This is a genomic window from Akkermansia sp. JRP_AM1 (assembly GCF_049262625.1).
GTDB lineage: Bacteria > Verrucomicrobiota > Verrucomicrobiia > Verrucomicrobiales > Akkermansiaceae > Akkermansia > Akkermansia massiliensis.
The window spans coordinates 1,429,195-1,544,537 of the sequence record NZ_CP118234.1 but is presented as its reverse complement, the minus strand read 5'-3'; the positions used below and the strand labels follow the sequence as shown (position 1 = coordinate 1,544,537).

General features: G+C 53.2%; 104 protein-coding genes, 1 tRNA gene and 1 pseudogene (2 of these 106 only partly in view). 79 read left to right on the top strand and 27 right to left on the bottom strand.

All coding sequences use genetic code 11. The features are described 5' to 3' along the window. The 3 genes from PVA48_RS07295 to PVA48_RS07285 form a co-directional block, all read right to left on the bottom strand. A protein-coding gene (locus PVA48_RS07295) for a sialidase family protein (RefSeq protein ID WP_180975263.1) crosses the window boundary here: on the bottom strand, positions 1-1,013 show its 5' portion. The gene continues 187 nt to the left of window position 1, outside the view; 1,013 of the gene's 1,200 nt are visible here — the first part of the coding sequence; the start codon lies at positions 1,011-1,013; its stop codon lies beyond the left edge, outside the window. 166 nt (positions 1,014-1,179) lie between these two features. Continuing rightward, positions 1,180-2,454 (bottom strand): sialate O-acetylesterase, encoded by a 1,275-nt coding sequence (locus PVA48_RS07290; RefSeq protein WP_180976198.1) that lies wholly within the window; start codon positions 2,452-2,454, stop codon positions 1,180-1,182. 403 nt (positions 2,455-2,857) lie between these two features. After that, the gene (locus tag PVA48_RS07285) at positions 2,858-4,075 is read right to left on the bottom strand and encodes a DUF2254 domain-containing protein (protein ID WP_180975261.1); all 1,218 of its coding nucleotides are present in this window, start codon (positions 4,073-4,075) and stop codon (positions 2,858-2,860) included. Between the two features lie 873 nt (positions 4,076-4,948). Between PVA48_RS07285 and PVA48_RS07280 the strand changes: the two genes are divergently transcribed. Continuing rightward, positions 4,949-6,469 carry a M60 family metallopeptidase gene (locus PVA48_RS07280; RefSeq protein WP_102728994.1) on the top strand — a complete coding sequence of 507 codons (1,521 nt, stop codon included), beginning with the start codon at positions 4,949-4,951 and terminating at the stop codon, positions 6,467-6,469. Positions 6,470-7,213: 744 nt separating this feature from the next. Here the strand turns inward: PVA48_RS07280 and PVA48_RS07275 are convergent. The 4 genes from PVA48_RS07275 to PVA48_RS07260 form a co-directional block, all read right to left on the bottom strand. Further along, entirely contained in the window at positions 7,214-8,050 is an 837-nt protein-coding gene (locus PVA48_RS07275; protein ID WP_146021191.1) for a hypothetical protein, read from the bottom strand. Between the two features lie 143 nt (positions 8,051-8,193). Beyond that, positions 8,194-10,047, bottom strand: a complete 1,854-nt coding sequence (locus PVA48_RS07270; protein WP_146021190.1) for an AAA family ATPase — start codon at positions 10,045-10,047, stop codon at positions 8,194-8,196. A gap of 10 nt (positions 10,048-10,057) precedes the next feature. Continuing rightward, positions 10,058-10,552, bottom strand: a complete 495-nt coding sequence (locus tag PVA48_RS07265; RefSeq protein WP_423232456.1) for an ABC-three component system middle component 2 — start codon at positions 10,550-10,552, stop codon at positions 10,058-10,060. Then, positions 10,537-11,607, bottom strand: a complete 1,071-nt coding sequence (locus PVA48_RS07260) for an ABC-three component system protein (protein ID WP_146021189.1) — start codon at positions 11,605-11,607, stop codon at positions 10,537-10,539. Before PVA48_RS07260 ends, PVA48_RS07265 begins: the two co-directional genes overlap by 16 nt. Before the next feature lie 499 nt (positions 11,608-12,106). On the opposite strand from PVA48_RS07260, the gene PVA48_RS07255 reads away from it, so the two are divergent. Further along, positions 12,107-12,814 (top strand): hypothetical protein, encoded by a 708-nt coding sequence (locus PVA48_RS07255; RefSeq protein WP_423232455.1) that lies wholly within the window; start codon positions 12,107-12,109, stop codon positions 12,812-12,814. Between the two features lie 221 nt (positions 12,815-13,035). On the opposite strand, the gene PVA48_RS07250 is transcribed toward PVA48_RS07255, so the two are convergent. Together PVA48_RS07250 and PVA48_RS07245 are read right to left on the bottom strand one after the other, a co-directional pair. After that, positions 13,036-13,824, bottom strand: a complete 789-nt coding sequence (locus PVA48_RS07250) for a nucleotidyl transferase AbiEii/AbiGii toxin family protein (protein WP_102728992.1) — start codon at positions 13,822-13,824, stop codon at positions 13,036-13,038. Beyond that, complete coding sequence (locus PVA48_RS07245) at positions 13,821-14,645, bottom strand: type IV toxin-antitoxin system AbiEi family antitoxin (protein WP_102728991.1); 825 nt, start codon at positions 14,643-14,645, stop codon at positions 13,821-13,823. The genes PVA48_RS07250 and PVA48_RS07245 overlap by 4 nt, the downstream gene beginning before the upstream one ends. A 313-nt stretch (positions 14,646-14,958) precedes the next feature. Here PVA48_RS07245 and PVA48_RS07240 point away from each other — a divergent pair, with 313 nt between their 5' ends. The 9 genes from PVA48_RS07240 (at position 14,959) to PVA48_RS07200 (ending at position 22,221) form a co-directional block, all read left to right on the top strand. Next, complete coding sequence (locus PVA48_RS07240; protein ID WP_215451177.1) at positions 14,959-15,840, top strand: DUF932 domain-containing protein; 882 nt, start codon at positions 14,959-14,961, stop codon at positions 15,838-15,840. A 38-nt stretch (positions 15,841-15,878) separates the two neighbouring features. Beyond that, on the top strand, positions 15,879-16,238 hold the full coding sequence (locus PVA48_RS07235) for a hypothetical protein (protein WP_146021188.1): 360 nt from the start codon (positions 15,879-15,881) through the stop codon (positions 16,236-16,238). Further along, positions 16,232-16,366, top strand: coding sequence for a hypothetical protein (locus tag PVA48_RS07230; protein ID WP_257228592.1), 135 nt, complete (start codon positions 16,232-16,234; stop codon positions 16,364-16,366). The genes PVA48_RS07235 and PVA48_RS07230 overlap by 7 nt, the downstream gene beginning before the upstream one ends. Before the next feature lie 27 nt (positions 16,367-16,393). Then, positions 16,394-16,561, top strand: a complete 168-nt coding sequence (locus PVA48_RS07225; protein WP_180975260.1) for a hypothetical protein — start codon at positions 16,394-16,396, stop codon at positions 16,559-16,561. Beyond that, on the top strand, positions 16,552-16,719 hold the full coding sequence (locus PVA48_RS07220) for a hypothetical protein (RefSeq protein ID WP_180975259.1): 168 nt from the start codon (positions 16,552-16,554) through the stop codon (positions 16,717-16,719). The genes PVA48_RS07225 and PVA48_RS07220 overlap by 10 nt, the downstream gene beginning before the upstream one ends. Before the next feature lie 378 nt (positions 16,720-17,097). Further along, on the top strand, positions 17,098-19,461 hold the full coding sequence (locus tag PVA48_RS07215; protein WP_423232454.1) for an ATP-binding protein: 2,364 nt from the start codon (positions 17,098-17,100) through the stop codon (positions 19,459-19,461). A gap of 84 nt (positions 19,462-19,545) precedes the next feature. Beyond that, positions 19,546-20,130 (top strand): hypothetical protein, encoded by a 585-nt coding sequence (locus tag PVA48_RS07210; protein WP_423232453.1) that lies wholly within the window; start codon positions 19,546-19,548, stop codon positions 20,128-20,130. 2 nt (positions 20,131-20,132) lie between these two features. Beyond that, entirely contained in the window at positions 20,133-20,708 is a 576-nt protein-coding gene (locus PVA48_RS07205; protein WP_146021186.1) for a hypothetical protein, read from the top strand. 1 nt (position 20,709) lies between these two features. Beyond that, a complete protein-coding gene (locus PVA48_RS07200) occupies positions 20,710-22,221 on the top strand; it encodes an Eco57I restriction-modification methylase domain-containing protein (RefSeq protein WP_423232452.1) in 1,512 nt (503 codons plus the stop codon). 90 nt (positions 22,222-22,311) lie between these two features. Here PVA48_RS07200 and PVA48_RS07195 read toward each other — a convergent pair whose 3' ends face one another. Continuing rightward, entirely contained in the window at positions 22,312-22,578 is a 267-nt protein-coding gene (locus tag PVA48_RS07195; protein WP_423232451.1) for a hypothetical protein, read from the bottom strand. Positions 22,579-22,867: 289 nt separating this feature from the next. Further along, on the bottom strand, positions 22,868-23,335 hold the full coding sequence (locus PVA48_RS07190) for a hypothetical protein (protein ID WP_102728986.1): 468 nt from the start codon (positions 23,333-23,335) through the stop codon (positions 22,868-22,870). 347 nt (positions 23,336-23,682) lie between these two features. On the opposite strand from PVA48_RS07190, the gene PVA48_RS07185 reads away from it, so the two are divergent. The 9 genes from PVA48_RS07185 to PVA48_RS07145 all read left to right on the top strand — a co-directional run bounded on the left by PVA48_RS07185 (position 23,683) and on the right by PVA48_RS07145 (position 33,290). After that, positions 23,683-24,249, top strand: coding sequence for a hypothetical protein (locus PVA48_RS07185; protein ID WP_102728985.1), 567 nt, complete (start codon positions 23,683-23,685; stop codon positions 24,247-24,249). Positions 24,250-24,264: 15 nt separating this feature from the next. Continuing rightward, complete coding sequence (locus PVA48_RS07180) at positions 24,265-25,344, top strand: hypothetical protein (RefSeq protein ID WP_215458520.1); 1,080 nt, start codon at positions 24,265-24,267, stop codon at positions 25,342-25,344. A gap of 23 nt (positions 25,345-25,367) precedes the next feature. Then, the gene (locus PVA48_RS07175; RefSeq protein WP_102728983.1) at positions 25,368-25,979 is read left to right on the top strand and encodes a GYF domain-containing protein; all 612 of its coding nucleotides are present in this window, start codon (positions 25,368-25,370) and stop codon (positions 25,977-25,979) included. Between the two features lie 19 nt (positions 25,980-25,998). Next, the gene (locus tag PVA48_RS07170) at positions 25,999-26,979 is read left to right on the top strand and encodes a DUF4339 domain-containing protein (RefSeq protein WP_102728982.1); all 981 of its coding nucleotides are present in this window, start codon (positions 25,999-26,001) and stop codon (positions 26,977-26,979) included. Between the two features lie 519 nt (positions 26,980-27,498). After that, positions 27,499-28,707: a hypothetical protein gene (locus tag PVA48_RS07165; protein ID WP_423232450.1), complete on the top strand. Its 1,209-nt coding sequence runs from the start codon at positions 27,499-27,501 to the stop codon at positions 28,705-28,707. After that, on the top strand, positions 28,697-29,749 hold the full coding sequence (locus PVA48_RS07160) for a hypothetical protein (RefSeq protein WP_423232449.1): 1,053 nt from the start codon (positions 28,697-28,699) through the stop codon (positions 29,747-29,749). Before PVA48_RS07165 ends, PVA48_RS07160 begins: the two co-directional genes overlap by 11 nt. A 300-nt stretch (positions 29,750-30,049) precedes the next feature. Then, positions 30,050-30,355: a helix-turn-helix domain-containing protein gene (locus PVA48_RS07155; protein ID WP_102728975.1), complete on the top strand. Its 306-nt coding sequence runs from the start codon at positions 30,050-30,052 to the stop codon at positions 30,353-30,355. Positions 30,356-30,358: 3 nt separating this feature from the next. After that, entirely contained in the window at positions 30,359-31,573 is a 1,215-nt protein-coding gene (locus PVA48_RS07150) for a toprim domain-containing protein (protein ID WP_102728974.1), read from the top strand. After that, entirely contained in the window at positions 31,566-33,290 is a 1,725-nt protein-coding gene (locus tag PVA48_RS07145; RefSeq protein WP_423232448.1) for a hypothetical protein, read from the top strand. Before PVA48_RS07150 ends, PVA48_RS07145 begins: the two co-directional genes overlap by 8 nt. Before the next feature lie 130 nt (positions 33,291-33,420). Here PVA48_RS07145 and PVA48_RS07140 read toward each other — a convergent pair whose 3' ends face one another. The 3 genes from PVA48_RS07140 to PVA48_RS07130 all read right to left on the bottom strand — a co-directional run bounded on the left by PVA48_RS07140 (position 33,421) and on the right by PVA48_RS07130 (position 36,721). Next, a complete protein-coding gene (locus PVA48_RS07140) occupies positions 33,421-34,494 on the bottom strand; it encodes a tyrosine-type recombinase/integrase (protein ID WP_423232447.1) in 1,074 nt (357 codons plus the stop codon). Between the two features lie 298 nt (positions 34,495-34,792). Next, positions 34,793-34,882: transfer RNA gene (locus PVA48_RS07135), tRNA-Ser, on the bottom strand. Between the two features lie 357 nt (positions 34,883-35,239). Then, entirely contained in the window at positions 35,240-36,721 is a 1,482-nt protein-coding gene (locus tag PVA48_RS07130) for a beta-N-acetylhexosaminidase (RefSeq protein ID WP_180975256.1), read from the bottom strand. Positions 36,722-36,860: 139 nt separating this feature from the next. Here PVA48_RS07130 and ruvB point away from each other — a divergent pair, with 139 nt between their 5' ends. The 4 genes from ruvB (at position 36,861) to PVA48_RS07110 (ending at position 40,186) form a co-directional block, all read left to right on the top strand. Then, the gene (ruvB, locus tag PVA48_RS07125; protein WP_102722126.1) at positions 36,861-37,880 is read left to right on the top strand and encodes a Holliday junction branch migration DNA helicase RuvB; all 1,020 of its coding nucleotides are present in this window, start codon (positions 36,861-36,863) and stop codon (positions 37,878-37,880) included. Positions 37,881-38,001: 121 nt separating this feature from the next. Next, positions 38,002-39,021, top strand: a complete 1,020-nt coding sequence (locus PVA48_RS07120; protein WP_022397682.1) for a beta-ketoacyl-ACP synthase III — start codon at positions 38,002-38,004, stop codon at positions 39,019-39,021. A 35-nt stretch (positions 39,022-39,056) separates the two neighbouring features. Further along, a complete protein-coding gene (locus PVA48_RS07115) occupies positions 39,057-39,329 on the top strand; it encodes a hypothetical protein (RefSeq protein ID WP_423232446.1) in 273 nt (90 codons plus the stop codon). Next, positions 39,314-40,186: a hypothetical protein gene (locus PVA48_RS07110; RefSeq protein ID WP_423232502.1), complete on the top strand. Its 873-nt coding sequence runs from the start codon at positions 39,314-39,316 to the stop codon at positions 40,184-40,186. The genes PVA48_RS07115 and PVA48_RS07110 overlap by 16 nt, the downstream gene beginning before the upstream one ends. A gap of 177 nt (positions 40,187-40,363) precedes the next feature. Here the strand turns inward: PVA48_RS07110 and PVA48_RS07105 are convergent, their stop codons facing one another. Next, positions 40,364-41,428, bottom strand: a complete 1,065-nt coding sequence (locus PVA48_RS07105; RefSeq protein ID WP_102727601.1) for a glycosyltransferase family 2 protein — start codon at positions 41,426-41,428, stop codon at positions 40,364-40,366. A gap of 437 nt (positions 41,429-41,865) precedes the next feature. Between PVA48_RS07105 and PVA48_RS07100 the strand changes: the two genes are divergently transcribed. After that, positions 41,866-42,042, top strand: coding sequence for a hypothetical protein (locus PVA48_RS07100; protein WP_180973000.1), 177 nt, complete (start codon positions 41,866-41,868; stop codon positions 42,040-42,042). A gap of 77 nt (positions 42,043-42,119) precedes the next feature. Here the strand turns inward: PVA48_RS07100 and PVA48_RS07095 are convergent, their stop codons facing one another. Continuing rightward, a complete protein-coding gene (locus PVA48_RS07095) occupies positions 42,120-43,172 on the bottom strand; it encodes a glycosyltransferase family 2 protein (RefSeq protein WP_146021184.1) in 1,053 nt (350 codons plus the stop codon). A gap of 422 nt (positions 43,173-43,594) precedes the next feature. On the opposite strand from PVA48_RS07095, the gene PVA48_RS07090 reads away from it, so the two are divergent. From PVA48_RS07090 to PVA48_RS07080, 3 genes are all read left to right on the top strand, one after another. Further along, positions 43,595-44,587 carry a glycosyltransferase family 2 protein gene (locus PVA48_RS07090; protein ID WP_102728968.1) on the top strand — a complete coding sequence of 331 codons (993 nt, stop codon included), beginning with the start codon at positions 43,595-43,597 and terminating at the stop codon, positions 44,585-44,587. Between the two features lie 60 nt (positions 44,588-44,647). Beyond that, a complete protein-coding gene (locus PVA48_RS07085) occupies positions 44,648-45,595 on the top strand; it encodes a glycosyltransferase family 8 protein (protein WP_102727604.1) in 948 nt (315 codons plus the stop codon). Positions 45,596-46,449: 854 nt separating this feature from the next. Next, a complete protein-coding gene (locus tag PVA48_RS07080) occupies positions 46,450-47,754 on the top strand; it encodes a BACON domain-containing protein (protein WP_146021183.1) in 1,305 nt (434 codons plus the stop codon). A gap of 79 nt (positions 47,755-47,833) precedes the next feature. On the opposite strand, the gene PVA48_RS07075 is transcribed toward PVA48_RS07080, so the two are convergent. Further along, complete coding sequence (locus tag PVA48_RS07075; protein ID WP_022397692.1) at positions 47,834-49,393, bottom strand: lipopolysaccharide biosynthesis protein; 1,560 nt, start codon at positions 49,391-49,393, stop codon at positions 47,834-47,836. Positions 49,394-49,725: 332 nt separating this feature from the next. Here PVA48_RS07075 and PVA48_RS07070 point away from each other — a divergent pair, with 332 nt between their 5' ends. The 10 genes from PVA48_RS07070 (at position 49,726) to PVA48_RS07025 (ending at position 59,168) form a co-directional block, all read left to right on the top strand. After that, a complete protein-coding gene (locus PVA48_RS07070) occupies positions 49,726-50,850 on the top strand; it encodes a glycosyltransferase family 4 protein (RefSeq protein WP_102722118.1) in 1,125 nt (374 codons plus the stop codon). Positions 50,851-51,194: 344 nt separating this feature from the next. Further along, positions 51,195-52,364: a glycosyltransferase family 4 protein gene (locus tag PVA48_RS07065; RefSeq protein ID WP_423232445.1), complete on the top strand. Its 1,170-nt coding sequence runs from the start codon at positions 51,195-51,197 to the stop codon at positions 52,362-52,364. A gap of 62 nt (positions 52,365-52,426) precedes the next feature. After that, positions 52,427-53,029, top strand: coding sequence for an acyltransferase (locus PVA48_RS07060; RefSeq protein WP_102728964.1), 603 nt, complete (start codon positions 52,427-52,429; stop codon positions 53,027-53,029). Between the two features lie 7 nt (positions 53,030-53,036). Then, the gene (gene miaA / locus PVA48_RS07055; protein ID WP_423232444.1) at positions 53,037-53,969 is read left to right on the top strand and encodes a tRNA (adenosine(37)-N6)-dimethylallyltransferase MiaA; all 933 of its coding nucleotides are present in this window, start codon (positions 53,037-53,039) and stop codon (positions 53,967-53,969) included. A 123-nt stretch (positions 53,970-54,092) separates the two neighbouring features. After that, positions 54,093-55,082: a hypothetical protein gene (locus PVA48_RS07050; RefSeq protein WP_102728962.1), complete on the top strand. Its 990-nt coding sequence runs from the start codon at positions 54,093-54,095 to the stop codon at positions 55,080-55,082. 18 nt (positions 55,083-55,100) lie between these two features. After that, positions 55,101-55,928 carry a hypothetical protein gene (locus PVA48_RS07045; protein ID WP_102728961.1) on the top strand — a complete coding sequence of 276 codons (828 nt, stop codon included), beginning with the start codon at positions 55,101-55,103 and terminating at the stop codon, positions 55,926-55,928. A 221-nt stretch (positions 55,929-56,149) separates the two neighbouring features. After that, positions 56,150-57,223, top strand: a complete 1,074-nt coding sequence (mnmA, locus tag PVA48_RS07040; protein WP_102729052.1) for a tRNA 2-thiouridine(34) synthase MnmA — start codon at positions 56,150-56,152, stop codon at positions 57,221-57,223. Then, positions 57,220-57,582, top strand: a complete 363-nt coding sequence (locus PVA48_RS07035) for a hypothetical protein (RefSeq protein ID WP_423232443.1) — start codon at positions 57,220-57,222, stop codon at positions 57,580-57,582. The genes mnmA and PVA48_RS07035 overlap by 4 nt, the downstream gene beginning before the upstream one ends. Before the next feature lie 8 nt (positions 57,583-57,590). Beyond that, entirely contained in the window at positions 57,591-58,568 is a 978-nt protein-coding gene (locus PVA48_RS07030; RefSeq protein ID WP_423232442.1) for a tRNA modification GTPase, read from the top strand. Between the two features lie 54 nt (positions 58,569-58,622). Further along, on the top strand, positions 58,623-59,168 hold the full coding sequence (locus PVA48_RS07025) for an HNH endonuclease (protein ID WP_423232441.1): 546 nt from the start codon (positions 58,623-58,625) through the stop codon (positions 59,166-59,168). A 6-nt stretch (positions 59,169-59,174) separates the two neighbouring features. Here PVA48_RS07025 and PVA48_RS07020 read toward each other — a convergent pair whose 3' ends face one another. Continuing rightward, positions 59,175-59,837 carry a trimeric intracellular cation channel family protein gene (locus PVA48_RS07020; protein ID WP_180971570.1) on the bottom strand — a complete coding sequence of 221 codons (663 nt, stop codon included), beginning with the start codon at positions 59,835-59,837 and terminating at the stop codon, positions 59,175-59,177. Between the two features lie 52 nt (positions 59,838-59,889). Next, the gene (locus PVA48_RS07015) at positions 59,890-60,669 is read right to left on the bottom strand and encodes an MBL fold metallo-hydrolase (protein WP_022397703.1); all 780 of its coding nucleotides are present in this window, start codon (positions 60,667-60,669) and stop codon (positions 59,890-59,892) included. Between the two features lie 157 nt (positions 60,670-60,826). On the opposite strand from PVA48_RS07015, the gene PVA48_RS07010 reads away from it, so the two are divergent. From PVA48_RS07010 to PVA48_RS06880, 27 genes and pseudogenes are all read left to right on the top strand, one after another. After that, on the top strand, positions 60,827-61,282 hold the full coding sequence (locus tag PVA48_RS07010) for a division/cell wall cluster transcriptional repressor MraZ (protein ID WP_022397704.1): 456 nt from the start codon (positions 60,827-60,829) through the stop codon (positions 61,280-61,282). A 9-nt stretch (positions 61,283-61,291) separates the two neighbouring features. Then, entirely contained in the window at positions 61,292-62,857 is a 1,566-nt protein-coding gene (gene rsmH / locus PVA48_RS07005; RefSeq protein ID WP_249853110.1) for a 16S rRNA (cytosine(1402)-N(4))-methyltransferase RsmH, read from the top strand. A 23-nt stretch (positions 62,858-62,880) separates the two neighbouring features. Continuing rightward, positions 62,881-63,225, top strand: a complete 345-nt coding sequence (locus tag PVA48_RS07000; protein ID WP_022397706.1) for a hypothetical protein — start codon at positions 62,881-62,883, stop codon at positions 63,223-63,225. 16 nt (positions 63,226-63,241) lie between these two features. Continuing rightward, positions 63,242-64,939, top strand: coding sequence for a peptidoglycan D,D-transpeptidase FtsI family protein (locus PVA48_RS06995; protein WP_423232440.1), 1,698 nt, complete (start codon positions 63,242-63,244; stop codon positions 64,937-64,939). Further along, positions 64,929-65,339, top strand: a complete 411-nt coding sequence (locus PVA48_RS06990) for a penicillin-binding transpeptidase domain-containing protein (RefSeq protein WP_423232439.1) — start codon at positions 64,929-64,931, stop codon at positions 65,337-65,339. The genes PVA48_RS06995 and PVA48_RS06990 overlap by 11 nt, the downstream gene beginning before the upstream one ends. A 60-nt stretch (positions 65,340-65,399) precedes the next feature. Continuing rightward, positions 65,400-66,851: pseudogene (locus PVA48_RS06985) on the top strand (UDP-N-acetylmuramoyl-L-alanyl-D-glutamate--2,6-diaminopimelate ligase); the annotation flags it as partial. 18 nt (positions 66,852-66,869) lie between these two features. Beyond that, positions 66,870-68,243 (top strand): UDP-N-acetylmuramoyl-tripeptide--D-alanyl-D-alanine ligase, encoded by a 1,374-nt coding sequence (locus tag PVA48_RS06980; protein ID WP_102727615.1) that lies wholly within the window; start codon positions 66,870-66,872, stop codon positions 68,241-68,243. Between the two features lie 5 nt (positions 68,244-68,248). Then, positions 68,249-69,352: a phospho-N-acetylmuramoyl-pentapeptide-transferase gene (gene mraY, locus PVA48_RS06975; RefSeq protein WP_022397710.1), complete on the top strand. Its 1,104-nt coding sequence runs from the start codon at positions 68,249-68,251 to the stop codon at positions 69,350-69,352. Between the two features lie 11 nt (positions 69,353-69,363). Continuing rightward, positions 69,364-70,296 (top strand): UDP-N-acetylmuramoyl-L-alanine--D-glutamate ligase, encoded by a 933-nt coding sequence (gene murD / locus PVA48_RS06970; protein ID WP_423232438.1) that lies wholly within the window; start codon positions 69,364-69,366, stop codon positions 70,294-70,296. After that, positions 70,284-70,649: a hypothetical protein gene (locus PVA48_RS06965; RefSeq protein WP_423232437.1), complete on the top strand. Its 366-nt coding sequence runs from the start codon at positions 70,284-70,286 to the stop codon at positions 70,647-70,649. Before murD ends, PVA48_RS06965 begins: the two co-directional genes overlap by 13 nt. A 45-nt stretch (positions 70,650-70,694) precedes the next feature. Beyond that, positions 70,695-71,495 carry a LysM peptidoglycan-binding domain-containing protein gene (locus PVA48_RS06960; RefSeq protein ID WP_102728957.1) on the top strand — a complete coding sequence of 267 codons (801 nt, stop codon included), beginning with the start codon at positions 70,695-70,697 and terminating at the stop codon, positions 71,493-71,495. 27 nt (positions 71,496-71,522) lie between these two features. Continuing rightward, positions 71,523-72,665, top strand: coding sequence for an FtsW/RodA/SpoVE family cell cycle protein (locus PVA48_RS06955; protein WP_022397713.1), 1,143 nt, complete (start codon positions 71,523-71,525; stop codon positions 72,663-72,665). A gap of 43 nt (positions 72,666-72,708) precedes the next feature. Continuing rightward, the gene (locus PVA48_RS06950) at positions 72,709-73,086 is read left to right on the top strand and encodes a glycosyltransferase (RefSeq protein WP_423232501.1); all 378 of its coding nucleotides are present in this window, start codon (positions 72,709-72,711) and stop codon (positions 73,084-73,086) included. Continuing rightward, positions 73,044-73,784 carry a UDP-N-acetylglucosamine--N-acetylmuramyl-(pentapeptide) pyrophosphoryl-undecaprenol N-acetylglucosamine transferase gene (locus PVA48_RS06945; RefSeq protein ID WP_423232436.1) on the top strand — a complete coding sequence of 247 codons (741 nt, stop codon included), beginning with the start codon at positions 73,044-73,046 and terminating at the stop codon, positions 73,782-73,784. Before PVA48_RS06950 ends, PVA48_RS06945 begins: the two co-directional genes overlap by 43 nt. Beyond that, the gene (gene murC, locus PVA48_RS06940) at positions 73,777-76,074 is read left to right on the top strand and encodes a UDP-N-acetylmuramate--L-alanine ligase (RefSeq protein ID WP_102728955.1); all 2,298 of its coding nucleotides are present in this window, start codon (positions 73,777-73,779) and stop codon (positions 76,072-76,074) included. Before PVA48_RS06945 ends, murC begins: the two co-directional genes overlap by 8 nt. Before the next feature lie 23 nt (positions 76,075-76,097). Then, positions 76,098-77,033, top strand: coding sequence for a D-alanine--D-alanine ligase (locus tag PVA48_RS06935; protein WP_102728954.1), 936 nt, complete (start codon positions 76,098-76,100; stop codon positions 77,031-77,033). Positions 77,034-77,080: 47 nt separating this feature from the next. Further along, a complete protein-coding gene (locus PVA48_RS06930; protein WP_102728953.1) occupies positions 77,081-78,031 on the top strand; it encodes a cell division protein FtsQ/DivIB in 951 nt (316 codons plus the stop codon). A gap of 223 nt (positions 78,032-78,254) precedes the next feature. Next, the gene (recA, locus tag PVA48_RS06925; protein ID WP_022397718.1) at positions 78,255-79,295 is read left to right on the top strand and encodes a recombinase RecA; all 1,041 of its coding nucleotides are present in this window, start codon (positions 78,255-78,257) and stop codon (positions 79,293-79,295) included. 187 nt (positions 79,296-79,482) lie between these two features. Beyond that, a complete protein-coding gene (locus PVA48_RS06920; RefSeq protein ID WP_180971818.1) occupies positions 79,483-80,469 on the top strand; it encodes an N-acetylmuramoyl-L-alanine amidase family protein in 987 nt (328 codons plus the stop codon). Positions 80,470-80,503: 34 nt separating this feature from the next. After that, positions 80,504-81,190 carry a lipoyl(octanoyl) transferase LipB gene (gene lipB / locus PVA48_RS06915; RefSeq protein ID WP_102729050.1) on the top strand — a complete coding sequence of 229 codons (687 nt, stop codon included), beginning with the start codon at positions 80,504-80,506 and terminating at the stop codon, positions 81,188-81,190. A 156-nt stretch (positions 81,191-81,346) separates the two neighbouring features. After that, on the top strand, positions 81,347-82,759 hold the full coding sequence (leuC, locus tag PVA48_RS06910) for a 3-isopropylmalate dehydratase large subunit (protein ID WP_102728951.1): 1,413 nt from the start codon (positions 81,347-81,349) through the stop codon (positions 82,757-82,759). A 19-nt stretch (positions 82,760-82,778) separates the two neighbouring features. Beyond that, on the top strand, positions 82,779-83,387 hold the full coding sequence (gene leuD, locus PVA48_RS06905; RefSeq protein WP_022397722.1) for a 3-isopropylmalate dehydratase small subunit: 609 nt from the start codon (positions 82,779-82,781) through the stop codon (positions 83,385-83,387). Positions 83,388-83,434: 47 nt separating this feature from the next. Further along, positions 83,435-83,674, top strand: a complete 240-nt coding sequence (locus tag PVA48_RS06900) for a hypothetical protein (protein ID WP_423232435.1) — start codon at positions 83,435-83,437, stop codon at positions 83,672-83,674. Next, on the top strand, positions 83,614-84,555 hold the full coding sequence (locus tag PVA48_RS06895; protein WP_423232434.1) for a hypothetical protein: 942 nt from the start codon (positions 83,614-83,616) through the stop codon (positions 84,553-84,555). Before PVA48_RS06900 ends, PVA48_RS06895 begins: the two co-directional genes overlap by 61 nt. Positions 84,556-84,597: 42 nt before the next feature. After that, positions 84,598-86,169: a S1C family serine protease gene (locus PVA48_RS06890; RefSeq protein ID WP_022397724.1), complete on the top strand. Its 1,572-nt coding sequence runs from the start codon at positions 84,598-84,600 to the stop codon at positions 86,167-86,169. A 5-nt stretch (positions 86,170-86,174) separates the two neighbouring features. Beyond that, on the top strand, positions 86,175-87,755 hold the full coding sequence (locus PVA48_RS06885; RefSeq protein ID WP_102728950.1) for a S1C family serine protease: 1,581 nt from the start codon (positions 86,175-86,177) through the stop codon (positions 87,753-87,755). A gap of 36 nt (positions 87,756-87,791) precedes the next feature. Beyond that, on the top strand, positions 87,792-88,955 hold the full coding sequence (locus tag PVA48_RS06880) for a 3-dehydroquinate synthase (RefSeq protein WP_102728949.1): 1,164 nt from the start codon (positions 87,792-87,794) through the stop codon (positions 88,953-88,955). A gap of 28 nt (positions 88,956-88,983) precedes the next feature. On the opposite strand, the gene PVA48_RS06875 is transcribed toward PVA48_RS06880, so the two are convergent. Together PVA48_RS06875 and PVA48_RS06870 are read right to left on the bottom strand one after the other, a co-directional pair. Next, entirely contained in the window at positions 88,984-90,144 is a 1,161-nt protein-coding gene (locus tag PVA48_RS06875; RefSeq protein ID WP_102729049.1) for a M20 metallopeptidase family protein, read from the bottom strand. A gap of 617 nt (positions 90,145-90,761) precedes the next feature. After that, a complete protein-coding gene (locus tag PVA48_RS06870) occupies positions 90,762-91,154 on the bottom strand; it encodes a DnaB-like helicase C-terminal domain-containing protein (RefSeq protein ID WP_102729048.1) in 393 nt (130 codons plus the stop codon). Here PVA48_RS06870 and PVA48_RS06865 point away from each other — a divergent pair. Then, positions 91,153-94,548, top strand: a complete 3,396-nt coding sequence (locus PVA48_RS06865) for an RHS repeat domain-containing protein (RefSeq protein ID WP_423232433.1) — start codon at positions 91,153-91,155, stop codon at positions 94,546-94,548. The two genes, PVA48_RS06870 and PVA48_RS06865, sit on opposite strands and share 2 nt — an antisense overlap. Before the next feature lie 970 nt (positions 94,549-95,518). Here the strand turns inward: PVA48_RS06865 and PVA48_RS06860 are convergent. The 4 genes from PVA48_RS06860 to rpsB all read right to left on the bottom strand — a co-directional run bounded on the left by PVA48_RS06860 (position 95,519) and on the right by rpsB (position 98,634). Continuing rightward, complete coding sequence (locus PVA48_RS06860; protein ID WP_423232432.1) at positions 95,519-96,283, bottom strand: ATP-binding cassette domain-containing protein; 765 nt, start codon at positions 96,281-96,283, stop codon at positions 95,519-95,521. Between the two features lie 229 nt (positions 96,284-96,512). Next, positions 96,513-96,938: a hypothetical protein gene (locus PVA48_RS06855; protein ID WP_102749379.1), complete on the bottom strand. Its 426-nt coding sequence runs from the start codon at positions 96,936-96,938 to the stop codon at positions 96,513-96,515. A 97-nt stretch (positions 96,939-97,035) separates the two neighbouring features. Further along, positions 97,036-97,908 (bottom strand): translation elongation factor Ts, encoded by an 873-nt coding sequence (tsf, locus tag PVA48_RS06850; protein WP_102727625.1) that lies wholly within the window; start codon positions 97,906-97,908, stop codon positions 97,036-97,038. A 30-nt stretch (positions 97,909-97,938) separates the two neighbouring features. Then, the gene (gene rpsB, locus PVA48_RS06845; RefSeq protein WP_102721700.1) at positions 97,939-98,634 is read right to left on the bottom strand and encodes a 30S ribosomal protein S2; all 696 of its coding nucleotides are present in this window, start codon (positions 98,632-98,634) and stop codon (positions 97,939-97,941) included. A gap of 276 nt (positions 98,635-98,910) precedes the next feature. Between rpsB and PVA48_RS06840 the strand changes: the two genes are divergently transcribed. After that, complete coding sequence (locus PVA48_RS06840) at positions 98,911-100,344, top strand: MATE family efflux transporter (RefSeq protein WP_215451182.1); 1,434 nt, start codon at positions 98,911-98,913, stop codon at positions 100,342-100,344. An 80-nt stretch (positions 100,345-100,424) separates the two neighbouring features. Here the strand turns inward: PVA48_RS06840 and PVA48_RS06835 are convergent, their stop codons facing one another. Then, positions 100,425-101,150 carry a sirohydrochlorin chelatase gene (locus PVA48_RS06835; protein WP_102727963.1) on the bottom strand — a complete coding sequence of 242 codons (726 nt, stop codon included), beginning with the start codon at positions 101,148-101,150 and terminating at the stop codon, positions 100,425-100,427. A 323-nt stretch (positions 101,151-101,473) separates the two neighbouring features. Between PVA48_RS06835 and kdsA the strand changes: the two genes are divergently transcribed. From kdsA to PVA48_RS06785, 10 genes are all read left to right on the top strand, one after another. Further along, positions 101,474-102,289, top strand: a complete 816-nt coding sequence (gene kdsA / locus PVA48_RS06830) for a 3-deoxy-8-phosphooctulonate synthase (RefSeq protein WP_022396315.1) — start codon at positions 101,474-101,476, stop codon at positions 102,287-102,289. Next, positions 102,286-102,765, top strand: coding sequence for an LPS export ABC transporter periplasmic protein LptC (locus PVA48_RS06825; RefSeq protein ID WP_022396316.1), 480 nt, complete (start codon positions 102,286-102,288; stop codon positions 102,763-102,765). Before kdsA ends, PVA48_RS06825 begins: the two co-directional genes overlap by 4 nt. Positions 102,766-102,776: 11 nt before the next feature. Beyond that, positions 102,777-103,745, top strand: coding sequence for an LptA/OstA family protein (locus PVA48_RS06820; protein WP_022396317.1), 969 nt, complete (start codon positions 102,777-102,779; stop codon positions 103,743-103,745). A 19-nt stretch (positions 103,746-103,764) separates the two neighbouring features. Next, the gene (lptB, locus tag PVA48_RS06815; protein WP_218957701.1) at positions 103,765-104,487 is read left to right on the top strand and encodes an LPS export ABC transporter ATP-binding protein; all 723 of its coding nucleotides are present in this window, start codon (positions 103,765-103,767) and stop codon (positions 104,485-104,487) included. Between the two features lie 20 nt (positions 104,488-104,507). After that, complete coding sequence (locus tag PVA48_RS06810) at positions 104,508-105,392, top strand: haloacid dehalogenase-like hydrolase (RefSeq protein WP_102721540.1); 885 nt, start codon at positions 104,508-104,510, stop codon at positions 105,390-105,392. A gap of 27 nt (positions 105,393-105,419) precedes the next feature. After that, the gene (gene mpl / locus PVA48_RS06805; RefSeq protein ID WP_022396320.1) at positions 105,420-106,802 is read left to right on the top strand and encodes a UDP-N-acetylmuramate:L-alanyl-gamma-D-glutamyl-meso-diaminopimelate ligase; all 1,383 of its coding nucleotides are present in this window, start codon (positions 105,420-105,422) and stop codon (positions 106,800-106,802) included. 24 nt (positions 106,803-106,826) lie between these two features. Beyond that, the gene (locus PVA48_RS06800; protein ID WP_423232431.1) at positions 106,827-107,126 is read left to right on the top strand and encodes a hypothetical protein; all 300 of its coding nucleotides are present in this window, start codon (positions 106,827-106,829) and stop codon (positions 107,124-107,126) included. 59 nt (positions 107,127-107,185) lie between these two features. Continuing rightward, the gene (locus PVA48_RS06795) at positions 107,186-108,145 is read left to right on the top strand and encodes an OmpA family protein (protein ID WP_423232430.1); all 960 of its coding nucleotides are present in this window, start codon (positions 107,186-107,188) and stop codon (positions 108,143-108,145) included. 83 nt (positions 108,146-108,228) lie between these two features. After that, positions 108,229-109,347 (top strand): ATP-dependent helicase, encoded by a 1,119-nt coding sequence (locus tag PVA48_RS06790; RefSeq protein WP_423232429.1) that lies wholly within the window; start codon positions 108,229-108,231, stop codon positions 109,345-109,347. After that, entirely contained in the window at positions 109,278-110,237 is a 960-nt protein-coding gene (locus PVA48_RS06785; RefSeq protein WP_423232428.1) for an ATP-dependent helicase, read from the top strand. Before PVA48_RS06790 ends, PVA48_RS06785 begins: the two co-directional genes overlap by 70 nt. Before the next feature lie 46 nt (positions 110,238-110,283). On the opposite strand, the gene PVA48_RS06780 is transcribed toward PVA48_RS06785, so the two are convergent. Further along, positions 110,284-111,249, bottom strand: coding sequence for a hypothetical protein (locus PVA48_RS06780; protein ID WP_022396323.1), 966 nt, complete (start codon positions 111,247-111,249; stop codon positions 110,284-110,286). A 529-nt stretch (positions 111,250-111,778) separates the two neighbouring features. Between PVA48_RS06780 and PVA48_RS06775 the strand changes: the two genes are divergently transcribed. Further along, complete coding sequence (locus PVA48_RS06775) at positions 111,779-114,916, top strand: autotransporter outer membrane beta-barrel domain-containing protein (protein ID WP_423232427.1); 3,138 nt, start codon at positions 111,779-111,781, stop codon at positions 114,914-114,916. Between the two features lie 365 nt (positions 114,917-115,281). Continuing rightward, positions 115,282-115,343, top strand: the 5' end (the start) of a protein-coding gene (locus PVA48_RS06770; protein WP_022396325.1) for a PEP-CTERM sorting domain-containing protein. 682 nt of this gene lie beyond the right edge of the window; the window shows 62 of its 744 coding nt (coding positions 1-62); the start codon lies at positions 115,282-115,284; its stop codon lies beyond the right edge, outside the window.

The following is a 115,343-nucleotide window of genomic DNA, read 5'->3' as shown; positions in this document are numbered from 1 at the left end:
AGTTTTTTCACCGGCCAGGTTTTGCCGTTGTCATAGCTCATCGCCACCTGCCCCTTGATGCGCCGTCCGGCACTGGGGCCGGAAAACAGGAGGCGGCTCTTGCCGCCAAAGGCAGGCTGGGCCGTCAGAGAATAAGTCATCAGGGAATTCTGCGTGCTGTCGCAAAACAATTCCGGAGCATCTTCCACTTCACCCCATGTCGCGCCGCCGTCCTGTGACCACACGATGCGGCGGCAATTGCCTCCGCCCCAGTGGCGCGCGACCATGACCACGCCTCCGTTATCCGTCTCCGCGATGGACGTTTCATTCACCAGGCCCTTCATATTGGCGGTCGGCTGGCCCTGCTTCCAGCTTTTGCCGCCGTCATCACTGTAAATGCAGGAAATCACCCATTTGCCGAACGGCCCTTCATTCATCGGAATCACCAGGCGCCCCTTGTGGGGGCCGCTCTTCAACTGGGTTCCCGCATTCGGGCCGGAAGCCATGATGTCCACGCCGGTGGGGCGCTTGGTCGTCTTCGTGATATCCTCCGGCTTCGTCCAGGAGGAACCGCCATTCCTGCTCTGGATCATGAAATTGCGGATGCACTTCTCGTCATCCCAACCCTGAGGAATATTGGGCTGCCGTTCCTTGACTCCTGCGGGATAACGCTGGAATACGACGGTCACGGTCTTGGTCTTGGCATCATAAACCGGGCACGGATTGTTAAACGTGGCCCCATGCGACTTGGCAATCGCCCGGGGGCGTGACCAGGTTTTTCCGCCATTCTTGCTGACGCTCATGATAATGTCGTTCTCCCCCTGGTCAGTATTCTTATACCGGCCTTCGGCAAACGCCAAAAGCTGCCCCTTCCCGATATTGAGCAAGGCGGGAATGCGGATGGACGCATAAGGGTTCCCTTCCCCAGCGCTGAATACGGTCACCGCCTTGTCCGTGGGAAAATCCGTCTTCTCTCCCTGCCCGAAGGCGGGCAGAACTGCGGCGCACACCGCACCCATCAAAAACTTGAACATGGAATTCATCATTACTGGACTTTATCTTGTTCCGAAGGGCTCTACAACCGCAATCCATGCCGTACCATCCTAAGACCAGAGCAGAAACTCTGACTCTCTCCAAAGGAATGGATAAACCATGCTGAAGGAGTGAGAAACCAAAAAAATCTGGCAGTCACATGAAAATCTACCTGGACTCCGTCTTGTTCATCCCATTCCGGGAATCCAAGGGATAGTCGAAAAACGGACACCAATTGTCCATGCGGTAAACGACGTCCTGAATCCGGGTCTTTACCTTCTCCCCCTGGGAATCCCGCAGGCATCCGCGCGCTCCGGTGCGCGGGCCGGAAGGAAGTTTCTCCTTCAAGGTCATTCCGTACCGGAGATGACAGCCGGAAGGGTCGGACGACATTATGATGCGGACGGCGTCTCTGCCGTTCAGCGTGACGGACTTGATCTCCAGGGGTTCGCCCTGCGCGTTCACCAGGGAAAAGCCGTAATTGCCCGGATCAAGGATCGTCTTGGTATCCAGCGCCAGCGGAGGCACAGGCACGAAAAACTTCACGTCTACCGTCCAGTCCTTCCCCTTCCTGCCAACTGCATGGGCGACAGGATGGATGGGCTTCCAATGCACGCCCTCCACCAGCACCTTGTACATGACGTATCCGGCATACTCCCCGTAAAGCCGGGACATGGGAGCGGTCAAATGCACCCCGTCGCTATAGGAAAAATGGTACATGGGCGTAGTCATGATGTACCGGCTGTCCTTTTCCAGAGCCAAATCCAGCTGGGCCACGGCAATCGCGGGATAATCCGTCGGATTCTGGGCAAAATAATTGAGATGGGAGGCAACCTGGTATCCAAAGCAGAGCACATCGTTCTTCTGTCCGGTAACGGCCTTGGCGTCCGCGTCAATATCCTGAATCAGCGCGCGCATCTTCTCCTTGTACCATTCCCCGGTTTTCCTGTCCTGCTGGTCGGTTTCCCCCTGCGTCCACAGGAAACAAGGCATGGAAAATGACTTGCCGGCCTTGGAGGCGAGCTCGCGCCCCGCTGTCAAATCATCCAGAATACGCTGATAGGGGGCGTTGCCTTTGGAAAGAACACCGATGCTGACACCTCCCACGCCGTCGGCAGAGCACAGGAACCGGACGTTGGACGCCTTCCCGGAGTCACGCTTCTTCAGCAGGCGCATGAAATTCCCGGCAGCGCCGGAAACGGGCGTCTCTCCCCTGGCGCCGTCCGGAGAAATGCCTTCTACCAGGGGAATCACGGCGCTCCGGTCATTGCCGCCCTCAAAAGGACGAACGCCGCCTTTGAACATCAAATTGCCGTTCTTCTGCTCCGTCGTCACCACCGGCTTGGCCGTCCATCCTACGGAAAGCGACTGCCCGTAGGACGGCAAATAATTCCAGTCTGTTAAAACGGGCTTCTCCGCAAAACCATAAGGACTGCCAGCCATCAACAGGCAAAAAAGAACTCCGGTACGAAAACATGTGCTTACCTTCATGACAATACGCTGAATCATGGTCATGTACGGTCCGGTACCTATCGAAAATTCAACATGCTGAAGAAAATAACCGGGGAATGAATGAAACTTCCTCCTGCCCAAAAACACTACACATGAAAATGTTGAATATCATTCAACAGACATGACGCCCGTAGCTGCCCCATTGATGAACATGGAAATTCCGGGCAGCCATCCGTTTTACCATGATGATTTCTCTCCCATGGATTCTCCCGGAAAATAACGCCTTTTTGCAACCTGGTCCATCCGGGAAACTGTGGACCGTTAATAAGATTCAGCCCATTCAACCATACCTGGACCTCTAAAACCCCTCTTCTTCACCGTGAAGACAAGCAAGCTAATCAATGACCAGTTTTTTCAGGACTTCCTTATCTTCATCCAGCACTACCGTTCTGGATGCATGTTCATAGCATTGGCGGGAATACTTGCGGGCTTCCTCCTTGAACTGCCCGTTATCCAGGCCATGCAATGCGGCAAAAGCCTTCAACAACTTGATGTCAATCGCCATAATCCCTCCTTCGTCGCGCAGAATAGGGCTGAAAATATCCGAAAACAAATTGGAGACGGTCAACGGAAGCACCCATATCCTCTCGTGCTTCACGCCGGGACGGCGTTCTTCCCGGGCATACTTCGTCAGCAGCCGCACGCCCCGGTTAATAATATCAATACCCGTTCCGTAATCATTGACGGCTGCAGACAGGGCCCTGGCAGCAATCTCGGCAAGCACGCACAATCCAAACCTGGGGTCCTGTTCAAAATTGCGCTCATGCCCGATGATAAACGCTCCAAGCAAATCACGCCGGGTTTCATTTGACACAGGCTTGTCAGCATAAACCAGAACCGAGGTAACGGACACGAAATCCCCCGGGAGCGAGACGACGTAAAGATCAAGATCTCTATCCCTGGAAAGATGGTCCAGCTTTTCAATATCAATATATTGAATATTGCCTGTCTGATCACTCCTGACGGGAACGGCATTTTCCGGAATATCAAGCTCCCTATCAACGAGGGGATTGGCGCCCAGATAGGGTTCCCGGGCGCGTTCCAGCAATGCCCTTTCCGTTACTCCCTCCACCAGCTCGGAAGTCTCTCCCACCCGGCCAAGCCTGGACAAATGCTCAATCCACCGGATGAGCGTGACCAGAATAATGGCAATCACCCCCAGGGTGACAACAAACAGAACCACCCTTCCCCGCTGGTCATACATGCCGGAATTCAGGAAAATAATCGCAATCAGGCTGAAAATGAAGGAACCGATGAATGTGGAAAGAGCATTCTGGGCCGTGGAATCCTCCATCAGCAGCTTCGTAGCCCTGGGCGTTACGCTCGACGTCGCCGCTGCATAAGCGGAAACAACCGTGGTTAAGGAAAAAGTCGTAACCGCCAGCATGCTTGAAGCCAGGATATTCAAAATTGTATCGACCGTATCGGCCCCGATCTTTTGAAAAATATCAAACGGAACAAACTCGCCCAGGTAAATGGAGGCAATAGCCGTAACAATAGCCAGCAGCGCAAAATAGGTAGCCTTGACCCAAAGAAGCTTGTTAGCCCTCAAAAACAATAACCTGATTTGAAAAATGAAGGACCCTTTCATCAGAAGCTGGAATTGGAAAAACGGTTGGAGGCTACTCTCCTGTTAAAACAGTATCGAAGCCTCTCCGTTCAAGAATAAGACTCTTAAAGGAGGGTGAGAAGCCGATCATTTCTATAACTTTAATGTCTCTCGAAGTGGAACCCCGCATCCGGGAAACCGCAGGAAATGGTTTCTGAAACTGGAAAAGGAGTTCACTCAAGTCAAGCAACTCAAAACAGCGCCCATCCTTCCGAAAAGAGCGACTTTGCTTCAAGGAATGGCTGTGGAAAGCAAGGTTCCCGGCTGTGCCGGACTCTCTCTGTACGGGCAAACCCAAAAACACAGGCAGAATCTACCTGTAAATGCTCATAGAAACCTATGGATCCGTTGCCTCCGCTTTCTCTACATGGAGAAACGCCTCAATCAGGCAGCCCTCATCCTGAACAACAACGTGCTGTTCTTCTATCAGCAACACGGATGGCACATAAAAGCCATTCTGACGGATGACAGGAAGAGAATATTGCGGGGAGGCGCGTGGTAGAAATTCTATGCCGATGTCGAAGAATTTCAGAAGGACTCAATCAAATGGCTCAAGGGTTACAGTCGCAAACGCCCTCATAGGACTACCGCAGTATGGGAAGGCAATTGAGTAAAACATGGAAGCCTTAAAAAACACGCCATACGAAAAGAAAACCAGCTATACAACGTGAGAGCGTTCCCATTCATCAACCCGCCCCGTCTTCCGTTGAAGCAGGTTGATTTTTTCGTTTGCCGGTAAAAAGAGAAATGGTGAAAGAAGAGGAAAACGGAGAATGTAACTTGTAACATCATAGAATCACCCACTCCCACGTTATCATGAACCGAATCATTTCATTCCTCTCCCTGCCCCTGTCGCCGCTCGCATCCGTACTTGCGGCCAACACTCCGGAAAGCATCGGCAACGACCTCCAACTATTCAAGGATGCCTCCTGCACGGCTTTGAAGCAGCATGTTAAAGACATTTCCGCCTTCCAGCCTGACGCGATGAAGGAACTCGCGGGCAAAATCCTGGCAGGCAACTACAAGCCGGACTACCTGTATGCCGAATACCAGGCCCTCCCCTCACCGCGCCAGACGGGCAAAAACCTTAGAATCGGAGAGGGATTCAGTAAATACGACAACATGACGGGCGTCTATCTGGAAAAAGGGCAGCACGTCGTGCTGGTCGGCAAGACGGATGGGCGTGAAATCAGTCTTCTGCTCCCGAACCTGATGCGCAAGCCGGCCGAAGGAGTGCAGCCGACGAAGGATCCCAACGGCTGGGGACTGCACAAAAAGCAAATACCCCTTAAGGAAGGAATCAACATCATTGATGTAGAAACGCCCGCCAACGCCTACATCAGCTACTTCAGCAACGATGCCGACACGGCACCGAAAATCCCCGTCCATTTCGTGACGGGCAAAGTCAACGGCTATTTCGACACCACCCGGGGCGATACCAACGAAGACTGGGTACGCCTGCTTGACCAGGCCGTCTCCCCGATCATGGACGCCCGGGGAAAATACATCCAGGTTGCCTACCCCGTCGAATTCCTGAAAAAATTCACCAGGGACCGCGGCACTGAACTCATCAACGCCTACGACAAGCTGATAGGCATCCAATACCAGCTGATGGGCCTTGAGAAATACGGCAAAATCCCGAAAAACCGCGTCTTTGCCCGCGTGAACTTCAACTACTACATGTTCCGCGACGGTGATGGAGTAGCCTACCTGGGAGACAATGGTACGATGCGAATGGTGACCGATCCTGAAAACGTCCTCAAAGGCGACGCCTGTTGGGGCTTCTCCCACGAAGTCGGCCACGTGATGCAAATGCGCCCGATGACCTGGGGCGGCATGACGGAAGTCAGCAACAACATCTTCTCTCTTCAAGCCGCCGCCAAAACGGGCAACGAAAGCCGCTTGAAACGCCAGGGCAGCTACGACAAGGCGCGCAAGGAAATCATCGATGGGAAAATTGCCTACCTGCAATCAAAGGACGTTTTCAACAAGCTGGTCCCCCTGTGGCAGCTCCATCTCTACTTTACCGAAAACGGACATCCCGACTTCTACCCTGACGTCATGGAATACCTGCGCAACAACGCAGGAAACTACGGAGGGAATGATACCATTAAATACCAGTTCGAATTCATCAGGGCATGCTGTGACGTCACAAAAACCGACCTGACCGACTTCTTCGAGAAATGGGGCTTCTTCGAAACCGGACAATTCCACATCGGCGACTATGCCAATTACGATTTCACCGTCACCCCCGAAATGGTGGCTGAAACGAAAAAATGGATTGCCGATAAAGGTTTCCCGAAACCCGAAACTGACATCACTGCAATAAGCGAATAAAGTTATTAGGGAAACCTACTTATTCCTCATAAAAGTCATGATATGTCTGTCCCTCAGTAAAAAATGGAAACCTTTTCTCCATTAGGAACTGTATCAATTGGAAAAAGCGGAAAGTCCATTTAGTCATTTGTAAGGCAAAATTATTTTTTACGGTAATTTTCCAGATTTGAGTATGCTTATCCTCATCATTCCTCTGGAATCCTTACAAATGATTCTGGAAATATTGAGAATAAAATAACCGGATTATCGACATTAGCCATTTGCATTTACTGGAATACTAAGACCTCCAATGGCTTTGATACATCGGATGGGAAGAGGCTTTAAAATTGCTGAAAATCAGAAAACAAAATTCAAAAATATATTAAAATGAGCAAGTTATGAATATTTTGGTCTTGCTCAATGTATATTAAAATAAATGGAGATGTTTTAATGTATACCTCAGTATCCTTGGAATTCATTGCCCAAAAATAGTATTAAAAATTATAAATATATGTAAATGAATACGTTACAACAAAAGCGGTCTTACTCAATGGAAGAAATGGGATATGGAGGGACTTCAGCTCAATATACCTTGCAGCTGATCCCCTGAAAGCATTCCCAAGGTCAATCGGTTTTGTACGGAAGCATTTTCAAAAAATGATTTGGAGGAATCCTAATCTAGAAGAAGCACATAAATGGGGTGAATACATGGAAGATAGGTATGTGTTTACTCCATGGGAAGGATTTAGAAAAGAAAGTGGATCATCATATGGAATGATCCTTTATATATCGCTCGACGCTTAATCTAATTTTTTCAGTTTGCACTGGAGAAAGATTCTTTTGCGCTTCTATAATATCCTTAATTGCGTATTCGATATAATTAATAACTAATGGCGAAGTTTGAACCATTGTGTTCCATTTAAATATTCCACCTGTAGATTTTGTTACAAGACTTTTCCATTGGCTAGGATTTGAATCAATGAGAGTAGCAATAACAAAGCATTCTCCCAATTTTGTTATGAGATATGCTTCAGAGTCATCTTTAGCAAAAATCGTATTCGCATCAGTTGCAGTTAAGAGATAAAAATTAAAAAGTCCATTATTGTATTTTAAAAAAAGAGATTCTGTTTCAGTTTGAATTGGTAGAATTAAAAAATATTGCCTATACAATCCAATATTTTTTCGTTTGTTCAGTAAAAAATCCTTCCAAATACCCTTAGCTTCTCGCATGTTTTTGACACATAATTTAGAATGATCATCTACCCCTTCATTTTCCAATTTGTTAACTAATGATCTATATGATATTGAAACCAAAAATTTCAAAAACCATTCATCATAATTAAAAGAAAATGTATTTTTTTGAGATGCATAATAAGGATGAAAAACATTCTCAGCAAATTTCTTTTCCCATACGGAAAATAGATCTTCGCAATTTGGGCAAAGTAATGGGTATTTTTCTCCATCTTGAACTCTTCTATTAGGATTTAATGTCGTTCTTGAAAATCCAGAAGGAGAAAGTTGTCGTAATTTTTTATATACGAAAGCGGGAATAATATGGCTTATTTCTTGCCTTTCGTATTCTCTACAAAGAGCACATAACATGTCAGTACAAAAATCGATTAATAAATGAACTCACTCAATGTATAATTAAGGAAGATTAAAGCAATAGGAAATATGGGATCGGTAGTCAAGCATTGGCCATATATCAATGTAAAAATATCATAGATTTCCAATATAAGGGTAGGCTATTTTGTACGAGTAGGAAATAGTCCATATCGACCTTGCTGAATGTTTTTACTAAACATTGTGCTTGTTTCCATTTCTTTAACGTAATCAGGAGGATTCACATTTTCTATAATAATTATTTGCCTATCGTCCCAATTGGATAAGTATTTATAGAAATTCTCTTGAACATCAGTTTCCGACAAATCATCATTTTCATCTTCGGGTTCACGATAAGCGAGTAGTGGCGAATCTAATATCAAAAATCCGGGATGAGACAATTCGTTTTCTTTACAAAATTCCAAAAGACCAATACTAAATGCTGCATGAGTGATAGATCTCATGCCCTTTCCGCGAGCACCTCGATGTTTACCAGAAATAACTAAATCTCGCGTCTTCTCATCAAAGAAGACTCTATCGGAATCTGGAAAATTCCAAGTTTTTAATATTGCTTCTATTTTTTTGGCAAAATCATCTAAAGTAGAAGAAGATAATTTAATTGGTTCTTTTTCAACAGGTATTTCAATAGGTTGTTCTTTACCCAAAATTTCTTTTCTTAATGTTAATTCATGTATGCGTTCTAGTACTTTCAATGAACTTAGTATATTTGCACGAGAATTTAACAAATCAGAATAACAGACACCATGTTCGGAAATACTAGATGCTACCTCTTGTATTTTTCTATCAAAAATAAAAATCTCTTTTTCGATTTTTGGCAATAACTCATCAAAATTTTTATTTTCTGCTTTAAGTTGACTTAAAGTATGATTAAGTTCATTTTTGAGTTTGGATATTTTTTCACTTTCTACGGAAACAGCAGTTACGACAGATGATAAATTCCCGTCACATTTTTCATTTAAATGCTGATTCTCAGGCAATGAACCACATAGAGGGCATGAAGAGTTTTCAAGAGAACCCACAAGAAATCCTACTTCTCTGATACCTTCTAAACGTTCAAGGTCAGAAGTATAGTGTTGGTCTAATAATGTAAACCTAGCTATTAGTTCACCAATTTCAAGATGTCTGTCACTTCCATTTTGAAATTTATTTCGCAAATCATTGCGCTTTATTATTAATTTATTGTATTCTTCTTCGGTAGAATTTAGAGAATTTTGATGCTTAGATATTGTTTTTTCTAATCGTTGAAGTTGATCTTTAAGTTCGGTTTCTTCTTGTATTTTTTCACCAAATTGTTTTTGCAATTCATTGATTAATTCATCAAATAATTCTATTTTTACAATATTTCCTTGAATATTTTTTTCTGAAGGAAGAGAAATGAATGCTCTATCATCAATTCCTGTAAGTAACAATTTAAAAATTGAATACTCTGTTGTTCTAAGTGTAACTTGACCTCCTTCTATAGGAGACCTTTGTTTCTGTATATTTTGTTCGTCAACTAAACATAGATGACATAAATTTCTAAAACTCAGAGATTTAGTTGTCCCTTGGTTATTGGATTTTATATAATTATTGTTAAAATTTATCTTCTCCAGCAGAAATGTTGAAATATTGTTCGTATTTTTTTCATTATGCTTCGAGGTCAAAGTAAGGCTACTTTCTTCATCTTCTGGATCAACTTCATGTAACCCATCAAATACTAAAAATTGTCCTCCATCTGTACTCCTGATAAGAGTGAATTTTTTTCTTGATGGTATTATTTCTATACCTAGTAAAATTTTATTATAGCCAACTCTTTCAGGAATATCGCGGAGCTCTTTTGCTCCAAGCATATAATTGATGGCTTCAAGGGCAAACGATTTTCCTGTTTCGGATGCGCCATAAAGAACATTTAATCCTTTTTCAAAATGAAGTTTTGCAGATTCTCGATTAGGACCTGTAAATATCAAATGTCGAATTATTAATGCCTGTTTTTCCATTATTTTACTTCTAAACTTTGTTGAACATCTTGAAATTCTTCGACCCAATGATTAAAAATTCTCGAATGATTTTTTTTAAATGATTGTAGTTCATATATCCAAAGTGATTTATAACCCAAATAGAACGTTTTTTTAGTTCCAACAAATATGGAGAAGTCAGACACAACATAAAAGTCTCAGCCATTTCTCCTGCTTGATATAAAATACCTTCTGAGCAAGCTTGTCGAACAACAAGCTTCCTGCTCATCATAAGAAGAAGTCCATTTTCTACTAATTTTCGGCGTACCAACAATTCTGTTGATTGTAAAGGGATTTGAGGGTGCAAACTCTCTGGTCCATTAATATCTCCCGTATGTACGACTAAGTAATCAAAAACAACAAGTTGTTGTATATCAAAACATTTTGGATAAGACGCGACTAGTAAGCCTACAGATCTAATTCCTGCTTCTAATGGACTATTAAATGTTAAACATTCATGGGCTTCATTTTTCATTTCTGCCTCCATTCTAATCTATTATCATTAGCAAGTTGGTGACAAATTCCTTTTCTGTCCTGCACTTTTATTACGCTTATAAGTGCATTTGACGTAAGTTGTAATGAGGATGCCGCTTGTAAAACTGCTCCGAGACGAGAAAAACTATTGTTGTGCGTGAAATCATGAATATCAATAACTCCTGCATAAACTTCAGTTTGTAAATCTTCGTATGTCCCTGGAGGTACATTATCTCTGGCGAAATTCCGCAACGATTCAGCGTGATAAAAAAACTCTCGTTGTCGACTAAAATGTTTTAATAAGTCAGGATATGTCTCTAAGTGGCATTTTTCGCTAATTCTAGCCTTAGTTTTTTCTTCATAAACTTCATATAATTGCTGAATGTAATGACTTTCATTACTTTGGAGAGACTCAGGAGGTTCTATGGCTGGTGGTCGAGGTTGCAATCCTCCTCCAAATCGTGCAGCGTGATATTGTGTAAACTTATGATCATCAATTATTTCGAGCAGTGTTTTATGTGAAAAAATAGAGAAATCAAAATTTTCTACATATTTTTTAAACTCGCCCTCTAAATTAATTTTACGGATGTTTGTTATTTTTTCTGCGCAACATTTATCCCATTCATTTATTGTTTTTGTTGCTAGAGCAACTCTGTCGCCTAATAATCTTACTAAACTCATTCCGCAGCCTTTTGGAGCAATAAAATAATGATATCTTGGTGCTCTAAAATCACCTGAATACGAATACCATAGTATTTTGCCTATTTCTATTATTGCCGTTGCAGGGGTCAAGGCGTCTTTATAGTGTTTGCATTGGAAATTATCCCAAACTCCATGTAATCCTTCTTTGTCTGTATATCCAGCTACGTCAATTCCCTTATCATTTGGGCCTGACATACGTAAGACCTGAAGATACTTCGACCTTTGACTATTAACCCATTCATGCACGAAATCCTCCCAATCAGAAAAATTATAGAGCAAAATCTGTTGTTGAGCAGGGATCACTTTCCCAAACTGGACGTGCACAGGACTCACGCTTTGCAGATTTGGAGCAGGAATCTCTTTCATATTTTTGGGTGCTGCCGATTTCTATAAATGTATGATGCATTTATGCATACTCTAATTGCTAGGATAATAAAAGATCCAAACAAGCGGATAAGCAAGATAATTCATATTATTTCCCCCATTTCTTCCCCATGCTCCTACAAACAAAAACCGCAACATATTGGCATGCAATATATTGCGGTAGAAAATTAATGGCGAACAGGGAGGGATTATTTTAATTGATAGTCAATTGCATATCATAAATATGTACCCTAAAGTGTACCCCTTGAGGCGTTTTTTATCGAATCAAATGGCGATTGAAATGACCCGCAACACAGTGGAATAATAGATTCCCCAAAGAGGTTTGTCCAATGAAACTCGCCCCAAATTGAAGACAATGAGTACTCCATTTGGATGCAAAGTATTTTTCATTCAATAATCTTTTAGACAATAGGGATTATCTTTGCAAATGCATTATTGGTAATATGTTATGTGTCTATTCTAATGTCTTTCTCCTGTCGTATTGTCTTCTTTTCTGGATAAAGAGCAATTGGGTGTATTAACCCGTTATATGAAGATGGCGGAACCATTATCCGCTGATTCCCGGCCTCTGTATGCAATGCGCGCAGAGGTCTTTTCGTCATCAACCATCAACATATTAAATCATCATGGCTATCAAACTCATCGCCAACTACAGCAAACGCCTCGGCCTACCGGGTATTCTTCCCATCAGTTCGAAGTCTCCATTGAAACGGAGATCGGAAACACCTCTGAACTCGATTTCGCCGCAGAACGCCTCTACAGCTCGCTCCAGTCTGCTGTGGATGCCCAGATCAAGCAGGTTGGATTTGTTCCTGATGCTTCCTATGGCTCGAGATGCGTATCCGGTACGTCGCTTCCTGCCATGCGTCAGGCTCCACGGCTTCCTGTTCAATCGTCTTCGAATTCCAAGGCATCTCACCCCGAAGAACCGGCATGGCATTGTTCAGATAAACAGAAGCAGGTCATACTTTCTCTGGCCCGCAAAAACGGGATCAATGATTCAGCTCTCCATGATCTGGCTGTACTTTGTTTCAGCAAGGGCGTTTCCCAGCTGAATAAGCTGGAAGCCTCCACTCTTATCAACGAGCTGATCGCAAAATCTGGAAAGGCATCCGGCAAGGATTCCTACACAGAGAACTATGCTCATCGTCAACTCGCTCCAGTCTCAAGAAAACAGTCACCATTCTGATACCATGAGAACTCTCATTCTGCTCTTTCCGTATACTTGTGGGGAGAATGTTGTCTGGCCTGAGTATATTGCTCCATCTGTATCCAAGTCCTATTTTGGAAGGGGCAACAGGATTTGGAAACCTGTGGGTATCGCTCCATAGCTCTGCTCATTGAATCATGTTGCGCTATCCCTCAGCCGGGGTAGCGCAACGATGTTTTCTTTAGCTGTCAGATTTTATTCTACAGCTTGGAGATCAGTCTCTCCATAACATGTTCAAACGCATGGGCTGGATCATAGTCCGTATCGGGACGTAAAATGGCTTCCGTATCTCCAAGAAACACAGGGTCGGACATCTTCTGCTCAAGGTTCATTACAAATTCCTTTTGCGAAGGAGATCTGTCGACTACGAATTCCATATAGGTGCGAAAACACGAAAGAATGCGATCTGCATGAGTTGTTCCTTCGGAAAGAGCCCGGTGCAGATCGAATAGGTCACGTCCTTTTCGCCTTTGATAAAGTGCTCTCATTTTGGTGCCGAGCAGTTCATCCAGTTCATAAGTGGTAATGCGGCACTCGCCGGAAAACCAATCATTGTTCATGCGGAACGGAAGATGTACCCAATCCAGCTGATGAAAGTGCTCACGGCAATTGATTTCCACCTTCAGCCGAATAGGCATGATAGGGAGAATCTCTGATTCCAGCCTGTAGACAAGGGTATTGTTATGGCTGGCTCTTTTTGTTTTAGGTTCACCCAGAAAGGCCAGAGCTTCACGGAGGTGGTCCAAAATCGGCTTGATGGGGCCGGCATGGATCTGAACCAAATCAATGTCTTCGGAATACCGGGGCTGGGGCGACAGATACAATTTATGAAGAGCCGTTCCACCTCTAAAAGCCAGATGCTCTGCAAGAAATGGATCTGAGAAAATGGCAATCAAGGCACGGCATATGATCATGTCCTGTTCGACAAGTTCATTCCGGGGCCATGGTGCTTGTGATGCCCATGATCGGACAAAGTATTCGGGAATCATGAGAGGTCGCTTTCCTGAGTTTCGTTGATGATAAGTTTCCAGCGTTTATCTGCTGTTCCTGTTTTGACAGGGCTTTCCAAAGACAAAAGGGATTTTTGCAAAGGCTGGCGATGAGTTTCCAAAAATGCGTACAGGCTACGGCTTTGTTCTTTATCCCCCAGAAGGACTTCTATCATATAGCCGAGTCGTTGAAAACAAGGCAGAGGTACGCACGATAGGATACTGCCCGGCATATGATCGAAATGGCAGGCTTCCAAAAGTTCTTCCAGTACCGTCAACACACGGGAGAGTCCTCCAATGCGCCCGGCATATTGAACCAACGTCAAGGCCGTGAATTCCGGAGAAGAAACTTGAATGTATCCGGAAGGAGTTTTGAACTCCTTGAGCAGTTCAGGAGGGATACCTTGACTGAACTCCCGCTTTCCCACGAACTCCAATCGTGTGCCATGTTGGGTTCTGGACCGGGGAACGGGTATGGTCGTCATGACAGCAAAAGTTTGGGGACTCTGATGAGCGGCTCCGTAGAATGCTGCAGCATTGAGCAGCGCAACACAATAGGAACGTTCCAAATACTTCATCAATGCGTCCAAATACATGGTGACAGGCAATGTCCCCTGTTTGACGTAAGCAGGGGGAAGAATGAGATAAAATCCCTGCCAGGCGATAGAAATGAGGCGAGTTTCCCGGGCACGCAACAGCCCAACTGCCACTGTCTGTTTAGACGTATCGGGTAGTGCTTTCAGTATCTCTTCACGAGTAAAAAACAGGCGACCTTGAGTTGCCTGTTCCTGTATCCAGGATCTGACGGTAAATCCTTCCATTTCGTTATTTGATTGCGTAAATATACACAAACAGTATATTTATGCAATCATTTTATGATATTGATCTTCTCTTGAGACAAACATTCCATCGTGATCCGGAAGTGTGATCTGATGCCAATAGGAGCAAAAGTACACACAAGCAGTCACAGAGTGTGTGCTTTTGATACAAAGCCCTGATAACGGCAATTATTGACCGCTACCCGTTATATAAACCTGAAGACAGGCCTTTAACTTCTGACTTCATTACTCAACACCCGTTTCCCATTCGCAGGGGAGCGGGTGTTTTCGTTTCAACCCATATTTCATCATTAATATGAATCCTATCATCGCATTGCCGCACCATCCGGTAGCAGCCCGGAATATCCTGCCTTTGGAAGATACCAGACAGGCAGCCCACCTCCAGCGGAGAAACATCATGCCGGAACCGGCAGCGGCTCCGGTTATTCCCCCGACCGTATTCCGCAAAGGGCTTCTCCTCCACTGCGGGGCCGAGGTCGTCGACAGGAGAACCCTGTCCCGTGTGGAGACCCCGTCCTGCACGGAATCATGGTTCCCGCTTCCCCATGATTTTCTGCTGAAGGAAGTGGAATCCCAGCTTACCGCCCACGGCTTCGGCATCGGGGAAACCACCCACGCCCTCAGTCATGAAGGAAAACGGTATTTCGGCGTCCTCCAAATCCTGCAGCCTGACGACGGCCCTGGCGACTACTCGTGGATTGTCGGCATCCGCAACTCCCACGACAAAACCTTCCCGGCCTCTCTGGTCATGGGAACGCGCGTGTTCGTCTGCGACAACCTCGCGTTCAACGGAGAAGTGAAACTCTCCCGAAAACATACGAGGTTCGCCGTACGGGATCTGCGCTTCATGACCTCCCGGGCTGTCGGACGGCTTGGGGAACAATTCCATCGTGAAGACGAACGGATTGCCGCCTACAAAAAACAGAGACTGACCGACAAGGCCGCGCATGATCTTCTGATCCGCGCGGTCGACTGCCGGGCCATTACGCCGACCGTCCTGCCGGAAGTCATCCGGTACTGGCGGGAGCCGCTTCATGAAGAATTCCGATCCCGTACCGTCTGGAGCCTGTTCAACGCCTTTACGGAGCAGTTCAAGGCCGTCAACCCGCATGTGGTCGCCAAACGGAGCCAGGCCCTGCACGGTCTGTGCGATTCCGTCTGCGGTTTGATCTCCTGAGCACGGTTCAAAAATGACAACAGAAAAGGAAACATCTCATGAATCCATCCTACTCATTGACGGGAGCGCAAGCCGCAGTCCTGATTCTCACGCAATCCGTATCCGGACAAACGAGCGATGAACTGATTGGCTCCTTCCACTCGGAAGAGCGGGGAAGAGTCAGGCAAATCATTCGCCTGCTGGAACGCCGTGGACTACTCATCTGCCAAACGGGGGAAGACGATCCCTTCGTCTTCCCCCGCACCTGGCATCCCACCTGGGACGGGCGAATAGCCCTGCTGGAATGGGCCGCCTATCTGGGCAACATCCGGCTGGCCGGCAGGAATGCTGCGGCATCAACCGGTTCCCGGACAGTCATGGAACAGAAAGATCATCATCACCCCTCATCCGTATGCTGACCTTTCTCCTCGTGACTGTCGCAGGCTGGTTCCTGTTTCCGTGGCTGTTCACTCTCCTCAAATGGGGAATCGTGCTGGCCTTCGGCTTGATGACGGCAGGACTGCTTCTGTGGTTCTGCCTCTTTTGAAGAGACATCCATCCAGACACCGGAACCATGTACCACATCGTCAAATACAAGGACACGCGCTACTGGGCGGTACTCCATCACAATGGGAAACTGCTCGCCGTCGTCGTGTACAAAAAAGGCGCCGAGGCCATTGTCCAGGCTTTGGAACAAATCATCATCGACGCCGTCACCAAACCACAACCACCATGCCCATGATAAAAATCATCCTGTTCGAGCTCACCCGCATCCTGCTGGGCTACGCCTCCGACAAGGTAGGCGAGTTCATTCGGAACAAGCAGAGGAACGGCCCTCGTCCTCCTTCCCTTTACGAGGAAGAGGCGGAAGATCCCTGGTCTCAACCTCCACCCCGCTGATTCCATGATCCTCGCGCAATTACTCCAAGCCATTTACAATCTCATCGCCCGGCGGTGAGACATGCCTTCCAAGACGACATGTTGTCTAAGGAAGGCGTTCAAGAGGTTGTCCAATCGACTCCTCTTTTTTATCTAAAATAAATCACAACTGAATTATAATGAAATAATTATGAAATACAAAAGCAATACTCTTGAAAAGGCAAAATCAATGTAGTAATGTAACCCGAAAATGGAAAGACTTCCTTTTACTGTTTCTGCTCGTACAGCCAGGCTTATCGGCCGAGAGAATGTTGCGTCCGCTCGCGGTGCCATAATTGAATTGGTCAAAATTCTTATGATGCTGATTCAAAAAAATGCTTAATCATATTTGATATACCTTTGACAAATGAGACGAAAATCCTTTCTTGCGAAAAATGGAATATAGTATTAACACGCGTAGAGCAAACAGGATTGTCTAAAGAAGAATTAAATTCTTATTTTGAAGTTAATTTTAATGTGGCTAAGAAACGAGCAAATTTAACAGCACAACAAGATCTTGATTATAATAATTTTTGCAAAAAATTGTCAAGTATATATATTATTGACAATGGAGAAGGAATGTCTTCAGATGTTGTAAAAGATCATTGGATGGTCATTGGCACTCAAAATAAGTTAATTAATTTCAAAAGTAATATTAAAGATAGAATTAAATCTGGAGCTAAAGGCATTGGGCGTTTTGCTTTAGATCGTTTGGGAGAGCAATGTGAAATGATATCATTCACAAAAAAGAAACATCTTCAAGCTATTAAATGGACTGTTAATTGGAATGAGTTTGATGGTGAAGGCAAAAAAATTGAAGATGTTTCAGCAATATTAGAAAATATTAACGATTCTAATTATTTTGAATGTTTACTTCAACATTATCCTGCCCTTTCAAAAAGATCATTAGAAAACCTCTCTGAAATGTCTACTGGTACTTGTTTGCGCATTACACAATTGCGAGATGATTGGTTTTCCAAAGACATAACTAACCTTTTTAACGACCTTGTCATTCTTACTCCACCGTTGGGGAACGAGGAATTTTCTATTATTTTCGAGCATATCCAACAACCCCATGAATATGGAAAAGTTTTGAGCAGTATATGTGATGATTTTGATTATAAATTGAGAGCTGATGTTAATGTTGATGGAAAGCTCAATTTGCATATAATTCGGCGAGAATATGATGTAAATAAAATACCGGATGATTTTTTTGAACGTGGGAAAATGAAAAAATTCCCATATCGACGTTCAGAATTTTCTGATAAAGGTTTTGCTTTGACAAAGTCTATTTTCACCCTTCTTCCGGGCATGCCCCATGAGCAAATTGCTAAGTTAGGGCCTTTTTCATTAACTCTTTACTACCTAAAACGCTCGGTTCGCCCTAAGGACATTTCATTGTACTTTTATCGTAATATCAATTATCAGAGCGGCCAACGTCAACAATGGCTTGAAACATTCAAAGGTATCAAAATTTTCAGAGACAACTTTCGGGTTCGTCCCTATGGTGACCCCCGAGAATCAGCTTTTGACTGGTTATCTTTAGGACCAAGAAAAGCTAAAAGCCCGGCAGGCGTTGGGAGAAATTTAGGTGGTTATCGAATGGAAGTTAATAACCTTAGTGGGGTTATTGAAATATCTCGCCTTCTTAATCCATGTTTTGAAGATAAGTCCAGCCGTGAAGGTTTGCAGGAAGGAGATGCATTTAATCTTTTTAAAATGTTAATTATTGAGATTATTGCAGAATTAGAAAAGGATCGTTCTACAATAGTCAAAGAGCTTAAATCTTACTCAAAAGAGCAATCAAAAATAAATATACCAGAAGAAATTAAAACAGGAGAACGTCTTGTCGAAGAATTAACTAACAGCGAAACCCTATTAGATCCACAAGACTTAGATCCTAAAGTGATTGCCATGGCAAAATATGCTCGGCAACAAAGAGATAAAGTTCTAGAATTGGAAAGAACTATTCGGGAAGAACAAAGCCTGCTTAGGGCTATGGCAAGTAATGGTTTAGTTATGGCTACTTTCGGACATGATTTTAGTCAACAGTTAGCTATTCAAGAAACCCGTATGCTAAGGTTGAAAAAAACGCTAGAACGTCACCTCAAAGAAGAGGATCTACTTCAAAAAGGATGCCAAGATTCACTCAATCCATTCCGAATGATAGAAGATTATAAGGATGACAATCGAAAAATTGCAGCATGGATAGATTTCGCTAAAAGAGTTGCTCGTAAAGACAAACGAAATCGCAAACAAATTTCACTTAAAAATTATTTTCTAAAATTACAAAAAAATTGGGAACCATTTCTTTCAGTTAAAGGCATTGCTCTTTCTTGTGATACTCCTGAAAATGTATTCATTCAAAGTTTAGAAATTGATTTAGATAGTATATTTAATAACCTTATAATTAATTCTATAGATGCATTTTCTTTGTCTACTAATAAACGAGAAATTTTTATTAAATGTACAATTGAAGATAATCCTAAAGTAATAAAATTTACATATCGTGATAATGGGCCGGGGCTTTCATTGGATTTAAATCCTCCTGAAATTATTTTTGATCCTTTAATAACTACTAAAAGAGACGTGAAGACAGGAGAGCCCATAGGGACTGGATTGGGGATGTGGATTGTTAAAACGATAATTCATAATTACGGAGGAGAAATTTCTTTAAATAGAAATTTAAAAGGATTCTGTATGTATTTTACTATGCTTTATTAGTTTTATGTATAAGTTGCTTTATATAGATGAGGAAAAAGAGCATGGAGAGAAATTGGAAATGCTCTATCACTTAGTGATTTTGAAATGAAATTCGATTTTATTCCAATCTACCCTCGACTTAATCTTGATGATATGATTAATGAAATTATAGAGGGAGATTATGATGCCGTTATTACTGATTTTATGCTAAATAATAATACATGTGATATGAGTTATCAGGTTGATTATACAGGAGAAGATATTGTTAGAGCGTACAAAAAAAGATGCTGCTTAATTCCTTTTTTTGTTTTGACTGCTTGGGCCGAAAATGCGACTTCGGAAGCAGATGATATTAACCATGTATATACTAAATCTCAGGTATTACAAGAATGCTATAGTGATACTGTTTGTTTTTGGGATAGAGTATATAAACAAATAGAAACTCGCAAAAGATTGATTAGAGAAGCAGAAGAGCGTTATAAATACATAATTTCCAAAATAGAAAATGGGGATCGCTTGAATTCTCAAGAAACTTCTCAATTTCTACAGGATGATTCCTTTCTAGAAGAAGTTTATGGGGGAAAATCTAATAGAATTCCTAATCAATATAAATCAGAATCATATTTAAATAAATTAAGTTGTTCCTTGGAAAAATTAGAAAATATTGTTAATGAATTAAAAAAATCTTAATCATGTATTATAATTTCCGAGATCCATATTATGCACCCTCCCGTGGATACCGAGGCCTACCTAAATCCCATTATCGTGCATACAAAGATCAGTTAAGAGAAGATTTTAAAAAACGTTGTGGATATACCTTTTGCAGTGATGGTTGGTTTGGAGGACCTTCTTGCTTCCATATTGATCATTTAAAATCTAAAAAATATTACAAAGATTTGATTCATACATATGAAAATCTAGTTTATTGTTGCGCGAGTGTTAATATTGCTAAAAGTGATGATCATTCTTGTGAATATCTTGATCCATGTGATATTGACTTTAACAAGGATTTTGCCCGCAATTGTTTTGGGAGAATAATAATACGTTCTGATGCTCCGCATCAAAAAATAGCTCAGCATATGTACGAACGAATGAAACTTTATTTAACAAAATATGCACTTATTTGGTGGCTAGATCGTCTTACAATTCTTGTAAATGAAGCTCGGCAACTCAAAAAACAGTATCCTGATAATATCGATCTTAAAAATGCTTTAGATGAAGTGATAGAGGCATACTATGATATGACTGAATTTTTAAGGGTTTCCTAGGATGAGTATACAAAAATCTAAAGGAGCTTACTATACATCTCCGCAAATGGTACGACTTTTGAAAAGTCGTATCGAAGATATTCTAGAGAATAAAAATGATCTTATTATTTTAGAACCTAGTGCAGGAGAGGGAGCCTTTATTAAAGAAATTATTGAACATCCTTGCTTTTCTCAAAAATGGCATATCGATGCAGTGGATATTGATCATCGGGCTATCTCTTTACTGCAAAAAAGTTACCCACACGTTTATTGTTATAATGAAGACTTTATTGATTATTCGGTAGATTGTGTTCGTAGATATGATCTTATTATTGGTAATCCTCCTTATATTAAAAAGAACTTATATATGAAGGGGCAGCACGAAAAAATTGTCAAATATTTTAGAGAAAATAATTATGATTTTAAAGGGGTTACTAATCTATGGGCTTTTTTTGTCATTGCCAGTACTCAGTTATTAAATGATTCTGGTGTGTTAGCTTTTGTTATTCCTACAGAATTTCTTGCCGTTAAATATGCTGAAGATATTCGTTACCATTTGCTTAAGCTATTTTCCTCAATTGAATTTATTACTTTCGAAGATTTTATGTTTGATACCTGTAAAGGGCAAGATACCATGTTACTCGTTTGTAGGAAACAGTCTGTCAAACGTGGTGTTTTCTTCACTACTATACCAAATGCTTCTTCCCAAAACGTTGTTTCCTTGCAACAACTCCAGCGTGTAGAAGAAAGTAAATGGAGCCATTATTTGCTATCTGCAGAAGAAATAGATTACTTGCATCGCATTTCTCAAGATTGTTTTCCTCTTTCAAAATACCTTTCATCTGCCCCTGGAGTTGTAACAGCAGCAAATAGTTTTTTTATCGTAGATGATAATACTATCCAAGAATACAATCTTCACGATTATGCTCGTCCCATAGTTCAGCGAGCAACAGGACTTCTCCAAAAATTTTCATTGACTAAAAAGGAATTTAATTCTCTTCGTCGTTCTGGACAACCGACAAATCTTCTCGATTTTAGCAAAAAATCCATACCTATATTATCAAAAGCACAAAAATATCTTGAACAGGGAGAACTTAAACAATTAAATCAGCGGTATAAAATGCTCAAACGAGACAAGTGGTATATCATTCCGAATATTCCCAAGCCAGCGGAAGCCTTTTTCTTTAAGAGATGTCATTTATTACCTAAATTTATGAAAAATGATGCACACATTCTTACTACTGATGCGGCATATGGGATCCATATGAAAACAGGATTTTCTATTAATTCCTTACTTTTTTCATTTTTTAATTCTCTTACTTTAACATGGGCTGAATTGAATGGACGTTTTTATGGAGGCGGGGTATTGGAGTTAACTCCCTCTGAATTTAAATCTCTGCCAATCTATATCACAAATTTCGAGGAGGGAAGATATTCTTTCTTTTCTTTTAATATTCAATCAAAGGAAGAGATAAATGATTTTTTGGAGACACAAGAATCAAATGATACTTTCGAAGCTTGGCCTATCTTCTGAAGATCAGGAGAAAATAAGAAATATTCGTGAGAAGTTACAAAAGAAAAGACTTAGGTATTAGTTTGTATATTTAGATATAGAAAAAACTATTTATTTAATTTCCCATATACCGCGAGGGCTTATGGTTGAGCCATGTGTATTCTCTTTCGTTGATGCTGGTTTCATACAATCTTTTTGCCGAAGTTGCGTTGCCGCCCATCGGATATCATAATTCCAAGTATAAAACATATCATCCTCTGGTGATAATGTTTTACCATATTTGTTCCAAAAGTATCTGAATACAATCATCATCGGTGCTCTTCCATTAAGATCTCTAAGGATCTCGTAAAGGATATCTGGCAAATCGGCGCGTTTCATAACAAGATTTTTGAATGAAATTTTCTTCTAATTTTACCTATCCAAACTCATTAGAATCCGGCTTAGAAGTAATTTTAATATAGTTGTCCCTCTAAGGAAGTACCAGCTTAAAATTAGATTTGTTCCGTGCTGTTGCGTTCTCTACAAATACTTCGGATTGTTTTGCTCCCCTATTTTATTCTGAGGATTTTTTTCGGAGGACTTGTCACATCGAATAATACTCTTAGAGTATTACATTCCTGCTCGGAGTTTACTCATAGGGCACATACGCAATTTCATTCAATAAGCATCAGTTATCTTCTTGAGAGGATTCCTTTTGCTCAATTTCGTCGACAAGGAAAGATTCAGAAGAAGCCCCCTCGTGAACGATCTCATTAATTTTTGTCGCTAGAAAATCGGTCAATGTCATTTTGCTGTCGAGCGCTTTGCGCTCCAATGCCGCTTGAACATCTGAAGGGAGTTGGAGGATTACACGCGACTCTGTCTCTACCTTGACGGATGGCAGGGTGACGGGCAATTCAGCCATCAAAGAACGAATGATGTGTTCTTTGACTTCCGGTATCCTTTTTTTGGCCATCCAGTTGTAAACTGTCACTTCACTGACAAAGCATTTTTCAGCCAACCATTTGTAGTCCAAACCACGGGCTTTCAGCCAACGTTTTACGTCGGCTTTCAAGTCTTGTTGTGGTCGGAGTTCTGGAGTCATTTTCTCGATACTATCTTTTTTGCTAAGCAAGTCAATTCTGGAGCTTTTCATAGAGATAAAGTGCTATTCAAGGACTTGCATGAAAGCTATGCTATTGAGCTCAGTGGATATTTTGTGTGATTTATTTCTATCAAAAATATCTTGACGGATATTTTTGATGAGTCATAGTTTTGCCATATGGAGAGCAGTCAATGCGATGTTCTGGAGCTGTTGGGAAAGCTTAGCAATGAAGCCAGGCTTTTCTTGCTCAGGTATGCAGCATGGCAATCTCTTCCTCTTACCGACGCGCTTCGGGAAATAGCCTACTACATTGCCAATCAAATGGAGATACCCAACAAGGCAATCCTGATATCTCGATCGCGTTCTTCTGAACATTCAGCAATACCTCATTAACAGCTATGACACTGGATCAAATTACCGTCGGAATGGAACAGCTCATCAATGCCAAGGCATCGGAGATTCTTTCCTCCAAACCACAGGATCAACAATACCTGAACTGGCGCGATATGCAGGAAGTCTGTCTTGTTGTGAAGAGCGCTTGCGTCAAGCAATTCAACGAGGTTCCCCAAGGAGTGGAAATGACCTGCTATTTAGCCGAAGCAGTGCTGGCTCCGGATAAAAAAGCGAAGCTCAAATTGATGAAGCAGGTCATTTCACTTACATCCGGAACAACGGGAATAGCTATCATCTTAGCCGGAGTAGGAGCCGCCTTGGGGTGGGGTGCGGGCATTGTTACGACAGTTACCGCTTTTTTCATTGGAACATCCATATTGGGACCCATCGCAGCTATGGCTGGAGGCGCCATGCTGGCCGTTATTGCCGGGTATTTCATTTTTGACAACGATGCACCAACTCTGTCGAACAAAGCCGTTGATGCCCTGCGCAAGGGGCTCAGAGGGGCTTTGGCTGAATACTGGAAGGAGCGAGGAGGCCAATTGGAAAATCGTTATTTGCCGGGTAATTAATAATTCTCCTATCATATGTCTCCATCAGATTTATGGGAAGTCTGCATAAAATCGGCAGCTGGCGGAACTCAATGTGCCTACATGCACATCCCCGCTGATGTCTTGCGAAATACGGTAGATGGATTGTTTCCCTCTTTGGCCAAGAACGCAGCAGCTGATGCCGTTTCGGGATTTGGCCACAGATGGGTGCATGGTCATGATCTGATTATGGACATCGCCGGCCAGTTTTTCCGGCACCCAGTTCATGCTGTCAAACAAGCGGGGCATATCCTCCTGACAGATTTCCCCACCAAGGCAGGGATCCCCATTCCCGGTTTTTCACAATCCGGCTTGGGTTCGTTGCTGGTCGATATGGGAATACCGAAAGGATATCTGTCGCTCAACATGATGGATGCCGGCATTGGCTTATTAGCCATAGGAGAAGGTTCCAGTGATCTAATTTCCGCCATGTCCGGGAATGTCCCTATGGATGCGTGGACGGCTTTTGATACCTTCGGAGAGGGCGGGATAGAATTGGCATTGGGGTACTCTACCCAAAATCCCTTGTTGATTGGAGCGGGGATAGAAAACATCCTGGCCGGTTGTGTCTCCACTCTGAAAACCTTTACCGACTACGTTGATCCTGCTTCGTTTTTCGGGCATTCGATGACGGGTGCTATTCTGGGGGCGGGGGTTTCCTATGCACTGAACAGGAAGAAGGGCAAGGAAGCCCTTGGCCGGACAGTCCTAGGGACATCGGCCAGATCAGCTCTTCTGGGAGCGCTCAGTTCAGCTTCGGGGTATTTCACGGCTGGAGCTTTCCTGGGATTTACGGCCATGCAAATAGGAAAAATCATGGCTGCCCATGCCCAAAAGGAACAAATGCTGTGTTGCTCCTGCTCACCTCTTACCTTTGAACAGCAGCTCAAAACGTTCTCCGAGGATGAGTTTTTCAGGGAGCATTGGAATACGCCTCCTTTTCTCCCAGAAGAGAGCTTGTCCATTTTCGATACCCCGGCATCCATGGAAATAGAACCATGGGTTCGGCAGTTTCTCGAAGAAGAAAGACGAAACAGGCTCTTTTCCCTCCGGGAAGCGGAAAGGCCTCTTCTATAACAATTAGCATCCATGAGTAAACTATGAAAGCCTATTACATCTACCGGGCCGGGAGACAACCGGACGGTCCATATTCTCCTGCCCAAATTGTATCAATGATGGAAAGAAAGGAAATTCTCGGGGCTGCTCTCGTTTGGTGTGAGGGCATGAATCAATGGATACCTCTATATAAAGTTCTTGATGATATTCATCCTCAGAGCAACAGGCGCAATCATCAGGTAAATCCGCCTTCAGGTTTCAAACTGACTAAAAAAAGGAGAATGATCATAGGTGCCGGCATTGGTTTTGTCGCGCTTCTTTTCATTATCCTTTTGGCAGGCAATGAACCAAGCCGACAACCTTATTATGATCGCGGATATTCATCTTCATTTCCTCAGTCGTCTTATTCCCAATCCATGTCCAATGATGAAGCGGCTGCCATAGGAATGTTGATAGGAGCAGGCATGGCTACCCAAGCGCAACGCCAGGCAGAACCTCAACAGGCCTTACCATGCCTGCAATGTGATGGTACCGGTATTTTATATTCCAACGGATTCCGTTCCGTCTGTCCCAACTGCGGCGGACAGGGACGAGTGTATGGCAATCCCCAAGCTGAAACCATAAAGGATGCATTGAGGCAAAGGAGATATTACTAAACGCAAGCAATTTACAATCATGTCCTATTACATTTACAACAAACAAGGGAAACACGAAGGCCCTTATGATGAAGAGCAGCTCCGCAGCATGTTGAAAGCCGGACGTATCGACAAGGAAGAATTGGTCTCACAGAATGGCCGTTCCTCGTGGAGCCCTATCCATCTTGTTCTGGAAGCGGAGCGTCCGCCTAATTCTTCGCACCAGGAAGAGAAAAAATATCGCCTTTTGGCTCAAGACGGCACTCAAACTGGCCCTTTCGACATCGCAACTCTTAGAGATATGCTGCGACAGGGGAAATCCCAACCTTCAGATTATTTTTGGACGGAAGGTATGGACAATTGGGAACCTATTCATCATTTGATCAAAAATACTGATGAAACCGATTTCAGGACAAACTCTGCATTCCCGCCGCCCCCTGTAAATAATCATAGTTTTGATGTAGAGGAAGTAGATAAAAAAGCCAAAAAGGGATTGGGCTGGTTTGTGATGGCCTATGTCACAGCGGGGCATTTCATGACTCAGGCAGAAATCAAGGGTAACGACACGATGAGTGTAGTAGGCCTACTGTTACTTCTGGGGCTGATGATTTACGTCCTCATGAAACTGTATGAAGCATGGAAATATATTCAACCTCTCAGTTACCTGATTCCTTCGAGAGAACCCATACCTTCACCTGAAAAAGCAGTTGGCTTTCTCTTTATTCCTCTCTTCAATTTTTATTGGGCGTTTACCGCATGGCCCGGGCTACTGGAACGCGCTCAAAAAATGGCAGACAACCTGAATATGAAAAATATTGTTTTTCATCCCAGATATGCTCTCGGATACGTGATTTCCTTCATTATTGATTGTATTTCTGCTCTTTTTATCCCTTACCAACCTTTATGGCTATCCTATGCCATAGGGATCCCTGAAGCCATATTATTGTATTACACCTTTGTCGAAATCAAGAAGGTGATTATCGTCTTCGGAGAAAAAAATATGGGAAATAATACTGATTAAGAGTTGGGGGAATCGGAGCGGACTTGGGAGGATGACTCCGTAGGATAAGAAAATAAAATCTCAAAATCATGAAATTTCGAATAGAGTGATCAATTACGCATTCTTGATGAATGCTTTATAAGTATCCATCTGTTGAAATGGATGCGTTTTAGAAGAAATTTTCATGAGTTTCCTCCTGTAATTCCAGGATTTTGGCACTCAAACGAGCTGGTTTTGACTGAATTACACAGCAGGGAAGAAATTGAGCGCCTGTGAAAGTTTGTATGACAATATTCCAGATCGTTTCATCATAGACAAATTCCATGAATTTTCACGTTTCATCATGTCTGTTGCTATAAAGGCTGATATGTTCTTTGCCTTGCGGAATAAGGAAAAACTGGTGGACTGGCGAGGGAAAAGAAAAGGGATGCATTTCATTGCGGAGATAATCTTGCGGAAGTGATTTTCATGATTGAATACAAAAGGTTTACGTTTATTTGAGATATTGTTCTTACGGCAGCATGTTTTATAATTGCGGCCATGAAGCGTAAGTTAACATTTCTTCAATCACACCGTTCCTTTCTGGGGGGACGTATGGTTTTTAAAACTCAGTCCCCTCTTTTTGATAATGAGATTGATCCCGATTCCAATCAGGCTAGATTCGAATTTTCCGGCAAAAATCCTTCTGCACCTGGCACAACACGCAATTTCACTATTGTTGAAGCAGAGCGGTTGACTGCCAAAAAATTTCTGAAGGTACTGGAAGAGCTCAAGCAAAAGAATTGTCTTTCATCCGACAGCTTGGCGGCAGTCTTTTCTTCCCCACCTCCACTTCTCATCACCCCATATCTTTCGGCACAAAATTTGGAAACCTTGGAACAACACAATTTGAGTGGTGTCGACTTTTGCGGAAACGGAGTTCTTTTAGGGAAAGGATTTTTCATGATGAGAAGCGGATTCAGAAATCAGTTCAAGCCATTGCCCGTTGCCATGAAGAATCCTTATACGGGTGTGGCTATTCAGGTCGCGGAGACATTGTTGAACTGCAATTTCCTGCCCAGTCAGAAGCACATATGCAATTCCATCCTGAAGAAATCCGGCCAGATTTCTTTATCACAAGTGAATAAGGCTCTCAAGACCATGGAAGAAGACTCTATTATCTGCCGTAGAGGACGTATCATTTGCCTGCGGGACGCGGATTCTCTGCTGGCCTCTTTGAAGAAGAATCATAAGCGCAGGAAAGTTGTCAAACGCCTTTATGTGACGAAGCCATGGGATATTGGTATTCAGCAAATAATCAATTTCCTGAATAATGCAGATATTCGGTGGAGCCACTCGCCCCTTTCTTCTCTTCATTATACACAGAATTTCAAGGAACCTGGCCCCTTGGGGTTCCGTGTGAATAATTCAGGACTGTTGATGTCGGCTTTTCCTTTTGAGGAGACGCACCTTCCGGGACAGGCGGATTATGTTTTTGAGGAGGTGACGGAACCTCTGGCCTATTACAACACGACGATCCTTCAGGATGGCCGTCGTCTCAGTAACGACCTGGAATGTTATCTGGAGGTGAATCCCGATAACGAGCAGAGGGAGAAAGCCATTAAAGTCTCCGTGCGAGGATCATTGACAGAGGATATCACGAAGAGATGCGGAAGAAATATCCGAAGTTGTTTGGAAAACTTTAGGCGGGGATTTGTCTCTTGTATCCCGGGGATTCGTGGGTGTATGCTGACAGACCATGTCAGCTGAGGAAAAACCTATTGAAGCCCGAAAATTAGTTTCATGGGACTGGACTGCTTTTTGGAAAGAACACCAGTTACTACTGAATTGTGTTCTCTCAAAATGTCTTCCGGAAATTCAGACTGAGTATAAACTCTTTTGCTCTGAGGACTTGCAGGATGGCTACATCATCTATGACGGGAAGGAAAAATCTGTACATGTCCGACATGACATTAAAACAAGCATTTTGGTATTTTGTAAAAAACACAGTGTTCCTACCAAAGGTAATTGGTCGTTGCAAAAACAAGGTGTTCTCCAAGGAAAAAGGTTAAATCCTGATTTTGCAGCTGCGTTATGGCATTTCAAGGCTGAGGAAATTCAAAAAGAAATACAGCTGCAGAAAGCCATGAATTCTGATATTAAGCATGTAGAATGGTCTTCTGTTGAACTAAACATATTAAATACTCATTCAGGTCAAAAATCATTCCGATTATTGTGGGGATGCTTGAAGAAAGCTGAACGCCGTTATCCGGATAATCTAACGATTGTTTGGAAGTTAAGGTTTTTGAAACAACATTTTTCTTATTTGATGAACAATCCATCATTGCTTGAAAAGGGATGGATGGCATATCAACAAGGAATCATGGCTCAATTAAGACTGCAAATTGAATTTTTGGAGAAGAGTCACCATGCCGGGACTGAGTTCGCTCAAAAACTCAAAGAATCCAGAGACTCTGAAAATTTTGCTCAGATTGCCGTATGGGGAAAATTGATAGATCAAATGAGTATTGATGTCTTGAGAGAACAATCAGATGATACTGAATGGGAAGCATTAAAGGAGATCATGAAAGAATTTGTGATGGAGCATCAGAGGATTCCTACACAAAAAGAGGTTGGAGATATCTTCGTCAGGAAATACGGAAACTCCCAGTATACGGAAACTACACTGGGACGGATTGCGAAGGATTTGAGTACATACAACAAGGCAGAAAAAGACCAACAATCTCGCAACAGAAGCAGGTTTCTTGAACGGTGGGGATTTTCATGGCTACAAAAAGTGCTGATTAAATAGCCTTATAAGTCATTTGCTATAAACATTCATTACCTCCATACAACTTACGGAGGAAATGGCAGGTACATTATTTTCATCATCTGTGGTTCATTGAGCACCGGAAAGAGCTTCTTCTTTGTTTCAAGATCCAGACGGATCGACAAAGGGTACTTTCCAAGCAACCCGCTTGAAAAAGCAACTGCCCCGGAGATCCAAATTCCGAGGCAGGCCTGAATCACTCAATGATGATCTCTTTAGTCGGAACTTATTATAGGGGATTGAGGCGGCTGACTCAAGCATAACATTAACAACATAATTGTTATGAATCCAATTGATACCCCCCTATTCACAGCTAAAGATGTTTATACGGCACTAAATGCCATCCGTGAGCGTCTTGACGCCCTTGCCAAACTACCGACTGACTCCGGTTCTGTCGTCTGGGCCAGTCAGGCAACTCTCGCCAAACGCTACGATACGAGCAAGTCTACGATTTGCAGGATACTGGCGGGAGCCGTAAGTGCAGGCAAGGTTCAGATGATACGTCCAAACAATGGAGTCCAAAAGTACCATGTTGCGGAACTTGATTCCTACATGGTGTCGATTTCGGGGAACCTTAACAAACAGTAACCCATGAATCGCGAAGAATTAAAACAGCCCAAATTCCTTCTGGAGTACTGTAATCGCATGTTTGGAACCCACAAGGACATCGGAAGGGAGAAGCTCTTCCGGTGTCCATTTGGAGAACATCGGCGCCCCAAACTACATGTCAACGAACGTGACGGAATAGGACTGTGGCGTTGCTGGGCATGTGACAAAGGCGGGGATATTTTTACTCTGGCTGCAGAATTTAAGCAACTTGATGTCAAATCACAATTCCCGGATGTCCTGGAGCATTTGGCGGAGGTATTGAATATCTCTCTGGATGGCAAGATGAGCAAAAGAAGCTATTCCTCCTCAAGCCGTAAAAGAGCAGGCGCAATGTCTATTCTTCAAAAAGGTTTGATGCACCGTCCAGAATCTCCTGTGTTTCTTGAACCTGCTAATGTGATGGAATTGGAAACTTGCCGCAAACGGCTGGAAGAGGATATTCTCCTACGTTCCCTTTTAAGTTCCGAATTGTCCTTGCGTGAAGGATTGATGCTCTCTGCCACCACCGTTTCCCATCCTGGTCTGCGAGGTCTTCTTGGAGCGACGGAAGACGGACGCTTGCTGTATCTTTATACGGCCAGGGGAAGTGATGGGGACATCACGTATACGGGAGCCAAACTGCGTTGCAGAATCAACCATCCCAACCCCAAGCTCTATTTGAAAGAAGGCAAATGGACATCTTGCGGCACAATGAACGCTGAGAGCTCGCGTTTCATGTGGGTAGCCGGAAAAGCTTATCAACCTTGGGGGATGGAATTCGCAGAGCAGCGAAAGATTGTTCTTATCTGTGAAGGAGAATCCGATGCTCTGGCTATCAATCAGGCATTTGGCTGTCTTATACCCGAAGATTCTTCCGTATTTGGAAATGTCCCGCATGCGGGAAGTTCGGAATTGGTTCCTTTCGCCGTAGCTATTCCCGGCGCTCAGAGTTTTAAACGAGAGTGGGCAGGATTCTTCAAAGGGAAGATTGTCATCCTCGGGCTTGATTCCGATTCTGCCGGGCGGAAAGCCGCAAAAGAGATTCGGCAAACTCTTGAGGATATCGGTTGCATTGTTGTGGACTGGGCTCCTCCAAGTCCTTACAAAGATGCACGTTCTTTATTGGCTTCCGAGGGTAGTCTGGCTTTGTATCAATCCATTCTCTCCGCTCTTAACTCTTTTTCAACTCCCGTAGAAAAGGAGGTTTGCCATGCATGAGGATGATAGGAAGAGTGAGTTTCAGGGAGCTATCAGCCCTTTATTGAAAAAGCTTGAGCAGAATCAACATGTCCTTGCGGGTAAAGAGGCTGAAATGCCTTTCATCTGCCTGGGAAAGAACGGTGGCAAATATGTGTACTATTCCCGAATGAGTGACAGCCGAATTGAGTTGAAACCGGGCGAACACAGTAAGTTGAACCTGATCACTTTGGCTTCCGAAGCATGGTGGACAGAGAAGTTGGGAGAGAAATGGACCGTTACTGATGCCGCCGGCTATTGTTTTGGACAACAAGGGCGTAAACACTACTCTCCTGATAAAATTCGTGGCGTTGGATTCTGGAAAGAGAAGAGTGCCATTATCTACAATGCGGGAGATTGGTGCTTTACCATCGAAAGCGGAAAGATCATAGAGACAAGCAATATTAGGGAGGAAGGTACAATCTACCAACGTTCCGAAAGCCTTCCACATCCGGAAACTATCCCGATGAGCGATGAAGAAGGACAGGCCATTATTGATTACCTGAATTCCTTCGCCTGGCGCGAAGAAATGGGAGGCTTGCTTTTATCCGGCTTTCTGGCACAAGGCATCACGGCAGGATTCATCGATACCCGGGCTCATGTTTGGATCAATGCTCCTGCCGGCACGGGAAAAACATTTCTGGTTTCGAGGTTGAAGGAGCTCCTTGGGAATTACTCCCTTTCCTTCACTGGCGGAACTTCGGAAGCCGGCATTAGGCAAAAAATCGGTTCCGGGGCCCGGCTTGTTCTGTTGGACGAAATGGAGGCGGCCAACCAGGATAAGTATTCTAAGCAGAAGGTAGAAAAAATTATGTCTCTGGTCCGGAGGGCGACTGATGGAGAAACGTCCATTATAGGAAGCAAGGAGTCTGTTCCTATCGAATTTCGAGCTCGTTCGTCTTTTTTACTGTTGAGTATTGGAAATTCACTGCAACGCACAGCTGACAAATCAAGGTTTATCAACTTGCATGTCAGGCCCAATAAAGGACTGGAGAGCTTTGAGAAGAGAGATGATGCAGCTAACAAACTGGCGGGCATTTCTCCCGGTAAGTTGATTGCCCGAATGATGTCGCTGGCGTCTGTGATGGCGACCAATGCGAATCTCATTCAGCAAAAGCTGTCTGCACATCCGGCACTTGCCGGAAGACGCGCCGAACTGCTGGGTAATATCCTGGCGGGGGCGTATGCTCTGACTCATGCAGGGATTATCAGCGAGCCGGAAATCGACATCTATACGGCAGCGATGAATACAGGATCTCTAGACGAAAATCAGGAGACTGATGCGGAACGCTGTTTGCGTGAGATTCTTGAAAGTCGCGTCGTCGGCAATTCGGAGACGGTAGGACAGGTCATTCTAAACTACCTTCACGGTGATTCCTCTATTGAAAGACAGGATGCAAAGAAGCTCCTGGATGGAATTGGCATCAGCGTATACCGTCCTCAAGGAGGAAATGGCTCTTCACAAATGTTGTTTATTTCCGCCCAAAACAGGCAACTATCCAATATCCTCAGAGATACGGATTGGGGCAACTGTTGGGGAGACGTACTGAGGAATCTCCCCGAAGCGAGTTGGTTGTCGGAAAAGCGGGTAAGAAACTCCAAACACAAGGGCGTCGTCATTCCTATCGAAGCCGTGAAGTCATTGCTCGAATTCGATTTGTCGACAGAATCACAGAATGGAGACATGAAAGAGACATAAAACAATTTGATTGAAAGCATATTATGCAAAATGTCGAATAGTTTGACGGAAACTGCATGATAAATGAAAATCCCCCTGAGTTCTCACGGATACTCAGGGGGATTATGTTATGCAGTTGAATGAGGAATAATTATGCAGGCTTGGAGGGGGATTGCGGCGATATGGCTTGTCCCAGTTGAGCTATGGATTCAGCTACCGCTTCTTCCTGTGGACGGTAATAGCCTCGTTCGATGTCCTCCGAATCATGACCAACAATATAACGGGCCATATCCGGAGACACCCCCATGGAGCGCAACATGGTAACGGCAGTGGCTCTTAAACTATGGAAACTTTTTTCCGCAAGGGTTCTTCTGTTTCCCTGGGCTTTCTGATCGTGCCGGACAATCAATCCATGTTTGCGTAACAGCTCAGTGAAGTCCCATGAGAGCTTGCTTGAGTTGCCTGCTTGTGAGTGGCGCATGGCCGACAGAGGGAAGACGTAATCATTGATTTTTTTCTCGTGCCGTCTCTGTAGAATTTCTTTCAATTGCTCAATAACGGGCTTGTTCATTCTTCTCTTTGTCTTTTCCGAGGTCATGGAGATTCGCCCTCCTTCCAAATCGATTTGCTCCCATTTCAGCTTGGCGATATCACCCAAACGTTGCCCTCCCGTATACAGGCAGACCTGTATCATATCGGGCCATTCATTCGGAAAGTCGGAAATCATTTTTTGTACTTCCTCTACGGAAAAGGCATCTCGTTCCTGCCTGTCATTCCGAGAGCTTTTGGAGGGAATGACTCCTTTGAAAGGATTAATAGTAATGATCCTTTTGCTGACAGCGCTATTGAAGGCACACGTCAAGGATTCAAGATACCTCTTCACTGTTCCGCTGGATACACGCTCCAATTCTTTTGCCATGAATTCTTCTGCATGATGAGGAGTAACGGCATCCAGAGGAAGGGTTTTGCGGTCATCCAGATAGCACAAGAATTGTCGGACAGCTTTTCCATCACGGTCAACAGCCCCTTTTTCCGTACGGGACTTCATCCAGTCTTTCAAAAAATCATCCACTCCCTGCATATGGGCTTTGCCTTTGAGCAGAGCCTTTGCCTTGGAAGATCCGGCTACCGCATGGACGATTTCGGTGTTTGCCTTTTCTCCTTTGGCGGCCTTCTCCAATTCATTGGCGATAATTTGTGCATTCAGCTTGAGCTCGGCCTCCATTTTGGCTTTTGTCTTCCCGGGAGAATCGTCGAAGGGGAGACCTCTATTTTGGTCGTTTTGATTATTCTTTTGCCATTGACGTAATAGGAGGCAAACCATGTATTGTTCCGTTTTTTCAATCCAGCCATAGCCTTAAAAATCAGTTGGAATTTGCGATGGGGTACATTAGGGTACATATTGTAAAAGTGTACCCTAATATGTACCCTTTTTTCATGCAATCGGGTCGAATGCGGTACAATCACGATATGAAAAAACCTTGCAAAATCAAGGACTTTGCAAGGTTATGAAAAGAATAAAATGGCGGACAGGGAGGGATTCGAACCCTCGGTACTGTTGCCAGTACACACACTTTCCAGGCGTGCTCATTCGACCACTCTGACACCTGCCCGTTGATAGATTGTCTTAGATAGGAAAGCGGAGGTAATGTAACGGTAGAAGAGAGGGTTGGCAATCTTTTTTTCACCCAGGAGGCATTTTCCTGTTTTTCTCAAGCTCTTCTCTCATTTCCGGATGTTCTCTGACAAGGATGGAAAGCGCATGGGTATTTAGAGAATCCCGGAAATGGGATGGTAAGAGCCCCCCATGCATACCATATAAAAACAGGCTTCTGTGATCACAGAAGCCTGTCATTGAACAATGTTGAGTCCTTCATGCCTGATGCCTCCTTCTTTAGAAGGGCAAAGAACGTTTTTCCTATTTTTTCAACGTTTGCGTCTTTCAGGAAGGGACTCTCGCTGTCTAGTCATTATTTCTTTTCCGGGCGTTCGAGGCTAATGCCCCATTTTTCCTGCATGAATTTTTTGTGGAATTCGAGTTTGTCCTTGAAGCGGTTCAGGTTTTTCACCTCCTTGGAGGACCATGCGGTTTCCACGAGGGCCAGAGCACGCGGGTAAGCCTGGTAGAAGACGCGCTCAATGTTCGGCAGACGTTCCGCCCACAGGCAGCAGTCTACGCCGCGCACACGTTCCATTTCCTTGGCGGAGAGGCCTTGCCCGGGTTCCAGGGAGTACACGTTTTCCAGCGTGTTGACGGGCATCCAGCCCGTGTCCGGCTGGCCGGAGGGCCAGTCGCCGGGAAGCTGGGGATAGTCAAAGTAGCATTTGCCGTTGGGGGCGCAGATAACGTCCACCTTGTCGCCCGTGGTGTTGGCTACCGTTTTAGGCGTGTGGCCGCCTCTCCACGTGGTGACGATTACTCCATCCGGATATTTGCCCATGGGCTCATACCAGAAGACGGCTGTTTTTCCGCGGCTTTTCAGCATTTTGGCGCACCGGGTGAAGAATTCCACCATTTCCTTTTGCGCGGCGGCCTTTTTGTTTTCCTCACGGATACCGGCTTTCTCACGGAAGTCAGCGCATTTGGGGCATTTCATCCAGTTGTCTTCCGGCGCTTCGTCTCCGCCCAGATGCACGTATTGGGACGGGAAGATGTCCTTGAGTTCATTAAAGACGGCGTTATAGAATTTCCACACGTCCGGGTTGCCGGGACATACCAGCGTGTAGGAGATGCCCGCATTCGTGCGCACTTCCAGCTTGGGGTTCGGGAAGCAGAGGAATTCCGGATAGGCGGTGCAAAGGGCCTGGTTGTGGCCGGGCACGTCTATTTCCGGGATGATTTCAATGTTCCGTGCGGCGGCGTATTTCACCAGGTCCTTGAGCTGTTCCTTGGTGTACATGCCACCATGGGGGGTTTTGTTGCCAAAGGTTTCCTTACGCCTGGAGGCCACGCTTTCCAGCTTGGGGTATCCGGGCACGGGAAGGCGCCAGCCCTGATCATCCGTGAGGTGGAAATGGAGTTTGTTGAATTTGTAGAAGGACATCACATCAATGAATTTTTTGACGTCCTCCACCGGCACGAAGTGGCGTGCGGTGTCCATCATCATGCTGCGCCAGCCAAACCGGGGCTTGTCTTCAATGACGCCGCAGGGAATGCCGCCGTCCTTGTATTGGGCCTGGAGCTGTTCCAGCGTGTTTTTGGCGTAAAAGAGGCCCGCGCGGTCGCCAGCCTGGATTTCCACGCCCTGCGGCTTGATGGTGATTTTGTATCCCTCCGGCCCCAGGGCCTTATTGGCGGCCTGCTTGAGGATTTTGGGAGATTTACAGACTCCGGAGGAAGTACTGACTTCGACGGGTTCCGGGACGATGTGATAGAGACGGGATTCCACGTCGCCAGCGGCAAAAACGCTGCCGCCCAGCGCCAGCAGAAGAGGTAGGATACGCCATTTCATTGCGCACGATTCTGACGGAACCGTATTCCATCCGCAATCAAAAAAGACCAGAGGCTTACGGCATGTCCCGGAAAAGGCGCTTCCCGCCTGCACTTCCATCTTGACGGATGCCTCAAAGACAGGTTTGCTAGTCCTGCGCATGGGAGAGTCCTTTTACACACGCACTACGGAGACACCCCCCTCCGCCTTTGATTTGTCCCTCCGACCGCCTGCCTTCAGTGAGTTCCGCGGGCAGGAGAAGATCAAGGACCGCCTGATGCTGATGGTGGAAGCCGCCAAACAGCGCGACGACGTGCTGGACCACATTCTGCTGAGCGGCCCCCCTGGCCTGGGGAAGACGACGCTTGCCAATATTATCGCGAATGCCGTCGGCTGCCGCATCCATACGACGTCCGGCCCCCAGATCGAGAAGGCGGGGGACCTGGCAGGCGTGCTGACCAATCTGGAAAAAGGGGACATCCTGTTTATTGACGAGATCCACCGCCTGCATCCGGCCATTGAGGAGTACCTGTACCCGGCCATGGAGGATTTCCGGCTGGATATTATTATCGACCAGGGCCCGAACGCCCGCTCCATCCAACTGAATCTTCCCAAGTTCACCCTGGTGGGGGCCACCACCCGCGCCGGGATGCTGACCAGCCCGCTGCGTTCCCGCTTCGGCCTCGTGAACCGGCTGGATTATTACACGCAGGAGGATCTGTGCGCGATCATCGAGCGATCCGCCGGGCTGCTGAACGTCCCCGTGGAACCGGCAGGCGCGCTTCAGATCGCCCTGCGCTCCCGAGGCACGCCGCGCGTGGCCAATTCCCTGCTGCGCTGGGTGCGGGATTACGCCCAGGTACGCGGCGACGGCGTGATTACGGAGCAACTGGCGCACGATGCCCTGACCATGATCGAGATTGACGACGACGGCCTGGACGAGATGGACAAGCGCCTGCTGGAAGCCATGATTTACAAGTTTAACGGCGGTCCGGTGGGCCTGTCCTCCCTGGCCGTGGCCGTGGGGGAAGACGCTTCCACGCTGGAGGACGTGCACGAGCCTTTCCTGATCATGCAGGGGTACATCAACCGTACTCCCAGGGGACGCGTGGCGATGCCTTCCGCCTATCTCAAGATGGGGGCCACGCCGCCCGCCAACGGACAGGGATGGCTGTTGTAAGCCATCCGTTTACGGCATGGCAGGAGTCCCGTGTTTTGTGCTGGTCATCAGGCCTCCTTTCTTTTAGACTGTCCCCACATAAAACGTCAGGACGTTTTCTGTTCATCATACGCCCAAAGCTATGGCCGCAAATTCTGATATCGCCTTTAAAAGACTGCCCGTCAAGATCATCGGTACGGGCTCCTATGTTCCGGAACGCCGTCTGACCAATGCGGACCTGGAGAAGATGGTGGACACTTCCCACGAATGGATCATCGAACGCACGGGCATCGTGGAACGCCGCATCGCCGCCCCTGACGAGTACACCTCCCACATGGGGACGAAGGCCGCCCAGCGGGCGCTGGAATCCTGCGGATTGCAGCCGGAGGATATCGACCTGATCATCGTCTCCACCATTACGCCGGATACGTTCACTCCTTCCACCTCCTGCTATATCCAGGACGCCCTGGGCGCCAAGAATGCCGCCGCCTTTGACATTTCCGCCGCCTGCTCCGGCTTCCTGTTCGCCATGAAAACGGCCGTCCAGTTCCTCGGCACGGGCCAGATGAAGACGGCCCTCATCATCGCCGCGGAAAAACTTTCCACCGTCGTCAACTGGGAGGACCGCACCACCTGCGTCCTGTTCGGGGACGGCGCCGGAGCCGCCGTGCTCCAGGCTTCCACAGGGGAAGAAGGGGAAGGCTCCATCCTCGCTACGGACATCGGCACGGACGGCGCCCTGCATGACCTGCTCCAGATTCCGGGCGGCGGCTCCCGCTGCCCCACCACGGTGGAGAACGCCCACGAACGCCTGGCTACCCTCGCCATGCGCGGCAAGGAGACCTTCCGCCAGGCAGTTCCCCGCATGAAGGATTCCGCCGCCAGCGTGATTGAACGCGCCGGCCTGACGTCGGATGACATCAAGCTGATCATTCCCCACCAGGCCAACCTCCGCATCATCAATGCCGTGGCCCAGCGTCTTTCCATCCCGGAGGACAAGGTGTTCATCAATATTGAGAAATACGGCAATACTTCCGCCGCCGCCGTGGCCATCGCCTTTGACGAAGCGCGCCGCACCGGCAGGTTCGGCAAGGGGGACAATGTCGTCCTGGTCACCTTCGGCGCAGGCCTCACATGGGGCGCCGCAGCCATCCGCTGGTAATTTCCGTTATTCCATTCCAGAAACTTACATTACACATGACAACCGAACCGTACGGCAAAAAGAATCCGTTCCCCGCACCCGTCCTTTCCGTCAAGCACCTCACCGGGGAAGGCAGCCCGAAAGAAACGATCCATATTGAATACAGCCTGGACGGCGCCGGAATGGTGTACGTTGCCGGAGACGCCCTGGCCGTCATTCCCTCCAATGATTCTTCCCTGGTGGAGGCCCTGATTGAAAAGCTCGGCCTCAGCCCGGATTCCCAGGTTCCCACGCCGGAGGGGGAGCCGCCAGCCTGCGGGACGCCCTGATCAACTGCTATGACATCACCAATGTCAACAAGGCTCTGCTGACCAAATGGGCAACCGCTTCCGGCAGTCAGGAGCTGGAAACCCTGCTGGCCGGGGACAAGGACGCGCTCAGCGATTTCCTGTGGGGACGCGACGTGCTGGACCTGGCAACGGAGTATCCGGCCTCCTTTGAATCTGCGGAGGCTTTTGCAAGCATCCTGAAAAAGATCATGCCGCGCCTTTATTCCATCGCCTCCAGCCCGAACGCCCACCCTGAAGAAGTGCATCTGTGCGTGGGCGCGGTGCGCTACACGGCCCGGGACCGCAAGCGCGGCGGCGTGTGCTCCACTTACATGGCGGACCGCCTCCAGCCGGGACATACGGCCAGGGTGTTTGTGCATACCAACAAGAATTTCCGCCTGCCGGAAGACGGGGATACCCCCATCATCATGGTTGGCCCCGGCACCGGCATCGCTCCCTTCCGGGCATTCTGGGAGGAACGCATCGCCTCCGGGGACAAGGGCGGCAATTGGCTGTTCTTCGGCAACCCATACAAAGCTACCGATTTCTGCTATGAAGACGAGCTGGCCAAATTGACGGCGGACGGCAGATTGAAATTGTCCGTAGCCTGGTCCCGCGACCAGGAGAAGAAGGTATACGTTCAGCATCTCATGGTCCAGGAAGGCGAAGAGCTCTGGAAATGGCTGGAAAACGGCGCATGCTTCTACGTCTGCGGAGACGCCTCCCGCATGGCCAAGGACGTTGACGCCGCCCTTCATGAAGTTATCCAGACCTGGGGCCACAAGACTCCGGAAGAAGCTGCGGAGTACGTAGCGGACATGAAACAGCACCGCCGCTACCAGCGGGACGTGTATTAATCCGGTATACGCTTTCTTTCCTTTTACCGCGCCTTTCCACTATCCGTGGGAAGGCGCTTTTTCTTTTACTACGGAGAAGCCGTTACCGGTAAATCCGGTTGACGCAGGGAAGAGCGGCTTGCCTTTTTTCCTCCATCCCTTTTTCCGGGTTTTCCGGGCCCCTTGCGGAAAGGGAATTTACTTGCCCCATAGAAATCCCTTATACAACCCATTTACCAGGAGGGACCAGGGGCGCATGCACCATCTTTCCGCCCTGTCCGCCCAGACGCACCAGCAGTTTACCCGGGCCTGGAGCTTGTCAAACGCCTTTTCCATCTCAGCCGGCTCCTCCCGCGAGCAGGCCTGCACATAAGCATTAAAACAGGGTCCCTCCAGCCATCCATGCAGCATGGAACCAATCTCTTTGAGGAACCGGATACGGGCTTCTTTCTCCATCTTCAGCAGTCTGGGCACATGTAATTCCCGCAAAATTAAAAAGTGCACGGCAAACTGCCATTCCCTGTGCGGCATCAGTTTCCATTCCTCCAGCCGGCGCGTCAGCAGGTCTTCCACGGAAATATCACGGCAAGCCTGCTCCTGCATGGCAGAGCCGGCACGCTGTACATAGATGGAGCCCACTTTTTTTCCCAAGCCAATCATCGCCGTTCTTCTCATCAACCGCATCCAGTACAGGACATCCTCTCCGTATTTCATGCCTGCTTCCCACAAGGGAAGAGAAGATGCCAGGGAGGAATTCAGAACAACGCTGCTCGTATGGATGGATAAAAGCCCTCTTAACCCCAGTTTCCTGACTACGAAGGAGCACGGTTTTCCCTTCCTGCGGGGAATGCAATCCTCCTTGTTCCATGTATATCTGGCGGCATAAACGTACACGCCGGGATGCTTCCGGAAAAAATCATATGCCATCTTCAAATGATCAGGATACCAGTAGCCATCTCCATCAAGGAATGCCACGTATTTTCCTTTGGCCGCTTTCATTCCCGTGTTTCTGGCATGCGAAGCGCCTCCATTTTCCTGGGAAATGACGTTAATTCTGGAATCCTGAAAAAATTCCACCACTTGAAGGGTGCCATCCGTCGAGCCGTCATCAACGATGATCAATTCAAAATTCTTAAATTCCTGATCCAATACGGATTGAACGGTTTTTCTCAAATAATGCTCCAGATTATAGGCGATTAAAATCACGCTGAATTCTATCCAACCATAGCGGCTATCCCGGATATGCCTGTTCTTTTCTTCCATTTTCCAGATTTAAAACTCGGTGGAGAAATACAGGATTTCTAATCCGGGTTCTTTGTCCGGATACATGAAGGTTTACCAACATGCACATTATGAGTTTTTTATACGGCTTCATGCTGCTGCACGACAGGAAGGACATTTCTTTCCAGGATTGCCTCCCCTCAACTGTCACCATTTATATTAAGTATTTTTTATTGAATCCGGATTAGAAATTCGCGGTTAAGCCATCAGTTCTCATTTTTAGTAACAAAACATAAAATGCTTTTTGCTTTCCTATCCTGATTCCTGTTTTTCCGGATAACCAAAGAAGGATGATTCCATGAAATACGGCACTTCCTTCATTTTTTCCCTACATCCCTCCGATCAATCCCTTCGGTTTGAAAAGACGCTTCCCGGAGGCTTTCACCTATCGACAAAGATTATGCATCGCCCTTCCCTGCATGCAGTTCATCCCCCTGCGTCCCTATCTGCCAAATGACCGGTATCAAGATTTCCCCTTCTTCTTTTTCGCGCATGAATACGCATTCATTCCCTTTTTCCCATTCCACGCACTCAAACCTGCACACGCTATTCCCCATGCAGCAGAGGAAGCAGCCATGCAGAACATGGTTCCATGAACACTTCACGGAGGTTTTATCCAAGAGCTTTTCCCTGCCCTGGCGGGCCCTTTCCATCCGGGGTCTTCAGGCACCCCCTACCGCGCTCCGCAAACGGCTCTTTTCACTTTCCTGAGCTTGAAAAAGAAGACCATGTAGAGCAGATACAGCTTTTGCGGCAAGCAATGGACGATGCCCATCCATCCCGGCTTCCTTAGCGCCCACCTGCGGCGGAAGGAATAGTTCCACCAGTTCTGCTGTTGATCAATGCAGCGTATCGCCTTTCTTCTCTCCTCCATTTCGTCAAGCAATTCTTCCCGCGAACGGAAAACCGGAGTGCGGCCCTTCAACAAGTCCTTACACAGTTCCAGGCCGGCTTCCTTGCTTTTCTTCAACTGGCGCCGCATCAGCCGATCCCTTTTTTCAAAGGCCGCAGCCGTTTTCATGCTGGCAAACCGCGCTGCACTGTTGACGGCACAAATATTTTTGACGGCAAACCTGTAATAGTACAGGGAGACATCCGGCAATTCATAGATGCTGCCTTGCAGCCACACATGAAATCCCATCAGGTCATCTTCAAAATTGTCCGTCATCGGCAGGGAGCGCCCCCATTGGCAGGCGCTTTTCCTGATCATCATACTGCCTCCGTAATGGGCAGTGGAGGAGAAAGTCCCCTCTTGAAGCCTGATCACCGGGGCCTCTTCCGGAACAGCAGGAAACGCCGGGAATTCGAACATAACGCCGGCTTCCTCATACACGCGGGTCATCTGGCTGACGACAGCCACGGCATCCGGATGCTCCGTCACCACTCCGGCAAAAATCCTGCACCTCCAGGGGAAGGAACAGTCATCTCCGTCCTGACGGAGAATCCATTCATGGGTGGCCAACTCCACGGCCTGCCGTATATGCGGCCCGCGCCCCAGAGGGGTTTCATTCCGGTTCAATACCACACGGTGCGGTCCCCGGTACTCCGCCGCCATTTCCTGCATGACTGCAAAAGTACCGTCGGAAGAACCGTCATCAGACAGGATGATTTCTACCGGCCCCTCGTAATCCTGCCCGAATACGCTCCGGATGGCATCTCCAATGCAATATTCCTCATTATGCCCGGTCAGAATAATGCTGATGGAGGGGAGTTCCGGAGGATTCATGAAGAAAAGCGGCACGGAAAAGGAAATGTGAATCCCGAGATGGACTATGATCCACAGTACTTATAGATAAGGCGTCACGTTTGTACCGGATTAAGAATCCGTGATTAATCAACGCCGCCATAAAAGATGCGCATGATAGGGAACATCAGGATGATAGGAGAATCTTTTTAATCCCTGTTATCCCCGTCATCCTTATATTCCCCATTACCCCTAACAAACTTTTTCCCAGATTTTTCCGTTGACGCCGGATTCTTAATCCGCTATGATTTGGTCCATCAATGCGTTGATTAACAATGAAGGCGTCACGAGGGATTTTTTCCCTCCTCCATTTACCGATTGTTATTACTCCAGAATCAGCGCGAAGTCTTTCCTCCACATCCGGATTCCCGTCCAGCTCCAAAAGCGTTCCATCTCCTTCCTAAATGCAGAAGCCATTTTTCAGCGTTATTATTCCAGCCTATAACCTGGAAAAATATATTGCTGCTACCATTCAGTCGGTACTGGCTCAAATATTTCAGGATTTTGAAATTATTATCGTTGACGATGGTTCTACAGACGGAACCGTTTCTATCATCCAATCTTTTCACGACCAAAGAATTCATCTTATTTCCCAGCGCAACGGCGGCGTTTCGCGAGCACGAAATGCAGGAATGAAGAAAGCCCAAGGCCTTTATATCGCTTTTCTGGACGGGGACGATTACTGGTACCCAGAACATTTGGCGCTGGCGGCTAATTTTTTCAATCTTCATCCTGAGATATTGGTTTATTCCAACCGTCACATCCTGGACGAGTTGGCCAACATAGCGCCACGTCCCCCATCCCATCCTGTATTCATCCGGAAATTGGGGTTAAGGGGATTGCTATTCATGCACCCAAGCAATGTTATCCTGAGTTCATCTCTTGCGTTTCAACTTCCGTCCTGGGAGGAAAATATGTCCTATGGAGAAGACAACCTGTACTGGACGCGGTGCATGAGGCAGACAGCCCTGATCGGGCTGGGAGGAACCGTCACCTCAATTTACCGGCAAAGGGCATCATCCGCCATGCATGATGTGAATTACCGGCATGTCTCCATTCATACGCTCCTTGCGCCCTTGCTGAATGAACTTGAAGCCATGAAAAAACCCACATGGCAGTTCGCCGTTCATTTCCTGATCATCAGGGAATTGCATTCCAACAGGTTGCTGGCTCTTGACGAAGAGGAAAGGACCTCCTTGCTGGGCAGAATCAGGAAGGTGACGCATCCCTACCTGAACCGGACCTATTTTGACGCCTATGCGAAGGCATGTTTTGCAAAGGAAGGAATGGAACAATCATTTACTGCGCTCATGAATAGAACCGTTTCCTTATGCGTCTGGCTGGACCGCCTGGAAAGAATGGGAAGATCCATGTTGTTTCTCAATAGAAACCAGTAACGCGGATGGGAAACGCAGATCCATTTCTTCACCTGCCATAGTCCATGCCGGACCTTTACCATGAACATCGTATACGCTACAGACGATAAGGGAGCGCTGGGAACGGGGGTAAGCATCGTTTCCCTCATGGAGAATTTACCAGCCGACGTTCATGCCGATATTTACATCATGACAGACGGTTTGAACGAGGATAATACGGCTCGTTTAAATTCTCTGCAACGGTCTTACCGCCTGAGTTTACACTTCATTGACATGAAGGATAAATACAAGGATTTTCCCGTTGGTTCCAAGTGGTCGGCAGCGACGTATTACCGTCTTGGCCTCGCAGGGGAACTTCCCGCCACGGTGGAACGCGCCCTGTATGTAGATATTGATACCATTTTCAACCGGGATATCAGTTCCATGTATGAAACCGAGTTCGGAGATTGCCTCATCGCCGGCGTTTTCACTACGGAACATTTGACTGAGGAGTTTTTCTCACGCTGGAAACGGGAAATGAATCTGGGCAGGGATTCCATTTACATCAATGCAGGCGTTGTTCTTTATCATGTTAAGAAAATTCGTGAAGAACGGTTTGAAGCCCAAGTTTTATCTTATGCGAAAAGCAACATCCATCATCTCTCCTGGCAGGATCAGGATATTTTGAACGCATGTTATCAAGAACGTATTTTCTTGCTCCATCCCATGTGGAACATCTGCGACGGCGCCATTTGGTCGATCCGCTGGGAAGGAATAAAAAGCTTCGAGAATAATCCCCTAGAGCCGAAGGATTTGTTGGAAGCCGCCACCAGTCCCGGCATCATTCATTACTGGGGGCATCCCAAGCCCTGGCAGCCCAATAGCCTGCGTCAGGATAACGGGCTGTTCTACAAGTATTGGAAAAAATCTCCGTGGAAAGATAATATCCGGGATTTCCGAAAGCAAAATGATTCTGCCCGAATGTTTGTTTCCCGAATGAGATGCCTCCTGGGGAAGGGCAAACGGCTTTTGCAGGGCAAACACCAGTAGGATTGCGCCAGCTTTTCCTGCCTTTCCCGATGACCAGGAAGCAACCGATTTACAGAGCGCTTTTTTATTAAGGAACGCCAATATCAGCCATTTTTTTTCGGGATACCATCCGTATTCCTTTTTTCCTTGGTATTTCCCCGAGTCAGGAAATTGTCCACTCGGGATTTCCATGGCTGCAAATGCTTCAAATGCACGAAGCTCATGTCTTTTTCATTCCGCGGCTGATGATGATCCGAAGCCACAGCTTCAGAATTTGCCTGTCTTTCCCGCACATAAACGTTATTACGAAAGCAGAATAAGCCCATTTTTTCCTTTTGATTTTTAGCTTTGCGTACAAAGGGTTTTTCATGGAAGCCCTTTTCACGCCCAGATTCCGGTATAGTGATTTTCCGGCTTGTCCAAAAAGATCATTTTACGGATGCCTCCATTAGTTTTCCACGACCGGGTTCCACGGTGACTATTTCCGCCAACCAGTTCTGGCAGTACACGCATTCAAAGCAGGCCAGCAAAGCGTGTGCAAGAATGCGTCAACGTTTTATACCTGATGACCGTATCGGCAAGTAGGGAGTATTTTAAAAATTAGTTTATTCATGAAAGTTGACACTATCAAAGGAAGTTCCTATGTAATGACTTGTACAAAAGCTTGTACAGTACATGCCGTTTTAAGTTCCAGCGTGGATCTCATGCTTGTTCTGGAAGCAGGAAAAGCGGGCCAATACGGTTTTGTGGCTCCGACGGATGCGGTAGAAATATCCGATGAAAACGCTTTTGTCATACAGATTTTTAAAACGCCCGTCCCGAGATTGTTTGTCCAGGACGGCGTTCAACCCGGAGAGGATGCCATTTTAAAAAATATGATGGCGGAGTCCGGAACCTTTGCCGGCACCGTCAACGCCAACGGAGGCGTTCGCGTGCCGCTGCCTGCCACGGCCCAGGAGGCCCTGTCCTGGGACTCCATGCTCGAAGAGCAGGCCAGACGGGAATGGCTCCTGGTGCGCAGCGCCTCCTATGCCGCCGTTCCGTCATGGGTGGCATTGCTGGCGCGCATGCAATCCCTCAGCATTTACAAGTATTCCAGCGCCAATGCATCCGTCAAGGAAGGCATCATTGAAAATGAACTATATGACCATGTCATTAGAATGACTCCCGCCTCCGGCATTTCCTTGCTGGGGGTGGGCACCAAGCCCTGGAAATTTGCTCATTCACTGGGAACCTACAAAGATTCCAGTTTTGCGGCGGCGGCGGCATGGTGCATTACGGGGGCGGACAAGGCGTCCATCATGCTGGGAAGCACCACACATGGCTATGGATGCACCACAAACCCGTCCTCGCCATGCTATGCGCATCCCATTCACTGGTGCAATTATGACCATGCCGGGACAGGGCAGGATTACAGGTTTCCTCTGCTCAATTCCGTTAATAATTACAACGGTTATGATATGACGCCCGCCTGGCAGGCGACTTTATACGGCAAGTCTTACCTGGGCAGTTCTGCATCCTGCTTGATTCGCGGCACGGATTACGGGCGCGGCAACGGGGAAGCCCGGTATGTGTGGGCGCTGGTCCCAAACGCCACCTATCTTGCCGTAGCAATGGCGCCCCGGCATGCGGCAGACCATCCCTACGTTGAAAACAGGTGGGAGTTGTTCGTCGACGGGCAATACGTCATGCCCATGACAGCGCGGTTCTGCGGCGGCGGCCATACGGCTGTATTGTCAGCAACAGTCAAAGCCCATGAAGTGGCCAGCGCGCAGGAGACAGGGTTGAGAATGGCCGGAATGCGGGTGAACACGGGCAGCCTGCCCGGCAGCACGGCGGCCAGGGATATCCTGGGGAAGGTGGTCATGGACGGAGTGGCGATCAAGCCCGTGCCGGAGGTGACGGCTTCCGCGCTGGAGGTGGGAGCGGAAGGCGGTGAAGTAACGCTGACGGTATCCTCCACGCTGGCGGAGGCTGTGTACGCCATTAACGACACGATGTGCGGGCATGACCCCGCCGCCGTATGGTGCAGCCAATCCGCGGAGCAGATACCAGCCGGCGGCGGCCAAATCACCCTGACGCTTGCCCCCAACACGACCGGGCAACCCCGGCAAGTGTGGGTTTTTGTCGGCCACCACTATGCCCAGACCGCTGTCGTGGAAATCAACCAGTTACCCTGAATATATGAATAAAAAAGAGTTGCACTTATTTTTCCTGCCAAGGAAGTAAAAAATCCTTATAATGCCCCATAGGGAACGCTTACTTTTTCCTCTTCCAGAGCAGCCGCGTCCCCGCTATTGCCAGTCCACGATGTACCATGCCACGCATGCCTTTCGTACAGCAATACATTAAAAGAATCGTTATGACGCCATAGGAAACAACCATCAGGAAGGCGCAGGCAAACCAGTTCAGGAAAGACCCGGAGGGTTGCAAGGGGGAATATTTCCAAATCCAGTTCATCAGCACCATAGGTATCAGAATCAGCGCCAGCTGGTAACCGAATTGGAGCCAGTAATTCATCACGTTCTTTCTGAATCCCCAAGTGTACAGCATGAAGGGTTTCCAAATGCCAACAATAAGCACCAGGCTGGAAATACCCCCCAGAAGAATGCCGGGCAATCCCCATAGGTAACCTCCGATAATTGCTACGGAAATGTTGATCACGCTTTCTACAATGGGCGCCCAGACATCCCAGAACAGGCCGTAGCCGTATAAAAATTGATCCACTGCACCCCGCGTGACAGTGATGAACAGGTTGATGATGATCAGGATCATGATTTCCCGGGGGAGGATGTAGCCCGCTCCCAGCCAAAGCGTGATGAATGGCTCCAGAAGCTGGTAAAGGGTAAAGCAGATTGTCCCGGCTATCAGCATGCGCAGGGAAAATAATTCATTGAACACCTTGCGGATTTTTTCCGCATTCCCCTCCGCGATCAGATTTCCCACGCTGGCTTCCGTGCTGCCCAGCAGGTTGTTGACCAGGAGGAACAGTTTATCCATGATGGTGGAATAGTTGCCATAGTAGGCGACCATCTGCAGGGAAACAAATGCATAAACCAGAAACGGCGTGACCTGGAACTGGAAAAAATAACCCAGCCGATGTACAAAGAGCTGCCTGGTATATTTAATAACCTCAGGGTATTTCCTGAACAGTTCCTTTCCCAGAGCCACATTGCTTTTCAACCAGGGATATACCTGATTAATTTTCCAGTTAAGGATGAAGGAATAAATAATGCCGAACAGCAGTTCTATCATTATCCATAGATAATAGCTGCCCGTATACCACGCAGATAATATCTGGCATAAAATTTTGATTATGGAGGCCGTCTGGAAATAGAAGGCCACCACGTAATTCCTCTGGTCCGCCCCCAGGAGAGTCTGCCTGTAGTTGGCGAAGTACCCAATCAGGGAAGAGGCGAGAAAAGAATAATAAGCAAAATAGATGATTCCATAGGAAAATCCCGTTGAAGGGAAGATCAGCGGCAGAAAACAGGAAAGCAGCAATCCGGCGGCAATAATGATGCGCCCTATCCACCGGTACATGTAACCCAGAACAGAAATAATTTCATTAATTCTGGCCTCATCATGTTCAAAAATAGGTTTATAAAGCACATATCCGATAGCCGTGCTTATGCCAAGCTCCGCCAAATTAAGAAAATTCAGCAGATTCATTAAAGTTCCCGTCAAACCGACGAAATCAGCGCCCAGGCAATTCAGGAAAACTTTTCTTGAAAAAAATGAAATGATGAGAATCAGAACATAAAAAATGAGGTTCACCCGGGCATTCAACAGGCTTTTTTTTACGCGAGACTCCTTCATACCATTTATTCCATGGACTTATCCTCTCTTCACGAGAAAACAAAAAATACAGAAATCATTCATACCCGGTTTCATTTATCCGGCTGGTAAAATACAAACAGGATATTCTGCCAGTCATACGGCCATGAAAAGCGGCATTAATCTAGCACAACATTCCACTGCATCAACATCTTTTTATCCATAAGCCACAACCTGCTCCATACCAGTTATCCAACATTGTTCCATAAAGCATTCTTGTTTTATTTCCCTCTTCCATCTATATTACCGCCCGTGAGCAAAGGAAGGATTCTGATTGCCGCCTATGCCTTCCCTCCGGGGAAGGAGGCGTGAGTATGGCGGCCTATGAAATGGCGCACAGCCTGGGCTCCAGAGGCTGGGACATTCACGTTCTCACCCGCCAGCAGGATTTGCCGGAGGATCCTTCCCGCACAAGATGCTGCCCCATCACGGCCCTGCCGGATTCCCTGACGGACGACACCAACCGCTTGAAGGAGTACCTGGACGCTTTTTTAAAAGATATCCAGCCGGATTTTATCGTTTACCATTCCTGGTCGGGCTGGTGCCGGAAGGAATTGCTGGCATGCGCACGGGAAAAGCGCCTTCCCTTTTTTCTGCGTTCCCACGGCATGCCCACCAACCTCCGTTCCTATTTCCGCGTGGACTACCCTCCTTTTTTCGGCATGAAAAAATGGCTCTGCTCCTTTTTCCAAATACGCAGGGGCATTCTGAACGTACACCGGGAATCCCCGTTAAACCGCCTTGTTTTCCTTGACTCCTATGGAACGCCCTTCAAAGGGTTCGATTATTACTACTGCTCCAAACTGAATCTTTCCCGTTACGTCTGCATTCCCAACACGTTTCCGGCGCTGAAACAAGCCGTTCCTTTCTTCCGGGAAAAATACGGATTGTCCCACGCTCCCGTTTTCACGTGCCCCGCCAGCGCCTGCAACACGAAGCGGCAGCTTCTGTTTATTCGCCATGTAAAGCAAACCAAGCTGGACAACATCGTTTTCCTTTTCCTTGTTCCGCAACGCAATTCCTACGCTGAGCAAATGGAGCAGGCTATTGGGGACGATCCCAGATTCAGGATTCTTTACAATCTTCCCCGTCCGGAGGTGGAAGCCGCCATTATGGAGAGCGCCGCCGTTTTCCTTTACTCCTATCAGGAGCAGCAGCCGCTTTGCATTCTGGAGGCCATGTCGTGCGGCATCCCATGGTTTGCTCCCGATGTGGGAGCCGTTTCCACCCTGAAGGGAGGCATCATCCTGAAAAAAACATCCTCCGCCACATTGGAAAAAACCGTGGGGGCTCTGACGGACGAAAAATTCCGGGAGCGCCGGGGGCAGGAGGGGCTGCGGCAATGGCAGGAACAGTATGACCCATCAGTCGTATATCAACAATGGGAAGACCTGCTCAGCTCCATTGCCTCCTCCCGTACCCCAAAGCAGAAGGATTGAATTGATTCCATGGGATGAATTCGGCCCCGGCTATTTTCCTCACGAACGTTATCCCACGGTAAAACGCCTTCTCACCATTTTCATCATTGCATTTTCCGGACCAGCCAAGTTTCTCAGTTATGAGAATTTTCGCGTTAAAATTTTTCAATAGGAGATTGCGGAGACCAAGTCTCCCGTTTTAAAGAAAGACCATTATTGTATCAGTTTAAAAAAGGGATTCCAGATAGAAAACAGACACAATCTTTTTTTCATCTTGCTCGCAGCCAAGGCGCTCATCATCATACTTGCGCATTTTCTGGACTTTTCAATTCGTCCGCGTTATTAATAGTCCTTGCTGTTTTTATATGGAAAATCGGTCATCTCTTCCTGTTATCGCCATTTTGGCAAACATGCCTTTGGGACGCTTGCTTCCTGAAGAGTTTCAAGATCAAGACCACACCTTGATTCCATGGATTTATGCTTTTTTCTGCGATCTGGCTCATCAAAAACGCTATGAAATTCATTGGATTACTCTCAAAAAATATGTAAAGGCCCATACCGTCCGGCAACTGAAAGGCCAGACCATTCACATTCTGCCTGATCCAAGTTTGGCTCTGGGACTTTTAAGCGGGCATTTTCTTGCCTCTAAAAGAATACGCCTTCTTCTCCATTCCCTGAAACCAGCCCTGGTCCATGCATGGGGCATTGAATTTCCATATGCCAAGGCATGCATGAACCAGCCGTATTCCCGATTATTATCATACCAGGGGGCCCTGCATGCCTATTGCCGGGAAAGTAAAATGCCCTTTCTGGCGCACCTTCAAGCATTCTGGGAAAAACGAACAACTCCGGCATACCAGCATATTACATGTGAATCACCATGGGCTGCGGAATGTGTCCGGAAACTCAACCCGGCAGCCTCCATCCATCTTATCGACTACGGCATTGAGTCCGAGTTCCAGGAAAAGAAACGCGCTCCCAGTACACGGCCATCCTGCCTGTTCGCAGGATCACTGAACGAACGTAAAGGTCTTCCCTTTCTGATTGAAGCCTTTAAAAATCCCTCCCTGGCGCATGTAGACCTTTATATTGCAGGAAACGGGAAACTACGCACCAAGCTAAATTCCGAATGCCCTCCCAATATCCATTGGCTTGGGGAACTATCCAGGATGCAACTCAGGCAGCAGATGGAAACGGCCTGGTGCCTGTTACTTCCAACTCTGGCCGATACAGGACCCACCATTGTCAAGGAAGCCCGCTGTATGGAATTACCGGTTATCACTACGGTCAATGCCGGGAGCAAACAATACGTCGAAGACGGCAAATCCGGATACATCCTCCCAGTCAAAGACAGCGAAGCCATTCGCCAAGCCGTCCTTGCCGTGACGGAATCCCTGGATAAATCCATTGCCATGGGAAAATACGGAATAGAGGAAATAAAAAGGAAGCTCAGTATTCAAACTACTTCCCAAGACTTTATGGACGTCTATGGCTCGCTGCTGGACATGAAAGAGGAAAATAACACGGATTCCTGACAGGCAGGTTTTTCTTCTACCTCCGAAGCTTCCAAAGAAAACTTGTTTTCGCCTTTCTTCCCATGATAAAAAAGCTCATTATTCGGTTCCTTTCAAAGATAGGCTGCCTGCTGCTCAAGCTCCGGGGAGTGCGTACCGGAACGGGCGTCATCCTGTCCGGCCTGCCCCGGATTAAAAAATTCCCGGGAGCTTGCATCACCATCGGCAACGGCGTCACCATCCACTCCATGGCGCGGATGAATCCGGTGCTTTCCCACCATGCCTGCCTGGCGGCCCTTTCCAATGAAGCCCGCATCACCGTGGAGGACGGCTGCGGCATCAGCGGAGCCACCCTGGTTTGCGTCAACGGCATCCACATCGGGCGCCATACGCTGATAGGCGCAGACACGCTGATTCTGGACAACGACATGCACTATCCCCGGAGCGGCGCCAGCTGGGGCAGCACGTGGGGAAATCCCGGGCACGGCAAGCCCATTCACATCGGAGAAGGCTGCTTCATCGGAACCAGGGCCATCATTTTGAAAGGCGTCACCATCGGTTCCGGAGCCGTGGTAGCCGCCGGAGCCGTCGTCACCAGGGATGTGCCTTCCGGCTGTCTCGCGATCGGCAATCCCGCAGAAAACAAGCCGCTGCCCGAACGCCTCAGGCATCCGGAAAAATCCTGACTGCGCCATGCCCGGCATTTCTACTACAGGCCTTCCCGCTACGCTGTTCCTTGCCGGACCCACCGGGTCGGGAAAATCCGCCGTGGCCGTGGAACTGGCGGAAATGCTGGGTGCGGAAATCGTCGGTTCGGACGCCTACCAGGTGTACCGTGAGCTTCCCATTCTAACGGCGGCTCCCTCCCCGGAAGACCGGGCACGCGTTCCCCACCACATGGTATCCATCATTCCGGCCCGGATGCCCTGGGACGCCACGGAACACTACCACCGCGCCATGCGGTGCGTGGAGGATATCCATGCCCGCGGAAAAACGGCCATCGTCACGGGCGGCTCCGGACTGTACTTCAAATTCCTCTCCCACGGCATGTCGGAAGCGCCGCCGGGGGACGCTGCCCTCCGCGCCGCTTTTGCGGACTGTTCCACGGAAGAATTGCACGCCAGGCTGGCTTCCCTGGACCCGGAAGGCGCAGCCCTGACCAATTCTTCCAACCGGCGGTATGTGGAACGCAACCTGGAAATCGTCCTTGCCGGAGGAAAACCCCTTTCCTTCTGGAAGCGGAACTGGCTGAAGCCGCCCCTGGGGCCCGGCTGGGTCATCACCAGGGAAGTTCCGGAACTGGACGGGAGAATCGCCCTCCGCGCCGCACGCATGATGCAGGAGGGGGCCGTGGAGGAAGCAGCTGCCCTGGGCCCCTGCTCCGCCACGGCGGAACGCACGCTTGGCCTAGCGCTGATACGCAGCCTGCTGCGCGGGGAAATCACCCGTGAAACCTGTCAGGCGAAACTGGCGCTCGCCACCCGGCAATACGCCAAACGCCAGCGTACCTGGTTGAAACGGGAGCAATGGCTCCGGGAACTTCCGGCTGCCCCCTCCGCCTCCCCCGGGAGCTGGCGAAATGCATCATACGGGAGCTGGAGCATTAGCCCCCTCCTAGGACGGTAAACATCCGGAAAACCGCCCGTTTCTTCCCCCGGCAAACTGTATCTAACATATTTTTGGATGCATTGACATTAAAAGGGGCGGAAGACTATCATGAGCATAACTCTCCTCAGCTCGCACCCTGGCATGAACTTTCCCTCTTTCCGCCTTTCCTCTACCGGCATTTTTCTGCATGCCCTGGCAACCTTTGTTCATGCAGAAGACATTCCCACCACGGATGACCGCTCCCTGTACATCGAATCGGAAACCAAGGTTGTCTCTCCCCAATGCCTCCTCGACCAAGGAGACCAGGACGAGGACAGGAAACGCACCAAAGTCGGTATTGGAGAAGTGGTCACCTTGGCCCTGAACGGCAAGAGAGTTAGGGACGTAGACCCGGATTCCCTTGAATGGTCCCTGGAGCCGGAGAAGGCGGCCAGCATTGAGAAATCAAATGACGATATTAATCAAGCTACGCTGACCATCAGCAGAAACCTTACCGAGGATACTAACCTGAAGGTTCGAGTTAAAACCAGCCTTGATGAAGAACTGCCGAAAAGAGAACCCTCCGTTTTCAGCATTCTCGTTCCCTCTGACATTAAAGCGGAACATTCCGGGAAACGGGTGGAAAAACATCCCCGGGACAAGGAGAAAGACAGACCGGGAGCTTCCTCCAAGCTTGTCGTGACTTTTCTTCCCTTGGCGGTCAGTTTCAGCAATGTTCCCATCATGGAACGGGCAGAAGACCCGGAAGGATTCAAACCGGTGCATACCCCGGGAAAACAGCTGATGTGGCCCAATGCCCTGAATGCCCACCATCATGACAACATCGGCTGGAGATGGGACAAGGAGAAGGATATTCGCTTGCAGCACTTGCAGGACATGAAACTTCCCGATTCCTTTTCATGGACCTGCGGGTGGTACGTACACGCCGACGGCAAGGACTGCTGCAAGGTTGGCAATGACACGTATTCCCAGGATTTCAGTTTTGAGTACGAAGATGAAAGGGAAACCAATAAAGACTCCCCCACCAGGGGCTTGAAAAATATCAAGGTAAGCATCACCAAATTCGGATGCACCGTCACGCGCAGCACAGCAGACGACGCCCTGCATGCCGACTCTACCGCCAATCCATAACCTCCTGTTTTTAGCATCATGAATAAATCTTATCCCTTCCTTCTGTTATTCGTCCTTTACTCGCTGTCTTTTCCCTGTTCAGCCTCTCCGGAGCAGGACCAGCTCCCCCTTCCTTCCGCCATCAGGAATCTGAACAAGCAAAACCCGGAACTCCTGCGGCTTAAGAAACTGCTGGACAGTGGCCAGATCATTCCGTTCTACCAGGGGGCGGATAAAATATTGAAAGAAGCCAACCGCTACCGGAAAAAGGACGTCACCCCTCAGGAGCTGACGGAGGGGCTTTTCCTGTGCTATCTGATTGCCAAGGCCCCGTTCATTGACCTCAACGATTACGAAAATGTCGAATGGCTTGCTACCTACACTAGCGTAGATCACCACGCAAAAGAGTTTTTCACGAACAGCATCCCTTTCCTTGCGCTAACGGACAAGAATAGCAGCCTCCCAGGCAGGGAAGAGGCCCTTCGATTTTATTTATCCGCAAAAGCTCTGATCATCAAACAATTCCACAGCCAGGTAGATTATGCTTTTGAAGCTACGGAAATCTTCGCCCACATGCTCATCGACCATGCCTCCGGAATGCCAGAAGGAAACGATACCAAGCTGTTCAACAAGACAAGCGCGCTGAGTTCGAGAAGCAACAACGCTCAATTCGCCATCAAAAGCAAAGAACGCGGATTTATCAGGGAACTGATGACCTGCTTCCCGACCAAGGCCCAGGAGGTTAAAAAATACCTGCGTCTGGCCGGATACAGGGACAAGGACATTCCGGCCCTGCTGGACAGAACCGTCGGCCGGGTGCCGAAAGCGGCCTACCTTTACAAAGGATTGCCCAAACAGAAAAATTAAAGAGGCATCCAAATCCGGACAACAAAAGCGTCACTAGTGCAAACCCTTTCCTGCATAAAAAGACTGTAAGGCATCTTCTTGTTTTCCCAGGTTACGCCCCGGATATTCGTCTTCCACGCTTTTTGTCTTGGCTTGCGGGGGCATCTTTGGTTTACAGAGGCAGGCGGGAAAGGCTTTCCAAAAGCAGGCCGCTTCATTATATTCATCTCTTTTTCAGCATCGTGGCACGCATTCTTGTAGGCTTATCAGGCGGGGTGGACAGCTCCGTGGCAGCAGCCCTGCTCGTGGAGCAGGGCCATGACGTGGTGGGGGCCTACATGAAAAACTGGGTGAATGACGAGGGCATTCCCGGCGAATGCCCGTGGGAGCAGGATATTCAGGACGCGCTGTCCGTCGCCAAAAAAATCGGCATTGAATTCCGGGTCATCGACCTGGTGGACGAATACCGCGCCCGCATCGTGAATTACCTGATTGAAGGCTACCGCGCCGGATACACGCCCAATCCGGACGTGCTGTGCAACCGGGAAATGAAGTTCGGCGTCTTTCTGGATTACGCCCTGGAGCAGGGGTTTGACTCCGTAGCCACCGGCCACTACGCCCGCAGGCTGGATACGCCGCAGGGCTCCTTCATCCTGCGCGGGCGGGACCCGAACAAGGACCAGTCCTACTTCCTGTCCCTGATGCGCCCGGACCAGACAGCCCGCGCCGTGTTCCCCCTGGGGGACCTGCTGAAGCCGGAGGTCCGCGTGCTGGCGGACAAATACGGCCTTCCCACGGCGCGCAAGAAGGACAGCCAGGGCATCTGCTTTATCGGCCAGGTGAAGATGAGCGACTTCCTGCGCCACTACCTGCCGGATAAACCCGGCAAAATCGTGGATACGGAGGGGAAGACGCTCGGCTCCCACAACGGCCTGCACCTGTTCACCATGGGCCAGAGGAAAGGCCACGGCGTCGCCTCACCGCGGGAGGGAATCGCCTACGTGGTGGTGGGGAAGGACGTCAAACGCAACCGCCTGATCCTGGGGTATGAAGACGCATCCACGCAGGGACTGTATGCGGCCCATGCGGTGGTCGGCGGCATTTCCAATACGCTGGCGCCCCTGCCCTCCCGCGTGATGGCGCAGCCCCGCTACCGCGCCAAGGCGGAATGGGCCTCCTGCGAATATCTGGAAGAAGGAAAGGTGCGCCTGAGCTTTGACACGCCCCTCCGGGCGCTGGCCGTGGGACAGGTCTGCGCTTTTTACGACGGAGGCAAGTTGCTCGGGGGCGGTTTTTTTGAATCCATAGAACCATGATTGACCCGGAACGCACCATAGCCGCGCAGGCCACCGCCGCAGGACAGGGAGCCATTGCCGTCATCCGCATGAGCGGTCCCAGCTGCATGGCCATCCTGAAACAATGCACCCCCGCGGCCTTCACGGAACGCCTCCAGCCGCGCCGGGCAACGCTGGCCCGCATTCTGGACGCGGAGGGAACCGCCATTGACCAGGCGCTCATCACCTGGTTCCCGGCCCCGGCCAGTTATACGGGGGAAGATACCGTGGAAATCTCCTGCCACGGCGGCATGCTGGTGACAGACCGCCTGCTGAAACGCCTGTACCGGTGCGGAGCTTCCCGGCGGAACCGGGCGAGTTCACGAAGAGGGCCTTCCTGAACGGACGCATGGACCTGACCCAGGCTGAGGCCGTGATGGACGTGATTTCCGCCGGGAGCGACCTAGCCCTGAAAGCCGCGCAAACCCAGCTGGACGGGGGCATCGGCTCCCAGGTGGACGAACTGAAGGACAGCCTGGTTCACGTCCTGGCCCATATTGAGGCCTACATTGATTTTCCGGATGAAGATATTTCCCCGGACACCGCTTCCGGTTTGCTGGCGCGGCTCCGGAGCATGGAGGAAAAGCTTTCCGGGCTGCTGCGGACCGCCGAGGGCGGCCGTCTTCTGCGTGAAGGCATCCGCACGGCGATCGCCGGACCGCCCAACGTCGGAAAATCCAGCCTGCTGAATACCCTGCTGGGGTATGACCGGGCCATTGTCAGCAATATCGCCGGAACCACGCGGGACACGGTGGAGGAATCCATCCAGCTCGCCGGGCTGGCTCTGCGGCTGATTGACACGGCAGGCGTCCGGGAATCTTCCGATGTGATTGAACAGGCCGGCATCACTCGTACCAACAGGGCGCTGGAAACCGCCGACCTGGTTCTGGAAGTGGCGGACGCCTCCGCGCCCCGGACAGAGGCTTTCCCCACGGCCGCCCGTACCGCGCCCCGGCTGCTGATTCTGAACAAGTGCGACCTGGGAATCCACCCGGACTGGGAGGCCGTTCCCGGCATCCGTTTTTCCTGCGCCACCGGAGCAGGCAGAAAGGAATTGGAAGAAGCCATCGTCCGGGCCTTCGCTTCCTCCCTGCCCGGTGAAACGGGCAGCTCCCTGGTAGCCATCAACGCCCGGCACCAGCATGAACTGGGCCTGTGCCTGGAGCATGTCCGGCTGGCTTCTGAATCCATCTCCCGGCAGGAGAGCCCGGAATTCACGGCTCTGGAACTGAGGGAAGCCCTGACGCATCTGGGGGAAATCACCGGAGCCGTGGATACGGAGGACGTGCTGGGCGCCATTTTTTCCTCCTTCTGCCTGGGCAAGTAAAGCTCCGGAAAATCCGGACAGCATCATTCAACAAGCAGCTTTTATATCCTCATCATGCCTCCTCCCGCCGTCAAATCCGTCCGCCAAATCATTTATTACCAATATGCCAAAATCATTGCCTCTTCTTCCGGCTTCGGAAAGGCCAATTACGGCATGATTATGAGCAAGTGGAAGGAGCTTTGCGCAGGGACCATACATTGGTCTTCCTCCGTTCGCGAATGGGTCAGGGAAATGGAACATCCCGGAGAATGCATTTATTGCGGCGAAAAAAAAATTGACCACGGAGCATATCCTGCCCCGCGACTGCGGGGAGAAGATATCATGGATAACGTTGTCAGGGTATGCAAGTCCTGCAATTCCTCCAAGGGCGGGAAACGCCTGTACGAATGGAAGGGGCTGAAGGAAAAGGACAGCCACCACCGCATCGCGGAGGGGAAATACCTGAAGTACCTTTATTCCCTTCACGAAAAACGGGGAACCCTGGACGTAGCAAATGTGCGGGAACTGTGCCCGCACTGCAACATGCGCTCCTGCTGCGAGCGGGACGGTACGGTGGAGAAGCTTTCCGTCTATTGCATGGAAGGGTGCTTCCACAAGTAGCGCGGATTACCGTCCGCCGGGTTTCCCGGAAAGAATCTCCTTTTCCTCTTCCTCCATGGCTTCCGGTTCCGCCTCCGGGGAGAACAGGGGAATGTAGGAAGGCAGGTTCCAGTTCCAGCGGATGGCCGCCAGGCGCACGGAGAGCGTGACCACGAAGCCCGTCACGAAGCAGGTGGAGGAGTCGATCCCGAAGTAGTAAAGCACCGCGTACGCCACGCCTCCCAGGAGGGCCGCGGTGGCGTACAGTTCCCCGGGGCGGAACACGTAGGGAACGTTTCCGGTGAGCACGTCGCGCAGCAGGCCGCCCGCCACGCCGGTGCAGATGCCCATCATCACGGAAACGGTGGGCGTATAGCCGTGGAGGTAGGATTTTTCCGTGCCGATCATGCCGAAGAGGGCCAGAACGATGGCGTCCGCCACGCGGATGGTGCCCATGGGCGGCGGGTATTTCTGGGCCACGTAAAAGGTTCCCAGGCTGGTGACGACGGCGGCCAGGACAAAGATTTCCCCGGAGGGCAGCGTCCAGTACACCGGAATGTCCAGCAGAAGGTCGCGCACGGTCCCTCCGCCCAGGGCCGCCAGGGTGCCGCAGACAATCACGCCGAACAGGTCCATTTTCACGCGCGAAGAAGCAATGGATCCCGCCAGGGCTCCAATGATCGTGCTCATGATTTCACAGATGGAGAGGAACATGGCGGCAGGAGGAAGGAAAGAGGCGGATTCAGCAGACCCGTATCCACGGCAGGCAGGAGTCCTGGCTGGCGCAGAACAGGGAGGTGGAAGCCAGTCCCATGTCATGCAGGGTAGCACGCATCAGGCTTTCTGCCAATTCCGGAGAATTGCTTTCTGCGCTCAGGTGGGCCAGCACTACGTTTTTCAGGGCGTCATGGGCGATGCGCCTCAGCAGGTCGCAGGCCTGTTCATTGGAAAGGTGCCCGTGCGTGGAGGCGATGCGCTGCTTCAACGGCCAGGGCCGCTTGGGGGTGGCCGCCAGCATGTCCGGATCATAGTTTGATTCCACCACCAGGCTGTCCACCATGGAGAGGTGTTCCGCCACGCAGCCGGGGGCCTGCCCCGTATCGGAAATGAAGCCCAGGCTGGACCGTTCCGTTTCAAACTTGAATCCCACCGGGTCCACGGCGTCATGGTAGGTGGCAAAGGGGGTGATGACGATATCCCCTATTTTAAAGGACTGCCCTTTTTCAAAGTAGGCCCAGGGGGCTTCCGGCGCCTTTTCCTGAACGCACATGGCCGTATGGCGGGTGGCATAGACGCGCACGGTGTATTTCCTGGTGAACTGATGCACGCCCTTCATGTGGTCCGTGTGTTCATGGGTGAGCAGAATGGCGTCCAGCTCCTCCGGTTCCACGCCGGCGGATTTCATTTTATCCCGCAGCCTGGCGGCGCTGAACCCGGCATCCACCAGCAGGACGGTTTCCCCCGCCTTGACGATGGTGGCATTTCCTCCGCTGCCGCTGCCCAACACGCAAAACTGCATCATGCGCGGAATATAATACCGGTCCCGGAGCGGCGCAAGAGCGGATCAATGCTTTTTTTCACGACATGAACACAAGAAAAAATACTTTTTTCCAGTACGGGGTTGACATTTCAGGTGCATTAAAGTGTATTGAAGTCACTACGTAGTGTACTTGCATGCGATGAGCAGTGTATCAGACAACCTTTTTGGTGCATACACGCACAAGCTGGACCCCAAAAACCGGATTGCGATTCCGGCTGAATGGAGGCCTACCGAAGGCTGCGCCCTGCTCCTGCTATCCGGCCGGCGCCTTGAATTGCCGACCGTTAAAGCCTATACGCGGGAAAAATTCCAGCAACTCATTGACAAGATAGAAGCCACGCCCGGCTACACGGAAGCGCAGATCGACCTGTTCATCGGCAGATTATATGCCAACTGCGTGGAGGCCATCATCAACGCCCAGGGCAAACTACTGATACCCAAACAAATGTGCGAACACGCACAGCTCAGTTCCTCCGTCCGGCTCGCCGCGCGGAGAGGATATTTCGAATTATGGGAACCTTCTCTCTATGAAGAAGTCTCCCGGCGTGAAAACGCCAATATTTCCGATATCAACCAATCCTACGGCATTCTCTGATCTCCCTTCATGCCCCCAGACCCTACCATTCCGCCCACGCATCAGGCCCATCCCTACGCAACGCTTGCGCTGCGCCCGGGCTGGCTTGTTTCCGGCCTGGGCGTCGGCGCCAGAACCGGGCTGAATGCGGAGGTTACGGCTTATTCCATTGTTTTCTGGGGGCACGACGCCCTTCCGGCGCAGGACATGATCGCCTGGCAGCAGGAGAAGGCACGCATCACCGCGGAAATGTCCCTGGCGGGACAGAAGGGCGCTTATGGCAAATTGGGCGCATTGTCCTCCAGCCTGAACCGGGCTTTTGATGGCCATGTTGAGCTTTCTTTACGCGCGGGCGCGGGTACGCATGTCCGCACGGAGGAGGCGCAGGCCCTGGCAAATGCCCTTGCGGCGGAAACGTCCTGCCGCGTGCTGGCATGGAGCATCTGCCGCAACCATGTGCACGTGATTGCGGAGTTGACGGAGGAGAAGGGGGTGGACGAGCTGGTCTGTTCCTGGAAGGCGCTTGCCCCCTCCATGAACTGGGAAGGCGTGTACCACACGGAAGCCCTGAAAGCTCCGGAAGCCGAAGCCAAAGTGGACGCCCTGGTTTCCGAACTGGGGGATGACGCCGTTTCCGCCTCCGCTGACGCGGAAACGGACGGAGCCGTTTCCGGCAACGGTTTTAACCATGTTACGGTTCTGCTGCATGAGACGGTGGACATGCTGGCGGCAGGCCCCGGCAAACTGATCGTGGACTGTACGCTCGGCGGCGGCGGCCATACGGAATTTCTTCTGGAACAGGGCGCTACCGTCTGGGGCATTGACCGCGACCCGGACGCCCGCCGCGCCGCCGCGCTGAAGCTGGCCCGCTTCGGCTCCCGTTTCAAGGTGCTCGCCGGCAATTTCCAGGATGTGGAAAGCATCCTCGCCCAGCAGGGCGTTTCCCAGGTGGACGGCCTGCTGGCGGACCTCGGCGTTTCCTCCCACCAGCTTGATACCGCCTCCCGCGGCTTTTCCTTCCGGGAAGACGGCCCGCTGGACATGCGCATGGACACCCGCGCCGCCTTTTCCGCCCGCAACCTGGTGAACGAGGCCCCGGAAGAAGAGATCGCGGACATCCTCTGGCAGTTCGGAGAGGAACGGGCTTCCCGCGCCATTGCCCGCGCCATCGTAAAGGCGCGTTCCCTGGCTCCCATCACCACCACCGCCCAGCTCGCCCGCGTGGTGGAATCCGTCCTTCCGCGCAAGGGGCGGCAGCATCCCGGCACCCGTACGTTCCAGGCTTTGAGAATCGCCGTCAACGGGGAGCTGGACGCGCTGGACGCGCTGCTGGATTCCTCCGTGCGCCTGCTGGGCAAGGGGGGCCGCATGGCCGTTATTACCTTCCACAGCCTGGAAGACCGCAGGGTCAAGCAGTTCTTCGACCTCCGGAGCCGTCCGGAAATCGACCGTCCGGAATGGCCGGCTCCGCGCCCCAACCCGGATTACTGCTTCCGCCTGCTTTCCCGCAAGCCCGTCACTGCGGGAGAAGAAGAACTTTCAACCAACCCCCGTTCCCGCAGCGCCAAGTTGCGCGGCGTGGAAAAAATCATCTGACCCATCTCTCCTTCGCCACCGCCATGAAAAGATTCAAACAGCGTTTCACCGGCCACCAGATCAGCGTGAGCATGATCATGTGGCTCATTGCCTTCGCCTCCCTCACCTGCGGGGCGGGCATCACTTATGCCGTGCTGAAAAACGACCAGATCCAGGTCGCGCGCGACATCAAGCAAATGAACGAGGAGATCGCTTCCTGCGAACTCACGAAGGAATATTACCGTTCCAAGACTTCCTCCCTGACCAGCCGCTGGGCCATCCGCGACAGGCTGGCCCAGGACAAGTCCAACCTTCAGCCTATCGAGCCCTCAGCCGTAGAATACATTTCTTCCGAAAACGCCTCCCGCATTGCCGCGGCAGGCAATTAAATGCGCCGAGCCGTTCATGACCACGATCACGAAGTCCAGATTTGCCAGAAGAAGCCTCGTCCTGTGCGGCGTGGCGGGCGCTGCGGTCATCTGGCTGATGCTGACGCTGGTCAACCTCCAACTGGTTTCCCCCCGGAAAACGGGCGGAGTCCCCAGCGGCGGCATTATTGAACGGGAGGTTCTCCTGCCCCAGCGCGGTCGCATCATGGACGCCAATGAGGAGATCCTCACCAACAACATGCAGAGTTCCGAGCTGATTGCGGACGGCTACCACCTGAACGATCCCAAGACCATCAGCTGGGCTCTTGCCTATTCCAAGGCCGTCCACTCCGCCTTCTGGGGAGAAGCCGCCACGGACAAGGAGAAAGAGAAGCTCGTTTCCGGTTTCCGCAGCAAAATCCTGGGACAGGCGGCCAGCAAGAAGGACGGCAGCAAGGAGCACAATCTGGCGAAAATCCTGCTGGAAGAGCCTGAGGACGGCCCGGAAGGGGTAGACATGGCCAGGAAGAAGCTGGAAGAGCTTTATGAGCCGGAGATGGTGAGAAAATACGTGCAGGCCCATCTGGAATACGCCGCCAGCGTGATCGCCCCCTTCCTGCCGGACATGAGCGTGCAGGACATCATCAACACGGTGGAAAAGGACGGGGAGATTCCCAAGAAGCGCATCGTCATCGCCAAGAACCTGTCCGAGGAAAAAGCGGAACTGCTGCGCCAGGCCATCCAGAACGCCCGCGTCCAAGGGTTCCGGTTTGAGACTTCTTCCAAGCGCGTTTATTCCGTGCCGGAATGCATGGTGCACATTCTGGGCTACATCGCCCAGACGAAGGACAGCGGTCCGCGGCCCGTGGCCCTTTCCGGCCTTGAAAAACAGCTGGACGACCAGCTTCTGGGCCACAACGGCATCAGGGAGTACCGGAAGGACAGCCGGGGCCGCATCATCCCCTCCGCGGATTCCCGTTTCAAGGACGCCGTGGACGGCCTGAACGTTCGCCTGACCGTGAACATGGAGTACCAGACGATCGTGGAGGAGGAATTGGACGCCGCCATTTCCTTTTACACGGACCAGACCCACAAGCCCCGCGGCTGCATTATCGTCGTGGAGCCCAAGACCGGCAGCATTCTGGCGATGGCCAGCCGTCCCCACTATAATTTAAATACGCGCGAGGGCCTGCAGGAAGGCGCCTACCACTTCGCCGTGCAGTCCCTGTACGAACCGGGTTCCACCTTCAAGATCGTTTCCGTCACGTCCGCCGTGGACAGCGGAAAGGCCACATTCGATACCATGATCAACTGCACGCCCTACATGGTGCCCGGCTCCCGCCCCGTCACGGACGCCCCCCGTTTCTACAGCGGCCTGACCGTGGCGGGCGTGCTGAAAAAGTCCAGCAACCCGGGCGCCTTCCGCATTGCGCTGAAATCGGGCTGGCCCACGTATAAAAAGTATTTTGACCTATACGGTTTTTCCTCCAAGACGGGCATCGACCTGCCGGGGGAAACCAACAGCCAGTGCCAGGACGGCAGCAACTTCGTCAACTTCTCCCGCATCAGCTTCGGCTATTCCCTGATGGTCTCCCCCTTGCAGGTCGCCATGGCCTACGCCGCCATCGCGAATGACGGCGTGCGCATGCGCCCCCGGCTGGTGGACGGCATTTACGTGGACGACAAGAATTTCCAGCCCTCCCCCCGTGGAAGTATGCCGGGTCATGAGCGTTAAAACAGCCCGGAACCTCCGGAACGCCCTGTTCCACGTCACGGACCTGGACGGAACCGCCAAAAGGGCGCGGATTGAAGGCTACAACGTGGGGGGCAAGACCGGCACCGCCCACAAGGTGAAGCCCACGGGCGGCTATTTTGACAACCGCTATACCGTCTCCTTTGTAGGGATGCTTCCGGTGGAGGACCCGGCCTTCGTCTGCCTCATCGTCATTGACGATCCCACCTCCAAGCACTGCCACCCCGGCGGCGGCACCGTATGCGCTCCGGTCTTCCAGAAACTGGCCACCCGCCTGGCGGCGGCCATGAACATTCCCAAGAATACCCCTTCCGCGGAGGCAGACAAAAAAGCCTCCCGTGCCCAAGCCTCTTCCTCCCCGTCCAAACTGCCGCGCAGATAATCCTATCATGAAGCTACTTACCTTGCTCAAAGACCTTCCCGCCCATACGCTCACCGGCTCCCCCAGGTGAAAATCTCCCATCTGGAATGCGACAGCCGCCGCGTTCTGCCCGGCTCCTGCTATATTGCCCTGAAGGGAACCCAGGCGGACGGCCACGAGTTCATTCCGGAAGCCATCCGCCGCGGAGCCTGCGCCGTCGTCGCGGAAATGCCCTGCACGAAGGAAGCCAGGGACGCCGGAGTCAGCTGGGTGGAGGTGAACGATTCCCGCCTGGCCGTCAGCCTGATGGGCGCGGCCTGGAACGGCCATCCCTCCCGCCACATGACCATGATAGGCGTGACGGGGACGAACGGAAAAACTACGACGGCCTACATCGCCCATTCCCTGCTGAAGCAGTCCTGGCTGCGCGCCGGGCTGATCGGCACCATCGCCTATGACAACGGGGAGGAAATCACCCCCTCCACCCACACCACGCCCGGCCCGCTGGAGCTGGAACACCTGCTGAAGGAGATGTTTGAAAACGGCTGCCGCGGCGTTTCCATGGAGGTATCCTCCCATGCGCTGGACCAGGAACGCGTGGCCGGCATTAATTTTAACGTGGGCATTTTCACCAACCTGACCCAGGACCACCTGGATTACCACCACACCATGGAGAATTATTTCCAGGCCAAGGCGAAGTTGTTCGAGCAGATGGCGCAGGACACCAGGGCCCGCCGCAAGCCCGTGGCCGTCATCAACATTGACGACGCCTACGGCCGCCGCCTGGCAGAAATGTTCTCCGGCCGCATGGCCGTCAAGACCTACGGTTCCGCCCTGGGCGCGGATTTCCGCATGCTGGTGCACCACGCCACGGCCAAGGGCAGCGAATACGAACTGGAATACAAGGGAAAAAGCTACCTGGTGCGCGTGCCCCTGATCGGCAAATTCAATATGTACAACAGCCTGGCCGCGCTGGCGGCCGTCATCTGCGCCGGCATCCCGGTACGGGACGCCATCGCGAACCTCCAGAACATTCCGCAGGTTCCCGGCAGACTGCAATTGTTCACCCACCCCGGAGGCGCCCAGATCTTCATTGATTACGCCCACACGCCGGACGCCCTGGAAAACGTCTGCAGGACGCTCAAGGAAATCTGCTCCCGCCGCCTGATTACCGTGTTCGGCTGCGGCGGTGACCGGGACAAGGGCAAGCGCCCGCTGATGGGCGCCGTGGCCGCGCGCCTGTCTGACGCCTGCATCGTCACTTCCGACAACCCCAGGAGCGAGGAGCCCCTCTCCATCATCAGCCAGATTACGGCGGGCATGCCGGAAGGCAGGTACGCCATCATTCCGGACCGCGCCCGGGCCATCGCCACGGCCATCGAACAGGCCCGGCTGGGGGACGTCGTCCTGATTGCGGGCAAGGGCCATGAAAACTACCAGGAGCTTTCCACCGGACGCATCGATTTCAGCGACGCCAAGGAAGTGCGGCGCAACATGTTCATCAAGGAGAGGGAAGAGTTCCCGCAGGCATAACACATCATTTCATCTTTCATGACCTCCCTCACGGCACACGGCATCTGCAACGCCATCGGCGGAAAACTGGTCAGCGGCCCCTTTGACAGGGTCGCTTCCGGAGGCGTGTGCACAGACAGCCGCGCCCTGCCGCCCCATGCCGTTTTCTTCGCGCTGGGAGGAGAAAAGTTTGACGGCAACCTGTTTGCCCCGGAGGCTTCCCGCACCGCGGCGGCAGTCGTCGTCAGCCGCGTGGAGGAAGGGATGGACCCCTCCTGCGCCGTCATCCTGGTGGAGGATACGCTGAAAGCCCTCCAGCAGCTGGCCTCCTGGTGGCGTGCCGGGCTGACCCTCACCGCCATCGGCCTGACCGGCTCCAACGGGAAGACCTCCACCAAGGACCTGACCGCCTCCGTTCTTTCCCAGGGACTCCGGACCATCGCCACGCAGGGAAACCTGAACAACCACATCGGCGTTCCCCTCAGCATCCTCCGGGCTTCCCCGGCGGACGAGGCCGCCGTGTGGGAAATGGGCATGAACCATCCGGGAGAACTGGCCCCCCTGTGTGAAATGACACGCCCGAAGATCGGCATCATCACCAGCATCGGCACTTCCCATATTGAATACCTGGGCTCCCGGGAAAACATTGCCCGGGAAAAATGCACGGTAGCCCGCTGCCTGCCGGAAGACGGCTTCATGATTTTCCCGGCGGACTGCGATTATGCGGACATGATCCGCCGGTCCACCCGCGCCGCGTGCATTGAGTGCGGCATTGACTCCGGAACCGTCCGCGCGGAAAACCCGGTCTCCACGGAGAATGGGACGCGTTTCACCCTTTCCATTCCTGATTTCTGCCGGGAGGTGGTGGAACTGCCCGTCCACGGCCGCCACATGGTGGCCAATGCGCTTCTGGCCGCCGCCGCCGGCTGGGTGGCAGGTCTTGCGAAGGAGCAGATCGTCTCCGGCCTCAACCGGGCGCAGCTCACGGGCGGCAGGCTCCACTGCACCCGGTCCAACGGCATTCTGGTAGTGGACGATACGTATAACGCCAATCCGGATTCCATGCAGGCCGCCCTGCACACCGCAGCGGAGCTTTCCTGCACCGGCAGGCGCTTTGCGGTGCTGGGCAGAATGGGGGAACTGGGAACGTTTTCCGAAGAAGGGCACGCGCTGGTGGGACGCACGGCGGAAAAGCTCCGCTTTGACTGCGTGGTCAGCGTGGGAACGGATGCCGCCCGGATTACGGACGCCATTTCTCCGAACTCATCCACCAAAGGACTGAACTTCGGCTCCGCAGAGGAAGCCGCCGAATGGCTCCGCAGCCACACGGCGCCGGGAGACATCGTCCTTTTCAAGGGCAGCCGCCTTGCCCGGATGGAGCAAGTCATGAACCTCACCTTTCCGCCCCAGTAAATTTTATGCATTCCTTCATTGAACAGCTCAGCCCCGCGGGGGCGCTTGCAGAACCGGCAGGGAGAGCCCTGCTGGCCTGCCTCATCTCTTTTGTCCTGACGATGATGTTCGCCCCGCGGGTAATCCGCGCGCTGATTTCCCTGAAAATCGGCCAGCCCATCAGGACCGCGGAGGAAGTGCACAAGCTGGCGGAACTCCACGGAGCCAAGGCGGGAACTCCCACCATGGGCGGCGTGCTGATCGTAGGCTCCATGACGGCGGCTACCCTGCTGTGCGCCAGAATGAACAATCCCTTCATCATCTCCTGCCTGTTCGTCACCCTGGCGCTGGGACTGCTGGGCTTCCGGGACGACTACCTGAAGGTGGCCAAGAAAACCTCGGACGGCATTTCCGCGCGTAAAAAACTCTTCATCCAGTTCCTGGCCGGGCTGGCGGGCGTCACGTTCCTGTACCTGTACCCGGAAGGCAGCCCCCGCGTGGAACTGCATGACTACGTCTCCTCCCTGTTCATTCCGTTCTACGGCCAGGTGAACCTGCCGTGGTACGTTTACATTCCCTTCGGCGTCGTGGTGGTCATGTCCGCCTCCAATGCGGTGAACCTGACGGACGGACTGGACGGCCTCGCCTCCGGCTGCTCCGTCACCACGGGCATCTCCTACGCCATCATTGCCGCCATTTGCGGGAACTGGCTGATGGCGGATTCCCTGGACATCCCCTTCCACCCCGGCGCAGGGGAAATCAGCGTTTTCATGATGGCCCTGGTGGGCGCCTGCCTGGGTTTCCTGTGGCACAACTGCTACCCGGCCAGGGTCTTCATGGGGGATACCGGCTCCCTGGCCCTGGGCGGAGCATTCGGCATGGCCGCCGTCTGCACGGCGCAGGAGCTTCTTTTCATCGTCATCGGTGGCGTTTTCGTCATGGAGGCCACATCCGTCGTTCTCCAGGTAGGCAGCTTCAAGCTGCGCCACGGTAAACGCATCTTCGCCATGGCTCCCATCCACCACCATTTTGAACTCAAGGGATGGAAGGAAACCCAGGTGATTGCCCGCTTCTGGATGATCAGCCTCCTGCTGGCGTTCCTGGGCCTTTTCCTGATCACCACCGCCTGACAACCACGAACATGCAGCTCAACAATCTCAACATCGCCGTCCTGGGAGCGGGAAGAAGCGGACGCGCCGCGGCGCGCCTCGCCATGAAGCATGGCGCCCGGGTGCGCGTGTTTGACGCCTCCCCCTCCATCGGCAACTGGCCGGAAGACATTCCGCTGCACGCCGCCGCCACGGAGGAAGACGGGAGGGCCTTCCGCGCGGACCTGGTGGTCATCTCCCCCGGCATTGAGACGGACAGCCCCTTTGTCAGGGCCTTCGGGCGGGAAGGCGTGGAAACCATCGGTGAAATGGAGCTGGCCTGCCGCTTCTACCATGGCCGCATCATCGCCATCACCGGCACCAACGGAAAAACCACCACCACGTCCCTGGTGGAAAAAATCCTGCTTCGCGCCGGAAAGGCGGCCATCGCCTGCGGCAATTACGGCGTCCCGATGGCGGAAATCCTGCTCCGGGATTCCGTGCCGGACGTGCTGGCGCTGGAGGTCAGCTCCTTCCAATTGGAAACTATCCGCGATTTCCACCCGGACGTGGCCGTATGGCTCAATTTTGCGCCGGACCACATGGACCGCTACAAGTCCGTGGAGGATTACTACCACGCCAAGCTGCACATCTTCGACAACCAGACGGAAGAAGACCTGGCCGTCGTGCGCGCCGGGGAAAGGCTCCCGCACCTGAAAGCCCCCGTCCGCACCTTCAGTTCGGAAGATCCGGCGGCGGACCTTTATTACCGGGAACCGCAGGTCATGGAGGGAGACAAGCCCCTGCTGAACCTGGCGGATACCACCCTGAACCAGCGCCACAACGCGGAAAACGCCATGGCCGCCGTGCTGGCCTGCCGCCACCTGGGCATTCCCGCGGAAACGGCTGCGGAAGTATTGAAGGAGTTCACTCCCCCGGCCACCGCTGCGAGACCGTCCGCACGCTGGACGGCGTGCTGTGGCTGAACGATTCCAAGGCCACGAACCTGCACGCGCTGGAAGCAGCGCTGAAATCCCAGAATTCCCCGGTCATCCTGATTGCCGGAGGCAAGGACAAGGGACTGGATTACCTGCCCCTGCGGCCCATGCTGAAGGAAAAGGTGCGCGCGTGCGTCGTCTTCGGCCAGATTGCGGACCAGCTCCAGGACGCCTTTTCCCCGTGGTTCCCACGGAAAAAGCAGCGGACGTGGCGGACTGCGTGGCCAAGGCCCGCGCCTGCGCCAGGACGGGAGACACCGTCCTGTTCTCCCCCGGCACCTCCTCCTTTGACATGTTCACCGGCTACGTCCAGCGCGGCCAGGCCTTCCGGGACGCGGTGAACGCCCTCTCCCCCTTTCCTGACAACCCACCAGAAACCCACCATCATGAAAACGACCAAGACCCCCGATCACAATCCGACCGGACGCACCCGTCCGAAACGCAAAATGGGCACCGTGCTCCGTGCCAAGCTCAGCAGATACCGCGCACGCGTCTCCGAATTTGAAGATGACGCTCCCAGCAGCACCGTCGTGCGCTGGCTCGTCGTCCTCCTTCTTCTCCATCTTCTTGTTATCGGCGGCGTCTATGTCCGCAGCACCTGGTTCAGGAATACGACGGAGACCGTGGAAATGGCAACCGCCCTTCCCGCGCCGCCCACCGTTTCCCAGACGCCCGTTCCTGCGGCTCCCCCGGCGGTTCTGCCCCAGGCTCCCCAGGCCGCTCCCGCGGCTCCGGTCACCATCACGCAGCCGGAACAGGTGGTGGACGCGCGCCCGAACAGGCAGCCGGTTCCCGCCGTGCAGGAACACATTCCGGATGCCGCTCCGGTGGCAGGTCCTGCGCGCCACATCGTGCGCACGGGGGATACGTGGGAACGGATCGCCCGTGACAACCAGGTGGCCGTCAATGACCTGAAAGCCGTCAATCCCAGGGTGCAGCGCCTTGTCAGCGGAAGCACGCTCGTCATTCCGGCACGCCCCGGCGACAAGATGGCGCCGGAAAAAACCGCCGCCGCGGAAACGGAACCGGACGGCGTGGCGCATATCGTGAAGAAGGGTGAGACCCTCTCCGTAATCGCCCGCAAGTACAAGATGAACTGGCGCTCCCTCCAGAAATTCAACAAGATGAACGACCGGGACGTAGCACGCCTCAAGATCGGTCAAAAGATCATGATTCCCAAGAAGTAAGTTCTTTCTCTTCCCGCCCCTGCCGCCATGTCTTCCAAAGTCTGCATGATTCTGGTCTGGTTTTTCGTCATCTGCCTTCTGGTCGTGGGCCTGGTGATGGTATCCAGCACGGCGGCCTGGGCGGAAGAAACCAAGCACCCGTACGAGCCCCTGTTCAAGCAGACCGCCTTTGCCTGCGCGGGGCTGGTGGGGGCCATGATCCTCTCCCGGATAGATTACCGGATATGGAGGAAGTATATCTGGTGGATTCTGGGGTTCGCCTGCTTCCTGCTGGTGCTGTGCTACGTGCCGGGCATCGGGAAGGAGATCAACGGGGAACGCCGCTGGATCACCATCGGCATGCAGTTCCAGCCCAGTGAATGCGCCAAGCTCTGCATGATGATGGCGCTGGCCAACTGGCTGGCCCTGTACCGGGACCGCACTACCTCCTTCTGGTGGGGGTTCGTGATGCCCGGCGTCATCTTCGGCATTCCGCTGGCGCTGATTCTTTTTGAAAAGGACATGGGCACCTCCGTAGCGCTGGCCCTGGCCGCGTTCTGCGTGATGTTCGTGGCCGGCACGCGCAAGATTTACCTGGGCGGCGCCCTAGCGCTCGCCGGAGCGGCCCTGTACGTTCTGGTGCAGAGCAACGCCAACCGCCTGGAACGCTTCCTGGCCTGGAAGGACCTGGACGCCCACCGCCTGGGCGCGGGGCTCCAGCAGTACCGCGCCTCCATCGCCCTGTCCCGCGGCGGCCTGGACGGGGTGGGCCTGGGCAACAGCGCGGAAAAGCACGGCACGCTTCCCTTCGCCCATACGGACTTCATCTTCGCCCCGCTTGGGGAGGAGTTCGGCTTTTACGGAACCATGTTCGTCCTGCTCTGCTATTTCCTGATGACCTATGCGGGCATCGGCGTAGCCATGCAGTGCCGGGACGCCTACGGCCGGTTCCTGGCCGTGGGGATCGTCGCCATCATCTTCTGCCCCGCCATCCTGAACATTGCCGTGGTGACCAACGCCGTGCCCAACTCCGGGCTGCCGCTGCCCTTCATCAGCTTCGGGGGCACCAACCTGGTCTTCACGCTGGCCGCCCTGGGCATGCTCACCAGCATTCAGAGATTTTCCACCGGTGCACAGCCCAACTGTGAAATCACCCGCAAAGACGAACGCTCCATTGACGTAAGATTATGACTGAACCCTCTCCCTCGCGTCCCACCCTGAACATCGTGATTGCCTGCGGCGGCACGGGGGGCACCTTTTCCCCGGCATAGCCGTAGCCCAGGAACTTAAAAAGCGCGGCCACAACGTCACCCTCCTCATTTCCCAGAAGAAGGTGGATGCGCAGGCCAGCAAGAATTACGGCGATCTCAATTTCCGCACCATTGAGGCCATCGCTATGCCCAAAATCCCGTCCATGTCCCTGCTGGGCTTCGGGCTCAGGCTGTACAAGGCCATCCGTTTCAGCCGCAGCCTTCTGGACGAGGTGAATGCGGACGTCGTCATCGGCATGGGCGGCTTTACTTCCTTCTCCCCGTTTACGCCGCCCACCGCAAGGGCATCCGCACCTACGTGCACGATTCCAACGCCCTGCCCGGCAAGGCCAACCGCATGACCGCCAAATGCTGCACGAACGTGTTGCTGGGCATTGAGGAGGCCAGGCACTATTTCAACCCCGCCAAGTGCATCGTCACCGGCACCCCGGTGCGCCAGGAGATGGAGGAACGCAGGGATAAGGATGAATCCCGGGCGGAGCTCAACCTGCCGAAGGACCGCCGCGTGGCCCTGGTGATGGGCGGCTCCCAGGGGGCCAGGAACCTGAATTCCCTGGTCATTGAAGCGGCCCGGCAGTGCGCGGACCTGTGCGACTTCCTCATCATCACCGGCTCCGCGGATTTTGCGCGCGTGAGCCAGCTGACGGCGGACATGCCCCATGTGCACGTCATTGAGTTCTGTTCCGCCATGGCGACCGCGTACGCCGCGGCGGACGTGGTCATTTCCCGTTCCGGGGCGTCCAGCCTGACGGAGCTGGCCCACATGGGGAAGGCGGCCCTGCTGGTTCCCTACCCCTTTGCCGCGGATGACCACCAGGCGCACAACGCGCGCGTCTTCGCGGCCCACGGGGCGGCGCGCATGATGCGTGAAAACACCCTCACGCCGGACGATATTGCGGCTTTTCTGAACGAAGTCTTCAAGGATTCCTCCCTGCTGGCCTCCATGAATGAATGTGCTTTACGTCTGGATACGCCTGATGCAGTATCCCGCATCGCCAATGTCATTGAAAACACGGACCATGCAGCCATCCATGATTGAGACTTTACGCAAACGCCTGATGGACAGGGAACATCCGGCACGTCTCCACCTCATCGGGGTGGCCGGGTCCGGCATGTCCGGCCTGGCGCTCATGCTGATGGAAATGGGGCACCGGGTGAGCGGCTGCGACCGGGTGACCAGCACGGAAACCGAACGGCTCCAGAGCCTGGGACTTTCTTTTTCCTGCCCGCATTCAGCGGACGCCGTCTCCGACGCGGAAATCGTCATTTATTCCAGCGCCATCCGGGAGGATAATCCGGCCCTTTCCGCCGCGCGCAAACTGAACATTCCCTGCATGCGCCGCGCGGAATGCCTGGCGGCCATCCTGAACGGGAAGAAGGGCGTCGTGGTCTCCGGCACGCACGGCAAAACCACCACCTCGGCCCTCTGCGCTCACCTGATGCGGGAAGGCCGCATGCGCCCGTGCCACTATGTAGGGGCGGAAATCCCCGTGCTGGGCACCAACGCCCACTGGAACGAGGACAGCGAATACCTGGTGGCGGAAGGGGACGAGAGCGACGGCACGCTGGTGAACTACATCCCGGAGCACAGCATCGTCCTCAACATTGAGCCGGAACACCTGGACCATTACAAGGACCTGGATGAAATCAAGGCCGTGTTTGACCAGCTGTGCTCCCAGACGCGGGGCAAGATCATTTACTGCCGCGCCCATCCCGGCGCAGCGGACGTATGCGCCGGCTATCCCAATTCCGTTTCCTACGGCTGGTCTGGTGCGGATTACACCGCCACGGACATCCTGGAACGCCGCGGCCGCACCCTGTTCACCGTCCTGAAAGGGGAAGAGGAACTGGGCCGCGTGGAGCTGGGCATTCCCGGACGCCACAACGTGCTGAATTCCCTGGCTGCCATTGCGCTGGCAACGGAACTGGGCGTGGACTTCCCGGCGATAACGCGCGGCCTGGCTTCCTTCGCCGGGGCCAAGCGCCGCTTTGAGACCAAATACCTTTCCCCCACCATCCGGATTGTGGACGATTACGGCCACCATCCCACGGAGATAGCCGCCACGCTCCAGACCGCCCGCTCCCTCCAGCCGAACCGCCTGGTGGTTTACTTCCAGCCGCACCGCTACACGCGCACCCAGATGCTGGCGGACGACTTCGGCAAGGTGCTCCAGGCGGCGGACCTCGTCTTTGTGGCGGACGTTTACCCCGCCAGCGAACTGCCCATTGAAGGAGTGAGCGGCCAGACCATCATCGACGCCATGCACAGGCACGGCCCGGTGGAAACCCATTATCTTCCCGACCTGGGCACGGCCCACCACGCCATCGGCAACGCGCTGAAACCCGGAGACCTGTTCCTGACGCTGGGGGCCGGAAACGTCCACGAATGCGGCATGCGCATCGCGCGCGACCTGGCTCTGCTGGAGGATCTGGAACGCACCGCGGGCGAATCCCTGGAAGGCAAGCTGTACGAACCCATGTCACGCCACACCACCATGAGGGTGGGAGGCTGCGCCCAGTACTGGCTGGAGCCCTCCACCTTCTCCGGCATGCAGACAGCCGTCAATTATTGCCGGGACAGGAACATTCCCGTGCACGTCATTGGCCGCGGCTCCAACATCATCGTCAGGGACGGCGGCCTGCGCGGCGCCGTCATCCACCCCTCCGGAGGCGAATTCGACGTCCTGGAAATTCAGGGGAACCGCCTTTCCGCCGGCGCGGGAGTGCGGCTGAAAAAGCTGGTTTCCACCGCCGTCCAGAACGGCCTGGGCGGCCTGGAATGGATGGACGGCATTCCAGGCAATGTGGGAGGAAGCCTCCGCATGAACGCCGGGGCCATGGGCATGGACATGATTAAAAACCTCGTCTCCGTCGTCTGCCTGGATGAAGACGGGGAAATCCGCAGTCACACAAAGGAGGAACTGAACGCCCAGTACCGCTCCATCCCGGACCTGGCCCATAATTTTGTGCTTCAGGCCGTGTTTGAAGCGCAGCCCGCCCCGGCGGAGGAAATGGAACGGCTCCTGGCGGCGGCCAGGGCCAAGCGCAAGCTTTCCCAGCCCGTAGGAGCCAGCGCAGGCTGCATCTTCAAGAACCCGGAGGAAATCCCGGCGGGCAGGCTCATTGACGAGCTGGGCCTGAAAAACGCCTGCGTGGGGGATGCCTGCGTGTCAGACGTGCACGCCAATTTCATCATCAACCGCGGCCATGCCAGGGCGCGGGACATCACCATCCTGATTGACATGATCCGGAAGGAAGCCATGGAAAACCGCGGCATTGACCTGAAATCGGAAGCCCAGGTCATCGGAGACCGGGAACCCCAGTTTTAACCCATTCATTATTTTATTTCAACATGAGCACTCTCAAGCGCGACCTCAAGATTGCCCTTCTCCTTGGCGGCCCCGGAGCGGAACGGGAAGTATCCCTCGTCTCCGGAAAGTCCGTTTACGGCGCCCTGCGCCAGGCCGGGTTTACCGACGTAACGGAGGTGGACGTACATGGTCCGGACTTCCGGCTGCCGGAAGGCACGGAACTGGCCTACAACATCATTCACGGCACCTTCGGCGAGGACGGGGCCCTTCAAGCCATTCTGGAGGAACGCGGCGTTCCGTATACGGGAGCCGGTTCCCGTTCCAGCGCCTTGTGCTTTGACAAGTCCGAATCCAAGAAGGTATTTCTGGAAGCCGGGGTTCCCACCCCCCGCGCGGAAATCCTGGACTGCTCCGGCGGCATCGTGATGCCGTCCCTTCCCCTTCCCTTCGTCATCAAGCCTCCCTGCGAGGGCTCCAGCGTGGGCGTCCACATCATCCACAAGCAGGAAGACGTGCTCCCCGCCATGGAGGAAGCCGTTACCCACGGCACCACCGTGCTGGTGGAGGAATTCATTCAAGGCCGTGAACTTACGGTGGGCGTTCTGGACGGGGAAGCCCTCCCGGTCATCCACATCTGCCCCCGCTCCGGCTTCTATGACCTGAGCAACAAGTACCCGTGGATGAACATGGGCGGAGGCACGGATTACATCTGCCCGGCGGACCTTCCGGAAGAAATCGCCGCCAAGGTGCAGGAGGCCGCCCTGAAGGCCTACCGCGCCGCCGGCGTGGAGGTGTACGGCCGCGTGGACGTGCTGCTGCGCGAGGTAGACGACTCCCCCTTCGTGCTGGAAATTAACACCATTCCCGGCATGACCCCCTCCAGCCTGCTCCCCAAGGCGGCTGCTGCCGCCGGCTGGTCCTACGAGGCCCTTTGCGAAAAAATAGCGGAATTATCGCTAGCCACCCCCCGGAAATAGCGTAATATTTGACAGAGGGCGGGGAGTCGCCCATCCCACACCCCCCGATGTCGCACAAAGCCACAACGCCAGTCCCCCGTTCCGCCAAAAGGCCGGAAATGCTCCTGCTGGAACGGGAGGCCAGAAAAGAAACCATTGAGCGCAAGGGCAGGAACTACCGTTTCTGGCTCTTCCGGCGCAAGCTGTACCACATCGTCACCGTTTACACGCTCATCTTCGGCCTTATCGGGGCCATCGTCTTCCTCTGGACGGATTACATCCTCAAGTACGACTGGCTCTCCATCGACACCGTCACGTTGAAAAGCAACGGCATTTTCAACTCCGAGCAGGCTTTCGCCGTCATGGGGATAGGCCCGAAGGACAACATCTTTTCCATGGATGCCCCGGAACTGGAACAGCGGCTGGAAAAATGCCCGGCCATCCGCCGGGCGGCCGTCAAGCGCCAGATATCCTCCAATCCCACGCTGCTGGTGGACATTGACGCGCGCATCCCCGTGGCATGGATTGACTGCCCGGAACTGGGCGTCCACCCGGGAGACGCCAAATACGGCGTTCTGGCGGACAAGGAGGGCGTCATTTTCCCCTGTATGGAGCAGGTCCACATGCCCTACATCCAGGGCAGGCACATGCCCTCCGTCACGCTCAGGCCGCCCAGCTCCGGCCAGCTCAGCTACGGAGTCGGCATCCGGGAGCTGGAAGCGCCCATGAAGCTGATTGAGCTGCTCTCCGGCACGGTGACGGAATACCTGCCCAGCATCGTCTCCATCACCACGCCCAACGACTGGTCCTTCTGCGTGCGCTTCTCCAACGACTGCCAGGCCACCTTCAGCCATTACGGCCTGGAGCACCAGGTGGAAAAACTGTCCCGCGCTCTCCGGCACGCACGCCAGACGCACCGGAAAATCAGCGCCATCAACCTGATTCCGGAGCACAATATCCCCGTCATTTTCGACGATTCCTACGAGGACATCCCCCTTGCGGAACCGATTGAGGAATGACGCCGTGCCGGCGTCCCCTCCCGGAAGCGGTTTTTCCCCGTTCCCGGCCTTCTCCCGGGAACGTTCTCCCATATTTTCCTCAATTCCTCCCGAGCGAAACACCTGGTTTTCACAGGTTTTCCCCCATGTCAGAATTCTATTCTTTCTCAACGGGAAATGAGATCGTGAAGACCTATTGAACACTTGCCAATAACGCCGCGCAAGCTATACTTTCCACGATATTATGAGCAACGAAACACCTTTATCACCCGAAGCGGAAAAACTGGCAGCGGCCCGCAAGCGCAACCTTGACCTGGCCCTCTCCCAAATCCAGAAAGACTTCGGAGAAAACGCCATCATGCGCCTTGGAGACAACGTCAAGATGGAAGTGGACGTCATCCCCACCGGCAATCTTCTCATTGACCGCGCGCTGGGCGTGGGCGGCTTCGCCCGCGGCCGCATCGTGGAAATCTACGGACCGGAATCCTCCGGTAAAACCACCCTGACCCTGACGGCCATCGCCCAGGCCCAGAAAGCCGGCGGCCTGGCCGCGTTCATTGACGTGGAACACGCCCTGGACCCGCAGTACGCCGCCCGCCTGGGCGTCAACCTGGACGACCTGCTGGTCTCCCAGCCGAGCTCCGGGGAAGAAGCCCTGCAAATCTGCGAAGCCCTGGTGCGTTCCAATTCCATTGACGTCATCGTGGTGGACTCCGTGGCCGCGCTGGTCACCAAGCAGGAGCTGGAAGGCGAAATAGGAGACTCCACGGTGGGCGCCCAGGCGCGCCTGATGTCCGCCGCCCTCCGCAAGCTCACCAGCTTCATCTCCAAGGCCCGCACCGTCTGCGTCTTCACCAACCAGATCCGTGAAAAAATCGGCGTCATGTTCGGCAACCCGGAAACCACTCCCGGCGGACGCGCCCTGAAATTCTACGCTTCCGTGCGCGTGGACATCCGCCGCATCGGCCAGATCAAGGCCAGCGACGGCTCCGTAGCCGGAAACCGCACCAAGATCAAGGTGGTCAAGAACAAGGTGGCGCCCCCCTTCACGGAATGCGAGTTCGACATCATGTACAATGAAGGCATCTCCTCCGTGGGAAGCCTGCTGGACCTGGCGATGGAGTATGACATCATCCAGAAGCGCGGCTCCTGGATCAGCTATAACGGCAGCCAGATCGCCCAGGGCAGGGACGCCGCGAAGGAAGCCCTCAAGTCCAACCCTGACCTGTACAAGGAAATCGAAGAACTGGTCAAGGCCAAGATGGACGAGAAGGCGGCCAAATAATCCGGCTCCTTCCCTGTTCCCACTCATTCAAGGCGGCTCCCCCTTCCGGGAGCCGCCTTTTCCCTTTCCGGAGGCAGGCGCAAAAGAATCTTTCACGGAAACTTTTCTCTTGTGCGTCATGAAAAATCCGTTAGTCTGGACGCGATATCGTCCTATGTATCCGACCTCTCGCACATCATTTGCAGCCGTGCTCGGCGTTTTGGGCATGTTTCTGCTGACGCTGTCCACGGCCTTCGGATGGAACCCGGAAACCATCAACGGCGTGCAGTACATTCCGATGTCCGAGGTGCGCACCCATTACAAACTGACACGGGAACGCACGGAAGGACGGCAGAAAGTTTACGAAGTGCCGGAAAAGATCCAGATACGCATGCAGGCGCACAGCCAGGACATGTTCATGAACAACATGAAGTTCGTGCTTTCCTATCCCGTGGCGGACCATCCGTCCAAGGGGCTGATGGTCTCCAACATGGACCTGCACAAAATCATTGACCCGGTCCTGCGCCCCACTTACATCGCCAACCGCCGCAGCTTCAATACGGTAGTCATTGACCCCGGCCACGGCGGCCATGACAGCGGCACGCGCAACCGCATCAGCAGGGAGGCGGACATCAACCTCTCCGTCGCCAAAAAACTGCGGGACCGTCTCAAGGGCATGGGCTACCAGGTGGTGATGACCCGTGACACGGACAACTTCATTACCCTCCAGGACCGCGTCCGCATCGCCAACAGGCACAGCAACGCCATCTTCATCAGCATCCACTTCAATGACGGCGGCCCCTCCGCCCGCGGGGTGGAAACCTTCACGCTGGCCCCTGCGGGCACTTCCTCCTCCATGTCCCGCAACATCCGCCAGGACGCCCTCCAGGGCAACTCCCAGGACAGCATGAACATCGCCCTGGCTACAGCCGTGCAGGGGCACATGCTGAAAGGGCCGCTCGCCATCAAGGAAGGCATCTCCATGGTTGACCGGGGCATCAAGCGCGCCCGCTATTCCGTGCTGTGCACCATCAAGCACCCAGCCATTCTGGTGGAAGGCGGATTCATGTCCAACCCGCAGGAAGCTCTGCTCATCTCCACGGAGCGCTACCAGAACTTCATGGCCTCCTCCCTGGCCGCCGCCGTGCGCCAGTACCGCACCGCTCTGGGCCAGCAGGTGCGCAGAACGCGTTAAGCCCCGCACTTACCGGGGGTTGCCCCTCCGCAGCATGAACATCATCCGCATTCCCGGCCTGGCAGACTATCAGGAAACCCTGGAACTTCAGGAACAACTGGTCCGGGCCCATCAGGAAGACCCGGAACGGGAAGATGACCTGCTTCTGCTGGAACATGCCGGGGTTTATACCATCGGGCGCACGCGCGACCACGCCAGCCTGCACCCCGGTTCCGCGCTCCCCTTCCCCGTTCATGAAATCAACCGTGGCGGGCAGGCCACCTACCACGGCCCCGGCCAGCTCGTAGGGTACCCCATCACGGATTTGAACCGCTGCGGCAGGGACCTGCACAACTACGTCACCGCCCTGGAAAACGCCTTGATTGAAGCTTGCGCCAAATTCGGCGTACAGGCCCGCATCCGGGAAGGTTTGGTGGGCGTATGGGTGGAGGACCGCAAAATAGCCTCCATCGGCGTAGGGGTGAAAAAATGGATCGCCATGCACGGCTTCGCCTTCAACGTGACCCGCGAATCCCTGCCCCCCTTCCAGGCAATCACTCCGTGCGGCATCCAGGGCGTGCAGATGACCTGCCTGGAACAGGAAATGCCGGAATCCGGGCAGAAGGACGACCTGCTGGACCGGTTCGGAAACGCTTTTGCAACACTGTGGAAGGAAAAATTCCACCGGAATTCAAAAGGTGCAGAGTGTGCCGGGGAGCATGAAAAATCCTTCTTCCCTTGAAGACGGAAATGCGCCAAAGGCTGGGAAGCGGCCATTTCAGACCATGAATGCAGGGGAAATGTTCAAAAAAACACTTCCTGTAAGACACAGACCGTGTCAGCAATACGTCCTTGCATCTTGACGCGGTTCCCGAACGGACGGATGCTTATACCAGTTATGGGGAAAACACTTTTCCAAAAAATCTGGGACGCTCATTCCGTCGGCATCCTGCCGGACGGAAGAACGCAAATGTTCATCGCTACACATCTGCTGCATGAAGTCACCTCTCCGCAGGCTTTCGGAATGGTCCGGGACCTGGGCCTAACCGTGCGTCACCCGGAACGCACCTTTGCCACCGTGGACCACATCATCCCCACGGACAACCAGGCGGAACCGTTCGCGGACGCTACGGCTGACGCCATGATCAAGGAACTGCGCCGGAACTGCGCGGAAAACGGCATCCGCTTTTTCGACCTCCCCACCGGCCTCCAGGGCATCGTGCACATGGTAGGCCCGGAACTCGGCATCACCCAGCCGGGCATGACCATCGTGTGCGGGGACTCCCACACGGCTACGCACGGCGCGTTCGGCTCCATTGCCATGGGCATCGGCACCACGCAGGTGCGCGACGTGCTGGCTACGCAGACCATGGCCCTCAGCCCGCTCAAGGTGCGCCGCATCAACGTGAACGGGAAACTGGCCCCCGGCGTGCGCGCCAAGGATGTGGCCCTGCACATCATCGGCCTTCTGGGCGCCAAGGGCGGCCTGGGCTTCGCCTATGAATACGGCGGCAACGTAATAGACGCCATGAGCATGGACGAACGCATGACCCTCTGCAACATGTCCATTGAAGGCGCGGCCCGCTGCGGCTACGTGAACCCCGACCAGACCACGGTGGAATACATCAAGGGCCGTCTGTTCGCCCCCACCGACGCGGACTGGGACAAGGCCGTGGAACGCTGGTTGAGCTTCGCTTCCGATGCGGACGCAGAGTACGACGAGATCGTGGAGATTGACGGAGCCGCCATTGAACCGACGCTGACATGGGGCATTTCCCCGGACCAGAACACGGGCATCAGCGGCAGCACGCCCAACCCCTCCTCCGCCAGGAACGACGACGAACGGAAGATGATCAATGAGGCGCTGGAATACATGAAATTCCCCGCGGACATGCCCCTCAAGGGACTGCCGGTGCAGGTGTGCTTCGTAGGCTCCTGCACCAATGGCCGCATCTCGGATTTCCGGGAAGTAGCCGCCCTTATCAAGGGGCGCCATGTGGCTCCCGGCATCCGGGCCCTGGCCGTTCCCGGCTCCCAGATGACTGCCAGGCAGTGTGAAGAGGAAGGCATCGCGGACATTTTCCGTGAAGCCGGCTTTGAATGGCGCCTGGCGGGCTGCTCCATGTGCCTGGCCATGAATCCGGACAAGCTCCAGGGGGACCAGCTCTGCGCCAGTTCCTCCAACCGGAACTTCAAGGGCCGCCAGGGAAGCCCCACCGGGCGCACCCTGCTGATGAGCCCCGCCATGGTGGCCGCCGCCGCCCTGACCGGGAAGGTCTCCGACGCGCGCGACGTGTTTTCCCTGAATTAACTTTCCAACTTTTTCCTTTATGTCTCTGACCAAATTCACCTCCATCACCGGCACCTGCGTTCCCGTTCCCGGACCGGACATGGACACGGACCGCATCATCCCCTCCCGCTTCCTCAAATGCATCACGTTTGACGAGCTGGCGGGAGTCATGTTCTGGGACGAACGCTTTGACGAAAACGGACAGTCCAAATCCCATCCGGTGGACGATCCCCGCTTCAAGGGGGCTTCCATCATCCTGGGCGGCTCCAACTTCGGCTGCGGTTCCTCCCGCGAACACGCTCCGCAAACCATCAAACGCTCCGGCATCAAAGCCGTCATCGCGGAATCCTTTGCGGAAATCTTCTTCGGCAACAGCACCGGCATCGGCCTCCCTTGCGTGTGCGCGTCCGCGGATGACATTGCCGCACTGACCCGGTACATTTCCGATCATCCGGAAACGGAAGTGACGATCGACCTCCTGAACATGACAGCCTCCTGGAAGGAAGGTTCCTTCCCCATCCGGATGCCGGCGGAAGCCCGTGAAGCCCTGAGCCGGGGCCGCTGGGATTCCATTGCAGAACTGCTTGTCAACATGGATGCCGTGGAAAAGAAAAATGCGGAACTGCCCCAGGTAACAGCCTCCTGCTGATTCAACATTGACCTCTCCCTACCCCCCTCTATCCCCCACCTCCCCATATGATTTTCAGAATTACAGACTACGTCCACTACGGCACGCTGGACAACCGTGAACGCGGAACCGTCAAGCTTGCGCTGCAGCTTATGGGGATGCCCCATCCGGTGAATATCACCCTGCAGGGGGACTGCCTCCAGGATCTGGCCGGATGCCTGGTCGATTTCAGGAACCCCTCCCCCGGATGCTCCCTGCGGAACTTACCCAGCTCCCGGAAAACATCCGGGGCGTGGCGGGGGACATGACGGCCAGCCGCCGCATGCCCGTCAAGGGGAAGAAAACCATGGAAAACTCCCTGTACCTGGAATGGTTCACCAGCCACCACGACATGGTGCTGCTGGAAAGCACGGCCTTTTCCATCAAGGTCTCCCTCCCCGAATGGATCATGGATTCCTGCGAGGAACAGGTTCAGATCATGGCGAACCAGCAGATGCTGCGCACCCAGGTGAAGGAATGGTCCAAAACCTATGCCAATACCCAGGAAGACGGCAACCTGCCCGACCACCACTGGGACAAGCGCCTGCGGGAGGCGGAAGCCATCGCCATCGCCTACCAGGAAGTGTTCCAGAAATACAGGCTGAACCCCACCGGAGACATCCGCCTGGCCTTTGTGATGGGCTGGGACGACGTGCTTGACAACATCGCCCAGTCGGAGGAAACGGGCACTCCGTGTTCCTGCAAAAGCACCGGCATGCTCAGCCTCTTTGACATCCTCAACGAACAGGAGGCCCAGGAGGTGCAGTCCTGCATGTTCCACCCCCTCTTCCAGCAGGTCATGGAGCTGACGGACCTGTGCCAGCGCCAGTTCAGCCGGGAGATCAACAAATCCCAGAGGAACCGGACGGAACCGCCGGAACCCCTGAACCAGATTTTTTACTGCATCCGCTACATCACCCCGCGCATTCTCTCCTGCCTGCTCCAGGAGAAGGAAAACGATGCGGACTACTGCACCATGGCCGCCCGCATGGCCCTGTGCGTGGAACAGACGCGCCAGACGGTAGCCGCGCTGGACATCCGCCGCAGCCAGGTAGACGACGAGGTGACGGAACGTTTTTCTTCCTTGCTGGAGGAAGTCAACTCCTTCCAGGAAAGCCTGGCAACCCAAAGCCGGAAAAGCAATCTATAACCAACTTACTTTCACAACATTACCTCTTCACTACAGACCACCATGCACTTCCATACCTGCCTCCAAGGACTGTGTGCAGTCCTGGCCGCCGCCGCTTTTTCCTACGCGGATGAACCGGCCGTTTCCATTTCAGACTTCGGGGTGGACAAGGTCATGTCCGGCCCCGTCGTTTCCATCAATGACCAATACAAGGGAGTCGTGAAGATCGAAGTGGATTCCCTGACGCCGGACTACGCCACTCCATGGGATACGGGCCGCTACCAGGGCGGCATCGGCACCGGCTTCCTGATCGGGGAAAACGCCTTCATGACGAACGCCCATGTGGTCAGCAACGCGGAACGCATTTACATCTCCATGTACGGGGATTCCCGCAAAATTCCCGCCAGGGTCAAATTCATCGCCCATGATGCGGACCTGGCCCTGCTGGAAGCGGACGACCCCAAGCCCTTCAAGGGCATCCGGCCTTTTGAATTCAGCAAGAACCTGCCCCACCTGGAAGACGAGGTGAGGGTGATCGGCTACCCCATCGGCGGCAACAGGCTTTCCGTCACGCGCGGCGTAGTCTCCCGCATCGACTTCACCACATATGCCCACCCCCGCAACACGGAACACCTGACCATCCAGGTGGACGCCGCCATCAATCCGGGCAACAGCGGGGGCCCCGCCCTGATGGGGGACAAAGTCATCGGCGTAGCCTTCCAGGGCCTGAACAACGCCAACAACACGGGCTACGTGATTCCCACGCCCGTCATCCGCCACTTTCTGGAGGACATCAAGGACGGCGTCTATGACGGCTACGTGGACATGGGCATCCAGGCCGCGCCCATCCTGAATCCCGCCATGCGCAAGGCGTTCGGCCTGCCGGACGACGAGAAGGGCGTCCTGATTGGCAAAGTGCTCAAGGGCTCCTCCGCCGATGGAGTGCTCCGCAACGGGGACCTGCTGATGAAGGTGGACGGCTACGACGTGGACAGCTCCGCCATGATTGAGCTGGACGGCCAGAAAATCAGCATGAAAGAGCTCATTGAACGCTGCTTCAAGGATGACCGGCTCCCGCTGGATATCATCCGCGACGGCAAGCCCATGAAGGTGGAGATGGTGATGAAGCCCTCTCTCTCCAAGGATCTGCTGATGGCGGAATACGACAAGATGCCCCGCTATATCGTCTTCGGCGGCCTGGTGTTCCAGCCCATCCAGCGCAATGTGCTTGCGGCGGCGGACATCTCCATGCTGGACGTCGCCCTGGATATCCGGGATTACCAGGAAGACGGCGGCTGCGTGGACCATGAAGACATGGTAATCATCACCAAGGTGCTGGACGATGAAGTGAACGCGCGCCTGTCCGGCTCCATCTCCAACGCCATCGTGGAAAAAATCAACGGCGTGAAGGTCAAGGGCCTCACCCACGCCTACGAACTCCTTTATCCGAAGAATATGCCGGAATACGTGATTATTGAACTGAAAAACGGGGAACGCCCCCTGATCTTTGAAGGCAAGGCCATGGAGGCGGCCAACAAGCGCATCTCCAAAACCTACAACATCCCGAAAAACGCCCGTCTGGACAGCGCCATTCCCGGCCGCCAGCCTGACCGGAACACCAACCCCGCCCGTTAACCGCCATGAAAATTCTTTCCCTTTTCGCCCTCGGTTCCCTGATTCTGCTCGGCGGCTGCCAGCCGCGCGAAGCCGGACGAACCGCTCCCGAACCCCAGCCCGGGCAGCAGCCGGAAACACCGCCTGAACAGGTGGAGGAAACGGCCGCTCCGGCGCAGCTCCCTTCTCCCACCAACTCCATGGTAGGCATTAACGCCACCAACCAGGGCTATGCCATGGTCCAGCCGTGGAGCAAGGAAAACCCGGCGTACAGCCAGGGCTTCGGCATTTACCTGGGGGACGGCAATATTCTGACGGCGGCCAACATCGTTTATTCCGCCAGCTTCGTGGAAGTGACCTCCGCGGACGGCTCCCAAACGGTTCCCGTGACCGTGACCGCCTTTGACCCGGAAGCCAATCTTGCCCTGCTGCGCCTGAAAAACGAGGCAGACGCCGCCTTCCTGGACAAGCTGGTGCCCGTCACGCTGGGGAACGCCCCGCGCCTGGGCGACAAGGTGACCTTCTGGCAGTTCAATGACGACGGCCTCCCCATCACTACGTCCGGAACCCTTCTGGCAACGGAAAGCTCCAGCCCTTTCACCAACAGCGAACCTTTTGTCCTGTACAATGTCAAATCCTCCGTCACGCCTCTGAAAGGCGGCGCAGGCAACCCCATCATGAGGGATAATAAACTGGTGGCTCTCAGCGCCAGCTGCGATCCTTCCGCCCAGAAGGCGCTGGCCGTGACCCATACCATGATTTCCCGGTTCCTCCAACAGGCCCGGTCCGGCAATTACACCGGCTTCCCGGCGGACGGCACCCAGGTCACGGAGCTGACGGACCCCGTTTTCCGCAAGTTCCTGGGCCTTCCGGAAACCGGCGGCGGCTTTTACGTGGTGAAACTGCCTGTCTACGGTTCCTTTTACAAGGCAGGCGTGCGTCCCGGAGACGTGGTGGAAAGCGTCAACGGCATTCCGCTGGACAGCAAAGGCCTGATCAGGGACCCCGCGCTGGGCCCCGTTTCCGCCAACGTCCTGTTCCGTGACTCCGCCATGCCGGGGGACACCATCACGCTGGGCATCCGCCGCAAGGATAAGGACGGCGTCAGCCAGCCCATGACGCTGGATGTCAAGCTTGACCGGAGCGCGCTGGAGGGGGATCTGATCAATCCGGCCCCCTTTATTTCCAATCCCCCCTACCGCATTTACGGAGGTCTGGTGTTCGTCCCCCTGACGGGAGCCCTGATGAGGGAAATCAATAAGCTCAGCAAGAACCGCCCCCCTCTCAACCTGCTGGAAGCTATTCAGAAAAAGGAAGACATCCGGAAAAAAGGCGTGGATGAAATCGTGGTCTTCCTGATGGCGCTGCCCACCCAGGCCACGCTGGGCTATGCCCAGATGAACTCCTCCATTGTGGAAAAAGTGAACGGCGTCCAGGTAAAGAGCCTCAAGCACCTCAACCAGCTTCTGGACCTGCCCGCTCCCGGCGGCACGCACCGCATTGAGGTGGCCCAGCAGCCGTACACCATGTACATGTCCCAGAAAGAGGCCGCCAAGGCGGACCGCTTCATCCAGATGAGGGCTGTTCCCGTGCTCCGCAGGGATTAGGAAAGCCGCGAGCCATTCCATTGCATTCCTTCTGAAATGTCCCTTCATACGCTGAATATCCGGCTGGATTTTCCCTATAGAACGGGCTTTACCCACGGAGCCTTCCGTCCGGAAAACGATGCGCTGGCCAGCCTGATGGAGCAGAGGCCCGGAGGCCGCGTCCTCGTCCTCATGGAGGAAGGGCTGGAACGGTTTTATCCGCAGCTCCCGGCGGACATCGACCGTTATTTTGAAAAGAACGCCGGAGAACTGGCCTATGCCGGCTGCCGTTCCGTTCCGGGCGGGGAAGCGGCCAAAACCGGCTTTGCCGCGTGGGAAAAGGCCCTCCGCCACATTGTGGAAGCGGGCATCGACCGCCATTCCTACATCATTGCCGTGGGAGGCGGGGCGTTTCTGGACGTAGCGGGCTTTGCCGCCGCCACCGCCCACCGCGGCATCCGGCTGCTGCGCGTGCCCACCACCACCCTTTCCCAGGCGGATTCCGGCGTAGGCGTCAAAAACGGAATTAACTTCATGGGGCAGAAGAACTACCTGGGCACCTTCGCCGTAGCCTGGGCCACGCTTAACGACTTCCTGTTCCTTCATTCCCAGCCCCTCTCCCTTAAAAGGGCCGGCCTGGCGGAAGTGGTGAAGGTGGCCGTGGTAAAAGACGCCTCCTTCTTTGACTGGCTGGAAACGAACGCCGACGCGCTGGCCGCCTGCGAGCGGGACGCGCTGGAATATGCCGTGGAGCGTTCCGCGCTGCTGCACGCCGCTCACATCGCCGGAGGTGGAGACGCCTTTGAATTGGGTTCCAGCCGCCCCCTGGACTTCGGACACTGGGCCGCCCATTACATGGAAACCATGTCCGGCTACACGCTGGGCCATGCGGAAGCCGTTTCCGTGGGCATGTGCCTGGATATCCTTTATTCCGTCAGGAAGGGATGGCTGCCTGCTGCGGAGGCGGAAAGAATCGTCTCCGTACTGAAAGCCCTGGGACTGCCCGTGTTCCACCCTCTGCTCTCCCGCAGGACGGAGGATGGCGCATGCGAAGTGCTGAAGGGCCTGGAAGCCTTCCGTGAGCACCTTGGCGGCCATTTGACGGTATTGATGCTTACCGGGATAGGCCGGGGAAAGGACGTCCATGAAATAGACGCCGCGCTAATGGAGGAATGCATCCGGGAAATGCAGGAGGCCGCCCGCTGCTCCGGCCAGGAATAGGGGCCTTTCCCTTGTTGCCTTCCTCCTTTTATTTGGAGTTCAGGTAATCCAGGATCATCCGGACCTCCGCCTTGATTCCGTTGAGAATCGCTCCGTCGTCCGCCTTGAATCCGGGATTGTGATTCGCAGGGCCGTCCCCGGAACCGATGGTCATGAAATAAGTGGGCGCTACCTGCGCATAATAGGAGAAATCCTCACTGGCCGGTATTCTGGGAGAATCAAAAACGTTCTTCTCACCCACGGCTTCAACGGCCGCCTTCTTCGCCAGTTCCCGCAGGGCAGCATTATTCTGGATGGACGGATAGCCCAGAACGTAATCCAGCTTGTACTGCGCTCCATTGGCCTTGCATACATGGTCGATGACGGACCGGGTGCGTTCTTCCAGCAGTTTGCGGGTTTCCGGCGTTACGGAACGGATGGAGGCTCCCAGCTCCGCTTTGTCCGGAATGACGTTGGGAGCGTTGCCGGACTGGAATTTTCCCACGGTGATCACGGCCATGTCCCCGGGCGTCGCATTGCGGGAGACGACCGTTTGCAGTGCCATCACGATTTCAGAGCCCGTGACGATGGGGTCCACGCCCAGCTGCGGCATGGAGCCATGGGAACCCTTCCCCTGAATGGTAAGGAAAAAACCGTCCGACGAGGAAGAGGCGGCCCCCGCCGGCAGAATGCCGATGGACCCGGCAGGTTCATTGGGCATCACATGCGCACCGAAGATGGCGTCTACGCCTTTGAGAACTCCGCTCTTGATGATCGGAAGGGCGCCCCCGGGCGATTTTTCCTCCCCGGGCTGGAAAATGAAATACACCGTGCCGGGCAATTCCTTCTGCATGGAGGCAAGAACCTTGGCTGTTCCCAGCAGCATGGCCGTGTGCATGTCATGCCCGCAGGCATGGCTTACGCCCGGTGTTTTGCTGGCAAAGGAAAATCCTGTCTCCTCCTGCACGGGAAGCGCGTCCATGTCCGCCCGGAAGCCGACGGTTTTCCCGGGCTTTCCGCCGCGCAGAATGCCGACCACGGAGGTCTTCGTAGGCCGCAGAATTTCAATGTGGCCGAACGAGGCAAGCAGGTCCGCCACATAATTGCTCGTCTTGTATTCTTCAAAAGACAATTCCGGATTCTCATGGATATGGTGCCGCCACTCCACGGCGTCCCTGGCGGCGCTCTGCACCTCCGGTTGCTGCGCCATGGCCGAAAAAGTCTGGAGAAGAAGGACCAGCAAGGTCAACAATGATATTTGCATGTTTTTAAAACGGGAAGGACTGTTTTTAGTCAGACAACGCGCAACGACTTTCATTCCATAAAACTGTGCCATCATTTCAGAATTTTCAAAGATTAAACATAAACCCTGCCAATAACCTCCGTAAAATCGAACCAATCACTCCTTGCAGGTTCTCCACCTTTGAGCTTTCATGAAATTAAATATAAATTATTGAATTTATTTATATGATGATTTCAAAAGAGATAAGAAAAAGTATGGGAGAGTTGAAAATAAAAAACTTTGTCTTCCTGACCTCAGTAACAAGAAATAACTACAAATCCATATTATTCGAATTCTAGAGTGTACTTTTAACAACAAAAAATCGGCAAAAGAAACCATCACCGTTTTCGTCCAATCTAACAATACCTCAAAAGTTGAAATCATGTTCACTCTAAACACGGATTCCATCTATACCCTATTCAAGATTTCTGGAAATTAATCAGAAGCAGTGTGACCAACCATAAATAGACGAAAGGGTGGAACCTTAAATATCCGGAAGGGTCAGGAGGTGGGAAAGGAAAGGGTAAAGTGTCCCAAATGGGACACTATTTTTTTTCAGGCTCGCGGGTGATGAAACGCATGAGTTCCGCGTCAAAGTGAAGCGGAACGTCCCCGGTGGGGCCGTTGCGGTTTTTGGCGAGGTGAAGGCTGGCCTGTCCGGCGAGTTGTTGCCGCTGGTCCTCGTCCTCGGCGTAGTAGTCGGAACGGTAAAGCAAGCCTATCATGTCCGCGTCCTGCTCAATGGAACCGGACTCGCGCAGGTCGGACATACGGGGGACGCCCACGCTATTTCCCGCGCGCGTCTCCGGTCCACGGTTAAGCTGGGCCAGGACGATGACCGGAACCTTTAATTCCTTTGCCAGGGCTTTCAGGCCCGCGGATATTTCCGCGACTTCGCGTTCCCGGCTGTTGGCGGCCTGCCTGGACGTGGGTCCCATGACGACGACGGAAAGCACGGAGTATGACAATTTGGGAAGAACGATTGCCACGACGGATGTTCTTGGACGCGTGACTCGGACTGAATACAGCGAAGACGGCCTTACCACCACGGTTACCACTCCAGCAGGGGCCACTCTGGTTACCAAAACCTATTACGACGGCACTGTCATTCTGGAGGGAGGAACCGGCCAGCGCGAAATGGAGACCAGGCTGGAATTGACTTCGGAAGGCATCCTGACCACGACCTTGTCCAAGGGAATTGTGCTGTTGCGGTCTCTGGAAAACGGCTTCGGTCAAACCGTCCGGCAGGAACAGCCCAATACGAAGGGAGGGTTCATCGTCACCAGTAATACATACAATGCCAAGGGGCAACCGGTTCGTTCCCAGACGGAAGACATGGCCTCTACAGTCACCGTCTACAATGAACTGGGACACGCCGTGAGGCGGACCGTCCAGCTGGACGACCTCCATCCGGATGATCCCTCTAGAAACAGAGTCTCGGAAAACTCCTCCTGTTACCGGCTCCGGGAAGACGGCGTCTACCAGGTGCAGACTTCCACCACCTGCAACGCCGACGGATTCCCCCTCACCCAGACCACGGAAAACATGGTTTCCAGACTCAGCGCTGTACTGGAAAACAAATCCATCACCACGGACGTCTACGGACAGCAGAGCGTACAATGGACGGAGTACACTGTTCCAACCAAGCGCACCCGGTTCAGCCGCATTCCCACTTCAAACATGGTAGCCGAGTCTCTTGTCGTAGACGGGTTTGGGACCAATCAGACCGACCACTCCGGAATCTGTTCCATCCAGCGGCGTTCCTGCACCTCTACAGGGGTGATTCTGGAAAAAACCGATGGCCGCGGCAACACCACTATGGAGGAAACGGATCTTGCAGGACGCCCGGTTAAGACTACTGGTCCTGCGGGCCATGTCACCACCACCAGCTACTCGTCCTGCTGTGACCATCCTGCCTGCATCACCGACGCTTTGGGAGGAACAACCTGTTATTCCTACGACATACGCGGCAGAAAGACGGCCGAATATGGCACCGCCATTCAGCCGGCCTGCTTCGCCTACGACGAAGCCGACCGCATGGTGGCCCTGACTACCTTCCGTGCAAACGAAGGCGACATCACTTCCGATCCTTCCGGCCGAACCGACGGAGACACCACCACCTGGCTCTATGACGAGGCCACGGGGCTGGAATTGAAAAAGACTTATGCCGACGGTTCCTGTGTTTCCAGAACCTATGACGAGCTCAACCGTCAGGAGACACTTGTCAAAGCCAGGGGGCTTGTCATAACGTATAAGTATGCTCCCTTTACAGGAGAACTCATCTCGGTTTCCTACAGCGATGGAACTTCTCCCTGGATCTTTTCATCCAACCATCTGGGGCAGATAATCTCCGTCTATGACGCTTCGGGTCTCAGGGAATTTTCCTATGACAGCTACGGAAGGATGATTCAGGACACTTCCTTTGGACAGGTGGAAAGTTCTCTTCAAGAAGAATACGATGCCCAGGGGCGTTCCAACGGATACCGCTTGATGCTCGGCACACGCACCGTGCAGCACTCCCATCTTGACTACGATTCCAAAGGCGGCATGATTGGGATGAATCTGGAAGGACTGAAGTCTTCTTTTACCTGGCGGTACAATCAAACCACCGGCTTCCTCCACCATCTCACCTACCCCAACGGCATGGTCCGCTGCAATACCTACCATCCCACACTCAACCTCGTAACCGCTATCGGTTACAGGAAGGGAGCGGATGGCGAATTGGCGGCCGGCCACGAATACGACTACGACGCGCTGATGCGTCCTACTCAACGACGGGACTTATGGGATGCTGCCACTCCCGCGACGATAAGAGATTTTACCTACAACAGCCGCAGTGAACTGCTGGAAGACCGCATCAGCCGGGGAGGAAGCTTTGCGTACTGCTATGACAACATCGGCAACCGCAAGACCGCCCGTGAACTGGAGAAGGAAGTAGCCTACGAATCCAACCCGCTCAACCAGTACACGGAGATTGCCGGGGAAGGAGAAGATTTTACCCCCGTCTACGATGCCGACGGCAACCAGACCCGCATCAGGACCTCAACGGGCATCTGGGAAATCTCCTACGACGCCAATGACCGCCCCGTCGTCTTCACCAGCCAGGATGGCAGAACGTCCATTACCTGCGGCTACGACTACCGGGGAAGGCGCTTCGAGAAGAAGGTCACCGTCAATGGGGCAGTATCCAGCCACTCCCGGTTCCTGTACCGGGATTATCTGCAGGTAGCCGAACTGGATTTGATGCAGCCTGAGCCTATGCTTATAAAGAGCTACCTGTTGGATCCAACGGAACCGACGGCAACGCGCATCCTGATGATGACATGCTGGCAGGAAAACGGAATGAAAGTAAAAGAGCATCTCTACTTCATGCACGATGCCTTGAAGAACGTTACTTCCATTTTTGACGGACAACAGACGAGAAGAGCTCGTTACGAGTATGCTCCTTTTGGTAGCCTTCTCACCGCTAAGGAAGACATGGCTCAAGAGAACAAGTTCAGGTTTTCCTGCGAGTATGCAGATGACGAATTGGGGCTTGTCTACTACAATTACCGCCACCTCAATCCCGCAGACGGCAGGTGGATCAACCGCGATCCCATTCAGGAACAAGGAGGTTGGAATTTGTACTCATTTATTAATAATAGTATTAATATAGAGGCGGATTTATTAGGATTGAGCTCCATTGAATTGGAATTAGGAGATGTTAAAGAAATTGTGACAAAGAAATATAATCTTTCTTTTAGTGATCCTGGTCATGACGAAATCATAGATAATTTTATTATTAATGGACTCGGTCCTAATGGAAGAGCTGTATTTGCAGCAGTTATGGGATTTGTTAGTTTAAGATATTGGAATATTGATATAATGAAAATTTATACTCATTTTTTGGCAGGAAGAGGAACTGATTATACATATGATCCTAATAAAATACCCAAAAAACCAGAGATGTATGCTGTTAGAAAAGCCATTGCTTTTGTGAAGGAAGATCCTAAAAATAGATGCAATAAGAATATTAGAATGAAAAATTGGTCTCTGGCCCATTCCAAAGAAAATGATATGCTATATATTTTAGGAGATTATAGTTATATTGTTGGAGGTATTGTTGATAATAAATTTAATTTTAAATATTCATTGTACATATATGATATATATGATATATATGATTTTGATTTTCAATCTTTAGAAGGAACATGGAAAGAAAAAATGGCTAAGTGTTTTAGAAATGTAGCTTGTTTTGTTTCCGGTAAAATACCTGAATTTCAATTCAATTCTAAGAATTTTATTATCAAAGGTGTAAAACAAGATGAATATAATCTATCATCAAATAAATGAATACAAAAAATGTTATAACCTGGTTCGTTCCTATTATTTTATTTATAATTAATATATGTGTCACATATATTCTGCCACAATTTTATAATAAAAATAATGATAGGCAATTAGGTTATTTGATTTTCTATTTAATTTTAGTTATTTTAATTTTTCTATTTTGCTGGATATATTCTCTCTTCTCAAATAGAAAAAATCTACTGATATTTTTTGTTGTTTCTATTTTTTACTTCTTTTTTATATGTATAATGTTTTTATTAATTTTTCCGTTTCTTTAAAATTATATTGATATTTTAATAATATTATCAATTCGAGATTTAATGTCTTTAAAACGTTCGAAAAGATACAACTTTCCGAAGGTTTTTTGTAAATTTGTATTAGAAGAATACTGGTCAGACATACTGGTTACAGACAAAAATATCAACGAAATCAACAAACGACTTTCAGACATGAGTCAAATATGCGGATATGAAATTAAAATAACTTTAGAATTCCATGTCGAATTTACGGACCGCATCATCTATCCTGAACAATTTTACGGCGACCATTATTACAGGCCTAAATACAATAAAATCCTCCATTCCATTCTAAAAATAATTGGCATCAGCATACCTTTGGAACCCATGCAACATTCCCGTTTTTTCCAAAACAATAACGCTGGACCGGACATATCATTATAGTAGTGGAAATATGACCCAATCCCCACTTAACCATTTTAACCTTTAATTGTCATGATATTCTGGTTAAAAAAGAATATGCCTTATTACCTAATGACGAATGGAAATGAGAGTAATGTAAAATTCTCAAATTACTGACCAGGATTTTATGACTACACCGAACTTTCTTTATCTGCCATTTGGTGATGCAGGACAGTCTGAGCACTTCCCTTTTGCTGATTGTTGGAAAGGAGATAGATGGAACGAGCATATTCATTGACAGGAATCCCTCCCCCCTTCTTTTTTCTTCCATTCACCTACAGCCGCGGCACTGCGGCAAGCAACGCCTGGGTGTACTCGTGGGAGGGGGAGGAAAAAACTTCGTCCGCCTCCCCGTATTCCACGATGCGGCCCTTGCGCATCACGGCAATACGGTCCGCAATGTAATGAACCACGGACAAATCATGGGAAATGAAGATCATGGTCAGGTTCAAGTCGCGGGCCAGAGCGATGAGAAGGTTCAAAATCTGGGACTGGATGGAGACGTCCAGCGCAGAAACGGGTTCATCCGCAATGACCAGCCGGGGTTCCGGAGCCAAGGCACGCGCGATGGCTACGCGCTGGCGCTGGCCTCCGGAAAATTCATGGGGATACTTGCGCATCAGGGAGGGATTCAGGCCCACCCTTTCCATCAGTTCCGCCACCTCGTCCCTCATCTGTGAGAAAGATTTTTTGCGGCTGCGGCATTCCAACGCCTCCTTCAACGTCGCATACACCGTGAAACGGGGATTCAGGGAAGCGTAGGGGTCCTGGAAAATCATTTGAAAATCCGGACGGCGCTTCCTGACCTCGGAGGCGGAAAGAGCCGTCAGTTCCTCTCCTTCCAGAAAAATGCGTCCCTCCGTAGGCTTCTGGAGCAGCATCACCGTGCGGGACAGAGTGGACTTGCCACAGCCGGACTCCCCTACCAGCCCAAGGATTTCTCCTTTCTCCACGGACAGGGACACCCCGTCCACCGCCACCACAGACGCCGGTTTGCGGGAGGAGAGCAGCCCCTGCACCGCAGGAAAGACAACGCTCACATGATCCAGTTCCAGAAAAGCCATACCATCACTCTAACAAGCCTCCTGAGGCAAAACAAGACCCCAACCGTGCCAGCTCCGCCAATATCAAGACATCCACGCGCATCTCCCATTCATGCCTTCCCCAAAAAACACTGGGGCCGGCCTGAAAAATACGCAGGAAAAATCTAGTCTGTTTTTACTACCGCCGCGTCCTGTACCAATAGATGCCCTTCTACCGAAAACAACTTTACTTCTCCTTCTCATCTTTGCCGCAGGATGAACGGACAAGGAAGGAAAGAAGAGCTGCCCCGGCATCTCCAAGGAGAGCCGCTATTCCGGAAAAAACCGGACCAAAAATGAAAATCAGCCCCGACTGGGCATCGCGCATATCTTCCGGAGTCACCCGGGACCAAAAGAGTTCATAGTAACACACGAGGCCGATAACAACAAAAGAAGTTGTTTCCCATTTCCACCGTCTATTGGTCTTTTTGAAGAACCACAACACCGCAAGGAAATACCAAGGCCCCCACACAAGGCCAAAGACATTCCTCAACACAAGAGCGCTCCAGAAACCAGCTACCACGGTGGAGGCAATAATCAGCAGCAGGACCGGATCTTTTCTTCCCCGCACATTTTGATGACCCATATCCGGACTCCCGGTTTCTCCATGCATATGGTTTATGAATAAATCTTTAATGGATCCATCTCAAGCAAAAAAGAGCCGTTCCCCGCGAAGGGAACGGCTCCTGAGATTGATGCTGCCGCGGAGCTTACGCGCCGAGCTGGTAGCGGACGAAGGAGACGACGGAGACGTCATCGCCGAGTTCCTTGCCGACCTGCTTGAGCAGGGCGTCCACCGTGACGTTGGGATCCTTAACAAATCCCTGGTTCAGCAGGCAGGACTGGGCGTACAGGGCCTTCAGCTTGCCGGGAAGAATCTTTTCCAGCAGGTGTTCGGGCTTGCCTTCCTGGATGAGCTGCTGCTTGGCGATTTCCTGTTCCTCAGCCACGAAGGCGGGGTCCAGGCTGTCGGAGCTGACGCTCTTGGGAGCGGCGGCGGCAATGTGCAGGGTCAGGTCCTTGGCAAGAGCCTTGAACGCGTCAGACTTGACGGTTTCTTCCTTGCCGGCCTTGATAGACAGCAGAACGCCAACCTTGCCGCCCATGTGGATGTAGGAGACCACAGCGCCGGAGCCGTCCACCGTGAGGCGGGCGAACTTGCGCAGAGCCATGTTTTCACCGATGGAGCTGCACATGGCCTTGATGTATTCTTCCGTAGTGCCTTCGGGCATGGCAACCTGGAGGGCTTCCTCCAGCGTGGAGGCCTTGGAATCCATGAGAGCCTTGGCAACATCGTTCACCAGGCCCTGGAACTTGTCGCCCTTGGCGCAGAAGTCCGTTTCACAGTTGAGTTCAAGGATGATGCCGGAGCAGCCGCAGGGAGCCACGGCGGCGCGGATCACGCCTTCCTTGGCATCGCGGTCAGCCTTGGCGGCAGCCTTGGCAATGCCCTTTTCGCGAAGATACTTCACAGCGGCTTCCATGTCGCCGTTGCATTCGTTGAGGGCTTTCTTGCAATCCATCATGCCGGCGTCCGTTTTGTCGCGGAGGGCCTTGACGAGAGCTGCAGTAATTTCTGCCATAGTGTTTCTGTTCTTTCTAAATGGGTTGGTTTAGGCTTCGGCGGGAGCGCCCTTGCCTTCGTTGATGGCCTTGACAATGCAGTCAAGGACCAGACGGATGGAACGGACGGCGTCGTCGTTGCCGGGAATCGGGAAATCGATTTCCTTCGGGTCGGCGTTGGTGTCAACCAGAACGCAGACGGGAATGTTCAGACGGTGGGCTTCGCGGATGGCGATGTCTTCATGATCGGCGCCGATGGCTACCATGGCGTCCGGAGCGCCGCCCATGTTGCGGATGCCCTGAAGGTTGCGTTCCAGCTTCTGGCGTTCGCGGTCCAGAGCGGCCAGTTCCTTCTTGGACATGCTCTTGAATTCCGGGGTCTTTTCAATCCCTTCAAGGTAGGAAAGGCGTTCGATGCTCTTGCGGATCGTGCTCATGTTGGTGAGCATGCCGCCCAGCCAGCGATGGTTGACGTAGTACTGACCAGTGGCTTCCGCGGCTTCGCGGACGGCTTCCTGGGCCTGGCGCTTGCAGCCGACGAAGAGGATCTTCTTGTTGCGGCGTGCCAGATCGGCCAGGAAGGAGCAAGCCTTGTCCAGGCATTTTTCCGTTTCTTCAAGGTTGATGATATGGATACCGGCCTTGTCCTTGAGAAGGTACTTCTTCATGCTGGGGTGCCATTTGCGGGTCTGGTGGCCCAAATGAACACCGGCTTCAACCATCTGGTTAATCAGATCATTAATCATATATGTATGTAGGTGGCTTTCCTTGCGGCAGGAAAAGCGGTTTTTAGGGACTTCGACGCTTTCTACCCCTCCGATCCCCATTGTTCAGGTTGCGCCGAATCACGCGAGGGACAAATAATATACTTCACGATGCCCTTCTTGTCAAAGCATAAATCATTGATTTACGCAACCATTCCGCCATCCGCGGCATCCCGCCGGAGGAGCGCCTCCGCAGCGGCTTTCATCCCCTGCCTGATACTTATCGTATAAAAAACAGGAACATGCCGCAAAACAGTCTTGGAAAAAACATGGAAGAGGCGTTCCATGCGGGCGTTCCGGATGACCAAGACCCTGACAAGCGGCAATCCCGCCAAATTGATTTTCCTGTTTACCATTCCCCTGCTGATCGGCAACCTGTTCCAGCAGTTTTACAACATGGCGGACACCCTGATCGTGGGCCGCACGCTGGGCGTGGAAGCCCTGGCCGCCGTGGGCTGCACAGGCGGCCTGATGTTTTTCATCCTCGGCTTCGTCATCGGATTCACGGCGGGGCTGGCTATCATCACGGCCCAGCGCTTTGGAGCGGGCCGCAGGCGGGCGGTGCGGCGCAGCTTTGCCGTCTGCATCGTCCTGAGTTCCATCATGACCGTCCTGCTGACCGCCGTCAGCGTCGCCTTCGCTCGTCCCGTTCTGGAACTGCTGCAAACTCCTCCGGAAATCCTGGAGGCGGCCCACGCCTACATCATCGTCATTTCCTGGGGCATCGGCGCAGCCATGCTGTTCAACCTCCTCTCCAACGTTCTCCGCGCCCTCGGGGACAGCCGGACGCCCCTCTATTTCCTGGTTCTGGCCTGCGTACTGAACATTGCGCTGGACCTGGCGCTGATCCTGCGGTTCGGCATGGGACCCGCGGGGGCTGCCGTCGCCACCGTAGCCTCCCAACTGGTTGCGGGCCTCTGCTGCACCGCCTACGTTTTTAAAAGGTTTCCCATTCTCCGGCTGACCAGGGCGGACTGGAACATGAGCCGCCGCTACCTCTGGGCGCATATCCGCGTGGCCCTTCCCATGGGGTTCCAGGCATCCATCATCGCCATTGGCGCCATTCTGGTGCAGTTTGCCCTCAACCGGCTGGGAGCGCAGTCAGTAGCGGCTTTCAGCGCGGCCCAGAAAATCGACATGGTGGCGACGCTGCCCATGATGTCCTTCGGCATCACGATGGCTACGTACGTGGCCCAGAATTACGGAGCCAGGAATCTGGAGCGCATCCGCCGGGGCGTTCTCCAGTGCAACCTGATGTCCGTGGGGTTCAGCATCGCCGTAGCCGCCGCCAATATTGCCTGGGGACCGGAACTGATCCGGCTGTTCGTGGGAGACGGGGAGAAGGAAGTCGTCAGCCTGGCCCAGACCTACCTGAACATCAATGCCTCCATGTACTGGGTGCTGGCGCTCCTCTTTGTCTTCCGCTACACGCTGCAAGGGCTGGGCCAGAGCATCGTGCCCACCTTCGCGGGCGTCATGGAGCTGTGCATGCGCGCCCTGGCCGCCATCGTGCTGGCCCGCTGCCTGGGCTTCACCGGAGCCAGCATGGCGAGCCCCGCCGCCTGGATCGGCTCCTGCGTGCCTCTCGCCATCGCCTATTACTTCACCAGCAGAAAGCTGGCGCGGTCCATGAAGCAGGGCTTCCCTCCCTGCCGTGAGGAAGAGCCGGGAGCCGTCCGGCAGGCCGCGTGATTGCGGCTGGCATTCGCCCCGCACCGGAACCGGTATCTCACCCCGGAGGAAAGGGAAACCGTCATGGAGCGCCCCAGGGGTCAATCACGGGTCTTCGCGGAAATCCCGGAACGTTCCCTTCCCCAGTATTCCCGCGCCTTCTGCAAATAAAACGCGCCCAGGGGAGGCAATATTTCCAGTTCCTTGCCCCACTTCTCCGCCAATTCCGGAGAAGGCATGTCCTCCCTCATGTGCTTTCCCTCCCCAATCAGGAACGGAAGCACTACCACCCTGTTTCCCTTCAAACGTGGAAATACTTCCTCCACGGAGGGGGAAGCGCCGAAATAGGCCAGGGCCATATCCGTTTCCTGCGGCCATAAAAAGGTCCGCAGTTTCTGTAAAAAGGCGAACGGCTCCGGAGGAAGGTCCTTTCCCACTACTCCATGGGCCACCACCAGCAGGGACGTTCCCGGCCCCAGCTCTTTCCCGAGGGCGTCGCGGACGGTCAGGAAGGGCATCACGTCTTCCCCAGCTCCCCACACCGGCTTGAATTCGAATTCCGGAGACACGCCGCGTTCCGCATACATGGCGCTCAATTGTTCCGGCAGCGCTTCCGTCACCGTCCAGCCGCTCTGCATGAAGACTGGATAAATCTGAACCACCCCGTCGCCCGGAGGCAGGTCGTCCGCCTGCATGTCCCGGAAGGAAGCCTGCCAGACGGGAGCGCCGTCCATGCCCAGCAGCTTGATGCGATCCGCCAGATGCTGCCGGAGTTCGGCCCCCGCCTCATCATAGGAGACGCATAGCTTGTAAATTTTTTTGGGCATGTGAAGTGAGACCCCAGAGGGAAGGCGGCGTTCAGCATCTTCCCCACTTGCAGACGCAGGGACGGTGCATGCCTGCCGTTTGTAACAGAAACGCCGGATTCCGGCAATACCATAACCGCCTTTTCCCTCCATGGCCTCCCATTCTCCGCAATACGGCAGGAAAATTCTTTTATTCCGCTGATTTTCATTTTCTTATGAACTTTCTAAAGAAAGGGTCCGGAGAAAATGGTCCCCTCTTGCCGAATCTCCCGGCGGAGGCAGGATAGCGGCTTGACCGGAGGGCTTGAAACCGTCATGATATAAGGACATACAGGTTTTGTTTTATGTCGTTTTACATTCAATCCGTTGAAATCGGCGGCCCGCGGCCGTTCTACCTCCTGGGCCCCTGCTCTCTGGAATGCGAATCCTTCGTCTGGGAGATGGCCCGCTCCATCAAGTCCATTGCGGAAAACCTGGACATCCCGCTGATTTTCAAGGCCTCCTACGACAAGGCGAACAGAACTTCCATCACGTCCTTCCGCGGACCCGGCGTACGGGAAGGCTGCCGCATCCTGTCGGAAATCGGCAAAGAGCTGGAACTGCCCGTCGTTACGGACGTGCATACGGCCCGGGAAGCGGAGATTGCCGCTGAATACGTGGACCTGCTCCAGATTCCCGCCTTCCTGTGCCGCCAGACAGATCTTCTGGAAGCCTGCGCCAAGAGCGGCCGTCCCGTGAACATCAAGAAGGGCCAGTTCCTGGCTCCGTGGGATACTGTGAACATCGGGGAAAAGATGCGCGCCTTCGGCTGTGACGAGTTCATGATGTGCGAGCGCGGCACCTCCTTCGGCTACAATAACCTGGTGGTGGACATGCGCTCCCTGTACTGGATGAAACAGGAAGGCTTCCCCGTCGTGTTTGACGCCACCCACGCAGTCCAGAGGCCCGGAGGCCTGGGCGGAACCACGGGCGGAGACAGCGAACTGGCTCCCGTGCTGGCGTCCGCCGCCATGGCGACCGGCAGCATTGACGGCGTGTTCATGGAGGTGCACAAGGATCCGTCCAAGGCTCTTTCCGACGGGCCCAACCAAATCCCCCTCCACCTGCTTGAAGGCGTGCTGAAACGCCTTCAGTCCATCCATCAGGCGGTTCAGTCATGATGAAGTTACCGTTCACATGCTTTCTGGTAATTGCCATGCATGGCATGGCGGCGCAGGCGGATACCACCCTGCCCGCAGCCACGCCCTTCGCCGGCGTAGACAAGAAATTGCCCATGCTGGAGCTTCTGCCCGTAGGCCAGGTGCTCCCCAAAGTCAGCCTGTCACGGTATGAAGGGCCGCGCCTTTCCATGCTGCTGACCGCTTCAAGCGTGACCGTAGCCGCCCCGCAGGAAATTGCCGCCAGCATCCTGAACGTGTACCTGTACGGGAAGAACAACCAGACCTCCCATCTTTTCACGAAGGCTGCCTCCTACTTTCTGGACAAAAAACTGGTCGTCTCCCATACGGAGACCACCCTCAAGGAAGAGAACTTTTCCGCCAGGGGCACCGGCCTTTACATGGATACCAATATCAAGAGGGGCATCATCCTTGGCCCCGTTCAAACCACCATCCGCATGGATCAACGCAACAAGTAACCATTCCTTTTATGAAAAAACTTTCCTCCCTGCTGCTGCTCGCCCTGACCGGAGGTCTTGCCTGCGGCGCCACTGACGGCGTTCCCGCCCATATCGTACAGCCTTTGCCCAAGGAACTGGATCCACGCCTGGAGCCGCCCCTGGCTCCCCCCTCCGGCATCGTGCGTCCCCTGACGGCGGAGGAAACCGCCCGGAGGGAACGGGAACTGGCCCCCGTTCCGACCGCGGGCCTGAAGGAAGACGGTGAGAAGGCGATTGAAGCGTACAACGTGAAGGAAAAGACCGTTGACGGGCAGATTCAGGAATTCCGCCAGCAGCACCAGGTCACCGGCAATGCCGCCGCCCCGGCTGCGGACACCGCTCCCGCTGCGCCCAATCCGGAAGAGAACTTCATGCGCGCCAATTCCTCAAACAACCTGTACTCCGTAGATTGTGACGGGGACCTGTACTTCGACATGGAAGAAGGCGTGCTGGTGTTCATGAAAAACGTCCGGGTGCGCAACCCCAATCTTTCCATGGACTGTGCGGACCACCTGAAAATTTATGCGGAGTTCGTGCCGAAGAAGCCGGGCGACAAGAAGCCCTCCGAACGCAAGCAGGAAAAAGAGAAGGAAAAGGAAAAAGAAGGGGAGAAGCCCCAGGTGGCCCTCCCCAACGGCGGCAATTTTGACTATAACTCCATTAAAACGGTCGCAGCCTCCGGCAACGTGAAAGCCAGCTATACCAACAAGGAGGGGGAAACCAGCAACGCCCAGGCGGACAAGATCACCTATAACGCCAAAACCGGGGAAATCATCCTGACAGGCTCCCCGGTGATTATTACGCCGGACGCCATCATCAAGAATCCGAACAAGGACGCCTTCATCCGCGTGTACTCGAACGGGAATATGTACAGCAGCCGCGGCACCAAGACCACGTTCCGCCACGTAGACAAGAAGCTTTCCGACCGGGACAAACAGAAAACCAACCGCAAGCCGTGAGCTCCCCCTATCCACCCATCTGCTGAGAGCCGAAGGCATCTGCAAAACCTATAAAACGCGGACCGTCGTGGACCAGGTCAGCCTGACGGTGGGCCATGGCGAGATCGTAGGCCTGCTGGGGCCGAACGGCGCGGGAAAAACCACCTCCTTCTACATGGTGGCGGGGCTCGTGCGCCCGGACGAAGGCCGCGTGATTTTTGCGGGCGAGAATATCACGGAACTGCCGATGAACCTGCGCGCCAGGCGCGGCATGGGCTACCTGCCGCAGGAGGAGTCCATCTTCCGCAAGCTTTCCGTGGAGGACAACCTCCTGGCCATTCTCCAGACCCGCAAGGACATGACCTCCCGCCAGCAGAAGGACCGCGCCGTGGAGCTGATGGACCGCTTCGGCATCACCAAGCTGCGCCGCTCCATGGCCATCCAGCTTTCCGGCGGGGAAAAGAGGCGGCTGACCATCGCCCGCGCCCTCGCCACCAGCCCCAAACTGCTGATGCTGGACGAACCGTTCAGCGGCGTGGACCCCATCGCCGTTTCAGACATCCAGAAGATCGTCATGGAGCTGCGCGATACGGACGGCCTTTCCATCCTGATTACGGACCACAACGTGCGGGAAACCCTGCACATCGTGGACCGCGCCTACATCCTGTTTGAAGGGAAGGTCATCAAGCACGGCACTTCCGAGGAAATCGCCAACGACCCCATCGCCCGCAAGCAGTATCTGGGCGACCAGTTCCGCATGTAACGCCACTTTCCGCCCCTCCCATGTCCTCTCCGCAGAATACGATCGCCCTGGTGTTCGACTATGACCAGACCCTGAGCCCCTTCTACATGCAGGATCAGGCCATTTTTCCGGAATTCGGCATCTCCCCGCAGGAGTTCTGGACCAGGTGCAACGCCACCGGGGAACGGGAAGGCTGGGACGGGGAACTGATTTACATGAAAAGCTTGCTGGACGCCCTCTCCCTGGACCGCGTCAGCAATGCCCGGCTCACCCAGCTTGGGGAACGCCTCACCTTTTACCCCGGCCTGCCGGATTTCTTTGACGCCTTCCCGTCCATGACCCTGTCCTCCCTTCATACGGACCTGGGCATCAACATTGAATACTACATCATTTCCTCCGGCCTGAAAGCCCTGATTGACGGCTCTGCCCTGCGCCCCTATTTCAAGGCCGTGTTCGGGTGCGAGTTCAGCGAGGAGAACGGCTACATCAACTTTCCCAAGAGGGTCATTTCCCACACCACGAAGACCCAGTACCTCTTCCGCATCAACAAGGGCATGCTGGATTACGACCAGGACGTGAACGACCACATGCCGGAGGACATGCGCCCGATTCCCTTCGCCAACATGATCTACATCGGCGACGGCCCCACGGACGTGCCCTGCTTCACCGTCATGCGCAGGAACGGCGGCCACGCCGTGGCCGTGTACAATCCGGAGGACGAAACGGGCCGCAGCTTCCGCAAGTGCTATAACCTGGCCTCCAATTCCGACCGCGTGAACTTCATCGCCCCGGCGGATTACACGCCCGGCAGCCACCTTACCCGCCTGCTGTCCGGCATGGTGACGGACATCGCCAACGGCATCGTGCGCCGCCGTGACCGCGCCCTGGCGGATTCCTGCATTGCGGCCCCCACCTTTTCCAAATAAAAACCTGCTCCATTCCTCTCCCCCGTCATGAACAGCCATTTTCATTTCCTCGGCATCTGCGGAACCGCCATGGGCGCGGTAGCCGCCGCCATGGCCCGCCGCGGCTTTACCGTCACCGGCTCAGACGCCAACGTTTACCCCCCCATGTCCACCTTCCTGGAGGAGGAGGGCATCACCCTGTTTGAAGGCTACAAGGCCTCCAACATCCCCGCGGACGCGGACGTCATCGTCATCGGCAACGCCATGAGCCGCGGCAATGAGGAGGTGGAAGCCGTGCTCCAGCGGCGCCTGCGCTACCTCTCCCTGCCGGAGACGATGAAGGAATACTTCCTGCGCGGCAAGCGCAACTACGTGGTGACCGGCACCCACGGCAAAACCACCACCACGTCCATGCTGGCGTGGCTGATGGAGGACTCCGGGCTGAACCCCAGCTTCATGATCGGCGGCATCGCCCGCAATCTGGGCCGCGGCGGCCGTTTTACGGATTCCGATTTCTCCGTGCTGGAGGGGGACGAATACGACACGGCGTTTTTCGACAAACGCTCCAAATTCCTGCATTACCTGCCGGAACTGGTGGTCATCAACAACATTGAGTTCGACCACGCGGACATTTACAATTCCCTGGAGGAAATCAAGCTGAGCTTCCGCCGCCTGACCCAGATCATTCCCCGCAACGGCCTGGCGCTGGTGAACGCGGACGATCCCAACTGCCTGGACGTGGTGAAGGGGGCCCCCTGCCCCGTCAAGACGCTGGGCTTTTCCGACTCTTCCAACATTCGCATCCTGGACGTGGAAACCTCCACGGACGGCAGCCATTTCACGCTGGAAGGCACCCGCTACTATGTGCCGATGATCGGGGAATTCAACATCCGCAACGCCGCCATGGCGATTGCCGCCGCACAATTTGCGGGGCTGAACGTCAAGCAGCTGGCGGACTCCATGGGCCGCTTTGAAGGCGTGGCCCGCCGCCAGGAAGTAAAGGGCGTGGTCAACGGCATTTCCGTGGTGGACGACTTCGCCCACCACCCCACGGCCATCAAGCAGGCCATCCTGGGCCTGCGCCAGCGCTACCCGGGATCACGCATCTGGGCCATTTTTGAGCCGCGCTCCAACACCACGCGCAGAAACATCTTCCAGAATGAACTGGCGTTATCCCTCGCTACGGCGGATTTCCCCGTGGTGGCCGCCGTGGACCATCCGGACAAGGTGGCCCTGGAGGAACGCCTGGACCTCACCAAACTCTCCAATGATCTCTCCGCGCTGGGCAAGGACGCCCTGATCGGCGGACAGGCGCAGGAAATCGTCTCCGCCGTCTGCAAGAAAGCCCAGCCGGGAGACGTTATTCTGGTAATGAGCAACGGCGGTTTTGACGGCATTCACGCCAAATTGCTGGAAGCCTTGAACGCCTGACCCTTTTTCATACATTCACCTCCAATGAAAAACGCATCCACCATCACCGCCTTCATCATCAGCTTCCTGGTCGTGGGCAGCCTGGCTCTGGTCTTCCTGTTCCTGGGAAACCGGGAGGAGGAGCCCGCCCCCGCTGAACCCGCGGCGCAAACGGAAGTTCCTCCGCGCCAGACGGTGACGCCCCAGCCCACCGTGGACCCGCTCACCAAGGAAGACATCAGCCGGCAGACGGCCACGCCGTCCTCCCTGGTCAACCTCAGCTCCCCCAGACGCTGGCGCAGGCGATTGCCAAGGTTATTCAGGACCGGGACGCGGACACCCTGAAATCCCTGGAAATCCAGCAGGCCGTCACGGAGGCCCAGGGCCGCATCATCCGGGAACTCATGGAAGCGCGCCATGTGCGCCTTTCCACCCCCGGCATCACCAGCATCGGCGCAAATAACCAGGGGGCCAACCCCACGGCCAGATACACGCTCAACTTCAGCAGCGGCGCGCGCGGCTACCTGGACATGAAGCGCAATGACAAGCAGCAGTGGACACTGGACACCCTTACGCTGCCCAGCAAGCAGGACCTGGCCAAGGACAAGGCCGCCCCCATGGCCATGAACGATCCCATGGGCATCGTCAGCTCCTTCATGGACGCCGTTGCCAAGGCGGACTTCCGCACGGCACGGAAATTCGTGGACGGAACCAAGGTGCAGGACGCCACCGTGGCCGGGCTGTGCATCCTGTTTGAAGAAGGCGCCTTCCGCCTCCGGGAGGACGCTCCCATCAAAACCGCCTATGAAGCGCCCACCAATGCGGGCTTTTTCGTCCACCTGCAGGACGCCCAGGGCAGGAAAGCCGGCAACGTGGGCCTGACCGTAGCCAAGAAGGATGAACAATGGCTGATTGCGGAAGCCTCCCTGGACAACATGCTGGAAGCCTACACGAAACGGCAGGGGGCCGGAGACGACATTTTCATCCCCATCGTGAAGAATCCGCAGGGGGGCGATTCCCTGGCCCTGTTCTTCGGTTTCAATGAAGATTCTCTGTCCAAGCGTTCCGAACGCCAGCTCCAGATTGTGGCGGAGGCCATCAAGACGGATAGCGGCAAGAAGCTGGAAATCAGCGGCCACACGGACGATGTGGGGAGTGAACGCTACAACCAGGGCCTCTCCGAACGCCGGGCGGCGGCCGTGAAGGCCCAGCTCGTCCAGTTCGGCGTTCCTGCGGAAAGAATCGTCACGAAGGGATTCGGCAAATCACAACCGCGCCGCACCTACTCCCCCACGGCGGACGAAGGAACGCGTGATGAAGCCCGCAAGGAAAACCGCCGCGCGGAAATGTACCTGGACTTTTAAAGAGTGATTAGAGTGGAGAGTGGAGAGAAAAGTTTTTCAACCAATCCCATTAACTATTCTCTATTAACTATTAACTGAAACGCATGGCCCGCCGTTACGTCATCAAGCAGGATGCCGCGCCAGCCGCGCCCATCTCCGGAATCGACTACCGCACGGCCCTTAATGAAGAACAGTATGCAGCCGTTTCTTCGGAACCGGGGCCGGCGCTCGTCATTGCAGGGGCCGGTTCGGGAAAAACGCGCACGCTGACCTACCGCGTGGCGTGGCTCCTGGACCACGGCACGGACCCGTGGAACATCCTGCTGCTGACCTTCACCAACAAGGCGGCGCGTGAAATGACGGAACGGGTTCGCTCCCTGATTCCCCTGGACCTGTCCCGCCTGTGGAGCGGCACGTTTCATTCCATTGCCAACCGCATCCTGCGCCAGCACGCGGAATACCTGGGCTATACTCCGGCTTTCACGATCATGGATTCCGACGACCGCAAATCCATGATTAAAAGCGTGGTCAAGTCCCTCAAACTGGATGAGAAATCCACCCGCTTCCCCAAACCGGAAGTCCTTTCCTCCCTGTTCAGCCTGGCGGACAATGAGGGCGCCAATATCCAGGAAACGCTGGAAAACGCCTATCCGTACCTCTCCAACCACCTGGACGCCATCCTGGACGTGCATGAACAATACGTGGCCCGCAAGCAGGAAACCAATAGCATGGACTTTGACGACCTGCTGCTCAACGTCGTGAGGCTTTTCCAGGAACAGGAGCATCTGCGCGCCCTGTACGGCTCCCGCTTCCAGCACATCCTAGTGGACGAATACCAGGACACCAACTACCTCCAGAGCCGCTTCATCGACCTGCTGTCCCGGGAACACGGCCAGCTCATGGTAGTGGGGGACGACGCCCAGAGCATTTATTCCTGGCGGGGGGCGGACATGGAGAACATCCTCAGCTTCACTACCCGCTACCCGGCGGCAAAGACCTTCAAGATAGAGACCAACTACCGCAGCGTGCCGGAAATTCTGGAGCTCTCCAACGCGGCCATCGCCGCCAACGAGGTGCAGATTGAAAAAGGCTCCGCTCCGTGCGGCCTACCGGGGAAATGCCCCCGGCCCTCGTTCCGCTCAACGACGACAGGATGCAGGCCAAATTTGTCGCCCAGCGCATCCGGGACCTCATTGAAGAAGGCACGGACCCCAATGAAATAGCCGTGCTCTACCGCGCACACTTCCACAGCATGGAATTGCAGATGGAACTGACCCGCGGGGAAATCCCCTTCCGCATCACCAGCGGCATCAGGTTTTTTGAACAGGCCCATATCAAGGACGTGGTGGCGTTCATGCGCTTTGTGGTCAATCCCAGGGATGAACTCTCCTTCCGCCGCATGGTGATGCTGCTGCCCGGCATCGGTCCCGGCATGGCCCAGAAGCTCTGGATACGCTGGGCCGCCTGCCCGGAAAGCCGGCTGGAAACGCCGCCGGAATCCTTCTCCGCCCTGATGCTGGATTTTCCGGTCCCGGCCAAGTCCAAAACGGCCTGGACGCAGCTCTGCTACACGCTGGATGAACTGGCCCCAGCCGGAAAAATCGCCGGGCCGGCCTCCATGCTCATTTCCATCAATGAAGCCGTGTATGACGAGTACATGCAGGCCGCCTTTGAGAATTACGACCAGCGCAGGCAGGACCTCCTGCACCTGGCCGGATTCTCCGAACGCTTTGAATCCACGGAGGATTTCCTCTCCCAGCTTTCCCTGCTGGGCAATACGGATGATGAAAGCGCGGCGGCAGACCTCTCCGGAGGCGCCGTCACCCTGTCCACCATCCACCAGGCCAAGGGGCTGGAATGGTCCGTCGTCTTCCTGATCGGCCTGTGCGACGGCATGTTCCCGCACCAGCGGGTGATTGACGACGGAGACCTGGCGGGTCTTGAGGAGGAACGCCGCCTCTTCTACGTGGGCATCACCCGCGCCAAAGACCAGCTTTACCTGACCTACCCCCGCTGGAACTGCCGCGCGCAGGGAGGAACCTTCATGCAGATGCCCTCCCGCTTTCTGGATGAATTCCCGGCCAGCCTGGTGGAGGAGTGGGCGGTAGAATAAGAAGCCTGTCCCCCTTCCTGCGGTAAATGCGGGGCGCACTGGGTCTTTAATCCTTTTCCGCCGGGGAGGGAAGACGCTGCGCGGAGGTCTGGGGTGACACCTCCTCCATCCATTTGAGGACTTCCACCAAATTCTCGTCCGGCGGCATTTCATGCTTTCCCGGAAAGGGAAATTCCTTGATGGCGCACTGCCTTCTTTTGAGAACCTTGACGTCATGGCTGACGGCACTGTTGGCTCCTCCGTCCTTGTCTCCATTGATAATAGCCACCGCCATGCGCGTGGGGCACGTGAGGCGGTCCTTCCCTCCCAGCCAGCCGCCCATGGATACAATCCCCTTCCACGGGCGGACGGGCGGAATCCTGCGCTCACTATATGTAAAGGCACGGGACGCTCCGCCTGAAATGCCGCCCATGTACATGCGGTCCGCATCAAAAAAGGCCATTCTCTCCAAACTCCCGTTCGTGGAAGTCCACAGCTTGCCCAGTCCGGCTTCATGTTCCTTGGACTCCGAATTTTTAAACGTCGTCAATCCCAGGGCCACCCATCCGTTGGCCTCGCAGGCCTTCCGGAATTTCTGGACCATGTGCTGTCCATTGCCTACGGAATTAAACAGAATGATGACGGGAGGCGGAGTTTCCGCCTTCAGCGTGGATGGATAATAGACAAAGGCTTCCGGATAGGAATCCGTAGCGGGGATTTTAGTGATCTTCCCCAGCCTTCCTTCCGTATGCCGCTGCATGCGCTCCTGGTTGCTCATGGCTTCCGGAACATGCTCCTTGATCCAGTCCACGTCGTTCCCGGACAAGCTTGCCAGAGGCAGTTCCACCTGTCGGCCTTTCTCCAATTTAAGGGAAACTTTCCTGCCGGCGGCGTTGAAGCGGACAAAAGCCGCCGTGATGGTTTTGCCGGCGGTATTGGTCCACACGCGCGGCTGGTGCGGCACATCGGCCTCCTGCGCCGGGGCAAGCGGCAGCAACACGGCCGCGAGGACCGTAAACAATCGGGTAGTCATTCCCCGGTAATAGGCTGCCGACCGTTGGCAGTCAATAAAATTCGCCTGATTGCACAGCTTTGGGCACATCCCTGTTCGGAAAGCTCCATTCTTGCAGAGGCGGAACGGAGCATCCAAACTGCCACCACAGCCGGAAACAAATTTTCTTATTTATATTTGAACCATTTTCACGGCCATTATTCCGGGAAGGAAACAGCAAAATAAAAGAGGACCCAGAAAACATCATACATCCCTCACCATCAATGAGATATTTTTTCTTCTCAGGAAAATGAATTTACTGGAAGCTTTCTGGAATTCCTTTCCGGCTCCAGGTTTAAAAACCCTGTCATGACAAAGACCGCCAGACAATAGCCGCAACCATCTTATCCTGAATCATTTTCATTCCCATCTCCATCAAACCTTCCCATGTCATCCCACTGAACAGCCCGGAACGAGAATCATCTAAAACCTCGGGCGCCGTGATTGTCACGAACGCATAACCACCTAATCATTAAACAAATAAAAAAGCATGAAATTAAGACTCCCACATATGCTGCTGGCAGCAGTTATCGCTTGCCTTGGCAGTTTCTCCGTTGCTACGGCAGCTAACTATGCGGCCAACAGCGCCGATTCATTCGTGACGGCCTGGAACCAGGCTGCCGCCTCGAATGAAGCGTCAACCATCACTATCACCGTGCCGGCAGGCTCCGATAACATCACACTGACCCAGGAACAACGGGCCCAGTTGAACGCCATCTCCGGAACGGGCAACGTTACCGTCCAAATGGCGGACCCCAGCGGCAAACTGGTTAATTTCAATTATGATCTGGTTAATGGACAGGTCAGCTTCAACGACATCACACTGAGCGAACCCCTGGGAAGCGACAATGACATCGTAGTCACGAACGCCACGGACACCACCACCATTGACGGCAGGAACATTGCCATCGAAGGAACGAATGACGCCGCCAATCCCAAGACGGTAGGCGCCACCGTCACTTCCACGAACGGACAGGTAGGCATCGGCGACAACGTTTCCATGGAAAAAGCCGTCACCGTTACCGGCCAGGCGGCTCACACGGTGGACCCCTCCACGCCCCCGGCAGGTGAGGCCTATACCAGGACGACCTACGACACCTACAGCAATTCCAACGAGCAGGCCGTGGTCCTGGGCAACAACGTCACCATGCAGGATACCGTGACGGCTACCGGCCAGATCGTCAGTGATCCGGCGGCCAAAGTTACGCTGAACGGAGACGTGACCTCCACGGCCGGGATCGGCACCGTGACCACGGAACAGTTTGACGCGGCCAACAACCAGAACAGCAAAACCGTCATCGATTCCATGGATGACAGCATTTCCGGCGGCATCGTCCTTGGTGAAACCACGGCCGGATCCATCACCATCAAGACTGTAGGCGGCAATGTTTCCCTGGGAGACAACACCGTTCTGAACGGCACCACCGTTTCCGCGGAATCCGTCGACCTGAACAAGACGGTTTACAGCAATGACGACGGCAACTGGAATACGGTTGTGGGCACGGAAAAGCTGGACACCATCGAAGGCAGCGTCACCCTGGGCAACAACACCACCGTCAAGGGGAATTCCACCCTGACGGCGGATGACAATATTGCCATCGGCACCAACAGCGTGATCACCGGCAATACCGCCGCTGACGGCATCATCACTGCGGGAGGCCAGATCTCCATCGGAGACGGCACCCAGGTCGTGGGCAACACCGCCACCAACGCCGGCAAGGCCGCCATCAACCTGGCCGACGGCCAGACCCTGTACATCGGTTCCGGCGCAGTTCTTTCCGGCAACACGTCCAACGGCGTCCTCGGTTCCGTGCATGCGGGCCAGAACACCCAGATCAACGTTTATACGGACGGCACCGCCTACACCTTCATCAATGACGGCATTGACACCGCGGCTCCCGCGGCCCCCACGGCTGACGCCGCCCCTCTGGCCGCTGACCAGACCGTCATGACGAAGACCGGCACGGGCACCCTCGTCTACGGCGGCGGCGGAGCCACCGACACGTTCGGAGGCACCTACCAGCAGCTTGAAGGCAACCTGATCATTGGCCACGCCACCTTTGGAACCGTGGACGCCGCTACCGGAAAAGTCGGCCCCCTCCAGTCCATCGGCGCCGCCGTAATGGGCACGGACGATACGGTTTACGACATCCGGACGGGCCAGGTGACCCTGGCGCAGAATTCCACCATGAAGGGGGCTTCCGCCTCCTTCGGAGGCGATTCCACCCTGCTCCTGAGCGACGGCTCCGTGCTTGACTTCGGCACCCCGGCCACCTTCACGGATAATTCCCGCGTGGGCATCCAGGTATCCGACGCCACCGGCAATCCCGTCCCAATCGCCCAGCTGAAGAAGGGCACGGAAAGCGTGAACGTCACGCTGAACGGCACGGACATTTCCGGACGCCTGCTGAACAACCTGTTCCTGACCACCACCATGGCTCCGGGAACGACGGAAGGCACCACCACCATCACCCAGAACATGAGGGGCATTGACGGTCCCATGTCCGGCTACAACGGCAACGTTTACACCGTAGCGGCCGCTCTGGAAAGCAACCGCCTGAACGTGGCCGCCGGTTCTCCCGCCGCCCAGTTCTATGAAACCCTGCTGCGCGTGACGGACCCGAACGAAGCTGCCAACATGATTCAGTCCGTCAGCGGTGAAAACGTGATGAACTTCGCGTGGGCCGCCAGCCGGACGCTGAGGAGCTTTGCCGACCTGGGACGCATCCAGTCCGCCGCCTCCATGGCCCGCCAGACGGAAGACACCATTGAAGTGGTGGACGCCAAGGGCTCCCCGATCGCCCGCAAGACGATCGCCAAGGGCAACGGCAACATCTGGGTAGGCGGCATGGGCAACTGGGATGACCAGGACGCCCGCGGAGGCATCTCCGGCTACAAGTACAATGCAGGCGGCTATGCCGTGGGTATTGACTACAAGGCTGCCCAGGGTTCCCTGATTGGCATTGCAGTGGGCCAGAGCTTCGGCGACATCAAGGACAAGAGCGGATTCGGCTCCGACTACGACGTGGATTCCTTCATGGCCATGATCTACGGCCGCATGCATCCCTTCAGGGAAAGCAAGTTCACGCTGGACGGCTACGGCGCCTACGGACGCTCCAAGTTCAAGGGCAATTCCTACATCATGGGAACCGCCGCCAACGGCAATGAAAATGCGGACTCCTTCAGCGGCGGCCTGTACGCCACCTGGACGGAACACTTCGCACTCGGCAAGGCCTTCGTAACGCCTTACACGGGTATCGAATTCATGACCACCGAACTCAAGGGCTTCTCGGAAAGCGGACCTTACGGCCGCTCCTTTGACCACGCCCGCGCCCAGAACTGGACCATTCCGTTGGGCGTGACCATCGCCCGCGCCTACCAGACGGACGGCGGCACCACCATCACCCCGGCCTTGACGGTGGCCGCGGCGCAGGATGTGAGCCGCATGAATCCCAAGTCCAACGTCAGCGGACCCCTGGGAGCCTGGAACGTGCGCGGCGTCAACGTCGGTCGCACCGCATTCCGCCTGAATGCCGGCATTGACGTGCTCTTCTCCAGCAATTGGGGAGCACGGGTCTGCTATCAGTTCGAGACCCGCAACAAGCTGACCTCCCATGGAATCAACGGAGCCATCAGCTATACGTTCTAAGTAGGACGGCGCTTCAGCGCATGCTTTTACTTGGTTATGGTAGGCCCTTTCCCGCCCTGTGCGGGAAAGGGTTTTCCGTATGTTTCAGCCACTGTCTCCTGCCGCACATTAAATCTTTTCTTTTAAAAACGGCATCTCCGAATAAAGGAATGACGTCTGCACGGATTTCCAATCCGATTCCCGGTTTATTAAAAAATAAATATTTTACAATAAATGAATTATGAATTAATTAAATGCTCGTGCCCTCTTTTCCGTTTAAGTTGTAGTAAAGATATGTTTGCCTGATGTGTTCCTCCTTCAAACATTTGCATTGACGCCGGATTGGAAATCCGTTATCCGTGTCTCTGTTAAAGTATCTGTTGAGCATGAGATTATCTACATTCTGCATTTTATGCTGCCTATCCGCCGGGATTTCCCAGGCTGCCAC

What these genes read in the sequence shown, in the direction of transcription:
- PVA48_RS07200 (WP_423232452.1), top strand. Translation starts at nt 20,710, where the DNA reads ATGAGTATACAAAAATCTAAAGGAGCTTACTATACATCTCCGCAAATG.
- PVA48_RS06955 (WP_022397713.1), top strand. Translation starts at nt 71,523, where the DNA reads ATGTCTTCCAAAGTCTGCATGATTCTGGTCTGGTTTTTCGTCATCTGC.
- PVA48_RS06780 (WP_022396323.1), bottom strand. Translation starts at nt 111,249, where the DNA reads ATGACTACCCGATTGTTTACGGTCCTCGCGGCCGTGTTGCTGCCGCTT.
- PVA48_RS07220 (WP_180975259.1), top strand. Translation starts at nt 16,552, where the DNA reads ATGCCCATGATAAAAATCATCCTGTTCGAGCTCACCCGCATCCTGCTG.
- PVA48_RS07080 (WP_146021183.1), top strand. Translation starts at nt 46,450, where the DNA reads ATGATGGCGGAGTCCGGAACCTTTGCCGGCACCGTCAACGCCAACGGA.
- murD (WP_423232438.1), top strand. Translation starts at nt 69,364, where the DNA reads ATGCAGCTCAACAATCTCAACATCGCCGTCCTGGGAGCGGGAAGAAGC.
- PVA48_RS07265 (WP_423232456.1), bottom strand. Translation starts at nt 10,552, where the DNA reads ATGGAGGCAGAAATGAAAAATGAAGCCCATGAATGTTTAACATTTAAT.
- kdsA (WP_022396315.1), top strand. Translation starts at nt 101,474, where the DNA reads ATGTCGTTTTACATTCAATCCGTTGAAATCGGCGGCCCGCGGCCGTTC.
- leuD (WP_022397722.1), top strand. Translation starts at nt 82,779, where the DNA reads ATGTCTCTGACCAAATTCACCTCCATCACCGGCACCTGCGTTCCCGTT.
- PVA48_RS06960 (WP_102728957.1), top strand. Translation starts at nt 70,695, where the DNA reads ATGAAAACGACCAAGACCCCCGATCACAATCCGACCGGACGCACCCGT.
- PVA48_RS06980 (WP_102727615.1), top strand. Translation starts at nt 66,870, where the DNA reads ATGACCTCCCTCACGGCACACGGCATCTGCAACGCCATCGGCGGAAAA.
- PVA48_RS07090 (WP_102728968.1), top strand. Translation starts at nt 43,595, where the DNA reads ATGCAGAAGCCATTTTTCAGCGTTATTATTCCAGCCTATAACCTGGAA.
- rsmH (WP_249853110.1), top strand. Translation starts at nt 61,292, where the DNA reads ATGCCCCCAGACCCTACCATTCCGCCCACGCATCAGGCCCATCCCTAC.
- mraY (WP_022397710.1), top strand. Translation starts at nt 68,249, where the DNA reads ATGCATTCCTTCATTGAACAGCTCAGCCCCGCGGGGGCGCTTGCAGAA.
- mpl (WP_022396320.1), top strand. Translation starts at nt 105,420, where the DNA reads ATGAACAGCCATTTTCATTTCCTCGGCATCTGCGGAACCGCCATGGGC.
- PVA48_RS07195 (WP_423232451.1), bottom strand. Translation starts at nt 22,578, where the DNA reads ATGAAACGCGCCGATTTGCCAGATATCCTTTACGAGATCCTTAGAGAT.
- rpsB (WP_102721700.1), bottom strand. Translation starts at nt 98,634, where the DNA reads ATGATTAATGATCTGATTAACCAGATGGTTGAAGCCGGTGTTCATTTG.
- leuC (WP_102728951.1), top strand. Translation starts at nt 81,347, where the DNA reads ATGGGGAAAACACTTTTCCAAAAAATCTGGGACGCTCATTCCGTCGGC.
- PVA48_RS07115 (WP_423232446.1), top strand. Translation starts at nt 39,057, where the DNA reads ATGACAACCGAACCGTACGGCAAAAAGAATCCGTTCCCCGCACCCGTC.
- ruvB (WP_102722126.1), top strand. Translation starts at nt 36,861, where the DNA reads ATGGGAGAGTCCTTTTACACACGCACTACGGAGACACCCCCCTCCGCC.
- PVA48_RS07235 (WP_146021188.1), top strand. Translation starts at nt 15,879, where the DNA reads ATGAATCCATCCTACTCATTGACGGGAGCGCAAGCCGCAGTCCTGATT.
- PVA48_RS07075 (WP_022397692.1), bottom strand. Translation starts at nt 49,393, where the DNA reads ATGAAGGAGTCTCGCGTAAAAAAAAGCCTGTTGAATGCCCGGGTGAAC.
- PVA48_RS07230 (WP_257228592.1), top strand. Translation starts at nt 16,232, where the DNA reads ATGCTGACCTTTCTCCTCGTGACTGTCGCAGGCTGGTTCCTGTTTCCG.
- PVA48_RS07065 (WP_423232445.1), top strand. Translation starts at nt 51,195, where the DNA reads ATGGAAAATCGGTCATCTCTTCCTGTTATCGCCATTTTGGCAAACATG.
- PVA48_RS07120 (WP_022397682.1), top strand. Translation starts at nt 38,002, where the DNA reads ATGGCCGCAAATTCTGATATCGCCTTTAAAAGACTGCCCGTCAAGATC.
- PVA48_RS06825 (WP_022396316.1), top strand. Translation starts at nt 102,286, where the DNA reads ATGATGAAGTTACCGTTCACATGCTTTCTGGTAATTGCCATGCATGGC.
- PVA48_RS07280 (WP_102728994.1), top strand. Translation starts at nt 4,949, where the DNA reads ATGAACCGAATCATTTCATTCCTCTCCCTGCCCCTGTCGCCGCTCGCA.
- PVA48_RS06855 (WP_102749379.1), bottom strand. Translation starts at nt 96,938, where the DNA reads ATGCATGGAGAAACCGGGAGTCCGGATATGGGTCATCAAAATGTGCGG.
- PVA48_RS07015 (WP_022397703.1), bottom strand. Translation starts at nt 60,669, where the DNA reads ATGATGCAGTTTTGCGTGTTGGGCAGCGGCAGCGGAGGAAATGCCACC.
- PVA48_RS06775 (WP_423232427.1), top strand. Translation starts at nt 111,779, where the DNA reads ATGCTGCTGGCAGCAGTTATCGCTTGCCTTGGCAGTTTCTCCGTTGCT.
- PVA48_RS07270 (WP_146021190.1), bottom strand. Translation starts at nt 10,047, where the DNA reads ATGGAAAAACAGGCATTAATAATTCGACATTTGATATTTACAGGTCCT.
- PVA48_RS06895 (WP_423232434.1), top strand. Translation starts at nt 83,614, where the DNA reads ATGCTCCCTGCGGAACTTACCCAGCTCCCGGAAAACATCCGGGGCGTG.
- PVA48_RS07160 (WP_423232449.1), top strand. Translation starts at nt 28,697, where the DNA reads ATGTCAGCTGAGGAAAAACCTATTGAAGCCCGAAAATTAGTTTCATGG.
- PVA48_RS07045 (WP_102728961.1), top strand. Translation starts at nt 55,101, where the DNA reads ATGAATAAATCTTATCCCTTCCTTCTGTTATTCGTCCTTTACTCGCTG.
- recA (WP_022397718.1), top strand. Translation starts at nt 78,255, where the DNA reads ATGAGCAACGAAACACCTTTATCACCCGAAGCGGAAAAACTGGCAGCG.
- PVA48_RS07275 (WP_146021191.1), bottom strand. Translation starts at nt 8,050, where the DNA reads ATGTTATGTGCTCTTTGTAGAGAATACGAAAGGCAAGAAATAAGCCAT.
- miaA (WP_423232444.1), top strand. Translation starts at nt 53,037, where the DNA reads ATGCCCGGCATTTCTACTACAGGCCTTCCCGCTACGCTGTTCCTTGCC.
- lipB (WP_102729050.1), top strand. Translation starts at nt 80,504, where the DNA reads ATGAACATCATCCGCATTCCCGGCCTGGCAGACTATCAGGAAACCCTG.
- PVA48_RS06880 (WP_102728949.1), top strand. Translation starts at nt 87,792, where the DNA reads ATGTCCCTTCATACGCTGAATATCCGGCTGGATTTTCCCTATAGAACG.
- PVA48_RS06995 (WP_423232440.1), top strand. Translation starts at nt 63,242, where the DNA reads ATGACCACGATCACGAAGTCCAGATTTGCCAGAAGAAGCCTCGTCCTG.
- PVA48_RS07240 (WP_215451177.1), top strand. Translation starts at nt 14,959, where the DNA reads ATGAATCCTATCATCGCATTGCCGCACCATCCGGTAGCAGCCCGGAAT.
- PVA48_RS07180 (WP_215458520.1), top strand. Translation starts at nt 24,265, where the DNA reads ATGTCTCCATCAGATTTATGGGAAGTCTGCATAAAATCGGCAGCTGGC.
- tsf (WP_102727625.1), bottom strand. Translation starts at nt 97,908, where the DNA reads ATGGCAGAAATTACTGCAGCTCTCGTCAAGGCCCTCCGCGACAAAACG.
- PVA48_RS06790 (WP_423232429.1), top strand. Translation starts at nt 108,229, where the DNA reads ATGGCCCGCCGTTACGTCATCAAGCAGGATGCCGCGCCAGCCGCGCCC.
- PVA48_RS07100 (WP_180973000.1), top strand. Translation starts at nt 41,866, where the DNA reads ATGCAGTTCATCCCCCTGCGTCCCTATCTGCCAAATGACCGGTATCAA.
- PVA48_RS07050 (WP_102728962.1), top strand. Translation starts at nt 54,093, where the DNA reads ATGAACTTTCCCTCTTTCCGCCTTTCCTCTACCGGCATTTTTCTGCAT.
- PVA48_RS07250 (WP_102728992.1), bottom strand. Translation starts at nt 13,824, where the DNA reads ATGATTCCCGAATACTTTGTCCGATCATGGGCATCACAAGCACCATGG.
- PVA48_RS07175 (WP_102728983.1), top strand. Translation starts at nt 25,368, where the DNA reads ATGAAAGCCTATTACATCTACCGGGCCGGGAGACAACCGGACGGTCCA.
- PVA48_RS06785 (WP_423232428.1), top strand. Translation starts at nt 109,278, where the DNA reads ATGCAGGCCAAATTTGTCGCCCAGCGCATCCGGGACCTCATTGAAGAA.
- PVA48_RS07025 (WP_423232441.1), top strand. Translation starts at nt 58,623, where the DNA reads ATGCCTCCTCCCGCCGTCAAATCCGTCCGCCAAATCATTTATTACCAA.
- PVA48_RS07030 (WP_423232442.1), top strand. Translation starts at nt 57,591, where the DNA reads ATGGACCTGACCCAGGCTGAGGCCGTGATGGACGTGATTTCCGCCGGG.
- PVA48_RS06870 (WP_102729048.1), bottom strand. Translation starts at nt 91,154, where the DNA reads ATGGGACCCACGTCCAGGCAGGCCGCCAACAGCCGGGAACGCGAAGTC.
- PVA48_RS06835 (WP_102727963.1), bottom strand. Translation starts at nt 101,150, where the DNA reads ATGCCCAAAAAAATTTACAAGCTATGCGTCTCCTATGATGAGGCGGGG.
- PVA48_RS06865 (WP_423232433.1), top strand. Translation starts at nt 91,153, where the DNA reads ATGACGACGACGGAAAGCACGGAGTATGACAATTTGGGAAGAACGATT.
- PVA48_RS07085 (WP_102727604.1), top strand. Translation starts at nt 44,648, where the DNA reads ATGAACATCGTATACGCTACAGACGATAAGGGAGCGCTGGGAACGGGG.
- PVA48_RS06810 (WP_102721540.1), top strand. Translation starts at nt 104,508, where the DNA reads ATGTCCTCTCCGCAGAATACGATCGCCCTGGTGTTCGACTATGACCAG.
- PVA48_RS07070 (WP_102722118.1), top strand. Translation starts at nt 49,726, where the DNA reads ATGGCGGCCTATGAAATGGCGCACAGCCTGGGCTCCAGAGGCTGGGAC.
- PVA48_RS06800 (WP_423232431.1), top strand. Translation starts at nt 106,827, where the DNA reads ATGAAAAACGCATCCACCATCACCGCCTTCATCATCAGCTTCCTGGTC.
- PVA48_RS07060 (WP_102728964.1), top strand. Translation starts at nt 52,427, where the DNA reads ATGATAAAAAAGCTCATTATTCGGTTCCTTTCAAAGATAGGCTGCCTG.
- PVA48_RS06930 (WP_102728953.1), top strand. Translation starts at nt 77,081, where the DNA reads ATGTCGCACAAAGCCACAACGCCAGTCCCCCGTTCCGCCAAAAGGCCG.
- PVA48_RS07145 (WP_423232448.1), top strand. Translation starts at nt 31,566, where the DNA reads ATGCATGAGGATGATAGGAAGAGTGAGTTTCAGGGAGCTATCAGCCCT.
- PVA48_RS07260 (WP_146021189.1), bottom strand. Translation starts at nt 11,607, where the DNA reads ATGAAAGAGATTCCTGCTCCAAATCTGCAAAGCGTGAGTCCTGTGCAC.
- PVA48_RS06875 (WP_102729049.1), bottom strand. Translation starts at nt 90,144, where the DNA reads ATGGCGCAGCAACCGGAGGTGCAGAGCGCCGCCAGGGACGCCGTGGAG.
- PVA48_RS07205 (WP_146021186.1), top strand. Translation starts at nt 20,133, where the DNA reads ATGTATTATAATTTCCGAGATCCATATTATGCACCCTCCCGTGGATAC.
- PVA48_RS07020 (WP_180971570.1), bottom strand. Translation starts at nt 59,837, where the DNA reads ATGAGCACGATCATTGGAGCCCTGGCGGGATCCATTGCTTCTTCGCGC.
- PVA48_RS07245 (WP_102728991.1), bottom strand. Translation starts at nt 14,645, where the DNA reads ATGGAAGGATTTACCGTCAGATCCTGGATACAGGAACAGGCAACTCAA.
- PVA48_RS07140 (WP_423232447.1), bottom strand. Translation starts at nt 34,494, where the DNA reads ATGGAGGCCGAGCTCAAGCTGAATGCACAAATTATCGCCAATGAATTG.
- PVA48_RS07290 (WP_180976198.1), bottom strand. Translation starts at nt 2,454, where the DNA reads ATGGCTGGCAGTCCTTATGGTTTTGCGGAGAAGCCCGTTTTAACAGAC.
- PVA48_RS07035 (WP_423232443.1), top strand. Translation starts at nt 57,220, where the DNA reads ATGATTGACCCGGAACGCACCATAGCCGCGCAGGCCACCGCCGCAGGA.
- PVA48_RS06935 (WP_102728954.1), top strand. Translation starts at nt 76,098, where the DNA reads ATGAGCACTCTCAAGCGCGACCTCAAGATTGCCCTTCTCCTTGGCGGC.
- PVA48_RS06795 (WP_423232430.1), top strand. Translation starts at nt 107,186, where the DNA reads ATGGAAGCGCGCCATGTGCGCCTTTCCACCCCCGGCATCACCAGCATC.
- PVA48_RS06900 (WP_423232435.1), top strand. Translation starts at nt 83,435, where the DNA reads ATGATTTTCAGAATTACAGACTACGTCCACTACGGCACGCTGGACAAC.
- PVA48_RS07210 (WP_423232453.1), top strand. Translation starts at nt 19,546, where the DNA reads ATGAAATTCGATTTTATTCCAATCTACCCTCGACTTAATCTTGATGAT.
- PVA48_RS07165 (WP_423232450.1), top strand. Translation starts at nt 27,499, where the DNA reads ATGAAGCGTAAGTTAACATTTCTTCAATCACACCGTTCCTTTCTGGGG.
- PVA48_RS07150 (WP_102728974.1), top strand. Translation starts at nt 30,359, where the DNA reads ATGAATCGCGAAGAATTAAAACAGCCCAAATTCCTTCTGGAGTACTGT.
- PVA48_RS07130 (WP_180975256.1), bottom strand. Translation starts at nt 36,721, where the DNA reads ATGAAATGGCGTATCCTACCTCTTCTGCTGGCGCTGGGCGGCAGCGTT.
- PVA48_RS07190 (WP_102728986.1), bottom strand. Translation starts at nt 23,335, where the DNA reads ATGAAAAGCTCCAGAATTGACTTGCTTAGCAAAAAAGATAGTATCGAG.
- PVA48_RS06990 (WP_423232439.1), top strand. Translation starts at nt 64,929, where the DNA reads ATGAGCGTTAAAACAGCCCGGAACCTCCGGAACGCCCTGTTCCACGTC.
- PVA48_RS07000 (WP_022397706.1), top strand. Translation starts at nt 62,881, where the DNA reads ATGAAAAGATTCAAACAGCGTTTCACCGGCCACCAGATCAGCGTGAGC.
- PVA48_RS07185 (WP_102728985.1), top strand. Translation starts at nt 23,683, where the DNA reads ATGACACTGGATCAAATTACCGTCGGAATGGAACAGCTCATCAATGCC.
- PVA48_RS07170 (WP_102728982.1), top strand. Translation starts at nt 25,999, where the DNA reads ATGTCCTATTACATTTACAACAAACAAGGGAAACACGAAGGCCCTTAT.
- PVA48_RS07105 (WP_102727601.1), bottom strand. Translation starts at nt 41,428, where the DNA reads ATGGAAGAAAAGAACAGGCATATCCGGGATAGCCGCTATGGTTGGATA.
- murC (WP_102728955.1), top strand. Translation starts at nt 73,777, where the DNA reads ATGATTGAGACTTTACGCAAACGCCTGATGGACAGGGAACATCCGGCA.
- PVA48_RS06885 (WP_102728950.1), top strand. Translation starts at nt 86,175, where the DNA reads ATGAAAATTCTTTCCCTTTTCGCCCTCGGTTCCCTGATTCTGCTCGGC.
- PVA48_RS07225 (WP_180975260.1), top strand. Translation starts at nt 16,394, where the DNA reads ATGTACCACATCGTCAAATACAAGGACACGCGCTACTGGGCGGTACTC.
- PVA48_RS06890 (WP_022397724.1), top strand. Translation starts at nt 84,598, where the DNA reads ATGCACTTCCATACCTGCCTCCAAGGACTGTGTGCAGTCCTGGCCGCC.
- PVA48_RS07155 (WP_102728975.1), top strand. Translation starts at nt 30,050, where the DNA reads ATGAATCCAATTGATACCCCCCTATTCACAGCTAAAGATGTTTATACG.
- PVA48_RS07095 (WP_146021184.1), bottom strand. Translation starts at nt 43,172, where the DNA reads ATGAATCCTCCGGAACTCCCCTCCATCAGCATTATTCTGACCGGGCAT.
- PVA48_RS06820 (WP_022396317.1), top strand. Translation starts at nt 102,777, where the DNA reads ATGAAAAAACTTTCCTCCCTGCTGCTGCTCGCCCTGACCGGAGGTCTT.
- PVA48_RS07010 (WP_022397704.1), top strand. Translation starts at nt 60,827, where the DNA reads ATGAGCAGTGTATCAGACAACCTTTTTGGTGCATACACGCACAAGCTG.